The following is a 112225-nucleotide window of genomic DNA, read 5'->3' on the forward strand; positions in this document are numbered from 1 at the left end:
AATGGATGCCCACGCTAATCATCATATGATTGGGTGTCAATTGGATTTTTCTGGAGTTCTTGCCAACACAGGCATGACTGTTCGTCCGATTACTCCCCCGGCGCTTTGAACCCACCCATTTTGTAAACTACGGTTAGCCCGCAACAGATCAGGCTGTTTCACTAAAATCCGCTATTGCCAGGTATGAACATGGACATGGATGCGTCTACGAAATACCCCATTGTGTTGGTTCACGGTCTTTTCGGCTTTGACAGAATCGCCGGCTATCCGTACTTCTTCGAAATCGAGGAAGCCTTGGAACGTGCTGGTGCCCAGGTGTTTGCCGTGAATATTCCAACCGTCAACGGCAATGAGGAACGCGGTGAAAAACTGCTCGAACACGTCGACCGTATTTTGCGGGAAACGGGCGCCGCCAAGGTCAATCTGATCGGCCATAGCCAAGGTCCGCTGGCCGCACGCTACGTCGCAGCCCTGTACCCGGAAAAGGTTGCGTCGGTCACCTCGGTCAGTTGCCCTAACCACGGCTCCGAGATTGCCGACCAACTGCACAAGGCACTGACACCCGGAGAATTACCCGAAGCCTTGGTATTAGCCCTGTTAGGCGCAGTCGGCACCTTCATTTCGTTGATCAGTGGCCATCCGGAAAACCCCATCGACCCTCAAGCGGCGTTCGAATCGCTGACCAGCGCAGGCCTGGCCGCCTTCAATCGCAAGTACCCGCAAGGGCTGCCAAAGGTTTGGGGCGGGGAAGGCAACGAAGTTGAGAACGGCGTGTATTACTACTCCTGGAGCGGGATCGTGCAGAACTTTCAAAGCCTGCAACTCCTCGACCCGACCCATTTGAACTGTAAAGTGCTGTCGCAGCTATTTTATAAAGAGAAGCACGCCAATGATGGGCTGGTCGGCCGCTACAGCTCTCATTTGGGCAAAGTGATCCGCTCGGATTACCCCATGGACCACTTTGATGCAGTCAACCAGATGGCCGGGATCAACAGTTGGAACGTGAGCCCGGTGATGCTCTACCTAGAACATGCCGCCCGGCTCAAGAGCAAGGGTTTGTAAGCCCATAAAAAAGGCCCGTTGCAATAACGGGCCGTTTCGTTTCCAGCGCTCAGCCCGTTACGGCTCAAGTCCGATCGGGAAAAACTCGCCACCGCTCCAGACACCGAGCCAGCTCTGCCCGTCAATCTCACGGCTCACGGCCAGCTCTACCAATTGGTAGAACACATTGCGGTGAATCAGCGCTTCAAGGTTGCTGCGCACATGCACGTACGGCGCGGGTTCCTGAGTCACCGGGTCGATCACCACGCGCATTGGGTGCTCGACACCGGCGTCGGTGGTTTCATCGACGTTGGTGGTAAAGCGCAAGACCTGGCCCTCACCCTCGCCTTCGACTTCCACGGCTATCGCCACGAACGGTGCGTCGTCGACCTTGATGCCGACCTTTTCGACTGGAGTAATCAGAAAGTAATCATCGCCGTCGCGGCGAATGATGGTGGAGAACAGCTTGACCATCGGCTTGCGCCCGATCGGCGTGCCCAGGTAATACCAGGTGCCGTCGCGGGAGATGCGCATGTCGATGTCGCCGCAGAAGTCGGGGTTCCACAAGTGGACCGGTGGCAAACCTTTGGTTTTGGGGATTTGTCCCAACAGGTCATTGGCTTTTTGCGGGCCACTCATGGCGTTCTCCTTTTAATTACTGATCGCTGAGCCCCAACAGGCTACGAGCGTATTGCTCCAGCGGCGGGCCCAGAAGATCTTCTGGCCTGTTATCGTAGAACGTCAGTAAACCGCCACGACTCTTGATACGTGCAGTATCGATCAAATACTGGGTGCTGGTCTCGATCAACATGATCTGAATGACGCCACTGTCGATCCCGAGGCGATCCGAGCGCTCCTGGTCGATCAAATCGTCCGCGTTGCCGATGCGGTCGTCGGCCTTGGCAAAACGTGTATAGAGCAGGTAGTGAGCACCGGCGGCACGGGCTTCTCCCATGGCGGCGTCGAGGCCTTCCGGCGCGCGGGCGCGGCGGACCATCGGGAAATATTCGATAAAGCCGTTGAAGGCTTCTTCGGCCACCACGTTAGGTCGCGGAGAAGCAATGCCCGGTGGCGCGAAGGCGCCCTGGGCGATGTAGATGAACGAATCTGGCTGAATGCGGATGTTATTCACGCGACGGCTGTCGCTGTGGTCCAGCAGCCCCGCGTCGCTCATGTGGTAGCGAGTTCCTTCGGCCATATCGCTGACATTCATGCAGCCGCCAAGCGCCAAAACGGCCAGCAGCAAAACCAGGCTACGCATCCTTCCCTCCAGAAGCCGGTGACGGAAAACCGGCGAATGGCCGAGGGATGCAGCTTCCGCGCCAGCTCAGGTCATGTGCATTTTCAGTCTGAACAGACCTGTGGCGAGGGAGCTTGCTCCCGTTCGGCTGCGCAGCAGTCGTAAGTTCCAGGGAATGCGGAGCGTTTGGTAATTTTAGGGCCGCTTCGCGCCCCAGCGGGAGCAAGCTCCCTCGCCACAGCAAGCGCCCTTCACCGCAAGACCCGGTCAGCCGCCGATGATTTTCATGATGGTCGCGCCACCGGAGAACGCCACTTCCTGCTTGTCCCCCAGAGCCTTCACCAGCAGTCGCTGCAAGGCCGGCAATGCCTGATGACGGGGTTTGTCCAGCAGATCGCCGACATAGTGGCGATTGCTCGACGACAGGCAGCCATGCAGCCAGCCAGTGGACGACAAGCGCAGACGCGAGCAGGTGCGGCAGAACGGCACGCTTTCGTTGGCGATCACGCCGAAGTGGCCCTGTCCCGGAATCTCGTAGCGCACCGCCGTGGCATCGACCGGCGCGTCGGCCTGCAGGTATTCGTAGTGTTCGCCGATCAGGCTCAGCAATTGCTGAAGGCTGACGAACTGTTGCAGGAAGGCGTTGGAATCACTGGCCAAGTGCCCCATGCGCATCAACTCGATGAAGCGCAGCTCGTAGCCGCGTTCCAGGCAGTAATCGAGCAATGGCATCACCTGATCGAGGTTTTGCCCACGCAGCGGCACCATATTGACCTTGATCTTCATGCCGGCTGCCGCGGCCTGGGCCATGCCGTCGAGCACGGTCGCCAGATCGCCGCCGCGGGCAATGCTGCGGAAAGCCCCGGCGTCCAGGGTATCGAGGGAAACGTTGATGCGCCGAATGCCGGCATCCACCAGCAGCGGCAGCTTCTTCGCCAACAGCTGGCCATTGGTGGTCAGGCTGATGTCCGCCAGCCCCATCTGCCCGACGGCGGTCATGAAGGCTTCGAGCTTGGGGCTGACCAGTGGCTCGCCACCGGTAATGCGCAGACGCTCGATGCCGGCTGCTTCGATCAGATAAGCCACGCCGCGTGCCATCGCCTCGGCCGACAACTCATCCTGCGCAGCCACCAGCCGTTTGCCGTTGGGCACGCAGTAGGTACAGGCGTAGTTGCAGGCGGAGGTCAGACTGATCCGCAAATTGCGAAAACGCCTGCCTTGACGGTCAACGATCATGGATCACTCCGGCGAAAGAAGATTCGAACGCGCAAAACTTGACTCACAAATCAAGTTTTAGCAAGCCCTATGCCTGAGTATATTCCTGCGGTACTGTGCCACGTAGCTAAATCATGGCTCATGGCGCAATTAGACAACTGGATGGCTCAGCTGCTCGGAGTGTCGGTATCGCGCTTGCGCTTGTTGCCCATGCGCACGCCGATGTCCATCAGGAACTGGAAGAAACCTTCCTGATCTTCCAGCACATTGCTCCAGAACGGCGAGTGATACAGCGCCACGGCGCCATGCACCAGCGCCCAGGCTGCGCAGTAATGGAAGTAAGGCGGCACGTCTTCGAGCTTGCCTTCGCTGATCCGGCCCTTGATCAGCAGGGTCAGGCGTTCGAAGTTCGAGGCGCGGATCTTGTGCAGTTCCTCGACCATCTCCGGTACCTGGTTGCCCTTGACCACCTTTTCTTCCAGGCGATCGAACAACCGATAGCGTTGCGGATCGCGCATGCGGAATTCGAAGTAGGCCCGGGACAGGGCTTCCTTGTCCTTATCGACATCGGCGGAATGCAACAGCTCGTTCAAATCACGCTCGTAGTCGAGCATCAGGCGCAGGTAGATCTCCGCCTTGGATTTGAAGTGCTTGTAGATCGTGCCTTTGCCGATACCTACGGCATCAGCAATCATCTCGACGGTGACACTGTCTTCACCTTGTTCGAGGAACAGCTTGAGCGCGGTATCGAGAATTTCTTGCTCGCGGCGACGAAACTCACGGACCTTACGAGGTTCTTTATGCATAAGAAAAGGTCTGTAGGGGTCAAAATTCGAAGCCGCGTATTATGCCTAACTTACGCCAAAATGCACGGATCATCCGACCATATATGTGTTTCTTGATGAATTCACGCGACCTCGCCGGTTGATGAGAACTCAACCGAAGCGCACGTATTCCAAATTTGTTTAAAAACCCGACCAACCAAACTGGACTCGGCGCGATACTGATCAATACTTCAACTGTCGGCGAGGCATCTCCCCCAAGTGTCGCGCCGATGAAGGTACCAAAGGATTGCGTGCCTTTGTTTTACTCCTAATGGTCTTAACCCGGATTCACCCCCCAGAACCCGGGTTTTTTTTGCCTGCAATTTGGGAGCAAAGCCCGCCACAGGTTGCGACTTTTTCCAACGTTACGCCGATGCCCTGACGTGCGCCAACGGAAATAACCGCTTGAAATTCTCGGTAGTCTGCTCGGCAAATCGCTCGTAGGGCTCGCCTCGTAACATTGCCAGAAATTCCGCTACCTCACGCACGTACTGCGGCAGGTTCGGTTTGCCGCGATACGGGATCGGCGCCAGGTACGGCGAGTCGGTTTCCACCAGCAAGCGGTCGGCCGGCACTTTGCTGGCCACATCGCGCAAGGCATCGGCATTGCGAAAAGTGACAATACCGGACAGGGAAATGTAATAACCCATATCCAGCGCGGCCTTGGCCATCTCCCAGTCTTCGGTGAAGCAATGCAGAACGCCTGCTTGAGGCAGCGCCGCCTCACGCAGCAGTTCGAGGGTGTCGGCCCGGGCGCCCCGGGTATGAATGATTACCGGCTTGCCGGTCTGTTGCGCCGCTTGCAGGTGCAGGCGGAACGACTCCTGCTGCAACTCTGCCGCTTCCGGTTCGTAGTGGTAATCCAGGCCGGTTTCCCCGATCGCCACCACCCGCGGATGATTGAGTTCGCGCAACAGCCAATCCAGCGCAGGAGCGGCACCGGGCTGCACGTCCAGCGGATGCACACCGACTGAACAATCGACGTCGTCGTAGCGTTCGGCCAGGGCTTTGACATCGGCGGCGTTATCGGCGCTGACGCCAATGCACAGAAAGTGCCCTACTCCCCTCTGACGAGCTGCGTCTAGCGCGGCATCCAGGGAGCCGTCGTGGGCGGTGAGGTCGAGGCGATCAAGGTGGCAATGGGAATCTACAAGCATAAAAGGGCTGCAACTTACATCGTATGAGTGGGACGGTCGGACTTCAGGGCTCCGGCCAGATGGGTTTCGATTCGACTGCGCGCGGTGTTATCGCCTTCGTTGAATTGCACGCCGACTCCAGCGGCGCGGTTGCCCTGGGCACCTTTGGGGGTAATCCAGGTGACCCTGCCGGCGACCGGGATCTTTTCCGGTTCGTCCATCAGGTGCAGCAGCATGAAGACCTCATCGCCCAACTTGTAGCTCTTGTTGGTCGGGATAAACAGGCCACCGTTCTTGATGAATGGCATGTAGGCCGCATAGAGCACCGACCTGTCCTTGATGGTCAAGGACAAAATGCCATTGCGCGGCCCCGGACTGATGGGTTCATTCATGCTGACCTCCATTTCTGATGATCAGAGTCTAGTCACCTCTGGGCAGGCAAGGATACCCATTGCACCAACAGCGCCTCCAGCAACAGCGCCGGATTGAGGTTGGCCTTGCTCATCACTTTCTGCCGCTGGGCTAGAATCCAGTCCTGAATATTCAGGACTTTATCCTGAGCGGCTTTCTGCGCCAGGTATTGAATGACCTTGCGCATGTCCGCCAGCCCCAGCCCCGCTTCATCCTGAGTCAACTGATAACGCAGGATCAGGCTCGACCAGTCGCAGAACCAGTCGAACAGCAGCAACATGGGAATGGTTTTCCATTCCTCGGCCAGTTGCGTCGGCGATTGCTGCTGCTTGAGCAACTTCTTCACGCCCTCGACCACCAGCGCCCGCTGCTCGCGCACGCCCTGGGCCTGCAATTTGACCGCGGCCAATGGCGAACCGGCAGCAAGGGTCAGCAGTTCAATGCGCTCGTCTTCCGAGCAGTCCGGCAACGTCTTGGCCAGCCACGCCAGACTCATGGCTTCGCTCGGCAAAGGACAGGCCTGCTGTACGCAACGGCTCTTGATGGTCGGCAGCAGACGACTGGTCTGGTGGCTGACGAGCAGCAATACGGTGTCGCCGGACGGCTCTTCAAGGCTTTTTAGCAAGGCGTTGGCGGCGTTGATGTTCATCGACTCGACCGGCTCGATCAGCACCACTTTGCGACCGCCCATCTGCGAAGTCTGAACCACGAAGCTGACCAGGTCACGTACCTGATCGACCTTGATCGCCTTGTCTGCCTCTTCCGGTTCCAGGACGTAGTTGTCGGGATGACTACCGGCCTTGAGCAGAAGGCAGGATTTGCATTCACCGCAGGCGCCCTGGGCGGTCGGACGCTGGCACAACAAACTGGCCATCAACCGCTCGGCCAGCGCACGCTTGCCGATCCCGGCCGGGCCATGCAGCAGATAGGCATGGGCGTGCTGGGCACGACCGGCCAATTGCTGCCAGAGACTGTCCTGCCACGGATAGGCTTCAGCCACGGGTCAACTCCAGCAGACGTGGCAGCAAGACATCCAGAGACTGCTGAACCTGCGCCAGCGGTTGAGCGGCATCCACCAGGACATAACGCGCAGGATCCGCTTTGGCACGCTCGAGGAAGGCACTGCGCACGGCATCGAAGAACGTGCGGCCTTCAAGCTCGAAACGGTCCAGGCGACCGCGGGCGCTGGCGCGGGCCAGGCCCACTTCCACCGGCAGATCGAAGATCAGCGTCAAGTCCGGGCGCAGATCGCCCTGGACGAATGTTTCGAGGGTCGCGATGCGCTCCAGCGACAAACCGCGGCCACCGCCCTGGTAGGCATAGGTCGAATCGGTAAAACGATCACACAGAACCACCGCACCACGGACCAGCGCCGGGCGGATCACCTCGGCCAGGTGCTGGGCTCGCGCAGCGAACACCAACAGCAGCTCGGTGTCAGGGTTCATGACCTCATCGACCGGCGCCAACAACACGTCGCGGATCCGCTCGGCCAGGGGCGTGCCACCCGGCTCCCGGGTCAACACCACCTCGATCCCGGCGGCGCGCAGACGCTCGGCCAGGTATTCGCGATTGGTGCTCTTGCCGGCACCTTCCGGGCCTTCCAGGGTAATAAACAAGCCAGTCACAGGCAGTCCTTAATCAGAGTCATTGCGGGCTTTGCGGCGCCGGAGCATCCCGCTCGGGTGCTGGCGCAGGCTCTTGTGCAGAGTTTTGCGGCGCTACTTGTGGCACGTCTTCGGCTGCCGTATCAGGCGAAGCCGCCGGGGTTGGCGCCTGGGCATCTTCCGTCAGCGGCGTGGTAGTCGGTGCCGGGCTGGAACGGTAATCGGCCCGGCGATTGAGCTGGAACTCCCGCACCGCATTGTTATGGGCGTCCAGATCATCGGAGAACACGTGGCTGCCATCACCGCGCGCAACAAAATACAGGCTGTTGCCGTCCGCCGGATTCAACGCCGCATGGATCGCCTCGCGGCCGACCATCGCAATCGGTGTCGGCGGCAGGCCAGCGATCAGGTAAGTGTTATACGGCGTCGGCTCCTTGAGATGGGCGCGGGTCAACTTGCCGTTATAGCGATCGCCCAAGCCGTAGATCACCGTCGGATCGGTCTGCAGCAACATGCCCATCTCCATGCGCCGCACGAACACGCCGGCGATTTGCCCGCGCTCCTGCGGCACGCCGGTTTCCTTTTCCACCAGCGAGGCCATGATCAGCGCCTGATAGGGTTCGGTATAGGGCACGTCGGCAGCACGCTGGCTCCATTCCTTGGCGAGGACTTCGTCGAGGCGGTCGTAAGCCTTCTTGAGCAGATCGACGTCAGTCATGCCACGCACGAAACGGTACGTGTCGGGGAAGAAGCGCCCTTCGGGGAAAATCCCGCCGTGCCCGAGCTTGTCCATCACCTGGCTGTCGCTCAAACCGTTGAGGGTCTGTTCGAGCTTTTCATCCTTGGCCAGGGCTGCGCGGACCTGATGGAAATTCCAGCCTTCGACCAGCGTCAGGCTGTACTGAACCATTTCCCCGCGCTTCCACAGGTCGATCAGCCCTTCGACTGTCATGCCGGGAACCATACGGTATTCGCCACTGTGCAGCGGTTGGCCCGCCAGGTTGAAGCGCCAGTACACACGCAGCCAGAAAGCGTCCTTGATGACGCCATCGGCTTCAAGTCGAATGAAAGTGCGGTTCGGCGTAGTGCCTTTGGGCACTTCCAACAGCTGTTCCTGGGCGATGTTCAGCGGCTGTTCCAGCGCCGAATGGATTTTCCAGGCGCAAGCGCCCGCCAACAGCCCCGCCAGAACCAGTCCGGTTTCCAGCAGCAGCAATAATTTACGTCTCACGAATCAGGCATCCAGTAGCGCACGGGCAATGGTTTGGAGTTTACGGGTGAGCGGCCCAACCGGCCAGCTCAGTGCGGCATAGGCGCGCACCGGCCAAACGCCATAAACGCTGTTGCAGACAAAGACCTCATCAGCCCATTGCAGCTGTTCGAGGGTAATGTCGATGATTTGTGTGGGAATCCCCAATGACTCGGCTTGAAACAATAATTCGGCACGCATCACGCCTGCCACGCCACAACGTTTGAGATCGGCGGTCACCAGCACGCCATCGCGCACCAGGAACAGATTACTGAACACACCTTCGATCACCCGCCCGACCTGATCCAGCATCAAGCCTTCAGCATGCTCGGTGTCCTGCCATTCGGAACGGGCGATAACCTGCTCCAGACGATTCAGGTGCTTGAGACCGGCAAGCAATGGCTGCTTGGAAAGCCGTGTTGTGCAAGGGAACAGGCGCACGCCCTGCTTCGCATGCACAGCCGGATAGGCAGCAGGAGGATTGCCTTGCAGAATGCGCCGGGCCAGGGCCGAGGGATCGGGGGCGTAACCGCGCAGGCTGTCGCCGCGGGTGAGGATGAGTTTGAGCACGCCCTCGCCCAGTGCGGCGGCATAGGCCAGCAGCTCCGCGCGGATCAGCTCATGATCGGCGGCAATCGCCAGGCGCGAACAGCCCTCGGCCAGACGCGACAAATGTCGATCCAGCAACAACGGCTGCCCGCCCTTGACGGCGATGGTCTCGAACAGACCATCGCCGTAAGCCAGGCCGCGATCTTTCAGCGACAAAGCGTCAGCCGGTTGACCGTCGACCCAGCTGTCCATCAGTCAGCGAACCGGCGGAACACCAGCGAGCCATTGGTACCGCCAAATCCGAAGGAGTTGGACAGCACCACGTCGATATCCATGCCGCGCGCGGTGTGGGGTACGAAGTCGAGGTCGCAGCCTTCGTCCGGCTCATCGAGGTTGATGGTCGGCGGGGCTACCTGACTGTTGATTGCCAGCACGCTGAAAATCGCCTCGACCGCCCCTGCGGCACCCAGCAGGTGACCGGTCATGGACTTGGTCGAACTGACGGCCAGCTTGTAGGCGTGATCGCCGAACACCGATTTGATTGCACAGGCTTCGGCGAGGTCGCCAGCCGAGGTCGAGGTGCCATGGGCATTGATGTACTGCACCTGATCACCATTGATCTTCGCATCGCGCAAGGCATTGGTGATGCAACGCGCAGCACCCGCGCCATCGGCCGGTGGCGAGGTCATGTGGTAGGCATCGCCACTGGTGCCGAAACCGATCAGCTCGGCGTAAATGGTCGCGCCACGGGCCTTGGCGTGCTCCAGCTCTTCGAGAACCAGTGCGCCGGCACCGTCGGACAGCACGAAGCCATCACGACCCTTGTCCCATGGACGGCTGGCACGGGCCGGCTCGTCGTTGCGGGTCGACAGTGCGCGGGAGGCACCAAAGCCGCCCATGCCCAGACCACATGCAGCCATCTCGGCGCCACCGGCGATCATTACGTCGGCTTCGTCGTACATGATGTTACGTGCCGCCATGCCAATGCAGTGCGTACCGGTGGTACACGCCGTGGCGATGGCGTAGTTAGGTCCCTGTGCACCCAAGTGAATGGACAGGAAACCGGAAATCATATTGATGATCGAGCCAGGCACGAAAAACGGAGAAATCCGCCGTGGGCCGGAATCATGCAGTGTGCGGCTGGTGTCTTCGATATTGGTCAGACCGCCAATACCCGACCCCATGGCCACGCCGATACGCTCGCGATTGGCATCGGTAACCTCAAGACCTGCGTTACGCACGGCTTGAAAACCTGCAGCCAGACCGTATTGAATGAACAGGTCGAGTTTGCGGGCTTCCTTGACCGACAAGTATTCCTCGACATTGAAGCCCTTTACCGAGCCGCCAAAGCGGGTGGAATAGGCAGAAAGGTCGGTGTGTTCGATCAGACCAATGCCACTGCGGCCAGCCAGAATGCCCTGCCAGCTGCTCGGCACATCCGTGCCCAGTGGCGACAACATACCCATACCGGTGACTACGACGCGTCTACGCGACACAGCACTCTCCTTTTTTCAAATGACGACTTCGCACAAGGCCTAAAGAAAAAACCGCACGCCATGATGGCAGTGCGGTTTTTCCATGACAGCGAGCGACGACTAAAAACTATTACGCCTGATGGCTGGTAACGTAGTCGATTGCTGCTTGTACAGTAGTGATCTTTTCAGCTTCTTCGTCAGGGATTTCGGTCTCGAATTCCTCTTCCAGAGCCATCACCAGCTCAACGGTGTCAAGGGAGTCGGCACCCAGGTCTTCAACGAAGGAAGCGGTGTTGACCACTTCTTCTTCTTTAACGCCCAGTTGCTCAGCAACGATTTTCTTGACGCGCTCTTCGATGGTGCTCATACCTTGTTTTCACTCCTAATGGACAAATTCAGGCAGCTGGCCAGTGGGTAAGTGTATAGAAAGACTTTTCAGTTTTTCAACTGAAAGCTTCACTCCTCAAACCCTGCGGCCCTCTGCCGATAAAATAGATTGCAGCTTTATAACGGATTTTAGACAGCTCGTATGACATTTTTTTGAAGCAATCCGTCACATTTAACTCATGTACATCCCGCCGTTCACCGGGATTGTAGCCCCAGTAACGTAAGCCGCACCGTCGGACGCAAGAAAAGCGACCACAGATGCGATCTCTTGAGCTTGCCCCAGACGACCCAGCGGAATTTGCGTCTGCAAGGCTTCACGCTGCGCATCGGGCAGTTCGCGGGTCATATCGGTGTCGATGAACCCTGGGGCCACCGAGTTTACCGTAATCGAACGCGAACCGACTTCACGCGCCAGCGCACGGCTGAAACCTTCCAGACCGGCCTTGGCGGCTGCGTAGTTTACTTGGCCTGCGTTGCCCATGGCACCCACAACCGAGCCAATACTGATAATTCGTCCCCAACGGGCTTTGGTCATACCGCGCAAAACGCCCTTGGACAGGCGGAACAGACTGTTCAAGTTGGTGTCGACAACGTCATGCCATTCGTCATCTTTCATGCGCATCATCAGGTTATCGCGGGTGATACCGGCATTATTGACCAGGATCGCCGGCGCACCGAACTGTTCCTGAATGCTCGCCAGCACGGCCGCTACGGACTCGTCGCTGGTGACATTGAGTTCCAGGCCAGTACCCTGAATACCGTTTTCTTTCAGAGTGGCGGCGATACGCTCGGCACCCGTTGCGGAGGTCGCTGTGCCAACAACGATGGCACCCTGACGACCCAGCTCCAGAGCAATAGCCTGGCCGATACCACGGCTGGCACCGGTGACCAGTGCAACTTTACCTTGCAGACTCATGCAAGCTTCTCCTTGATCAGACCAGCGCTGCACGGGCGGCAGCGAAAGCATCTGGGGTATTGAGGTTAGAGGTCGACACGCCTTCAGCGCAACGTTTGTTCAGACCGGCCAGGACCTTGCCCGGACCGCACTCGACCAGTTGGGTTGCACCCTTGGCAGCCAGCGCCTGGACCGATTCGACCCAGCGCACAGGCTTGTAAAGCTGCTCAAGCAGATCGCGCTTGAGGGTTTCCAGATCGGCTGGTACGTCGGCACTGACGTTCTGCACTACCGGAATCTGCGGCGCCTGCCAGTCGATCGCTGCGATCGACTCAGCGAATCGCTCGGCGGCCGGACGCATCAACTCGCAGTGGGACGGCACGCTGACCGGCAACGGCATGGCGCGCTTGGCACCACGCGCCTTGCAGCCTTCGATGGCGCGTTCGACCGCAGCCTTGGCGCCGGCAATCACTACCTGGCCCGGCGAGTTGAAGTTGACTGCGCTGACCACTTCACCTTGCGCCGCTTCGGCGCAGGCTGCCAGCACATCAGCATCGTCCAGACCGAGGATAGCGGCCATGCCGCCCTGCCCGGCCGGAACGGCCTCCTGCATCAATTGACCGCGACGCTCTACCAGCTTCACCGCGGCGCCCAGGCTCAGGCTGCCCGCAGCCACCAGGGCGCTGTATTCACCCAGGCTGTGACCGGCAACGTAAGCCGGACGCGCGCCGCCTTCAGCCAGCCACAGACGCCACAAGGCGATCGAGGCAGTCAGAATGGCCGGTTGGGTTTTATCGGTTTGATTGAGTAGTTCTTCCGGCCCTTGCTGGGTCAGCGCCCACAGGTCGTAACCCAGAGCATCGGAAGCTTCTTTGAATGTTTCAAGGACCACTGGGTGTTGCGCGCCCAACTCGGCCAGCATGCCGAGGGACTGCGAACCCTGTCCTGGAAAGACGAATGCGAGGGAAGCAGACATGTAACAAGCCCCTAATGATCTTGTCGTCGGAGAATTGACGTCCCGCCAGGGGAACGCAAGAAACTGACAGTTGGATGGCTCATTGAACTGAGCGGTCACATTTAAGCATTGTCTGACGAAAACGCCTAAGGCAACAAATCTTCCAGGCGCCCATGAAGACGTTCCGGCAAGTTTTCCTGGATCTCGATCAAGGCGCGCTGAATCGCACTCTGGAAGCCCTGAACCCCCGCCGAACCATGACTTTTCACGACAATTCCCTGCAAACCGAGAAAACTTGCGCCGTTATGGCGTGCCGGCGCCAGCTCGGCCTGCAAGCGCTTCATCAGCGGCAGCGCCAGTGCGCCTACCAGTTTCGACGCGAAATTTTTCTTGAACTGGGCCTCGATGCGCCCGGCGATCATGGTCGCCAGGCCTTCGCTGGATTTGAGCAGGATATTGCCGACAAAGCCGTCACACACCACCACATCCGCCTCGCCACGGTACAAACCGTCGCCCTCGACAAACCCGATGTAGTTCAGGCCACGCGCATTTTGCAGCAGGGTCGCCGCCAGCTTGACTTGCTGATTACCCTTGATGTCTTCGGTGCCGATGTTCAGCAACGCGACCCGTGGACGAACGACGCCCAGGGCTTGCGCCGCCACAGACCCCATCACCGCAAACTGCAACAGATGCTCGGCACTGCAATCGACATTGGCGCCCAGATCGAGCAACTGGCAGAAACCTTTCTCGGTCGGAATGGCGGCGACCATGGCCGGCCGATCGATCCCCGGCAAGGTTTTGAGCACAAACCGCGACAACGCCATCAGCGCACCGGTATTGCCGGCACTGACGCACGCCTGGACCTTGCCATCACGCAACAACTCCAGCGCCACGCGCATCGACGAATCAGGCTTGCCGCGCAGGGCCTGGGCAGGCTTTTCGTCCATGGTGATGACTTCGGACGCCGGCACAATCGACAGGCGCGAGCGATCCGCTGCCGATTGGCCAGCGATCAGTTCTTCAAGTAGGGAGGGTTGACCGACAAGGGTCAGGTGCAGCGAGGGCGTAGCTGACAGACAAGCAAGGCTGGCCTGAACAATGCTGCGGGGACCGAAGTCCCCGCCCATTGCGTCAATCGCGATGACTTGAGCGGACAAGGATTACTCGTCAGCGCCCTTGTCGATCACTTTACGGCCACGGTATACGCCTTCTGGCGATACGTGGTGACGCAGGTGAACTTCACCGGTGGTTTTTTCTACAGACAGGGTGCTAGCCTCGAGAGCATCGTGCGAACGACGCATGTCACGGGCAGAGCGGGATTTTTTGTTCTGCTGAACAGCCATAATTGATTAACTCCTAAACGTTTGGGTCACGCTTTAACTGCGCCAATACACTGAACGGGTTGGACCGCGTTACCTCGTCCTCGCTCGGTTCGGGCTCATCTGCTCCCGCCGGCTGCTGGCATTCTTCCGGATGATGAGCAGGCACAATGGGCAAGGCGAGCAGAAGCTCCTCCTCGATCAGTGACTGCAGATCCAATGGATCTTCGCCCAGTTCCAGCACGTCATAACCTTTCGGCAACGACTGGGTATTCGCACCCTCCTTCACCACAGCATAACTGCATTCGCTATGGATCGGCAGGGTGACCAGCTCAAGACAACGCTGGCAAACCATTTTGACTTCGGTGTCGATAAAGCTGTGGATTACCACAGACTTACGTTCATCTCGTTCAAAAACGAATTTAGCCTGCACCGTACCGACATTGTCGGAAAGCGGGTCGCAGAGTCTCTCCAAATCGGCCAGCAGCATTTCACCTTGAAGGGTGGTGCCACGGTCAGCCAATTTGCGCGGGTCAACGTGAGGTGGAATCGGGTCATTCAACATAGGCGCAGCATTATAGGGATGCCCCCAGCCATGTCAAAGGAAATTCAGCCCTGTCCGCCACTTGAGCCTGCGTTAGAATTCGCCCCTTGCCCTTTGGAGATGCGCATGCTGCCTTTATTACTCGCTTCAAGCTCGGTTTATCGCCGGGAATTGCTGGCCCGCCTGCAGCTGCCGTTTACTTGCAGCTCGCCGGATATTGACGAAAGCCATCGCCCGAACGAGTCAGCCATCGAACTGGTAAAGCGCCTCGCCGAAGAAAAAGCCCGGGCACTTACCGCCAGCCATCCTGCTCACCTGATCATCGGCTCGGACCAGGTCGCGGTACTTGGCCAGCGAATTATCGGCAAGCCACACAGCTTCGAAAAGGCCCGCGAACAACTGCTCGCATCGAGCGGTGCCAGTGTGACATTCCTCACCGGGCTGGCATTGCTCAACAGCCAGACCGGCCACTGCCAGGTCGACTGCGTGCCGTTTACCGTGCACATGCGCGCACTCGACGCAGCACGCATCGAACGCTACCTGCACGCCGAGCAGCCCTACGACTGCGCTGGCAGCTTCAAGGCTGAAGGATTAGGGGTGAGCCTGTTTCAAAGCACCGAAGGCCCTGACGCCACCAGCCTGATCGGCCTGCCACTGATTCGCCTGGTTGACATGTTACTGGCTGAAGGCGTGCAAATACCCTGAACCGCTGCGCGCGCACAAAAAAACCGGCCACACAGGCCGGTTTTTTATGCAGACAACGATCAGCGCAACGCCGACCCCTGGAAGCCCATCCACATCGCCAAATGCTCAGCCACGCTGGCACCGAGCTTTTTCGAGAAGCGATCAAACGGCGACTCCTCGATAGTGAAGTCCACCAGCTCTTTCTCGCCAATCACGTCACGCGCCACCGAACTGGCACTGCCCAGACCATCAATCAAGCCCAGCGGCAGCGCCTGCTCACCGGACCAGACCAGCCCGGAGAACAGCTCCGGATGATCTTTGTCCTTGAGACGATCGCCACGCCCCTTCTTGACGCTACTGATGAACTGCTGATGAGTGGTGTCGAGCACACCCTGCCAGAACTGAGTTTCTTCAGGCTTCTGCGGCTGGAACGGATCGAGGAATGATTTGTGCTCGCCAGAGGTGTAGGTACGACGCTCGACACCCAATTTTTCCATGGTGCCGACAAAACCGTAACCGGCCGCGGTCACACCAATGGAACCCACCAGGCTCGCCTTGTCGGCATAGATCTGATCTGCCGCACTGGCAATGTAATAGGCACCGGAAGCTCCCAGATCCGAGATCACCGCGTAAACCTTGGTATCCGGATGCAAGCCGCGCAAACGACGAATCTCGTCATAGACATAACCCGACTGCACCGGACTGCCGCCCGGACTGTTGATCCGCAGGATCACACCCTTGACCTTATTGTCCTCGAAGGCTTTACGCAGACTGCCTACGATATTATCGGCACTCGCCGGTTCTTTGTCTGCGATCATGCCGGTTATATCGATCAGCGCCGTGTAAGCGGAACCGCGAGTGGCGCTTTTTTCCATATCCATCAGCGGCGAGAACAAGAACAACGCAAGCAACAGATATGCAAAGGTCAGCAGCTTGAAGAAAATCCCCCAGCGACGGGATCGGCGATGCTCCTGCACACTGGCCAGCAGGGTCTTTTCCAGCAGCTTCCAGCTTTTTTCGTCACCGCTCTCCGCGCTCGCCTTGGCGGGTGCTTTCCATTCGTCGGTCATGACATTTACCCCTGCAAAAAACCGTTATGCCCGCTGACTCAGCCAGGCGCGCAATTCTGAAAAACGATCAATGGACAGCCGCGGTTCGAACTGCTGCAACGCCTCAATCGATTGAGCGCCATAGCTGACCGCCACCGAATCCATGCCGGCGTTGCGCGCCATCTGCAGATCGAAGGACGAATCCCCGACCATCAGCGCCTGCTCCGGACGAACCTCGCAATGGGCGAGAATCTGCTCAAGCATCAACGGATGGGGCTTGCTGGCCGTTTCATCGGCTGCGCGAGTGACATCAAAATAATCTTCCCAACCGTGAGCTTTCAGCACCCGGTCCAGCCCGCGCCGAGCCTTGCCGGTGGCAACCGCCAGGTGATAGCCGTCAGCACGAAACGCCTCCATCGACTCAAGCACGCCCTCGAACAACGGCGAAGGAACAGCCTCTGCCGCGATGTAGTGCTCCGCATAATAGTCACGGAAAGCCATAAGCTCGCCATCGCCGATCTCGGGATACAAAGTCCGAATCGCCTCCGGCAACCCGAGACCGATAATGCCTTTGACCGCAAAATCATCGCGCAACGGGAAGCCAGAGCGCCTGGACGCCACGTGCATCGCCTCGACAATCCGACCAATGGAGTCTGCGAGCGTGCCGTCCCAATCGAAAATCAGCAGTTTGTAATCAGATGGGCGCACTCAATCGCTCCACGGTTTTGGCCCACATCTCGTCGACCGGCGCCTGCAACTTCAGCTCGCCGCCATCAGGCAGCGGCACGGTCAGCATGTAGGCATGCAGGAATAGACGCTTGCCGCCCAGGTCACGAATTTCCTTGCTGAAATCTTCATCGCCGTACTTGGTGTCGCCGGCGATGCAATGCCCGGCATGCAAAGTATGGACGCGAATCTGGTGAGTGCGACCGGTGATCGGCTTGGCTTCGACCATGGTGGCAAAGTCACCGAAGCGGCGCAGCACCTTGAACACGGTAAGAGCCTCCTTGCCTTCTTCGTCGACTTCGACCATGCGCTCGCCGGAGCGCAGATTGCTCTTTTGCAACGGCGCACGGACTTGTTTGATCGAGGTCGCCCAGTTGCCGCGCACCAGCGCCATATAGCGCTTGTCGACGCCATCACCGCGCAATGCGGCGTGCAAGTGACGCAACATGCTGCGCTTTTTGGCGATCATCAGCAGGCCGGACGTGTCCCGGTCGAGGCGGTGAACCAACTCGAGCTCTTTTGCATCAGGACGTAACTGACGAAAGGCTTCGATGACGCCGTAATTCAAGCCGCTGCCGCCGTGAACCGCGATGCCAGCGGGCTTGTTGATCACGATCAGCGCCTTGTCTTCATAGACAATCGAGGCCTCGAGCCGCTGCAGCAGCCCCTGCGCCAGTGGCACGGGCTCGTCGCGCTCGGGCACGCGAACCGGCGGCACGCGCACGATGTCGCCCGCCTGCAGCTTGTATTCGGGCTTGATCCGACCTTTGTTCACCCGCACTTCGCCTTTACGCAAAATGCGGTAAATCAAGGTCTTGGGCACGCCTTTGAGCCGAGCGAGAAGGAAGTTATCAATACGTTGGCCGGCATATTCCGGCGAGACCTCAAGCAGTTGTACGCCTGGGGTCGAAGGGGCAGTAGTCGTCATGGTGCGGATGATAACAATTTTTTATGGAATTGAAGCACTTAATCATTGCTGCTATAGTCGCGAACGCCGCCAAAAGTGGCCTGGACAGCGGACTAACGGTCAAAAACCGGCCCTGACCAACGCAATTCACGAGGACGAGAGGCCGTCCTACGGGGCTTTCGCTACGTAACGGCAGAGTTTGCAGTTGTAACAAGCGCAGGTGACATAAGGCCTGAATCATGCCGCAAAGCAGAGTTTTCACTCGCCTTCCGAGCAAATATTCACGGCCAGTTCACAAAGTGCAGTCAGCTGCAAACGACCCCGAGCGAACGCTTCGGAAACAACGCCTAAATTAGCCATGATGCGTGACCTCCCCTTTCGGAGCTCACGGTAAATGCCAACCCGCTGCGGATTCTGCGCGCGGCAGCACCCGAATTATCAGGGATACGTGTAGGGTGGAGATGCACAACCGCTGGACTGTGTAGCAATAGGCTTTATCAAGACGCTTCATCTCGTCCACAGCCGCCGGTTGATTCCTCCTCCTGACTGAGTGCTTAAGTAGCCACAGCAAGCAGGACGCGTACGTCGCGATACCGGCCCAATTGGTCGGACATCGCTGGACACGGGAATGGCCAACCGCTCCCGACGCACCTGACACCGACCGTGAGAAGTCGTGTGTGCCGAACGCCGTTTCCGGCAGCCCGGAAACCGACGGTACTACATGAAAAGAATGCTGATTAACGCGACTCAACCTGAAGAGTTGCGTGTTGCACTGGTAGATGGCCAACGCCTCTACGACCTGGACATCGAATCCGGTGCACGCGAGCAGAAGAAGGCCAACATCTATAAAGGCCGGATTACTCGCATCGAACCAAGCCTTGAGGCTGCCTTTGTCGATTTCGGCTCTGAGCGCCACGGCTTCCTGCCCCTCAAAGAAATCTCCCGCGAATACTTCAAGAAAACTCCCGAAGGCCGCGTCAACATCAAGGACGTCCTGAGCGAAGGCCAGGAAGTCATCGTTCAAGTCGAAAAAGAAGAACGTGGCAACAAGGGCGCCGCCCTGACCACCTTCATCAGCCTGGCCGGTCGTTACCTGGTTCTGATGCCGAACAACCCGCGTGCCGGCGGTATCTCCCGTCGCATCGAAGGTGAAGAGCGCAACGAACTGCGTGAAGCCCTCAACGGCCTGGTTGCACCGGCCGACATGGGTCTGATCGTTCGCACTGCCGGCCTTGGCCGCAGCAGCGAAGAAATGCAGTGGGACCTCGACTACCTGCTGCAACTCTGGACCGCCATCAAAGAAGCCTCGCTGGACCGCGCCGCGCCGTTCCTGATCTACCAGGAAAGCAACGTGATCATCCGCGCCATCCGCGATTACCTGCGCCAGGACATCGGCGAAGTGCTGATCGACAGCGTTGAAGCCCAGGACGAAGCCCTGACCTTCATTCGCCAGGTGATGCCGCAGTACGCCAGCAAGATCAAGCTGTACGAAGACAGCGTTCCGCTGTTCAACCGCTTCCAGATCGAAAGCCAGATCGAAACCGCCTTCCAGCGCGTCGTCGAACTGCCTTCCGGCGGCTCCATCGTCATCGATCCGACCGAAGCCCTGGTGTCCATCGACATCAACTCGGCGCGCGCCACCAAAGGCAGCGACATCGAAGAAACCGCTCTGCAGACCAACCTTGAAGCCGCCGAAGAAATCGCCCGTCAGTTGCGCTTGCGCGACATCGGCGGCCTGATCGTCATCGACTTCATCGACATGACCCCTGCCAAGAACCAGCGCGCCGTGGAAGAGAAAGTCCGCGAATGCCTGGAAGCCGACCGCGCCCGCGTGCAAGTCGGTCGCATCTCGCGCTTCGGCCTGCTGGAAATGTCCCGTCAGCGCCTGCGTCCATCGCTGGGCGAAAGCAGCGGCATCGTTTGCCCGCGTTGCAACGGCACCGGCATCATCCGTGACGTTGAATCGCTGTCGCTGGCGATCCTGCGCCTGATCGAAGAAGAAGCCCTGAAAGACCGCACCGCCGAAGTTCGCGCACAAGTGCCGATCCCGGTGGCGGCGTTCCTGCTCAACGAAAAACGCAACTCGATCACCAAGATCGAACTGCGCACCCGCGCCCGCATCGTCATTCTGCCGAACGATCACCTCGAAACGCCGCACTTCGAAGTTCAGCGTCTGCGTGATGACAGCCCGGAAGCCAGCATCAACCAGTCCAGCTACGAGATCGCTGCTGCCGCTGCGGAAGTCGAAGAAGTCCAGCCAGCCGCCGCGACCCGCACCCTGGTTCGCCAGGAAGCCGCAGTCAAGACTGCACCGGCTCGCGCCAATGCTCCGGTGCCGACCGAAGTCGTCGCCGCTCCAGTAGCTGCACCGGTTGCCGCGCCTGAGCCAAGCCTGTTCAAGGGCCTGGTGAAGTCGCTGATCAGCCTGTTCGCGACCAAGGAAGAGCCAGTTGCGCCGGTCGTGGTTGAAAAACCAGCGACTACCGAGCGCCCTGCCCGCAACGAAGAGCGTCGCAACGGTCGTCAGCAGAGCCGCAACCGTAACGGTCGCCGCGATGAAGAGCGCAAGCCTCGTGAGGAACGTGCACCGCGTGAAGAGCGCGCTCCACGTGAGCCACGCGAAGAGCGTCAACCACGCGAAGCCCGCGAAGAAACGCCAGCAGTCGCCCGCGAAGAACGCGCTCCACGTGCCCCTCGTGAAGAACGTGCACCGCGCGCACCGCGTGAAGATCGCAAGCCACGTGGCGATCGTGAAGAACGTCCGGTTCGTGAACTGCGTGAGCCTCTGGATGCCGCTCCGGCCGCCGCTGCCACCGCTGAAGAGCGTCCGGCCCGTCAGCCACGCGAAGAGCGCGCTCCACGCCCACCGCGTGAAGAACGTCAACCACGCACCGAGCAAGCCGCTGCTGCCGCTGCTGCCGCTGCCGAAGAAGAGCTGCCAACCAACGAAGAGCAACTGCAGGAAGATGGTCAGGAAGTCGCCGAAGGCGATCGTCCACGCCGCCGCTCCCGTGGCCAGCGTCGTCGCAGCAACCGTCGTGAGCGTCAGCGCGATGCCAATGGCAACGTGATCGAAGGTTCGGAAGAGTCCGAATCCACTGAAAACGCCGAAGCGCCAAGCGCTGCCGATCTGGCCGCCGGCCTGGCTGTTACCGCAGCCGTTGCCAGCACCGTGATCAGCGCACCTGCTGAAGCACAAGCCAACGAGCAAGCCGAACGCGCTACTGCTGCCACTCTGGAAACCGCTCCGGTTGAAGCGCCAGTGGTTGAAGCGAGCACGCCGGTGGAAGTCATCGCCGCTCCGGAAGTCGAAGTGGCCCCGGCTCGTGAAGCGCGGCCTGAAGTTGAAGCTGCCGCCGAACCAGTGGTTGCTGCAGAACCTGTCGTTGAAGCACCAGTGGCTGAACCGACACGCGAAGTTCGCGAAGTTCGTGAAGAACAAACCACGTTCAACTGGGTTGCCGAGCCACCTGTAGCCGTCGAAGCTCCAGCACCAGTCGCTGAGGCTCCGGTTGCTGAAGCCCCAGCGGCTGAAAGCATGACCTCCGAGCCAGTGGTTGCGGCTGCCGAGCCTGCTCCGCTGCTTGAAGCACCGGTGGTTGCCGAAACAGCACCCGTGGTCGAAGCCGCTCCTGTCAGCGCTCTGACCCCAAGTGGCCGTGCGCCGAACGACCCGCGTGAAGTACGTCGTCGCAAGCGTGAAGCCGAGCGTCTGCAGAAGGAAGCCGAACTGGCTGCCGCTGCTGCTCCGGCCGCTGCCGAGCCAGCACCGGTTGTTGCTGAAGTCGTCGAGGCAGCCCCTGCCCCGGCCGCTGAAGTGCCTGCCGAGCCGGTTGAATCCGTGATCGACGAAGCACCGCGCTCCGTTCAAGAAGCGGTAGAGCAACACGAGCAAGCCCTGGAAAAAGAGCACGAGCCTAAACCCCTCGCCTGATTCCATCGGCCACTAAAAAGCCCCGCCTGGTGATCCCAGACGGGGCTTTTTTTATGTCGGTTGCTTCGCAGGAAAACCGCGATGGCGGTGCATCAGGCGAAGACCAACCTCTCTGGTATGTCCACATCCCACAACACACCCGGATCCTCCACCGCCACCTCGACCACCCTCGCCTGCGCAAACAGTGACTTGGCGCCCTGATCGCCGGTCAGCGCCATCAATCCCGGACCGAAGCTTCGCCCGAACCCCACCGGATGCCCATATTGCCCTTCATGCACCGGCACGCTGATGGTGTCATCCGCAATGGCCGCGACGACCTGCTCAATGCTCGACGGCAGGATAAACGGCATATCCCCCAGCATGATCAGCCAGCCACCGAGGTGCGAACAGGCCGCCACACCCGCCGCAATGCTGTCGCCCAGGCCGGTCGTCTCGATTCGCACAATCTCGCAACCATAAGCCTGCGCCATGCGAATCACTTGCGGGCGGTCCGCGGTGGTGACCAGCACACGCTTCTCGAGTGTGGCTGGCAGATTCACCAGCACCTGCTCGATCATTGAGTGCACGGTGATGCCATCACGGGCGGTGCAGTCCACCAGCAACTTGTCCTTATCGTCACCCGCTACCTGTCGAAACCGGCTGCCCTGCCCGGCGGCTAGAACGATAACGCCAATGGAGTCACTCATACGCCCTCCTGCAACGGCCTCTTCTGCTTGAGCTCGATGCCGTTCTTGATCGCCACAATCTCGGCCAGCAGCGACAAGGCGATTTCCGCCGGAGTATGGCTGCCGATGTGCAAGCCGATCGGGCCGTGCAAGCGTTCGATGGCCTGTTGGGACAAGCCTAGCTGAGCCAGGTTGTCCCGGCGCTTCTGACTGTTGACTCGCGAACCCAGCGCACCGACATAAAATGCCCTGGAATCCAGGGCCGTGAGCAGCGCCATGTCATCCAGGCGCGGATCGTGGGTGAGCGCGACGATGGCGGTGCGTTCGTCGGTCTGGATGGTCAGCACTGCTTCGTCGGGCATGCCCGGAACGAAGCGACCGTGTTGTTCTTCCCAGCCGTAGACGAACTCGGTGCGCGGATCGCAGATCAGCACTTCGAAATCCAGCAACCGTGCCATCTCGGCGACATACCGCGATAGCTGCCCCGCGCCGATCAACAACAATCGCCAACGCGGGCCGTAAATGGCGCGCAGTGTGTTGCCATCAAAACTCAGCACATCGTGCTTGTTCGCCGGCTGCAGAACCACTTCACCGGTCGCAATATCCAGCGAGCGCGCAACAATTTCATGCGCCTCGCAGCGCGCCAGCAACTGGGCGACCCACGCCGGATCGCCGACGCGCTCCTCGGTCAGGCGCAACGTGCCGCCGCAGGGCAAACCAAACCGCGCGGCCTCCTCACGAGTGACGCCATAAGTAATCAACTGCACCGGAGGCCCATCGGCCGGGATACGGCCATCGTGCAGCCGGGCAATCAGGTCATCCTCGACACAGCCACCGGACACCGAGCCAATCACTACGCCATCGCCACGCAAGGCGAGCATGGCGCCAGGTGCCCGGGGCGCGGTACCCCAGGTCTGAACCACGCTGTACAACATCACCCGCTGACCGGCGCGGCGCCATTCCAGCACGCTGCGCAGGACGTTCAGATCGACGCTATCCATCAGGCGTCAGCCTTCTGCCAGCCTTGCAGCTGATAGCGAACCGGCAAGTCACGGATGCGCTTGCCGGTGGCCGCGAAGATCGCGTTGCACAGCGCTGGCGCAATCGGCGGCACGCCCGGCTCACCGACCCCGCCCAACGGTACATTGCCCGGTGGCGTGACCAGGTGCACGGCGACTTCCTTCGGTGCCAGGGACATGCGCGCCACTTCGTACATGTGGAAGTTGTCCTGCTGGACCTTGCCGTCCTTGAAGCTGATTTCCCCCAGCACCGCGTTGCCCAGGCCCATGACGCAGGCGCCTTCGAACTGCGAGCGAATTCGCTCGGGGTTGATCTGCGGGCCGCAATCCACGGCGATGTCGGCTTTGTGCACGATCAGCGTGCCATCGTCTTTGACTTCGACTTCGATCACGGCTGCCACATAAGTGACAAAGCTGTAATGCACCGCCAGGCCCAAGCCACGGCCCTTGGGTAGCTTACGCCCCCATCCGGCGGCTTTAGCGGCGGTTTCCAGCACGGTGCGCATCCGCGCGGTATCGATCGGATAACGCTCGGGGGATTCGCCGTAGTTCCACTCTTCACTCAAGGTACGCGGATCGATCTGACGGTCCGGGCCAAGCAGCTTGATCTGGTATTTGAGCGGGTCCTGGCCGGCCTTATGCGCCAGTTCATCGACAAAGCACTGAATCGCAAAGCCATGAGGGATGTTCGACACAGAGCGATACCAGCCGACCCGCGTGTGGACCGCTGCTTCAGGGTTTTCCAGGCGCACGTTGGGGATCGCATAAGCCATGTTGGTAAAACCCATGCCCAGCTCGAAAGCCGCTTCATGGTTCATCCCCGGCGCGAACAGCGCGGTGATGCTTGGCGCCACCGTGCGGTGCAGCCAGCCAGACGGCAAGCCGTCCTTGTTCAGACTGGCCTTGAGGTATTCGGCAGACACGGTGTGGAAATACGAGTGGTGGATGTCGTCTTCACGGGTCCACTGCACCCGCACCGCTTTGCCCGGGAATTCCTTGGCCAGGATCGCCGCTTCAACCACGAAGTCCGGCTTGGACTTACGACCAAAACCGCCGCCGAGCAAGGTGACGTTGAACGTGACGTTATCGAACGGAATGCCCAGGCGCTCGCCAATCCGCTCGCGGGTGACTTGCGGCGCCTGGCTTGGCGCCCAGGCCTCACACACACCGTCCTTGAAACGGGCGATGGCGACCATCGGCTCCATCGGCGATTGCGCCAGGTGCGGCAGATAGTAAGAAGCTTCAAGGGTGCTGTCGGCAGCGCTCACGGCCTGGTCGATGTTGCCGGTGTTGCGCACCACTTTGCCGGGCTTGAGCGACGCGGCTTCGAGTTCCTTGCGGTAGGTGATCGAGTCGTAACTGGCGTTGGGGCCGTCATCCCACTCGATCTTCAGCGCTTCGCGACCCTTGATCGCCGCCCAGGTGTTGCTGGCCACCACAGCCACACCGCCAAGAGGCTGGAACTCGGACGGCAATGGACGGCTTTCGATTTGCAGAACCTTGATCACCCCCGGGACTTTCATCGCAGCGCTGGCATCGAAGGATTTGACCTTGCCGCCGTAGACCGCCGGACGGGCGATGGTGGCGAAAAGCATGCCGTCGAAATGCACATCGGCGCCGTAGACCGCGCGACCGTTGACGATGTCCGCACCGTCGATGGCCTTGGTGCCTTCCTTGCCGATGTAGCGAAACTCCGACGGCTGCTTGAGCCGCAGGCTGTCGCGAGCCGGCACCGTAAGCGCACTGGCTGCTGCGGCCAACGCGCCGTAGCCCAATTCACGACCAGTCGATTTATGGATGACCTTGTGCAGTTGCGCATGGCACTCGCTGACCGGCACTTTCCATTGCGCGGCAGCAGCTTGCTCAAGCATGGTCCGCGCGGCAGCACCGCAACGGCGCATCGGCTCGTACCAATGACGCATGCTGCGCGAGCCGTCGGTGTCCTGATTGCCGAAACGTACTTCATCGCCCGGCGCCTGCTGCACTTTGACCTGTGCCCAGTCGGCGTCCAGTTCATCGGCCACTACCATGGACAGACTGGTGCGCACGCCCTGGCCCATTTCCGAACGGTTGCAAATCACCGTCACGCTGCCATCGGCGGCGATGCTGATGTAAACCTTCGGATCATCGATCCAGCCGTTGGGCATGCCGTCGGCACCGAATTTCTGCTCTTTTTCGGCGGCCAATGCATCCTGCCAGCCCCAACTGGCGGCCAGCACCAGCGCACTGGTGGCGCCCACGCCCTTGAGGAAACCGCGTCGGCTGAGATTACTCAGCGCAAAATCATTCGGTAGCTGGCTCATGCCTTGGCCTCCTTCAGGTGAGTGGATGCCTGGCGGATGGCGGTCTTGATCCGGTTGTAGGTGCCGCAACGGCAAATATTGCCGACCATCGCCTCTTCAATCTGCTCGTCGCTGGGGTTCGGGTTGGTTTTCAGCAGCGCGGTGGCCGACATGATCTGTCCACCCTGGCAATAACCGCACTGAGCCACGGCGCTGTCGAGCCAGGCTTGCTGGACGACTTTGCCCACCGGGTCTGTGTGCAGGTTGTCGATGGTGCTGACGTTCTGGCCGACCACCGAGCCGATCGGTGTGATGCAACTGCGCGCTGGCGCGCCGTCGATATGAATGGTGCAGGCGCCGCACAGGCCCATGCCGCAGCCGAATTTGGTGCCGTTGTAGCCAGCCACGTCACGGATCGCCCAGAGCAGCGGCATGTCCTCGGTGACATCGAGTTGATGATCTTGACCATTGAGTTTCAGGGTAATCATGGGCACGCCCGCATAGTTATAGAGGTTATGGGGTCGAGCAATCTGCCGCTTGGGGTTCGCGGTTCACTACACGCAGATCGACTCAGGCTAATCGGCTCTCATATGTAGACGCGACGTCTGCACCGGGCCTTTGATGGAGCAAATGCTTGCATCGTTAGCTGGCTAAGTTAACTGAGCATTAACAAAAAAGCCCTGCACATTTGAAAATGTGCAGGGCTTTTTAATCAGCCTGAAGCGTAGCCTCAATACTGGTTGGGTTCCATTTCCAGGTCGACCTTGAAACGCTCTGCAATGTCTTTCTGAATGCGCTGCGCCAGATTCAGCAATTGCAGGCCCGTTGCGCTGCCGTAGTTGACCAGCACCAGCGCCTGTAATTTATGCACACCGGCATCGCCGTCGCGAAAGCCTTTCCAGCCGGCGCGTTCGATCAGCCAGCCCGCCGCCAGCTTCATTTGCCCATCGGGCTGCGCATACGCCACCAGATCCGGGTATTCACCCTTGAGTTGTGCCACGAGTGCGGCGGGCACCAACGGATTCTTGAAGAAGCTGCCGGCATTGCCGAGCACCGCCGGGTCCGGGAGTTTTTCGCTGCGGATGCTGCAAATGGCCTGGCTGACATCGGTCGGCGTCGGGTGATCAATACCCTGCTCGGTCAGGCGCTGACGCACCGGGCCGTATTCCAGGTGCAGGTGCGCGGTGCGCGTGAGGGTGAAACGCACCCGCAGGATCAACCAGCGCCCCGGCTCCTGTTTGAACAGGCTGTCGCGGTAGGCAAAGTTGCACTCGGCCAGTGTGAAGTCCCGCAGCTCGCCGGTCTGGCGATCGAGGGCTGTCAGGCCGGCGAATACGTCCTTTATCTCGACACCGTAAGCGCCGATGTTCTGCATCGGTGCCGCGCCGACGGTGCCGGGGATCAGGCTGAGGTTTTCCAGCCCCGACCACCCTTGCGCCAGGGTGTGTTGCACAAACGGGTGCCACGGCTCGCCCGCCTCGGCTTCGATCACCACCTGGTTGCCGTCATCGCTCAGCAGGCGAATCCCCCGTGTGGCCATGCGCAACACCAGTGCCGGCACATCGGCGGTCAGCAACAAATTGCTGCCACCACCGATCACCAGCACCGGCACTTCGTGCTCCACCGCGTAGGCCAGGGCTTCGCGCACGTCGGCATCGCTATGGGCTTCGGCAAACAGCCGCGCCTGAACGTCCACGCCAAAGCTGTTGTACGGTTTGAGCGAAACCCGGGGTTGAACCTGCAAACTCATAGCCGTCCCTTCAATTCGATCACCAGCAGATCGCTGGCGCGCTCGATCAGGTCCAGTACCTGTTCGAAGCCTTGGTCGCCGTCATAATAAGGATCCGGCACTTCATCGACTTCCGACTGGTAGCGACGCAGGAACAAATCCAGCTCGGCCTTGCCCTTGGCCGGTTGCATGGTCTTGAGGTGGCGCAGGTTGCTGTTGTCCATCGCCAGAATCAGGTCGTAAGTGGCGAAATCGGCGCGGGTCACTTGCTGGGCGCGCTGGGCGGACAGGTCGTAGCCGCGCAGTTTCGCCGCAGCCTGGCTGCGCTTGTCCGGGGCCTTGCCGACGTGCCAGTCACCGGTGCCGGCAGAAGCCACTTCGACTTGATCGGCCAGCCCCGCCTCACGCAGCTTGTGCCGCAATACGCCCTCAGCCGTGGGGGAACGGCAGATGTTGCCCAGGCAGACGAACAGAACCCGCATCAGGCCTCCAGCAGGCGACGAACGCGCTCGAGATCTTCAACGGTGTCGACGCCGGTGGGCGGTGCGATCAGCGCATCGGCGACGTGAATCCGCACGCCGTGCCAGAGGGCACGCAGCTGTTCTAGAGACTCGGTGTTTTCCAGCCAGCACGGGCCCCAGGTGACGAAGTCCTGAAGGAAGCCGGCACGGTAAGCATAAATGCCGATGTGGCGGCGATATGGCACGCCTTCCGGCAATTGCTCGCGGCTCTTGGCAAACGCGTCCCGAGCCCACGGCAAGGTGGCACGACTGAAGGTCAGCGCCAGGCCATTGAGGTCGCTGACCACTTTGACCACATTGGGGTTGAACAGGGTTTCGACGTCTTCGATCGGCTCGGCCAGGGTGGCCATGCGTGCTTCGGTGTGAGCAGCCAGGTTGGCGGCGACCTGATCGATCACGCTTGGCGGGATCAACGGCTCGTCGCCCTGAACATTGACCACGATCGCGTCCGGGGCCAGGCCCAGTTTCGCCGCAACTTCAGCCAGGCGGTCAGTGCCGGAGTTGTGATCTTCGCGAGTCAGCACCACTTCGGCACCAAAGCCCTTGCAGGCCTCGACGATGCGCGCATCGTCAGTGGCAACCACCACGCGCTGGGCGCTGCTTTTGCTCGCCTGTTCCCAGACGTGCTGGATCATCGGCTTGCCGGCGATCAGCAGCAGCGGCTTGCCCGGCAAGCGGGTGGAGGCGTAACGCGATGGAATGACAACGGTAAAGGCTGTGGTCATTTATCCAGACGCTCATCGGTGGTCAGGGTGCGCGCTTCGCTTTCGAGCATCACCGGGATGCCGTCGCGAATCGGGTACGCGAGGCCGGCGCCCTTGCTGATCAGCTCGGTTTTGTCGGCGCTGAGCTTGAGTGGGCCTTTGCAGACCGGGCAAGCGAGGATGTCGAGCAATTTGGTGTCCATGTACATTCCCTGGATAGAAACGGAGTTAAGGCAAAAGACGAGCCGGCAACAGGCGCATCAGCTGCGTATCGAACCAGGCCACGAAGGCCGGCGATGGCGCAGCATCGACCGCCAGGTACCACCAATCGGCGGCGGCGAAGGCACGGCACTTCACCGCGTCCTTTTCTGTCATCACCACTGGCAATGACGGTGTGAAATTCAAGGCCTGCACGCTGTATTCGGCGTGGTCGGCAAATGCATGGGGCACTGGCCGCCAGTGTAGCGTTTCGAGGGTCGTGAAGAAACGCCGGGGATTGCCGATCCCGGCCACGGCGTGCAGGGCCTGACCAGCGGGAAAGTGGTCCAGAGGCCGCCGTTCGCCGCTATGCAGGTTGACCAGTTCGGTGGGTTGCAACTGGAAGGCAAAACCGTCTTCGCGATCATTGGCAGCGCCGTTGTACAGCACTGCATCGACGCTTTGCAGGCGCTCGACCGGTTCGCGCAATGGTCCGGCGGGCAGACAACGGCGGTTGCCCAAGCCGCGAGCGGCGTCGATCAGCACCAGTTCCAGGTTTCGAGCCAGCCGGTAATGCTGCATACCGTCGTCGGAGAGGATCAGGTCCAGCGGCTCACTCGCCAGCAAGGCTTTGACCGCACGGCTGCGGTCCGGGTCGATCATCAGCGGCACGCCGGTGCGCTGGACGATCAACAGCGGCTCATCGCCCGCCACGTCCGCGCCTTGATCCGCCGCGACCCGCCACGGCAATTGCGGCGGTTTGGCGCCGTAACCACGGCTGACCACTCCGACCCGCAGACCGCTGCGCTGGCAGTGCTGGATCATCCACAGAATCAGCGGCGTCTTGCCCGTGCCGCCCACCGTGATGTTGCCGACCACGATCAGCGGTACCGGCGACTGATAGATCTCGCCCTCGCCCGCCAAAAAGCGCTCGCGCTTGCCAGTGACCACGCGTCGATACAGCCATTCAAGAGGCTGCAACAGCTTCAACGCCGGATGACCTTCGTACCATGCGGCGAGCAATCGATCGGACATGGCCATCAGGACGCCGGCGCCGCCTCGACAGTGGTCATGCGCAAGTGGCTGAAACCGAGCTTGCCGGCAGCGTCCATCGCGGTGATGACGGACTGATGGGGGGTTTTGCCATCGGCGCTGATGGACAACGGCAGATTGGTGTCGCCATTGGATTCTTTCTGTAGCGCTTCCATCAGGCTGGTCAGGTCGTTCTTCGGCAACAGCTGGTTGTTGACCGAATACGCCCCGTCGGCGCTGATGGCGATGTCCAGTTGCTTGAGCTGCTGGTCTTCGGCCGGGGAGCCGCTGACCGCTTCCGGCAGGTCGACGCGCAACTGGGTTTCACGGGTGAAGGTGGTGGTCACGACGAAAAACAGCAACAGGATAAACACCACGTCGATCAGCGACGCGAGGTTGATGTCTACCGTTTCCCGTGGTTTACGACGGAACTTCACGCTTTACCCTCGGCCAGGTCCACGTCGCGATCGCCCTGAATAACCTCGACCAGTTTGATCGCCTCTTGCTCCATGCCCACCACCAGCTCATCGATCCGACGTTGCAGGAAGCGGTGGAAGAACACGGCCGGGATACCGACCATCAGGCCCGCGGCGGTGGTGATCAAGGCCTTGGAAATACCCCCGGCCAGCACCGCGGCGTTGGTGCCCATGCCCGTGCCCATGAACGCACTGAAAATATCAATCATGCCCAGCACCGTACCCAGCAGCCCCAGCAACGGAGCCATGGCGGCGATGGTGCCCAAGGCGTTGATGTAACGTTCGAGCTCATGAATCACCCGCGCGGCGGCCTCTTCGATGCACTCTTTCATGATCTCGCGACCATGCTTGGAGTTCGCCAGACCGGCAGCCAGGATCTCGCCCAGCGGAGAGTTGGCGCGTAACTCCTTGAGTTTTTCTTTATTGAGTTGCTTGTCCTTGATCCAGACCCAGACCTGCCCGAGCAAGTGCTCCGGGGTCACGCGGCTGGCGCGCAGGGTCCAGAGACGCTCGGCGACGATCGCCATGGCCGCGATGGAACTCAGAATGATCGGCAGCATCATCCAGCCGCCGGATTTGACCAATTCCCACACAGTGACAGTCCCCTCGAAAAAGTGCGCCACTCTAACATAGGGGGTGGGCGCACCGAAGACCGCGATGTCGCATCCGGTCGGGCTTTAATGACGCGGGCTACTGGCGCAATACTGGCGGATCGCGCCAGAAACGCCGTTCCTGAAGCATCGTCCAAGGTGGTTTGAAGCGCCCCAGTTGTAGACGAATGGCACCCTGCTCGGCGCTGTCGTAGATCGCCATGCCACGCTTTTGATAACGCGCCACGACTGTGGGATGGGGATGACCGAAAGAATTACCGTTGCCACGGGAAATCAGCACCGCTTTAGGCAGCAGAGCGCTGAGCAACGCCATCGAAGATGAACTGCGACTGCCGTGGTGCGGGGCCTGCAACCAGTCCGTCGGCACCGCCAGTGGACTGTCGAGCAGCACCCGCTCGGCCGCGGTATCGATATCGCCGGTCAGCAGCAACCGCTCGCCGTTGGCTTCGATCTGCAGCACGCAGGATTTCTGATTGCTGTCGCTGGCCGACGACCACTGCCAGAGCTGGAACCGCACGTCGTCCCAGGTCCACTGTTGACCGCTCTCGCAGCCCTCGGCATGTAGCTCGTCCGGCAAGGCCAGTGGGTCGCCACTCAGTACCCGAGTCACCGGCACACCGCTGGCAATCGCTCGCGCACCGCCGGCGTGATCGGCGTCGGCATGGCTGATCAGCATCAAATCAAGTCCATTCACCCCCAGTTTGCGCAATGTTGGCAACACCACCCGCTCACCCAAGTCGATATCGCCGAACCGTGGCCCGGCGTCATACAGCAGAGTGTGATGGCGGGTGCGCACCAGAATGGCCAACCCCTGGCCGACATCCAGCTGCCAGATTTCGGCGACGCCTTCAGGCAGCGTGTGCCGGGGCGCAAAAACCAGCAACAGCAACATCGGCCAGCCCAGCGGGCGCAACGGCACGCCCGGTGGCAGTAACAGCAGAAATGCGCCCAGTGCGCCGAACGCCCAAACCCACAACGGAACCGCCACCGGCACCCACGCGGGCAATTGCCCGGCCACCAACGCCAGCCCCTTGAACAAAAGGTCGATCAGACTGCCAGCCAACCACAGTAACCCCTCGCCCACATAGGGAACGGCCAACAGCAGCGTTCCGAGCAAGGCCGGCGGCAAGACCAACAGGCTGATCCAGGGCACCGCCAGAAGATTGGCCAGCGGCCCGCTGAGACTGATCGGCAACCCCAGCACTAACAGCAGCGGGCACAGACCGATTGCGATCAGCCATTGGGCACGGGTCCAGGTTTGCCACCAACGCCACGGGCCCAATCGCCCGCCAAAGGTGAAAATCAGCACCGCTACTGCCGCAAAGGACAACCAGAAACCCGGTTGCAGGCTTGCCAGCGGGTCCAGCAGCAAAACACCGTCAAGCGCCAGCAACAGCGGCCACCAGGCGCCGAGGTGACGAAACCGTAGCCGCCACAACAACAGCAGACCAATCATCAGGCAGGCCCGACGCACCGGCACCTCGAAACCGGCCAGCAGCCCATAACCGAGCGCCGCCGCGAACGCCAGCCCACACGCCCATGGCAGCCACGGCAAGCGTCTGGGCCATAAGCCATAGCGCGCCAGCCCGGCGATCAGCAGATACACCAGCCCCGCCAGCAAACCAATGTGCTGCCCGGAAATCACCAACAGATGCACGGTGCCGGTGTCTTGCAGCACCTGCCAGTCCTCACGGCTCAGCCCGGCGCCGTCCCCCAGCACCAACGCCGTCAGCGCTCCCGTTCGCCCGTGCGCATCCACGGCCTGCAAACGCTGACGAATGCCGTCGCGCCAGGCCCACTGCGCTTGCCCCAGTCGCTGACCGTCCTTGACGGTCCCAGTGGCGCCAATACGTTGGGCCAGCAACCAGGCGTCGTAATCAAAACCATGAGGGTTGAGCAGCCCGGCAGGACGCTTCAATTTGACTGCCAGCCGCCACCGCTCGCCACTGTTGACGGGCGGCCCGCCATACCAGGCCAGACGCAGGTGCCGGGGCAGTTGGGTGCGACGCGACTGACTGTCTGTCAGTTCGAAACGCACTACACCCTCGGCCTGCTGCGGCAACCCGGTAACCCGGCCTTCGACCCAGCGAGTCTCGCCATCGAGCTTCAGCGCCAGGCGATCATCCAGCGCCCACTGCGCATTCGCACACGCCCAACTGAAGCCAAACAACCAAAATGCCAGTGGAAAGGTTCGAAACGGCAGCAACATCAAACCCACTACCGGCAACAACAGCCACAACCCTGCCGGCGGCAGTGCCGGCAAAAAACGCAGGGCCAGCAGACCCAACGCCAGCGCCATCATCCCTGTGCGCATAAGCCCGTCCTTGAGAGTCCCCTCCCTAGGCTTAGCCGTCGCGCCGCACAGGCGTCGTTAACAATTGTCACAAAGTCTGAATGGGCGGTTCGTAGAATCCAGACATACTTGCCGCCTTAACCGACCGAGAAGCCTTATGCCCCGGCGCTTATTCAAACGCTACATGCCAGACCCGACCAGCATCAGGGAACACAAATCCTTACGCTTTCTTGGCACCCTGCTGCATGACCCGAACCTCTGGCACCTCAATCGTCATTCCGTCGCGCGGGCCATGGCCGTCGGCCTGTTCGCGGCGTTCCTGCCCATCCCGTTGCAAATGCTGTTGGCGGCCATCCTCGCCATCGTAGTGCGCGGCAACATGCCGATAGCGGTCAGCCTGGTCTGGCTGACCAACCCGATCACCATGCCGGCGGTGTTCTTCTGCACCTACCAGACCGGCGCCTGGTTGATGGACGTCCCCGCCAGGAGCTTGCCGGACGAGTTGACCTGGGCATGGATCAGCGGCGAGCTCTCGACTTTGTGGCAACCGTTTTTACTGGGTTCGGTGGTAACGGGGCTGGTGCTTGGGGCGTTGGCTTATTGTCTGGTGATGATGTATTGGCGCTGGTGGGTGAGTCGGCAGTGGGCACGGCGTAAGCGCAGCCGGATGCAGGAATGAAAAACGGCCTCCACTTGGGAGGCCGTTTCTTTTTGCGGTGTTTGCCCGCAAAGGCCGTGACACGGTCTCGATCAGGTACGCATCCCGCGCCCACTCACCAGCAGCCGCGCACAACCGATGTACAGCACAACAGTCGCTACCAGCATGAAAGCGATCGCCACGCTGATCTTGATGTCCGACACGCCAAGAATGCCGTAACGGAAGGCGTTGACCATGTGCAGCACCGGGTTGGCCAGCGAAACGGTCTGCCAGAACGGTGGTAACAAGCTGATCGAGTAGAACACCCCGCCCAGGTACGTCAGCGGTGTCAGCACGAAGGTCGGGATGATCGAGATGTCATCGAAATTGCGCGCAAATACCGCGTTGATGAAACCCAGCAACGAGAAGATCGTCGCCGTCAGCAGCACCACCAGAACGGTCACGCCCAGGTGATGCACCTGTAGCGTGGTGAAGAACAGCGACAGCAGCGTCACGATGAGCCCGACCATCAACCCGCGCAGCACGCCGCCCAGGGTGTAGCCGATCAGAATCGTATGGGGCGACACCGGCGACACCATCAGTTCTTCGATGGAGCGCTGGAACTTGCTGCCAAAGAAACTCGACACCACGTTGCCATAGGAGTTGGTGATCACCGACATCATGATCAGCCCCGGCACGATGTACTCCATGTACGTGAAGCCACCCATGCCGCCGATCTGCCGACCGATCAGATTGCCGAAGATCACAAAGTACAGAACCATGGTGATGGCTGGCGGCAGCAAAGTCTGCGGCCAGATCCGGGTGAAGCGCTTGACCTCACGGTAAACGATGGTATTGAGGGCGACGAGGTTGGGTTGCAGCTCGGAACTCATACCGCCACCTTCGACAGATTTTTCTCCACCAGGGACACGAACAACTCCTCAAGGCGATTGGTTTTGTTACGCAGGCTCAACACTTCGATGTTCTGCTGCGCCAACTGGGTGAACAGCGCGGTAATGCCCATGGCCTTGTCGACCTGGACTTCCAGGGTATGACTGTCGATCAGTTTGGCCGGGTAACCAAGCAACTGCGGCGCCACTTGCAAGGTGTTCTTCAGGTCCAGCAGGAACGTCTCGACATGCAGTTGGCTGAGCAACTGCTTCATGCTGGTGTTCTCGACAATGGTGCCGTGGTCGATGATGCCGATGTTGCGGCACAACTGCTCAGCCTCCTCCAGGTAGTGGGTGGTGAGGATGATGGTGATGCCTTTCTTGTTCAGTTCAGTGAGGAAGGTCCACATCGAGCGACGCAATTCGATGTCCACCCCCGCCGTCGGTTCGTCGAGGATCAGCAGGCGTGGCTCGTGAACCAGCGCCCGGGCGATCATCAGTCGGCGCTTCATGCCGCCGGACAGGGAGCGCGACGGCACATCGCGCTTGTCCCACAACCCCAGTTGGGTCAGGTACTGCTCGGCGCGTTCCTTGGCGATTCTCGCCGGGATGCCGTAGTAACCGGCCTGGGTCACGACGATGTCGAAGGTCTTTTCGAACTGGTTGAAGTTGAACTCCTGGGGCACCACACCAATGCAGCGCTTGAGCGCCGCTGGTTCCTTGTCCAGGTCGTGACCGAACACATTCACCGTGCCGCTGGTTTTGTTCACCAAGGTCGAGATAATGCCGATGGTCGTGGATTTGCCGGCGCCATTCGGGCCGAGCAAAGCGAAAAAGTCACCTTCGGCGACGTCCAGATCGATACCACTCAAGGCCTGGAAACCGTTGCCGTAGGTTTTGGTTAGCTGCCGGATGGACAGAGCGGAACTCATATCGGATTTACGCACCAGGAAGGGAAGAAAGGAATAAATAAGGGCGGGCGGCGAGCAATGCAACCGCGGCGCATGAGCGCAATGGTGCTTGTCGCCGCCACACAAGTACAGTCACGCGTGTTGATAGTGAGTATTAAGTCAACGCGGTCATGACGGCTTTGCGATAGGCCGGACGCTGTTTCAACCGTGCGTACCAGGCTTCTAGATGTGGCAGCGGCGCGCGCTCGATCGGCATCTCGAACCAGGCATAAATGAAGCTGCCCAAGGGAATGTCGCCCATGCCGATCTCATCGCCCGACAGGTATGGCTTAACCGCCAACGCTTGATCGGCCATCGACAGCAGATCGTCGCACTCCTTGATCGCAGCCTTGATGGCCGGCCAGTCCTGCTGCTCTTGCGGGGTGCGCAACACGCCCCAGAACACCGTGCGAAACGGCGCGGCAAAACTTGAGGTGGTCCAGTCCATCCACTTTTCGGCCGAGGCACGGGCTTGCAGGTCCGTCGGATACCAGGCAGTGCCGCTGGCATGGCGAGCCACCAGGTAACGCACGATGGTGTTGGATTCCCACAGCACGAAGCCGTCGTCTTCGATCACCGGCACGCGACCGTTGGGATTCATCGCCCGGTACTCAGGCGTGTCGACCACGCCAAAGGCACCGCCGGCATCGATGGCTTCATAGGCCAGGCCCAGCTCTTCGGCGGCCCACAACGGTTTTCTGACATTCGACGAATTTTTCCGACCCCAGATTTTCAGCATGACCGCCCCTTGTTGGATGAATGCGCAGGCAGCATACGCCGGATCAGGCGCGACTCAAATCGCTCTGCATGTCACCCAGTTGCAGCGGCAGCCACTCGCCGAACAAATGCGGATAGCACTTTTCGAGGTGCTCGAAAAAGAACGCTTCAGGCACATCGGTGAACTGGCCGTGATCAACCAGGTACTCCATCAACTGCTCGCCGTCACGGTTGAAGGGATGGAACACACTGTCGTTGATCCCGTCGAACTCCAGCGGCGCGACATTGAACAACTCGCAGAGTTGTTGATTGAAGGCCGGCGTGACTTTGACCCAACGCTCGTTCAAATAAAACTCGGTGTAGCCGTGCATGGCGAACACATCACTCTTGAGCAGTTCGAGCAGGCGCGGCGTCGACAGGTGATTGCGCACATCCGCCAGACCGATACGCGCCGGGATCCCGCAATGCCGAGCGCAACCTGCCAGCAGCGTGGCTTTGGGCACGCAATAACTCTCCCCGGCCGCCAGCGCATAGCTGCCGCGCAAGGTCTGCGGATCACGGCTGAAGGTGTAGGGGTTGTAGCGCACGGCCTCGCGCACGGCGTAATAGAGATTGATCGCCTGCTCCTGCGGATCGCGCCCGGCGCCACGATGTTTTTCGGCGAACTCCACCACCGAGGGATGGTCACTGTCGATGAAGCGGCCGGGGCTCAGATACGCGTGCATGGGAGCTATCTCCTGGGGGAAGCCACGAGTCTAGCGACACCTTCAGCACAGAGATAACGACGTTTCGGCCAAATATCAGCGCTTGCCCGCCCTGTTGACGAGCCCTGCATCGAAATAACTGACGAAGTCCGGCCGTTTCGTCCTACAAGCTCAACCCGATCGCTCCGACCACCCACTTTTATGGATGCCGTCTAAGCTCTGAGAGTGGTTTTGCCCCTGGCTTCAGGAGAATTAATTATGCTGCTGTTGTGGATACTGGTTCTGGTGGTCGGGATTGCCTGGCTGGCACATCGCCGCACCGCGCCTCTGCCCGCTTTGGGCATCATCGCTGCCTATCTGCTGGCGATGGGCATCTTCAGACATGCGAGCCATGCCCCCGTCTGGCTACTGCTGATTTTCTGGGTGTTGCTCGCGGCCGTGGCCGCCCCCCTGTTGCTGCCGGACCTGCGCCGAAAACTGTTCACGGCGCCCATATTCAACTGGTTTCAAAAAAACCTGCCGCCCATGTCGCAAACCGAGCGTGAAGCCATTGAAGCCGGCACGGTCTGGTGGGATGGCGAGCTGTTCAGCGGTCGTCCGGACTGGAACAAGCTGCTGGCCTATCCAAAAGCGCAGCTGAGCGAAGAGGAACAGGCGTTTATCGATGGCCCGACCGAAGAGCTCTGCGCGATGGTCACCGATTGGCAGATCGGCCAGTTGATGGATCTGCCGCCCAAGGCCTGGGATCACATCAAGCAGCATGGCTTTTTTGCCCTGATCATTCCCAAGGAGTACGGCGGCAAAGGCTTCTCGGCTTATGCGCACTCCCAGATCGCGATGAAACTGGCGACCCGCAGCGGTGACCTGGCCTCCACCGTCATGGTGCCCAACTCCCTCGGCCCGGCGGAACTGCTGCTGCACTACGGCACCGACGAACAACGCAATCATTACCTGCCACGGCTGGCCCGCGGCGACGATATCCCCTGCTTTGCCCTGACAGGCCCGATGGCCGGTTCCAACGTCGGGGGCATGACCGACACCGGGGTGATTTGCAAAGGTGAATGGGAAGGCCAGGAAACCCTTGGCTTGCGCCTGAACTGGGAAAAACGCTACATCACCCTCGGTCCGGTGGCGACCTTGATCGGCCTGGCCTTCAAGGCCTATGACCCGGACCATCTATTGGGTGACAAAGTCGACCTGGGGATCAGTCTCGCATTGATTCCAACCCAGACACCCGGTGTAGACATCGGTCGCCGTCACTTGCCGCTGGGCGCCGCCTTCATGAACGGCCCGAACGCCGGCAAGGATGTGTTCATACCGCTGGAGTTCATCATTGGCGGTCAGGAAATGCTCGGCGAAGGCTGGATGATGCTGATGAACTGCCTGTCGGTCGGGCGTTCCATTTCGCTGCCTGCCATCGGTACCGCCGCGGGCAAGTTCAGCAGCCTGGTGACAGGCCAATATGCGCAGGTTCGCGAGCAATTCAACGCACCGCTGTCAGCCTTCGAAGGGATTCAGGAAGCACTGGCGCGGATCGGCGGCAGTACCTGGCTGATGGACAGCGCGCGGATGCTCACCGCCAACGCCGTCGACCTCGGCGAAAAGCCGTCGGTGCCCTCCGCCATCATCAAATACCACCTCTCCGAACGCGGTCGCGAATGCATCAGTCACGCCATGGATGTTCACGGCGGCAAGGCCATCATCATGGGCCCGAACAACTATCTCGCGCGTAGCTGGCAAGGTGCGCCCATTTCCGTCACGGTCGAAGGTGCGAACATCCTGACACGCAACCTGATGATCTTCGGCCAGGGCGCTATTCGCTGCCATCCGTTCGTGCTCAAGGAAATGGCCCTTGTCCACCGCGAAGACAAACAACAGGCGTTGATCGAATTCGACGCCCTGCTGCTCAATCACATTGGTTTTGCCGTGAGCAACGCCGGCAGCACCCTGGTGCTGAACCTTGGCTTCGGACATTTCGAACACATGCCCGGGGACAAGCTCAGCCAACGCTACGTGCGCGCCCTCAACCGTCAGGCCGCGGCATTTGCCATGCTTGCAGACCAGTGCATGATGCTGCTGGGCGGCGACCTGAAACGCCGCGAACGCTTGTCCGCACGTCTGGGCGATGTGCTCAGCTACCTGTATCTGGCCTCCGCCGCGCTCAAGCGATATCACGATCTCGATTCGCCAGAGCATATGCGTCCGTTGTTCGCCTGGGCGATGGAAGAGAGCCTCGGCCAGTCCGAGCGTGCGCTGGACGAACTGCTGACCAACTTTCCGAACAAGGTACTCGGCTGCTTGCTGCGGGTACTGGTGTTCCCGTTCGGTCGCCGGCACAGAGGCCCGTCGGACAGACTGGCGGCCAAAGTCGCCGCAGTCCTCGGCCGCGCCAAGGGCGACCCGACCCTTGAGGAGTTATTGGCAGGCTGCTATCGCCCGCAATCGACAGAGGATCCGGTCGGCGCCTTGCAGCACGCCTGCGACTTGCTGAACGCCGCCAAACCGCTACAGAAAAAACTCAACACGGCGCTGAGAAGTCGCCAGGTCAAACCCTCTGTCGGGGAGTCGGTCATCGATGCCGCGCTGGAGGCTGGCGTCTTGCAACCGGTTGAAGCCGAGACCTTGCGTGAGGTGGAGGTGGCGCGGCGCAAGGTGATCGACGTCGATGATTTCGATAAAGAGGTGCTGGTGCTGGGCAAGGGCAAGGTCCGCTAATCCAGAGGACCGTGTGTCGCCTTACCATCATGGGGCGCTTTACCCTGTGAAAAAGGGGCGCGGGAGCTTTATACTCCTGCGCCCGTTTTGCTCTTGAGGACTTATCTCGTGTCCAATGTCGTTGCCGATCATCTCGTCTTGCTCGACCACCTGCGCAGTATCCTGGTCGCCGTAGGTGAGGCCGAACAGGTTCCCGAAGAAAGCCATGCCTTGTTCCTGGAGCGCTTCGACGAACTGCGTGCGTTGCTGCCGGTCGACCCGATCGAAAGCCAATACCTGGGCCAGGACATCCTGTGCCAGATCATCACCCGCTACCCACAAATCGCCCACCTGGTGCCGCGCGATCTGCTGTGGTACTTCGCCGGTGACTGCCTGCACTACATGCCCGATGATGAAATCGACCTGTACCAGGCGCTGGAAGAACGTCGCTTCGAAGCCGAACAGAACGATGAACCGTTCGACTGGAATCAGGAAAAACAGCTGCTGGCGATGTCGAATCAGGACAGCAAGCACTGATCTCCAATCAGTAACGCAAAAGGCCCGCATGGTTAATCATGCGGGCCTTTTTTGTTGGCCGGGTAAAGATCAAAACAACCCATCACTCTCCGGCAACTCATACGCTGCCGCGCCCTTGCCCATCGCGCTTGGCTTGCCCGGATTGCTCAAGGTCGGCTCCTTCTCCAGGCATTCCACCAGATAGTCGATGAACACCCGTAACTTGGGCGGCAGATAGCGGGTGGGCGAATGCAGCAGCCAGGCGCCTCCGTGGTAGGACGCCAGAAAGGTCCAGTCCGGTAATACCTGCACAATCAGCCCCTGTTCCAGCGCATAACGGGCGGTGAAGTACGGCAGGCTACCGATCCCGATGTGTTGCAATACCGCGCCCAATCGCACGCCCGTGTGATTGGCGGCGTAACGTCCGCGCACGCCGACGGTCACGGCTTTACTGCCTTTCTTGAACTTCCAGCGCGCATCGCTCGGGGTTTCGCCCAGATAGATGCAGCTGTGATTGAGCAAGTCGTGGGGATGAGTCGGTGTGCCGTGCTCGGCCAGGTATTGCGGCGTGGCGCAGAGCAAATGGTCGATGGTCAGCAATTGGCGCCCCACCAGCCCCGCAGGGGGCCGATCGGTAATACGGATGGCCAGGTCGACGTTGTCATCGATCAAATCCACCTGGCGGTCCTCGAGCAACAACTCCACATCCACTTTGGGATAACGCCGCAGAAACTCCGGCATATGTGGATGAATCACAAATCGCCCGACGGCCTTGGGCACGCTGACGCGCACCAGCCCTTCCGCTTCCTGGGTGAACTGACCGCTGATTTCCATCACCGACTTCGCCGCGCTGACCATCTCCTGGCAGCGCTTGAACACCTCTTCGCCTCCGTCGCTCAGGCGTAGCTTGCGCGTGGTTCGTTGCAACAAACGCGTGGCGAGCGCCTTCTCCAGCCGCGAAATGCTGCGACTCACCGCCGAGGGGGAAGACCCCAACTGACGCGCCGCTTCGGAGAAACTGCCGGTTTCGACAACCTTGACGAAAATCGCCATTTCACCGAGCAGCGGCAGGGGAAGATTTATGCTCACAGCGCAACAGTCCTTTGATGGTTGAACGGATTATCACGCAATTCCACGGTTCATATAATAAAAATAGAAACTTTAATAAGGGCATGGAATATGACGCTTCGCCTCTTTTTCCATAGTGATGACCTCAGGGCCAATGTGGAAGTCCTGGATTGCACGCCCTATGAGAACGAGTTCGCCGTGGTGCTGCGCGCCACTCTGTTTCACCCTCAGGGCGGCGGGCAACCCTGTGATACCGGCTGGATCGGCGAAAGCCAGGTGCTGCGCGTGGTGCAGGAAACGGAGCGGATCATCCATTTCGTCGACCACCCGGTAAAACTCGGCATGATCCAGATTCGGGTCGACGAGCAACGCCGCCAGTTCAATACGCGCATGCATTCGGCGGGGCACCTGATCGGTCACTTCGTCCAGGCCATGGGCTGGATGCCGATCAAGGCTCATCACTGGCCGGATGAAGGACGTGTGCAATTCAAACCGGGCGATGGCGCGCAGGAGGTTGATGCCCAGACGATTCAGCACGGCATCAAGCAATGGATCGCCCATGATCTGCCACGCTTGACGTCGTTGCGCGAAGGCGCCCGTGAAATCGGTTTCGGTGAGCTGCCCGCCTACGGCTGCGGCGGCACCCATGTACGTAGCCTGAAGGATTTGGGCAAGGTCACGATCGCTTCCCTTTCGCAGAAAAAGGGAACGTTGTCAGTCCACTACCACGTGGACTGAGTCTTTGGGCGATGTCGACCCCGTCATCGCCTGACGCCGGGGGAGCCTGCGTTCGCGGGCTCTGTTGACTATCTGATAGATGGACCTAAGACATGATGCTTGACGTCGAGCGTCTCGATGAGACGTGCATACAAAAACTGGCCAACGAAGAAGTCCTCGCCATCCGAGTCAGAGGCTTGTTGCCTCGGCCACTGGCGATCCAGATCGGCGACAAGATCCTCGCCCCCGGCTTCGAAGGCTACATCAACGCACCGAGCATCGGTCGTATCGGCATGGCGTTTTACGAAGCGGAAAACCAGCCACTGCTGATCGAAGACTATTTCGAGCGCGCCACTAGCAACATCGCCGAGTTGCGCAGCCGTTGTGCGCCCTACTCCTCGCCTGTCGACACCCTGCGCTGCATGCTCGATGAGTCCTGGCCGGCGGGGGCGCATCTGGAAAACCTCTATGGCCGCAAGATGTATGTCGGGCTATCGCGCGTGGTCAAACCCGGCGTGTGCTTCCTTGCCCATCACGACATTTTCGCCAAGGACGCCCCGGACAGCTTCCAGGCCAGAAGCCTGGAAGCGCAGTTCGCCTGCAATGTTTACCTGAACATGCCGACCGAGGGCGGCGCTTTGCAGATGTGGGACCACGACATTTCCCCGGACCAGTTCGACGAGATGCGTGGCGACAGTTACGGCATCGATCCGGCCTTGCTCGGCCCTCCGACCCTGGAGATTCGCCCTGAGCCGGGTGATTTCATCATGTTCAATTCACGTCGCATGCACTCGGTGACGCCAGGTGTGGACGATCCGCGATTGAGCCTTTCTTTCTTTGTCGGCTACCGCGGCAATGCTTCCCCCCTGACTTTCTGGAGTTGAGATGTTTTCGAATTACCTGGGCGAGTTTCTGGCGCTGGCAACCATCCATTTTCTGGCCGTGGTAGCTCCCGGGCCGGACTTCGCCGTGACCATCCGCCAAAGCGTGCGTTTCGGGCGTTTAGTGGGCATCTGCACGGCGCTGGGCATCGGCGCGGGCATTTCCGTGCATGTGCTGTACACCTTGCTCGGCGTCGGCGCATTGATGCACACCACGCCTTGGCTATTGACGGCGGCCAAGGTGATCGGGGGGGCCTACATTTTGTACCTCGGTGTGAGCCTGTTGCGCAGCAAACCCAAAGTGGCGACTGAAGGCGACAACGGCGCGGCAGCGTCAACTGAACAGCAGACCCTGTTCAAGGCCTTCAGCACGGGGTTTCTGACCAACGCCACCAACCCCAAGGCTACGCTGTTCTTCCTGGCGATCTTCACCACCATCATCAGTGCCTCGACACCGTTGCAGATACAGGCGCTGTACGGGTTGTGGATGTGTTTCGTGAACGCCTTGTGGTTCGTGATCGTGGCCCTGTTCTTTTCCAGCGCCCGGGTGCGACTGCTGTTCATGCGCATGGGGCACTGGTTCGAACGAACCATGGGGGTGATCCTCATTCTGTTCGCCGGGCGCCTGATTCTGTCCATGTAAGTCCTGCCGCCTTGGTCGCCTCGTAGAACAGCATTTTTTGCGGCTCCAACGCCAGCAACACGGCTATCTCCACACTCTGCCCTTAAAGTTTTGTTTGAAATCATGGCGCTTTGCTTTGTTTGAACTACCTTCAAACAAGAAGAAGTCATAACGGTTTGAATTTTGACGTTTAGGTTCAGAGATCAGATAGCGAATTGGCAAAAGGAGTTACCTCACTATGATCCTGACAGGCGTTTACCGGCGCAGAGCTGTGATTGCCGGTTGCTTTTTAGGGGAGTCAGGTTGGCGGGAAGTGCCGCCTATAACCGCGATGGTTGTCGAGCCTGAGCCTGTTGCTCGGGTCGGCAGCCCAGGTATCTGGATCACTAAAAGCCGTTTTAGAAGGTCGCTCGCTGTCCATTCGGATCAGCGTATTGCACCTGCTTGCGTGTAGCACCAAGGAATATTGCCGGGGGCATTAATCGTTAGTGGTAAGTGCTCTGGCGAGGTTGAGGGTCGACTCAGGCCCCTTGTAGTGATCCAAGGCAACTTGGTTTGCCTTGTAGATGGCCTATTCAGCGAGGATGCACTTAATGAGCTATCGTACCGTGCCCGCTTTCAAGCGAATTATCCATGGCCTGTTCTGGATGGGCCTCAGCGTGGACGCGGCTCAGGCCGCGGCGGCCAATTGTTCGCAGATGGACAGTATGCCGACAACGTTCGAGGTCGGTCAGGGGCTTCAGAGTGAACTGCGCACTCCGGTTCCGGTGACGCAACTGGCCGTGGGTGACCCGAAAATTGCCGATGTGCAACCCAGCGGCAACAACCCCAACGCCTTCCTGCTCACTGGTCTGACACCGGGCACCACCAGCCTGATGGTCTGGACCGGCTGTTCGAAAGAGCCGCGCCATAGCATGGTGTTCGTCAAGGGCCGGGCCACCTCGGCGCTGACCAGCGCGTCGACCGGACCTTACGAAGACCCGCTGCTGCCGAGCCAGGTACAGACCGATATTCGCTTCGTTGAAGTCAGCCGGACCAAACTCAAGGAAGCCTCAGCGTCTATTTTCGGCACCCGCGGCAACTTCCTGTTCGGCTCGCCGAGAACCTTGCCTACCATTGGCGGCGTCGTCACACCGTCGGTGCCGGTGGACAACGGCATGTTCAACCTCAACTTTGCTACCGGTAATACCCTGGTAGCGATCAACGCGCTGGAAGGCAGCGGTTTCGCCTATACCCTGGCGCGGCCAAGCCTGGTGGCGCTCAGCGGGCAGAGTGCGAGCTTCCTGGCCGGCGGTGAAGTACCGATTCCGGTGCCCAGTTCGGGCAGCGATAACATCTCCATCGAGTACAAGGAGTTCGGTATCCGCCTGACTCTGACGCCAACCATCATCGAGAAAAACCGTATCGCCCTGAAGGTGGCGCCGGAAGTCAGTGAACTGGACTTCACCAACGCCGTGAGCATCGCCGGCACGATAGTTCCGGCGCTGACCATACGCCGTACCGACACCAGCATCTCCCTGGCCGACGGCGAAAGCTTCGTCATCAGCGGCCTGATCAGCACCCGCAACAATTCCCAGGTGAACAAATTTCCGGGGCTGGGCGATATCCCGATTCTGGGCGCGTTCTTCCGCGACAACTCCGTCAACCGTGAGGAGCGCGAACTGCTGATGATCGTCACCCCGCATCTGGTCCAGCCCCTGGCGGCCAATGCACAACTGCCATCGTTGCCTGGCGAGCAGCTGCGCAATTACGACCCGAACTTCTACCGCATGTTCTTCCTAGAAAATGGTGATTTCGACAGTAAGACCGGGCTCTCGCAATGAACCGGAGCCAGACGCTGAACCGGGCTTTCGCCCTCACTCTTAACGGTGACCTTGAGCGCTTGGCGGGCCAGCTGTATTGCCATTGGCCAGGCGTTCAACGTGTTGTAGCCAGAGGACACTCGATGAAAGCAGTCATTGCAATAACGGCGACATTGATGCTCGCAGGTTGTGCCACCAACGGTATTGTTTCGCGACCGGGCAGTTGTGCCAAACCCGCTTCGGAGCAAGAGTTGGCCCTGAACCTGGCCGACAACATGGCCAACGAAGGCCGTTTGTATGCCAGCCTGGCGAACCTGGAAGGTTTGCCCGATGACCTGGTCCAGGTTCGTCTGCGCAAGGCCCGGGTGCTGCGCTTGATGGGGCGTAAAGATGCGGAGCCGTTGTATCAAAGCCTACTCGGCACCTGTCTGGCCGCTGAAGGGGAACATGGCCTGGGCCAGTTGGCCGCGGCCAAAAATGATAACGCCGGCGCTACCACTCACCTAGAACGCGCGGTGAAGATGTCCCCCACCGACGACAAGATGCGCAATGACCTGGGGGTCGTCTACCTCAATCAGCGACGGATCCCTGAAGCACGCTTCGAGTTCATGACGGCCATGGAGCTCAAGCAGGCGGATTCACTGGCGGCACTCAACATGGTGACGCTGCTGATCTATCAGGATAACTGGAAGGCGGCTGCCGAACTCGCGAACCGCGCCAGCTTGAGTCCCCAGCAAGTTGCAGAGGCTCAAACCCGAGCGGAAAAACTCAAGGCCTCTGCCAAAAAAGCGGTGGCTTCCGAGGGGAATCGCAAGACTGAGGCCGTAGTCGATGCCTCAGCCAATGCTGCGATCAAGTAGAACGTACGAGGAGTCGAGATGAATACCAAAGGGCTGTTGATTGTGTGCATGGCTTGCCTGTCCACCAGTGCCTGGGCTATTGAGCCAGGTCCCTCCTCGGCGCCGCAAAAGGGCACCGAACAGTGGATGCAGCTACAGATTCGTGGTGTGGTTGCCTCCCCTTTTCGACAAACTGCATCGGTCACTGAGCGTGACCTGTCCTTCCAGCGCTGGCTGAACAGCTTCACCTACCCGATCCCGATGTTCTTTGAGCAGAAGGCAGGGGGGAAAATGACCTCCAGCAGCAACTGAGGGACGTCAATGGATGATCAACCTCTGGCATCGTCCAGAGTAGCCTGGCTAAAACGCCAGGCTTAATCACGTCTGCTGGAAAGTATTGGCATCTACACATTGTTCAGTTCTGACCGAGTCCCCCTGGAGCGTAATGCTGTTCACTTAAACAGTTTCAGCCGCGACGCATTCTTTGTAGCAGCTGGCGAAGCCTGCGTTCGGCTGCGAAGCAGTCGTAAAATCAGCCATTGCGGTGCGTCAGGTACATCACGGCAGCCGGACTCACGACTGCTTCGCAGCCGAACGCAGCCTTCGGCAGCTGCTACAGATCGCATTACGGCTTAAGTGAACAACATTGCCCGTAGGAGCGAGCGGTGTAGATCTTGGGAGGGGAAGTACAGATCAGGTTCGGGTGGCAAGGCCATCTGATTCGACAGCCCCCCACCCGATCCTCTTACATATTTCCGAATGCTTTCATTACGCCAATCATGGCCGGGCCGATGGCGACCAGAAAGAAGCTCGGCCACAGGCAGAAAATCAGTGGGAATATCAGCTTGGTGCCGATTTTCGCCCCCGCCTCTTCGGCGGCCTGCGTACGCCGATCACGGAATTCATCGGCATAGATGCGCAGGGTGTCGGCCACGCTGGTACCAAAGCGAATACTCTGCGCCAACAGGCTGACCAACCCTTGCACGTCCTCCAGACCGGTGCGTATGGCCAGTTGTTTGAGCGCCTCGGTACTGGTGATGCCCGCGCGGATCTGCGCATTGACCAGGGCCAGCTCTTCAGCCAGTTCAACATGACTGACCGACATCTCTTCAGCCACCCGTTCAATGGTCGTGGGCAGTGACAGGCCTGACTCCACGCAGACCACCATCAGATCCAGCGCATCTGGAAACGCGATACGCAGCCGGTTTTGACGCGCCTGCTTACGTTTGGCGACATACAGCGCTGGCAGCAACCATCCGATACCGGCCACCATGACCACCAACAACAGCCCCACAGCCAGGGAAACCTTGGGAATCAGCGGCAACAGCAACAACGCAAGGCCGACCATCAATAGCGGTAACATCAAGCGCACCGCCCAGTACATCTGCACCGCCGAAGAGGAGCGGTAACCCGCATGCGTCAACAGAGTCTGGGTAACTGACGCCTGGGCCGATTCAGCCGAGGCAAAGCGCTGGCCGACCCGCTCCAGCAACAGCTGCAGATTACTCGGCGCTTCCTGCCCTGCCGTATTGCCCAAATAACCGCGCTTGATCAGCGCCAGACGACGCTGTACCGGGTCCTGGAGACCCAGCATCAGCAACATCAAGGCGACGACCGCAAGCACCGTACTCAAACCGATCGCGCCAAGGAACAACAGGCGCGCTACTTCCTCGTTCCCCGTGAACCGACTGAACAACCCGAGTAAAAAGTCCATGACCTGTACCTCCCGGTAGCGAATATCGCTTAAACCTGAATCCGGATGATTTTTCGTATCCAGAAAATCCCGATCAACATGGCGCAGAAAGCCCCGATGATCAGCTTGTGGCCTATGGGATCATTGAGCAGCACAGGCATGTAGCTGGGGCTTGTGAGCACGATCGCAATAGCCAGCACAAAGGGAATCGCCACCAGCACCCAGGCCGACATGCGCCCTTCCGCCGACAGGGTTTTGATCTTGCGCTGAAAGCGGAAACGCCCGCGGATCAGCCGACTCAGACGCTCCAGCACTTCCGTCAGATTGCCGCCAGTCTCGCGGTGGATGAGGATCGAAGTCACCAGCATCATCACCGTCATGCTGGGCATGCGCTCCAGCAGGCCGAGCATGGCCCGGCGAACATCGTTGCCATAGTTGATGTCGGCAAAGGTCAGGCCGAACTCATGAGCGACCGGCCCCTTGTGCTCCTCGGCGACCAGACGCAGGGTTTCGTTGAACGGGTGCCCGGCACGCAAGGCCCGGCACATGGCATCCAGCGCATCCGGCAGGCCTTCCTCAAACGCAGCGAAACGTTTGCTACGGTCACGAGAAATTTTCAGCAGGGGTAACCAGAACACCCCGAAGCCTGCCAGCAATGCCATCCACCAGACGGTCACGACCATCCAGATCGAGATGCCCGCACACACGCCCAGGAACAGCCCGAGCAAGATCACTCGATAAGCGCGGTATTCATGGCCGCCCTGCTCGATCATCTGCGTAAGGCTCGCCATGAACGGCAACTGCTCGAGCATGGCCTCCAGTGGCGACAAACGTGTCAGGTATTTCTGCCGCAACACCGTCTGCATGTTGGGCAAATTGTTGGCTTTTTCCAGTACGTGCAAACGGCCGCGGATGCGCTTGCGCATCTTGCCGGCTTCGCCGAACACTGGCACCACCACACCCTGGGACAAGAGGAACACGGCGATAAACACCATGCCCAGGAACATCACAATGAATTCAGCAGGAATATGGCTCATGGCTGCCGTGCCTCCATCCATTCAGGCCTGAACATCGTCAGCGGCAACTCGATGCCGCGCTTGGCCAGCACATCGCGGAAGGCCGGAATCATGCCGCTGGGGCGATAATCGCCAAGCACTTCACCGTTTTCACCCATGCCCTGGCGCGCAAAGGAGAAAATTTCGGTCATGGTGATGATCTCGCCTTCCATGCCGTTGATCTCTTGCACGCTGACCAGCCGGCGCTTGCCGTCCTCCTGACGTTCCAGCTGGATCACCACATCGATGGCCGACGCGATCTGCTGACGCATGGCCTTGATCGGGAAGGTCGCCCCGCTCATCGACACCATGTTCTCGACTCGCCCCAACGCATCGCGCGCGGTGTTGGCGTGGATCGTGGTCAATGAACCGTCATGGCCGGTGTTCATGGCCGTCAGCATGTCCAACGCCTCGGCACCGCGCACTTCGCCGATCACAATGCGGTCCGGGCGCATCCGCAAACTGTTGCGCACCAACTCCCGCTGACTCACCTCGCCACGCCCTTCGATGTTCGAAGGCCGGGTCTCCAGGCGCACCACGTGGGGCTGCTGCAGTTGCAGTTCGGCCGAGTCTTCGATGGTGACGATCCGCTCGTTGTGCGGGATGAAACTGGACAACACGTTGAGCATGGTGGTTTTGCCGCTACCGGTACCGCCGGAAATCAGCACGTTCAGGCGCCCGCGGACAATCGCCTTGAGCAGCAGCGCAATGGCCGGGGTCAATGTCCCCACCTGAATCAGGCTGTCGGTATTGAGCAGGTCCACCGCAAAGCGGCGAATCGACATGCTCGGGCCGTCGATGGCCAGCGGCGGGATAATCGCGTTGACCCGCGAACCGTCCTTGAGCCGGGCGTCCACCAAGGGCGAGGACTCGTCGATACGCCGACCCAGGCTGGACACGATGCGGTCGATGATGTTCAGCAAATGGTGATCATCGCGAAAACGCACATCGGTCCGTTGCAGTTTGCCGAAGCGCTCGACATAGACCGAGGCATAGCCGTTGACCAGAATGTCGGACACGCTGTGATCGGCCAGCAACGGCTCCAGAGGCCCCAGACCGAGCACCTCGTCGGTGATCTGCTTGATGATCAACTGGCGGCTGGTGGTACTCACCGGTGCCGAATGCTCGTCGAGCAGGCGCTGGCAAATATCACGGATCTGCCGTGAGGCCTCGGCCTGTTCAAGGGAGTCCAGCAAGGACAGGTCCATGACCTTGAGCAATTGCTGGTAGATTTTTTCCCGCCACTCGGCTTCTACCGGGGTGACCTGGCTTCTGGTTTCGTAAAGAACGTCCGGTGTTGCACGCTCCCACGCCATTATTTCCTCTGCCGGATCCAGCAGGTCGTCGCCCTGAGCAGCTGACGATGCTGCGGGTTTACCGGACTGTTTGCGCAAGCGGTTACGAAAGTCGCTGATCATGGGTCATCCCCCGAAAAAACGGTTGAAGGCGCGTTTGAGTAAGCCTTTGTTCCCGGCCACCTGTTGACCGACCAGGTCCTCGGTCATGTCGCGCAGGGCGGTAGTAATCGCGGCCCTCGGCGCATGCAGCCCCAACGGCACGCCAGTGTTCTGACTCTGGCTGACCAGGTTGAAGTCGTTGGGTAATTTCGACAGATTGGTGCAGCGCAGTGCCTCGCCAATATCCTTGAGGCTGATCGCTGCGGCCTTGTCATAGCGGTTGACCACAATCTGCAACTGATCGCCGCGCACGCCCAGGTCGTCGCGAAGAATCCGCACCAGGGAGCTGGCATCGCGCAGATGACTGACGCTCTGCTGCACCACCACGTACACCCGATCCACCTGTTCCAGCACGGAGCCGGTGAGGTGGTCGATTTGCCGCGGCAGGTCGATCACCACCCAGTCGTAGCTGGCGCGGGCCAGTTGCAACAGGGTGTCAAGTTGCTCGGGTTGGGCGTCCTGCGGCAGGCACAGCTCACCGGCCCGACCACCCAGCACATGCAAGGTCGGGCTGAAGTGGCTGCAAAAACCGCGTAGCGCGACGCTGTCCATGCCATCGATCTGATGCAGCACCTCGAGATGGCTGTGCGTCTGCGCCACGTCCAGGTAATGCGTCACGCTGCCGAATTGCAGGTCCATGTCCAGCAATAGGGTGCTGCCGCCCCTGACGCTGAGCTGTTGAGCCAGGTTGCAGGCCAGCAAGGTTCCGCCGGAGCCGCCCTTGGCGCTCATCACGGCGATCAATTTCCCTTCTGTCCCGCTGCCGGTGCGAACCTCCATGACCAGGCGATTCAAGGCGGCAACCAGTTCGGTCTCGGCGATAGGCTCCGGCAGCACGTCACGGGCGCCGGCCTGCATCGCCAGGCGCATGCCTTCCTGCTCGGTCAGCAGACCGCACACCAACATCGGCGGACGCTCATGGGCCGGACGCTGCAACAGCGCCGCCAATTCTTCGCGCCACAGATGGCTGACGCGCAACAGCAACAGATCAGGCATGCGGTCCAGGCCGTAGAGCGGGTCGACATGCCCATTACTCACCAGGCGAGTGCTCACCTCCAGGCAGGGCATGCGCTGGCAGACGCTCTGCAGATCGCGCAACGAGGTGGCATCACGGCTGCTGATCAGCAACCTCAGCCCAGCCTTGCCGGTCGAAGTGGAGAGCGGGGTATCCTTGGTATTCAGCATGGTGTGATCTCCCCGGAATCGGAATGACGCCCGAGGCTTTCGCGTGGCAAGGTTGCCTTGAATGCAGGCAAGGTAATGGGCACGCCTAACCCGGGAATAAACAGATTGAAAACGAAGCCTTGCAGACTCAACTGGACATAACGGATGGCACGAAAGCCAGTAGCGCTGACCAGGTCGCCGGGATTGGCCACCACAGCACCGTTGACGTCCAGATAAGTCAGCGTCAGGTTGGTGGTGGCCAGGCTCGTGATCAGCTGGCTCGTGCCGGCGTCGGTCGAGGCGTTGAAGATCGCCCGCCGCAAGACCACCGGATCGCTGATGTTGCACACCGCTGCCAGCCGCGCACCACGCCGCGCGGCTTCATCCAGCGCACTGACCGTGAAGTACAGGCGGCCCATTTCCACCACGCCGAACAACAGGATGAACACCAGCATGCCGATGAAGGCGAACTCCACGACATAGGTGCCGTGCATGCGTTTTTTATTCATCACAGCACCCTCATGACAGTGGTGGCAACCAACGGAATGGCCAGCGCAAACTGCCCACCGATAAGACCAGGAAACGTGCCGACACAATTGCCACTGCCAATCACCGGGCAGAAGCTATAGGTGATGGTGACTCGCACATGGTCGGTGCCTACCGCGGCGACCGCTACGTTCGCGGTCGTCAACCCTGACACCACAGCGCTGCCGGTAGCGCTGGGCACGCCATAGACCGCGACGTTTTTCGTCTGGGTCAGCAGCGTATTGCTCAGAGCGATAGCGCCGAGCGTCGAGTCCCAGGCCTGGCTGGCGACAAAACGGTCGGCATCACGGCTGGCCTGCAACAGGACGTTGTACTGGTAGAGCATGCGGCCGAATTCGCCGAGGCTCAGTAACAACAGAAGCAACAGCGGCAGGACTAGGGTGAATTCCACCAATGCCACGCCTTGCTGAGCCTGTGGTCGCTTGAATGAGTGAAGTCCCATGACGCCTCCTACGAGTCTGTGCTCGGAGTGCCAGTGCCGCTGCCAATATAGGTTTTGTAGAGTTGAATGATCTGCGGGCCGACATCGGTGGACGGCGAGGGGCCGGCTACGTTATCGCCTTCGCACTCCTTCACAAACTGGCCGAATATCTGCGATTCCGTGCCGCCGTTGCTCATGGGCTGTACCACGAAATAGCAACCAAAACCCAGGACCGGCACCGAGGTTGTACCCCCCTGTTTACCGGTGCAGTCGCCCACCACGATTTTCAGCATCCGACGCTCGAACACCCCACCGCTCTGACAGCCGCTGCCGGTCCCGGCCACACACGCGGCAGTGCTCGCACGCCAGTCGTTGTAGTCCAGTATCGCGTCGGCGCCCGCCGTGAGATTGCCGCCGCTCGATGTGACGGTTTGCCCCTTGTACATCTTTTGTCCCGTTGCATCGTCGTATGTGATCGCGGGCGTGCTGGACGTGGTTACCAGATCTGGCGGGTAGTCCGAGGCACTGACCGGGCCGTTGTAGATGCCGAAGCGCGTATTCAACCCCTGAGAGGTAGGGCCGACCTTGTTGCCAGGGGCGGTCTGGACATTTTGCCCGACGTTGCGGCAAACCGTGCCGCCTCCGGCCAGGTCATCCCTGACGGTACTGCCGCCGGAGCCAAAGTCGAGCAACTGAAAGTTGCCTGGGCCAATGGGAGATGAATTGCCGGCAGCCGTCTTCAACACCTGCAAATCGCCAAACTGGAAGCCCCAGAACACGCCGGCGGCCGGGTTGTATTTAGTCGGGTCGCCACAGACCATCAATGGGGCAAGATCACAGGGGCTGGTAGGGCTGGGGCCGGCGGTGGCGATCGCCGCCACGGCCTTGTTCCCAAGGCCCGCAGTGCCTAACGTCTGAACGAAGCTCCAGAAAAAACCGGTCAGGCGATAGCTCGGTACCGATACCCGAACGTACTTGGCATTTGCCGGCCCGGGATAGGAGAACGGGCCATAGACGCTGCTGGAGAGTTCCACCGTCGCAAATGCGCCTGGGTTGCCGGCGACCGCCGTTGCCAATTCGGTGTTGCCCGTGGCATTGGCATTTTGCGTCAGCGTATTGAGTGCAGCAGTGCGTGTCGCGCTGGCCATGGTGGCAGCACCTGCCACCTCAAGCAGGGTTTTGGCGCCACTCAGGGCAGCGGCATCCACAGCGTTTTGCAGGCGCGTCTTGTTCAACATCATGTGCCCGCCGTCCAGAGCCAACGCCGCTATCATGGAAATCGCCGCCAAGGCGATCACCATCAGTACGCTCACCGCTCCTCCCTGGCGCCTTGGCGTCGCAGTGAACGGCCGCTGAATACGAAGATTCATCATCAAGCCCTCGTTTGCCGATACTGATCCGGATCGGCTCCGCCAATACCTTGGTGCACAGGCACCCCTACCGCTCTGTCAACGAACTTTCACTAAACTGGTCTGGATCCCGCGAATGATGGTGACAGCCCCGCCACCCTCGGCACGGTGCACCACGCGTTTTTGCACTGGGGCAGCGGCCACAACCATGGGGGCCTGTGCAGCAGGCGCGGCGGTCACGATTTTTTTCTCGGAGTTCAGCGGATTGCGCAGCGCCAGTTGCAGCTTGCCTTCCGTTTGCGCCGTGACCAGGGTTTCAGCCTCGGCGGCCGTCATCTCCAGCGTCACTGCGCGCACCACCACCGGTTGGGTCTTGTCGGTACCCGCCGTCTGGTCCACCGCCAACACCCGCAAGTTCTCGAGGATGGTCCTGGACACGGCGCTGTTGCTGCCGGCACTGGTGGTTTTGGTCGCCAGTACATCGACCCGGTTACCTGGCAGGAGGAATCCGCCCACACCCACCACGTCGTCCACGCGTACCGAAATGGCACGTTTGTCTGTGGCAATCAGAGAGGCCAGGGTACTGCCGCCCAGGTGTTCGCTCAGGCGTGCGCTGCGCATGACGTCGCCACGCAAGATGTCGAACGTTGCGATCTTGCCCACGGCCTTGTCGCTGGAGTCGAGAGCATCGTCCGGGATCGTGTCCATCGGCATGCGTACGGTCGTGACCTGTTGGGCCTCGACCATCTGCCCGAATGGAATCTCTACCGTGGCAACCACCACGCTTCGAAGATGGTCATCCGGAGTGGCATTGAGCCGCGCGCTCAGCCAGGAGTCGGCCATCCATGCAGCCCCAAGGCCCATGACCAGGGAAACGCCTATCAGGGAAACAGTACGAGAGCTCATGTCAGTATCTCCGTATCAAAGAAAGTCGAGCTGGACGAAGTAGTTGTGCCAGGCCCATTCCAACTCTTGTGGCGACAAGGCTCCGGAACCGCCCATATAACGCTGACGATCGAGGGCCATGTTCAGGAGATCTCGGGGATGGCAAGGCACCAGGGGCATGCCTTCACTTGCATAAAGCCTTTGCAGTACATAACGCAGCAGCAGGGGGTCAAAAGGAATACCCATACGCTCACATTCCTGACGCCAGATCTTTTCGTACTCCTCGGGCTTCAGGTAACCGAACTGCAACTTGTAGCCAATCCGCCGCAAGAAGGCCTCATCAGCCAGTTCCAGGGGATTGAGGTTGGTGGAGAACACCAGAACCAGATCGAATGGCAGCTCGCAATGCCGACCACCGCCCAAATTGAGGAAGTCGCGCTTCTCCTCCATCGGTACGATCCAGCGATTGAACAGCTCGGCGGGTGCCATGCGCTGACGCCCCATGTCATCGATGATGAACAGGCCATTGCTGGCCTTGAGCTGCAAAGCGGCCTGGTACTGACGGGTGAAGGGGTCATAGCGAACATCCAGCTGTTCCATGCTCAACTCACCGCCCGTAATGACGACCGGGCGTTTGCAGCACAGCAGTCGACGATCGATCCCTTCGTTGAGCATCAGATTGTTCTGTTGACCGTTGTCATCCAGCCGCTGATGCACCTGCGGGTCATAGATCTCGATCACCGACTCGTTGATCACGATGGCATGAGGTACCCAGATGGCCTCGGCGAACAGACGAATCAACCGACTGCTGACGTAGGTCTTGCCGGTACCCGCGGGGCCATAAATCATGATTGCGCGCCCGGAGTTCAGGGCCACACCCAGTTGATCGAGCATCCCCTCCGTGAGCACTACGCCGGTGAGGGCCTTGTGCATATCGCTTGAGCTGATGCGACCATGGTGAATGGTCTGGATTTTGATCAGGGAACGGTAGGTACTCACCGGGAAGGGGGCCGCGCCAATATAGCCGCTGCGTGACAGGGCATCGCGGGCAGCACTGCGACCGCGTTCGGTCAGGCTATAACGCAGCTGCCCACCCGATTGCCCCACCTGACCCAGGACTTCGACACGACCGTCCTTGCGCAGAAACGCCAGGACTTCTTCAAGTACGGCGCCAGTCAGCGCCAGGCGCTCCACCAGTCGCGGCATGTCCAGCACGCCGGCGTCGTACAAATGCTTGCATACCAACTCACCGAGAAAACTGTCGGTCAGACCCGTCTCGCGGATTGTGCAAGGCTGAGGAGCCAGCCGTTGCACCGCTTCCCGATCGCTGGAGTAGGCATCACTATCGACAATGACGTGCATGACTAACCTCCCAATCCACCGGCAACCAGTTGCCAGTAGACGCTGTTTAAAGTGCCGATCAAGATTGCGATCGAATAAGGAAAAGGTTTGCCGGCGACTTCATCCGAAGTCGGCGCCAGATAGGCCTGCGCCCTGAGAATCAGCCAATAACGCCCCAGGGTCTGCAACAATTGCCCGCGAACCAGCACGATCAGGAAACCGCACACCCCACCAGCTATCAGGCTGAACATGGCTGCCCACAAGGCGAAATGGAACGGAAGAAAGCTGCCGACCATGGCCATCAACTTGACGTCGCCGGCGGCCATGCCTCCCAGGGCATACATCGGCAGAAAGAACGCAAAACAGATCAGGATACCCAACAGGCTGTCACCCAATCCGCTGATACCACCTGAATAAGTCTGACCGGCCAATCCCAGGGCAATGCCCAACAGGACCAGCGTGTTGGGGATACGGTGGCGAAGCAGATCGCTCACCACCGCGACGCCCAGCAGTCCTAGCAGTAAAACAGTCGACACCAGCAATTCCATGGACATGGCGCGTCTCCCCTACCGGGATTATCGTTAGCAGGCAACGTTGCCGTTGACCGCCTGGCACAGCGCTCTGATCTTGGTATCTACAGCGCCGCCCAAAAGAACGAAGGCTGCAGCCACAGCTACCGTAATCAACCCACCTGCCACCGCGTATTCCACAATGGTCAGGCCATCTTCATCTTTGGCGAACTTGCTTATCGAAGTTCTGATTGTTTGCAGAGTCATTTTGTGTACCTCACTTCAGCGGTCATACGGCTCGGAAAGTACATTGGCGGGGACAGCGCGAAGTCCATTGAGTTATCCGGTCGCTCTATCAGCAAAACAGCAACAACCGGTCATTCATGGACTTCGCCGCGTCCCGCCACCGTAAATTTCGTTATCAGCACGCAACGTTGCCGTTGACGGCCTGGCACAGCGCCCTGATTTTGGTATTCACGGCACCGCCCAAAAGAACGAACGCAGCGGCAACAGCTACCGTAATCAGCCCACCGGCCACGGCGTATTCCACGATGGTCAGGCCGTCTTCGTCTTTGGCGAACTTCACTACCGAAGCCTTGATTGTCTGCAGATTCATTTTGCCCACCTCACTCGAATGTTGTTTTTTCCGGAAGGCAGTACGTTCTGCACTGCCTGATGCAACCCTAGTCAGGGGCAAGGCATGGGCGTTAGGAAGATTTTGCACATCACTAGGACTTTTTTGCGGGTGCGGCCAAATACGGTTATTGGCCTTTGCAGAAGTAGCAGGAGGGGTAAAACAAGGGATGGCTCGCGAATACCACTGACTTCGATTTACAAGCGACGAGCGGCTGATACCTGGTTCATAGACGACACACCAACAGGCTGTTGCCTGGGACTGATTTCCAGGCAACGCATAGAACGGATAGAACTAAAATTCGTCTTTCTTATCAGTATTTAATCTGCAAAGTGATGGCACGTTAGCAATACTACTCAGCGAAGAGGGGCCCGTAGAACCGCAGAGTAGAGACATGACGTCCAACATGACCAGAAGGCCATCGCTGCTTTGGTTCGATCTGACTCACGATCGTTCCACGAAGGAACTCATCGCGCAGTTCGAGGAGACTTGCGACTGCAAACTGGCGAAAAATTCCGTGCTGCCCAGCGGGGAACAGGCAGACATGATCTGCATCCATTTCGATCGCCCCGACACCCCCGGCTTGCGGTTGTTGCTGGAGATCAAACGCACCACCCCTACCATCCCGATCACCATGTTCACCGTGCAGCACTCAGAAGAACTGGCTGTCTGGGCCATGCGCTCCAGTGTCTGGGAATACATGGTGCTCCCGCTCACCAACGCCGAGAGGAAGCGCTACCTGACGGCTCTGCTGCAGCTTTGCGAATTGCGCCGCAATGCCGGTCAGGACAAGACATTGCTGATCGACCACTCGCCCACTCTGCCAGAGAGCATCCGCCTGACCTCCGGGCACCAAAAACACCAGGCGCTGAGCCACACCATGCTGTACATCGACCAGCACTTTCGGGACAGCATCGATCAGAGGGATTTGGCCAAGCGCTGCGGCATGACGACTTTTCGCTTCAGTCGCCTGTTCAAGGAAGCCAATGGCGTCGGTTTCACCGATTACATCCTGGACAAGCGCATGAGTTTTGCCAAACAGCTGCTCGACAACAGCCAGATGCCGATTACCAGCATCGGTTACGAGGCCGGCTTCAAGGATCCTTCCTACTTCGCCCGCGCCTTCAAGCAGTTCGTCAACTGCACGCCCAGCGAATACCGTTTGGCCAGCCAACTTAGAGCGGTAGCAGCGCAACCGCCACTGGAAGATACAACCATTGAAGCACTTGAAAGCCTGGTGCAGAGCCTTGGAAATTGAAGCAGGTTTTTTACGCGCATAAAAAAACGCCGCTCAAATGAGCGGCGTTTTTTTGAATTTGGAGCGGGAAACGAGACTCGAACTCGCGACCCCGACCTTGGCAAGGTCGTGCTCTACCAACTGAGCTATTCCCGCAAATGGCGTCCCCTAGGGGACTCGAACCCCTGTTACCGCCGTGAAAGGGCGGTGTCCTAGGCCACTAGACGAAGGGGACACGCTGCCCGGAACACATGGTGTGTGTTTCGGTGCCCAGACCCGCATCCGAAGACTTGGTTCTGGTTTCACTCAGCTTTGCCCGAAAGCAACGCTGTTTAAAATTGGAGCGGGAAACGAGACTCGAACTCGCGACCCCGACCTTGGCAAGGTCGTGCTCTACCAACTGAGCTATTCCCGCATTGGCGTCCCCTAGGGGACTCGAACCCCTGTTACCGCCGTGAAAGGGCGGTGTCCTAGGCCACTAGACGAAGGGGACACACGTACAACATTCACTCCCTACCGCGTTTCGCTGTGTGCTTTACGCTGTAAGTGGCGCGCATTCTATGGATGGATTGAGGGGTCGTCAACCCCCAGATATAAATTTATTTAAATCAATGACTTCGCCCTGCTTTTGGCAGCGATTCAGGCTTTTGTGTCGCCTGACCTTTGGCGCCTATATTCTGGCATCCACCAAGACGCTATAGTCCATGCCGAGATGATGGCAATGTGCACCTCGCACGCTATTTACTTATAGAAGCGGCATTGCGGCCGATATAAGAAGAGCTATAGCCGATTCACTCGTCGAGCAACCCTATGCGCCCATATGCCAAGCCAACTACACTCGACTCGAACGCGAACCCCATAAAGAGGTCTTACCGGTGACACCACTCATGATCACCCTGCTAGTCGTAGCCGGGATCGCACTATTGATCGCCATTGGCTACATGAACCATGTGGTGGAAAACAATAAGCTGGAAAAAGCCCGCACCAAGGTTGAACTCAACGACCGCCTGCGTCGCTGCGGCGAAATCACCGAGACTTTTCCCGGTCAGTTCATGACACCCGCGCTCAAGTTGCTATTGACCCGTCTGGAACTGAACGTCTGCCAGCGCCTGCTCAACCTGGAGAAAACCAGCGCCCCGCTCAAGGCACGGATTACCGAGCTCAGTGCCTTGGTCGCTCAGGGCGAATCGATCCCGGTCAACAACCCGCCGGCACCGATCCAGACCGAAGCCAAGGCCAAAGACGTGCGCTTCCTGCTCGAAGCCCTGCATGGCCAGATCACCCGTGCCGCACAGGACGGCTACCTGCCGACCAACGAAGCCAAGCACTGGATCCGCGAGGTCCGCCACATCCTGGTCCTGCTGCACATCGAGTTCTTCAACAACCTCGGCCAGCATGCCCTGCAACAAAACCAGCCAGGCCAGGCCCGACTGGCCTTCGAACGCGGCGTGCAATACCTGCGCAAACAGCCGGAGCCCCAGGTCTACAGCGAACAACTCGAGTACCTGGAGAAACTCCTGGCTCGCGCCAACGACCAGGTCATGGACAAGATTGCCCCGGTTGAAGGCGAAGTGAACCAACTGACTGAAGGGCTCAAAGACGTCGAGGCTGACGCCGACTGGAAGAAGAAAGTGATCTACGACTGATCATGCAAATGCTGAAAAGCCACCAGGTCAGGTGGCTTTTTTTTGCGTTGGGATTGATGGCCGCCGAATCAATGGATCATCCGGACGCAGCCCGAGCCTTCAGCAGCTGCTACAGCTTGAAATGCCCCACCATCCCCCTCAACTCACTCCCCAACTGCGCCAGTTCAATACTCGACGCCGCATTGCCCTGCATCGCCAATGAAGACTGATCCGCACTGGCGCGAATGCTCGTGACACTGCGATTGATCTCCTCGGCCACCGAGCTCTGCTCCTCCGCAGCCGCTGCAATCTGCTGGTTCATCTGCTGAATCAGCGACACCGCCGCCGCAATACTCCCCAATGCACTTTCGGTCTGCAACGCATCGCTCACCGCCAGCTTCACCAACTCGCCACTGCTCTGAATCTGCTGCACCGACGACTGCGCTGCCGAGCGCAAGGCACTGACCAGACGTTCGATTTCCTCGGTCGATTGCTGGGTTCGCCTGGCCAGCGCCCGAACCTCATCGGCCACCACCGCAAAGCCCCTGCCCTGCTCACCGGCCCGCGCCGCCTCGATGGCCGCATTGAGCGCCAACAGGTTGGTCTGCTCGGCAACGCTTTTGATCACGCTGAGCACTGTGCCAATGTTCTGGATTTCTGCACTGAGGCTTTCGATGCTGGAGCTGGCCGAGGTGGCCGAGTCCGCCAGTTGCTCAATTCGCGCCATGCTCTGACGCACCACCTGCTGACCGCTTTCGACCTTGCCATCGGCAGTCTGCGCCGCCTGGGCGGCCTCCTCCGCGTTACGTGCCACATCGTGCACCGTGGCGGTCATCTGGTTCATCGCGGTGGCGACCTGCTCGGTTTCTTCTTTCTGGCTGCTGACTTCAAGGTTGGTCTGCTCGGTCACCGCCGACAGCGATTGCGCAGAGCTTGCCAGCTGTTCGATACCGGCCTGCAAACCACTGACAATGCTGCTGAGCCCCGCGCCCATTTGCTGCATGGCTTGCATCAACTGGCCGATCTCGTCACGGCGGGTCACCTCAATCGTCGCGCTCAAATCGCCCGCGGCGATCTGCTGGGCGACACGGATCACACTGCGCAACGGTGCGACGATCAATCGGGTAATCACCCACGCGGCAATCAGCCCGACCAGCAAGGCCAGTGCCGAGGAGCCGATGATCAACAGCGAGTTCTTTTTCAGCTCTGCCTGCATCGACCGGTCTTCGGCAACGTAGGCCTGATCCACCCGCTCCACCACTTGCGCGGCGCGCTGGTGGAGTTGCTCGGAGACGGTCTTTTCCTGCGCCAACAGGCCGGTGTACTCGGCGAGTTTTTCAGTGAAACTGCCGATATGACCCGACACTTCATTGAGGACCGTCTGGTAACCCTCATCCTTTACGGTAGCTTTCAACTGTTCGGCCTGGGCCAGCGCCTGGTCGGCTTGCTCGATCTTGCCCTGCCCGGCACTGTCGTCGCCCTTGCGGCTCTGATCCAGGCGTACGTGCGCTTCGTTCATGGCCTGCAACATCAGTCGCGAGACCTGGCTGACCTGATTCGCCTGCTCGATGAATTGCGCACCGTCCTTGCCCTCGGACTCCTTCAAGGCATAGGCGCCATCATCGCTAAGCCCGGACTGCAGCACATCCAGGTTATTGGCCACACTGGACACCGACCAACTGGCCATTTCCAGCGCCAGGTCCTTGGCCTGACTCAGTGAAACGAACTCGTCAAAGGCCTTGCGATAAGCCCCCAGAGACTGTTCGACGTCATTCATGACCGGCACGTTGGCTGCGGACTGAGCCTTGAGCTCGGTCGCCAGCGCGATCAACGCGTCCACCCCCGCGTGCAAGGCTTCCACGGTTTTCGGGTCGCCGCGCAAGACGTAGTCCTGCTCAAGCAGACGCACCTTGAGCAAACCGCTGTTGAGCGACGACATCTGCTTGAGCCCGTCGAAGCGATGACTGATGGTTTGCAGGGACCATACGCCAATGGCCGCCACCAGGGCTGTCAACAGCAGCACCAGTACAAACCCGACACCCAGTTTTTTCGCCATACCGAGGTTGGCAAAACGTCCTTGCACGGCCGAAATCATTGCGCTTAGTCCCCTGCCATTATCTGTTGATGCAGATTCGCAACGGGCTTGTGCCAACACAAGTCTCTGGCGTCGGAATAATGGCCAAAAGCTACGCCAGCGTCGTTTTCAGAACGCTTTAGGTCGATCCCGGGCCGTAGCCTGAAAAAATGCCCGAGCACGAGGATCACAGGCATAGGCAACGTTGATGCGCTGCCAGTCATGGGCCTCGCCGGTGGGGCTGAATGCCGTTGCGCAAGACAGCAGGATGCCGAAGCGTCGCGCCTGAACCTGCACCTGAACGGCGTCGGCCTTGCGCGATCGCGCCCAGATGAACAGGCCACCTGCGGGTTTACCGAAAACCTCCCATTCCGCGTCTTCAAGCACCTGCAAGGCCGCGTCCCTGTCGGTGCTTAAACGCTGGCGCTGACGCTGCACCAATTTGCGATAGGCACCACTGGCCAATAAAGAAGCCAGCACCGATTCGCTGAACCGTGAAGCACCCATGCTGCTGATCATCTTGACCTCCGCCAGTCGCGCAATGACGTCGGCACCCGCCACGACAAAGCCGACCCGTAACGAACTGCTGAGGGTTTTGGAGTAGCTGCCGACGTAGATCACGTTGTCATCGATACCCAGTGCCGCAAGACGCGTCCCGGGACCGCGGTACAAATCCGCATAGACGTCGTCTTCGATCACCAGTACGCCATGCTTTCTGGCCAGCTGCATAACCTGCCGAGCCACGCCCAGGGTCAAACTGCTGCCGGTGGGGTTGTGATAAAAGCTGTTGATGAACAAGCCACGGGGTTTGTATTTCAGCAACAGTGCCTGGAGTGCTTCGGTGTCGGGTCCGTGAGGCGTTCGTGGGACTTCGATCATGCTGACTCCGTGCAGCCTGAGCAAATCGAACAACATCGAATAACCGGGGTTCTCCACCACCACGCAATCGCCCGGTTTGAACAACGTGCGCACGATCAGGTCGAGCCCATGACTGGCACCTGCCGTGGTGAGGATTCGACTTTCATCCACCGCGATATCCAGCTGTTTCAGTCGTTTGAGGATCTGTTGGCGCAGGGCAAGCAGGCCCAGCGGTGTGCTGTAGTTGAACAAACCGGCCATGTCGGTGCGGCTGACCTGGCGTATGGCATAGCTCAGGTCGTCAGTCTCGCGCCAGCTTTCGGGTAATCCGCCGCAACCCAGCTTCAGTTCACCCGCGACGCCACTCTGCTGCTCAACCCCCTCGAACCAGGAAAAATCCCGTTGCCCGTGAGCGGCAAGCGCCGTTGCCGCGACAAAGAAACCCGCCCCGCTACGCGTGGCCAGCACACCTTGGGCCACTAACCGTTCACAGGCCTCGACAACACTGGATTGGCTGAGCAGATTGATCCGCGCGATTTGCCGCACGGAAGGCAAACGTGTCCCCGGCGACACCTCGCCACGATGAAGCCAGTCGGCCATCGCGTCGACGATTTGCTGCACGACCGGCACCAATGCCTGTCGATCGATTCTCAACTCCATGAGCAAGCAAACTCCTGTCTGTTTTGCGGAAAACAGTTAATCACAGGAGCGCTCGACAAGATGTGCGACAAAACCGCCAAAACCGTCGGTTCTAACCATTTGAAACACAATGCCCGGTGTTTTCACGGAACCGATGGCAGTGTGCGTAATGCTGAGAAACCTGTGGCGAGGGAGCTTGCTCCCGCTTGAGTGCGTAGCACTCACAAAAACCGGCAATGGTTGTCAGATTTTTGGGGCCGCTACGCAGCCCAGCGTGAGCAAGCTCCCTCGCCACAAAGCAGGTATATCGAAACGCCTGATTAAAACGCCGTAACCCCACCATCCACCGCCAGCGAATGACCGGTGGTGAACGCCGCGCCGTCGCTGCACAGGTACAGCACCGCGCTGGCAATCTCCTCGACCTTGCCGATACGTCCGACAGGGTGCATGGCATTGGCGAACTCGCCCTTCTTCGGGTCCGCTTCATAGGCACGACGGAACATGTCGGTGTCGATCACCGCCGGGCACACCGCATTCACGCGAATCTTTTTCTTGGCGTATTCGATCGCCGCCGATTTGGTCAGGCCGATCACCGCATGTTTCGAGGCGGCGTAGATGCTCATCTTCGGCGCAGCCCCCAGACCGGCGACCGAAGCGGTATTGACGATCGCGCCGCCACCTTGGGCCAGCAGCAATGGCAACTGGTACTTCATGCACAGCCAGACGCCTTTGACGTTGACGCCCATGATCGCGTCGAACTCATCGAGCGTGCCCTCGGCCAGTTTGCCTTTCTCGATTTCGATGCCAGCATTGTTGAAGGCATAGTCGAGACGGCCGTAGGCATTCACGACCTCGTCCATCAGATTTTTTACATCGCTTTCCACAGTGACATTGCAGCGCACGAAGGTCGCTTCACCGCCGGCAGCGCGAATCAGCGCCACAGTGCCTTCACCACCGGCCACGTCCAGATCGGCCACCACCACTTTCAACCCTTCGGCGGCGAACGCCAAAGCGGTTGCGCGGCCAATGCCATTGGCCGCGCCCGTCACAACGGCAACCTGGCCGGAAAACGTCATGCTCATTGTTATGTCCTCGAAGAGAAGAATGTGGGGAGTCACGTGTTTTCAGTTAGCCACAGCGCCTTGTGACACGGCAGCACTATCAGAAGGCCGGTTGGGCACCCATGAGTGGCAGTGATGGAACTGCCGCCCTGATTATCACTGCACTGGATCGATGTGCATTCGCCGTGTCAGCCAACCTTGCAGCATCGTCCATGAAGGTCTATCAACAAGACTTCATTCACCTTGAGTGCCTGCCATGACTACCCAGACCAATCGCCAGTTCCTGCTCGCCAAACGTCCCGTGGGGCCAGCTACCCGCGAGACGTTCACCTATCAAGAAGTACCAGTCGGTGAGCCTGCGGCAGGTCAGATCCTGGTCAAGAACGAATACCTGTCCCTGGACCCGGCCATGCGTGGCTGGATGAACGAGGGCAAGTCCTACATCCCTCCGGTCGGCATTGGCGAAGTCATGCGCGCACTGGGCGTAGGCAAAGTCATCGCCTCGAACAATCCGGGCTTTGCCGTGGGGGACTACGTCAACGGCGCCTTGGGTGTGCAGGATTACTTCCTTGGCGAGCCGCGAGGTTTCTACAAGGTCGATCCGAAACTGGCGCCACTGCCGCGTTATTTATCCGCGCTGGGCATGACCGGAATGACCGCCTACTTCGCTCTGCTCGATGTCGGCGCGCCGAAAGCCGGCGACACCGTGGTGTTGTCGGGCGCGGCCGGTGCGGTGGGCAGCATCGCCGGGCAAATCGCCAAGATCAAAGGTTGCCGGGTGGTCGGCATCGCCGGCGGCGCGGACAAGTGCAAGTTCCTGATCGATGAGCTGGGTTTTGACGGTGCCATCGATTACAAGAACGAAGACGTGATCGCCGGCCTCAAGCGTGAATGCCCGAAAGGTGTCGACGTGTATTTCGATAACGTCGGCGGCGATATTCTCGACGCCGTGCTGAGCCGCCTGAACATGAAGGCACGGGTGGTGATTTGCGGTGCCATCAGCCAGTACAACAACAAGGAAGCGGTCAAAGGCCCGGCCAACTACCTGGCCTTGCTGGTCAACCGCGCGCGGATGGAAGGCTTCGTGGTGATGGATTACGCCGCACAGTTCGCCGCTGCCGGGCAGGAAATGGCCGGCTGGATGGCCAAGGGGCAGCTCAAGAGCAAGGAAGACATCGTCGAGGGACTGGAAACATTCCCGGAGACGCTGATGAAGTTGTTCAGCGGCGAGAATTTCGGGAAGTTGGTGTTGAAGGTATAAAAGCTTCGCGGGCAAGTCGGATCGCCGCACCGCTCGCTCCTACAGGAGCGAGGCTTGCCCGCGAATCGGCGCTTAAGCGATTTCTGCGACGACCGCCGCCAACGCCTTGGCCGGATCCGCCGCCTGGCTGATCGGACGGCCGATCACCAAGTAATCGGAACCGGCATCCAGCGCCTGACGCGGCGTCAGGATGCGGCGCTGATCGTCCAGGGCACTGCCCGCCGGACGAATCCCCGGCGTCACCAGTTGCAACGACGGGTGGGCGGCTTTCAAGGCCTGGGCTTCCTGGGCCGAGCAGACCAGACCGTCCATCCCGGCCTTTTCCGCCAGCGCGGCCAGGCGCAGCACCTGCTCCTGCGGCTCGATGTCCAGGCCAATACCCGCCAGATCCTCACGCTCCATGCTGGTCAGCACGGTCACGCCGATCAACAGCGGTTTCGGGCCGCTGCGCTGATCGAGCACTTCGCGGCAGGCGGCCATCATGCGCAGGCCGCCGGAGCAGTGCACATTGACCATCCATACGCCCATTTCCGCAGCCGCCTTGACGGCCATGGCGGTGGTGTTCGGAATGTCGTGGAACTTGAGGTCCAGGAACACTTCGAAACCCTTGTCGCGCAAGGTGCCGACGATTTCCGAAGCGCAACTGGTAAACAGTTCTTTACCGACTTTGACCCGGCACAGTTTCGGGTCCAGTTGATCGGCCAGCTTCAGTGCGGCGTCACGGGTGGGGAAATCCAGGGCGACGATGATAGGCGTCTGGCAGGCGGACATGAGTGGGCTCTCAGGCAAGTCAAATCGGCGCGCATTGTAGCGGAACCAGCGGCGCTGCGGGACCCGATGATCGGTAATTCGTCGTCGCGGCTCAGGCAAGACTAGCTGCTGCGGCAATTGTGTCGAGCCCGATACACACACGACACGCCCACAACACCCTTCAACGCTACCCTCGTCAGCCGCAACAAGCCCTACAGCACTTCCCGCCTCACGGCCGGACGCCTATGCTGAAGCCACAACCTCGCAGCCTATCTTTGTGGTTGGCAGCCTACCTGGCAGATGAACGCACGCATGCACAATTCCCCAGCACCTCTGAACGACGATCAAAAAGCGCCGGCCGATGACAAACGCTGGAGCATTCGCGCCCTGATCGTCGACGATGACGTTCCGATCCGCGAACTGATGATCGACTACCTGGCCCGTTTCAATATCCACGCCAGCGGCGTCTCTGATGGCGCCGCCATGCGTCAGGCGCTGCAAGCCGAGCATTTCGATGTGGTGGTGCTCGATCTGATGCTGCCGGGTGAAGATGGTTTGTCGCTGTGCCGCTGGCTGCGCGCCGAATCGGACATCCCGATTCTGATGCTCACCGCCCGCTGCGAACCCACCGACCGGATCATCGGCCTGGAGCTGGGCGCCGACGACTACATGGCCAAGCCGTTCGAGCCGCGGGAACTGGTTGCGCGGATTCAGACCATTCTGCGTCGGGTGCGCGACGACCGTACTGAACAGCGTGCGAATATTCGCTTCGACAACTGGCGATTGAACAGCGTGTTGCGCCAGTTGATCGCCGCCGATGGCCTGGTGGTGCCGCTGTCCAACGCCGAATTCCGTTTGCTTTGGGTGTTCATCGAACGGCCGCGCCGGGTGCTCAGCCGCGAACAACTGCTGGACGCGGCGCGCGGTCGCTCGATCGAAGCGTTTGATCGCAGCATCGATCTGTTGGTGTCGCGCCTGCGCCAGAAACTGGGCGACGACCCGAAAGCCCCGCAGTTGATCAAGACCGTTCGCGGTGAGGGTTATCTGTTCGACGCACGAGACATCAGCTGATGCGTGCGCGCTTCGATACGCTGTTCGGCCGCCTGTTCGGCGTGCTGTTGGTGGCGATCGTACTGGCGCACTTGTTAGCTTTTTTATGGTTCAAACATTACGGGCCGCCCCCGCCTCCCCCACCGCCACCGGGTTTTTCCGAGCGCTTCGACGGCCCTCCCCCACCAATGGACCCGCGTTTCGGCAATCGACCACCACGGCCATGGTTCGGCGGGCCGCTGGTGCCACTGACCTTTCAGTTTGTCTCGCTGATCATCGCCGCCTGGTACGGCGCCAAGCTATTGACCCGCCCGATTCAGCGCCTGAGCGACGCCGCTGAGCGCCTGAGTGAAAATCTCGACAGTCCGCCGCTGGATGAGTCCGGCCCACGGGAAGCGCGGCAAGCGGCGCACACTTTCAACCTGATGCAGAAACGCATTCTTGAACAAATGCAGCAACGTTCGCGCATGCTCGGCGCGGTGTCCCATGACCTGCGCACACCGCTGTCGCGGCTCAAGCTGCGGCTGGAACAGATCGACGATGAGAAGCTGCAAGGCCAGATGCGTCAGGACCTGGACGACATGATCGGCATGCTCGATTCCACCCTCACCTACCTGCACGAACAGCGCACCAGCGAGGCGCCACAATGGATGGACGTTCAGGCGCTGGTGGAGTCCCTGAGCGAAAACGCCCAGGACCAGGGCGCTGACGTCCAGGCCCGCGGCCATTGCGCCCCGCTGCAGGTTCAACCGATGGCTTTGCGCTCGTGCATCAACAACCTGCTGGACAACGCCTTGCGTTATGCCGGGGACGCGCTGATCACGCTTGAGGACAGTCGCGAACAACTGGTAATCCGGGTCATTGACCATGGCCCGGGTATCGCGGCGGAAAAACGTGAAGCGGTGTTTGAACCGTTCTTTCGCCTGGAAGGTTCGCGTAATCGCAACTCCGGCGGCGTCGGCCTGGGCATGACCATCGCCCGGGAAGCCGCGGAGCGTTTGGGCGGGCAGTTGAGCCTGGAAGAAACCCCCGGCGGTGGTCTGACCGCCGTCATCCGCCTGCCCCGCGTCTAAGCCTGCCCCCACAGGATCGGGGGGCTAACTCGATAAGCTGTGTGTACCCATCGGTACAAATCCCACATACCCACGACAACTTGCCCCTTGAGGCTGCATAAACCGGTGCACCCACCGGTTTCCCATTCCAAGGAGTGAGCACAATGATCGGTAGTGTCAGCAGCTACACGAGCTATACCAGCACCAGCAGTACCGCCACCAACAGCGCCCGCAGCCAGCAATTCCAGAAAGAACTGCTCGCCAAACTCGACAACAACAGCGACGGTGCGGTGGATCAGGATGAGCTCAAGAGCGCCCTGTCGCAGAAATCCGACGATGGTCTGCTGGTCAGCCTGAGCAAGAACTTCAGCGACCTGGACAGCGACGAAAGCGGCAGCCTGAGCAGCGAAGAAATGGCCGCGATGGCCCCTCCGACGCCACCGCCGCACGATCAGGCACCGAACACCGAGCTGGCCGATGCGCTGATCAGCGCTTTGGACAAAGACGGCGACGGCGCCATCAACAGCGATGAGCTGAGCAATGGCCTGACCAGTGCCGGCAGCACGGCCGACAGCTCGAAAATCTTCTCGGCCCTGGACAAGAATGAAGACGGCACTGTCAGCCAGGACGAACTCGCCGCCAGCCTGACCCCGCCGCCACCGCCACCTCAGCAGATGTCCAGCGAAGAGCTGTTCAGCCAACTCGATACCGACAGCGATGGCAGCGTCACGGCCACGGAACTGAGCAGCGCGTTGCAGGCGAGCGACAGCACTTCATCGACCGCCACCGACACCAGCGCCGCGTTGCTCAAAGTACTCGATAGCGACAGCAGCGGTGGCGTCAGCAACGATGAACTGAAAGCCGTCCTGCAAGCCGGCCGCGAGCAGAACTCCGACAGCTCCACCCATCAGTTCAACGTGACCGAAGCCCTGAACAAAATGATCGCCAACCTGAGCAAGCAGTATTCGCTCGACAACGTGGCGACCGTAGGCAAACACCTGAACGTGGCGACCTGAGTCAAAAAACTTCGCGGCCCTAAGACCCAACAAAAAACTTAGGGCCGGCGATCTTCAACCCGAGCCTGGCTCTTGCTCCAATCGGTCAACAGGCTGTAAGCCACTGCCAACAACGTCGGGCCGATGAACAGGCCGATAAACCCGAACGCAATCAACCCGCCAAACACCCCGAGCAGCACAATCACCAACGGCAAATTCCCGCCCCGGCTGATCAGGTACGGCTTAAGCACGTTGTCGACCCCGCTGATAATGAACGTGCCCCAGATCCCGAGGAACACCGCCATTCCGTACTCACCCTTCCAGGCCAGCCACGCCGTGGCCGGAATCCACACCAACGGCGGCCCCATCGGAATCAGGCTCAGCAAGAACGTCACGATCCCCAGCACCAGCGCCCCAGGCACGCCGGCAATCAGGAAGCCGATCAACGCCAGCACCGCCTGCGCCGCCGCTGTGCCGATCACCCCGTTGACCACCCGTTGCACGGTGCCCGCCACCAGTTCGATGTAATACCCGGCGCGGTCGCCAATCAGCCGCTCCAGCAACCCATGGACAAACACCGCCAAACGCGGCCCGTCCCGGTAGAAAAAGAACACAAACACGATACTCAGCGTCAACTCTAGGATCCCGCCGCCAATCTGCGCACTGCGTGCCAGCAACCAGTTACCGACCTGACCCAGATAGGGCTTGATCGCCAGCATCATCGCCGCACCTTGCTGATCGATGCTGTTCCAGATCCCCACCAGCCGCTCGCCGACCAAAGGAATACCGCCAACCCAGGCCGGCGCTTCAGGCAGACCATCGACCTGCACATCCTTGATGAACGCCGTGGCATCGCGCACGTGATCCGCCAGGTTGAACCCCAGCCACACCAGCGGCACCGCCACCAGCAGCATCCAGCCAAGCGTCAGTAACAGCGCCGCCAGGGATTCACGACCATTGAGCCAACGGGTCAACAGACGCATCAACGGCCAACTGGCAAACGCCAGCACCGCCCCCCAGAACAGCGCCGACCAGAACGGCGCCATTACCCATAAACTCGCGCCAAACAGCACCAGCAGCAGGATCTGCACCAACAGCCGATCGTTATTGACCATGTAAGATCCCGAAAAAAGTCAGTCCGCAAAGAATTGGCGAATGCGCAGAACGCATTCGCCAAATGAAGCTTATCGCAACAGTTCGAAGTGCAGGCCAGAGCCTTCGACGCTGCCGGTTTCCATCCGCGCCGTGCGCACGCCCTGGCCGATCAACGCCTGGCGCCAGGCTTCGGCACTGGGCCCGGAAACGCTGACTCGCAGTGTGGTGTCCAGGTTCAGGCCTCGGGAAATCAAACGCAGCCAGGTGTCGTCAGGGTCGCCGTCGAGTTTGGGGAAATCGAGTTTCCCGGTGCTTTTGAGCTGGCGCAGCAACGTCGCGGACGTCGGCAGCAAATCACCCAACGGCGCCGAGGCATCGAACTGTTCGACGTGCAGATAAGCCCTGCGATTACCGCGAGTGATGCTGTAAAGCGCCACCAGGGTGTTTTCTTGGGGGGCCGCCAGACGCAGCAGCAAATAAGCCTGCTGATTATCGGCGCCATAGAGCTTGGCGTTACCGAAGACTTCATTGGCCCACAGACTGCTTTCGCCACAATCCCGGGCCTGACACCAGAACAACAGCTCGGCGCCCTGCTTCTGCAAGGCTTCGCGGGCGGCGGTGAAGGCATCGGTGGAGGAGTGCTCCGGTGGCAATTCGTAGGTGACCGAGGTGGTTTGACCGCGAGCGGTGACCTGGCCGTCGAAACGCAATTGGCCGCTGATCTTGCGGATCGAACCCAGCGGGTAAATCCGCTCGAGTTCTACCGTCGGGCGATAGTCGACGATCTGCGCATCGGTTATGCGCGGCACGATAGGCAGGTCCTGACTGCCAGGAATGTCAGCGGCCAATAACCAGGGACTGAAACTGCACAGCGCCAGCAGAGTGAGTGAACGCATGGATAGGTTCATCGGATCAACATGGCCTGGGCACCCTTGATGACACTGGCATCATCGATGCGCTCCGGCACCCGCAAACCGCGCTGCACCGCAGGGCGTGCTTCCATGGCGGCCAGCCAGCGTTGCAAGGCAGGCAAGCCGTCCACCGAGACACCGGACCAGTCATGGCCACGGACCCACGGAAAGGTCGCGATATCGGCGATGCTGTACTCGCCCGCCAGGAATTCCACGGTTTGCAGACGCGTGTCTAGCACTTCATACAGGCGTCGGGTTTCATGTTGATAGCGATCGATGGCGCCCTGGAGCTTTTCCGGGAAGTAGCGGAAAAATACGTTGGCCTGGCCCTGCATCGGGCCGATGCCGCCCATCTGGAACATCAGCCACTGCAACACCACCGAGCGCCCTTTCGGATCTTGGGGCAGCAGTTTGCCGGTCATCTCGGCGAGGTAAATCAGAATCGCGCCGGACTCGAACACGGCGAAATCGCCATTGGCGCGGTCGACAATCGCCGGAATCCGGCCATTGGGGTTGATCTTGAGGAACTCCTCGGACTTCTGTTCCTTTTTGTCGAAACTCAAGGCATGCACCGTGTAGGGCAGGCCGAGTTCCTCGAGCACGATAGAGACCTTGTGGCCATTCGGGGTCGCTGCGGTGTACAGATCTATCATGGTTGTCTCCCATTTCAACCCGCCCAGCCTCGACAGTTGCCCGACGCAAGTCAAGGAACGGCGAAGAACCGATTGAAACAGTCTGCGACAAGACCGGCACCGGGTTCGTCATTGAGGTGCAAGTGATGGCCGCCAGGCAACTGTTCATGGCTAAAGGGTAGACGTTCCAGCAACTCGGGATGTTTGGCGAGCATGCCGTCAGCCGCGACCACCAGGTGTGCAGGACAACTGACGCGCTGGACGAAAGCCATCGCCTGCTCAGTGGTCAGACGCAGCGGCGATGGCAGCGTCAGGCGGCTGTCGGTGCGCCAGGTATAACCGCCCGGCACCGGCATCAAGCCGCGCTGGGCCAGCAGTTCAGCAGCTTCGCGACTGACCGCCACCAAGCCTTTCATGCGCGCTTCGATGGCCCGGTCGAGGGTGTTGTAGACCGGTTTGCGTTTTTCCCGCAGGTCCAGCTGCGCTTGCAGGGCCATGCCCATGCGCTCGGCGGCGTTTTCGCCTTTGTCTGTAGGAGGAACGATGCCGTCGATCAACGCCAGGTGAGTCACCTGCTCCGGCAACGACCCGGCCAGCACCAGCGAGACGATCGCCCCCAGGGAATGCCCCAGCAGCGCAAAACGTTTCCATCCCAACTGCTCGGCCACTTGCAGCACGTCGTGGGCGTAGTCCCACAGCGCGTAACCGGCGCCGTTCGGCCGATGCCCCGAGTGACCGTGCCCGGCCATGTCCAGCGCGATGATGCGCAAGCCGTTGAGCTTCGGCGCCAACCGGGCAAAGCTGTTGGCGTTATCCAGCCAGCCATGCAAGGCAATCACCGGCAAACCGTCCTCGGGACCGAACAGGTGCGCCGCCAACTCGATATGCGGCAGGCTCAGGCGAACTTCTTCAACAACGCTGCTCATGCGCAATCCTGTTGGCGGCGACTGTCCCAGCGACTGAACAGGCTCTTCAGCAGCGTGGCCGTGTCTTGTGGACGTTCGAGGGGAAACATGTGGCCACCGGGCAGGGTCAAGGACTCGCCCAGCGGCATGCGCCCGACGGATCGGGCGTGATGACGCATCACCACGCGGCTCTTGTGCCCGCGAACTACTGCCAGCGGCACTTTCAACTGTCGCGCGCGGCCAGGGCTGGTGTGCGGTACGCCGCGGTAGATGCTGATTTCCGTGGCCGGGTCGAAACGCAGGCGCAGCTTGTCGCCGACCTTTTGCAAACCATGTTGAAGATAGGCTTCGAAGCATTCCGGGTCGAAGCCACGAAACAGGGTTTTACCGGCGAAATACAGGCGGGCCGCTTCCAGATCGGCGAACTCTTCCCGTCGTCCCAACGTGCGACCGGCCGGGGTCAGGCGATCGATGAAACCAAAGCGTTTGGCGGCACGGATCACCCATTGATCGGTGCGGGTCAGCACCGGTGAATCGAGCATGACCACGCCGCGATACAACTCAGGGCAACGCAACGCGGCGTGAAGGTGCAGCACGCCGCCGAAAGAGTGGCCGACGCCCCAGACCGGCTCCGGCTGCTGCTGGAGGTGATGAATCAGCTCATCCACCAGATTGCTCCAGTTGTCGTCCGCCGGAAAACGCGGGTCATGGGCGTGCTGCTCCAGATGCGCCACCTGGTACTCGGGCGCCAGCGCCGCGAACAACTTGCTGTAGGTCCCCGAAGGAAAGCCATTGGCGTGGGCGAAAAATATCTGTTGCGACATACCGGCAGGTCCATGTGCGAAAAACAGACGTTGATTGTCCGTAAGACGACGTCCCACAGCAATGACCGTAACTGCCAGGAATGATGACAGTCGGGTCAGGGCTATAGGGATGCAGAAGAATAGACCGCCCCTTTGTAGCAGCTGCCGAAGGCTGCGTTCGGCTGCGCAGCAGTCGTTAGACCATTCACCGCGGTGTTCCAGGAAGATTGAGATGGCAGGATTTACGACTGCTGCGCAGCCGAACGCAGGCTTCGCCAGCTGCTACACAGAACAGGTCGAAACTCATCGCGCCGGCGGTTTCTCCCCCAACGGCACCACCGCCATGGTCAGGCGCGACACACAACTGGCCTTGCCCTCATCACTGGTCAAGCGAATATCCCAGACATGGGTGGTGCGCCCAATGTGAATCGCCTTGGCCACCGCCGTCACCCGCCCGCTACGCAGACCGCGCAAATGGTTGGCGTTGATTTCCAGGCCCACGCAATAAAACTTGCTGGCGTCGATGCACAGGAAACTGGCCATCGAGCCAACGGTTTCGGCCAGCACCACCGAAGCGCCGCCGTGCAGCAAGCCATAAGGCTGGTGCGTACGGTGGTCGATGACCATGCTCGCGGTCAGGGACTCGTCATCGAAGGCTTCAAAGCGAATATCCAGCACTTCGCCGATGGTGTTTTTCTGGATAGCGTTCAACTGCTCGATGTTGGGAGTGGTGCGCCACAGACTCATCGTTGCGTTCCTTTGTTGGTGTTGTTCGTGACTCAATCCTGCCACAGCACCGCCTCGCTGCGCGCGCTCCATTCTTCGAAGCGCGCACCGTAAGCCGCTTCAATCATGTTGCGCTTGATCTTCAGGGTCGGTGTCAGGAAGCCGTTTTCCACCGCCCAACTGTCCTTGACCACCACCAGCCGATGCAAGCGTTCATGCCGGTCGAGGACGCCGTTGACCTCCTCCAGCAGTTGTTCCAGGCTTGAATGCAAACCAGCCCTCGCCGTCCCGCTGGCGTCCTGCTGACCGACCGCCGACAACACACACAACCCCAGTGGCGCGCTCAAGCCATCGCCGACCACGCACACTTGTTCGATCCGCGAATGCACCGCCAGACGATTCTCGATCGGCGCCGGGGCCACGTATTTGCCTTTGCTGGTCTTGAAGATTTCCTTCAGGCGCCCGGTCAGGCGCAGGTTGCCCTCGGCGTCTTCCTCGCCCTTGTCACCGGTGCGCAGGAAGCCGTCCTCGGTGAGGGATTCGGCGGTTTTCAAAGGCTCCTTGAAATAGCCGAGCATGGTCGCGCCGCTGCGCACCAGCACTTCACCTGATGGCTCAACCCGTACTTCGACTTCCGGGCATGGCTTGCCGATCCAGCCGGGGTTGTTTTGGCCGGGCAGGCCGATGTGGGAGTAACCGCAACTTTCGGTCATGCCGTACACCTCCAGCACGTCCAGCCCCAGTTTTCGATACCAGTTCAACAAGGTCTGCGGCACTGGCGCCGCGCCGGACAAGGCGATGCGCAAAGCGTCCAGCCCCAGCCCGGCGAGGACTTTGTGCCCTACCCGTTTGCCGATGAAAGGCAGGCCGAGCAGGAAGTCGAGGCGTTTTGCCGGGATCTTGCCGTACACGCCCATCTGGAATTTGGTCCAGATGCGTGGCACGCCGAACAGCGCGGTCGGTCGGGCACGCTGCAAATCGGTGAGGAAGGTGTCGAGGCTCTCGGCGAAAAACACCGTTTGCCCGGTGTAGATCGCTGCCAGCTCGACGAACATCCGCTCGGCGACATGGCACAGCGGCAGGTAGGACAGCAGGCGATCCGACTCATTCAGGCCAAACAACCGGGTGCCATGGGTGGTGGCAAATCCCAGCGTGCCGAAACTGTGCATCACGCCTTTGGGCTGGCCCGTGGTGCCAGAGGTATAAATGATGGTCGCCAGTTGATCGGCGGCGGGTTTGGGGTCGTCCTGAATCGGTGAGCTGCGTTGCAGGTCGGCCCAGCTGAAATCGAAAGTGCCCACCGGGCACAGCGGCAGGCTGATGGTCGGCAGGTCAGGCCTAATCCCGACGGACATGCCCGGCCAGTCATCCAGCTTGCCGATGAACGCCAGTGCAGCTTCAGAATGTTCGAGCACCTGGGCCACGGATTCGGCGGTCAGATTGGGGTACAGCGGCACCGAGACATGCCCGGCCATCCAGATCGCCAGGTCGGCGATGATCCAGTGGGCACAGTTTTTCGAGATCAATGCGATGTGGCTGCCTTGCGGCAATTCACGAGCCCGCAGCCAATGGGCGGCACAGCGCGCCTGATGACCGACGTCGGCCCAGGTCAGCGTCTCGACCTGGCCACCCCCTGTCGGCTGAACCAGAAAGCGCTGGCGTGGATGACGGGCTTCGCGCTCGTAGAAGACGTCCAGTGGCAAACGAAAAGCAGCAGACATGCGACTTGCTCCCATATTTCTGGTCTGGAGCAAGCGTAGTCAACCAAGCAAGTGCTTGGTTGACTATTTCACACAAAAATCAGCAACGACACCGGTCCAGTGGGAGCCGGTTACGGGGTTTTGATGCCGTTGAGCTTCATCGCCCCGACCAGCAGTTCATCGCCCTCAAGCTCCGCCAGTCCGGCGGTGCCGACCCGCTCCGGGTCTTGCACGTGACCATGCTGCAAATAGCCCAGCAGGTTACCGACCAGCGGGTTGTGGCTGACCAGCAGTGCGTGATCCACGGAAACCAACTGCTCCGCCACTGCTTGCGGATTATTGTCGGGCGTCAGCCATTCGACGGTGCGAATCTCCGGTGCAAAACCCAGCTCCTTACGCACCAGCATTGCGGTCTCCTGCGCTCGCAGGTAAGGGCTGGCATAAATGGCAGTCAGGTGTTTGCCCTTCAATTTGGCCGCGATGCGCTTCACCTCTTTGCGCCCCTTATCGGTCAGGGCCCGCTCGGAGTCCGGACGGGTACCGTGAGGTTCGGCTTCACCATGACGCAATACCCAGAGTTTCATAGTTTCGGTTCCTCATCTCGGGCCGGATGCGGCGCCGGCGCCACAACGTGCGGGGCTTCACCTTCCGGTGTACGCGGCGCTGGCCAGTCGGCGAACGGCCAGGGCTTCTGGTCGCTGTGAAAGCTGCCGAAACGACCGATCTGCGCCAGAAACTGGCTCAGGCTGTCGCCGAAATTCATCAGGCTGGCGCTCGGTGCGCCATATATCAAACGATAGATCAGCTGCACCAGCACCACCGCGCCGAGGATCAATTGCGCCACTTGCCAGACCAGCACATAGACAATCATCCACAGCACCCGCAGCAGGATGGATTCGTACTTGCCTTCTTCTACTTTCGGATCGTTCATGTCTGTCTCGCTCCCTGCTCGTATCGGTTAAGTGCTTAGAAACCACTGGGGGAAATAAAGTCCACGTCGGTTTTCGGTTCGCCACGCATCAACAACCCGATCACCTGATCAAGCGTGCGCCCTTCGAACAGAATCGCGTGCAATCCGGCGACCAGCGGCATATATACACCTACTTCCTGAGCCTTGGCCTTGAGCACCTTGAGGGTATTCACGCCTTCGGCCACTTCGCCCAGACGCGTCACCGCGTCCTCCAGGCTCAAGCCCTGGCCGAGGGCAAACCCGACCTGATAATTGCGGCTTTTCGGCGATGAGCAGGTGACGATCAAATCGCCGACGCCCGCCAGCCCCAGGAACGTCATCGGGTTGGCACCCTGACTGACCGCGAAGCGGGTCATTTCCGCCAGTGCCCGGGTAATCAGCATGCTCTTGGTGTTTTCGCCCATGCCCAACGCCACCGCCATGCCGGCGATGATGGCGTAAACGTTTTTCAGCGCCCCGCCCAGCTCCACGCCAAAGCGGTCGGCGCTGGCGTATACGCGAAAGGTCCGGCCATGCAGCGCGGCCTGAACCTGCTGGCAAAGGTCTTCGTCTTCGCTGGCGACCACCGTGGCGGTCAGCGCGTGTTCGGCGATTTCACGGGCCAGGTTCGGCCCCGACAGCACGCCGATGCGCGCTTGCGGGGCGATGTCTTCAAGAATCTGGCTCATAAGCTTGAACGTATGGGCTTCGATGCCTTTGGTCAGGCTCACCAGCATTTTGCCGCTCAAAAGCTGAGCGTAAGGCGCCAGCACCGAGCGCAGCGCGCTGGAGGGCAACGCGACGAAGCACAGGTCGCAGGCTTCCAGCGTGGCTTGCAGGTCTGTGACTGCCTCCACCGCCGGAAGAATCTTGATGCCTTTGAGGTAACGCGGGTTCTCGCGATTGACCCGAATGGCCTCGGCCTGCTCGGGGTCACGCATCCACAGCCGCACCTGATGCCCGTTCTCGGCCAGCAGATTAGCCACGGCGGTACCAAAACTTCCGCCTCCCAGGACCGCAATTGGGCGCTGTTCAGTCATATGCAATCCGTTAATCCATACCAGTGGCGATGCCCGCATTATACGGAGCGGCCCAGTCGCGGCCAGCCCCGACATCAATTACCGGCACTTGTAGGAAGAAGACCAAGAAAACCGAGGAAAATGCCCACAACGTGACTGGAAAAGTCATTGCGCTCGGTTAACATGCGCGCCAATTAATCGCTATCAAGGCCGTGCCGTGTCTTTTGGCTCTCCCTCTCCTCGCTCGCCACTGGTGCTGGCGCTGATGTTCAGCTCGCCATTGCTGGCCGACGACCTGTTCCTGGACAACGGTCCGTTGCCGCAAGTGCTCACCGCGACGCGCCTGAAGCAGTCGCCGGCGGCCGTGCCGGGCAGCATGACGGTGATCGACAGCGAACTGATCAACGCCAGCGGCGCGCGGGACATCAGCGAGTTGCTGCGGCTGGTGCCGGGGATGATGGTCGGCAATATCAGCGGCAACCAGGCAGCGGTGAACTACCACGGCACCAACGCCAGCGAAGCGCGGCGCATGCAAGTGCTGATCGACGGCCGCTCGGTGTACCGCGCGGGCCTGGCCACGGTGGACTGGAGTGATATTCCGGTGGCCATGGAAGACATCGAGCGCATCGAGGTTTTCCGTGGCCCGAACACCGTCAGCTACGGCGCCAACGCGCTGATGGCGGTGGTCAATATCATCACCCGCAAACCGGCCGACAGCCACGGCACGCGGCTGAAAATCACCCGAGGCCAACGCGGCATCAACGATTTCTACGCCAGCCAGGGTATGGGCTGGGACAGCGGCGACTTGCGCCTGTCGCTGTCCGGCCAACAAGACGATGGGTTCGACTCGGACCGCACCGGCGCCGATTATCGCGACAACCGTCGTTTGAATCGCTTCAGCCTCGCCGTCAGCCAGACGCTCAATGAGAATCAGAGCATCGATTGGCAACTGAACGCCAAGGACGGGACCAACCAGCGGCCCTATACCTACAGCCCGGTGTTCTCAGGGATTACCGCCGCTGGGAACAATTCCGACGTCATCGCCAAGGACTACGCCGGCTCGCTGCGCTGGAACCTGGACATCAACCCTGATCACAGCCTTTATATTCAAGGCTCGGCGCAACACTGGGATCGTCAGCAGACCTGGCGTGCCTGCGATGCCGAGATCTCGTTCAGCCCGGAGCTGACCCAACTTTGGCACCTCAATCCCAATTACACCGAACGCCTGGCGCGCAACATCGCTCGTTTCACCGGCGCGCCCCCCGGTACAGCGGCAGAACAAGACCTGGCCAATCAGGTTCTGGCGCAATGGCGAAACGGCGCGAACAAAACGCTGTGCGGCGACATCGACCAGAGTGCCCGAGAGTCGCGCTACGACCTCGAACTGCAAGACACCCTCAGCCTGTCCGACACGCTGCGGCTGGTCAGCGGCATGAACTATCGTTACGACCGGGCCGATTCCGAGACCTACTTCAATGGCACGCTCGACGACACCACCTGGCGGGCGTTCGGCCAACTCGAGTGGCGCGCCACCGAGCACTGGTTGCTGCAAGGCGGGGCGATGTTCGAAGACACGCAATTGACCGGCAGTTCACTGACCCCACGACTGGCGGTCAACTATCTGATCAACCCGCGCCACGGTTTGCGCGCGGTGTATTCGGAAGCCGTCCGCTCGCCGGACATGTTCGAGAACAGCGTCAACTGGAGTTACCAGGTGACCAACCTGCAACCCAGTGCCTATGGCCAGACCAGCGCCCGCTATTTCGTCAGGACCCGTGGCCCGGGTGACCTCGAACAGGAACGCATGCGTTCCCGGGAATTGGGCTACAACGGCTACTTCACAGACTGGGGGCTGACGGTCGATGTGAAGCTGTTCTACGACGAAATCAACGGCATGATCAGCGAACCGCTGCGCAACAATCAGTACATTGCCAGCAACTCGAACAGCTCACGATTCTCAGGGACGGAAACCCAACTGGACTGGCGCGTCAGCAGCACCGATCGTCTGCGCCTGACGTACGCCTATGTCGATGCCGAGGCGAGCAACCCGTTGGATGCACAACAAACGGCGCGCAACAGCGGCTCCGCCGGTTGGCTGCGCAACTGGGGCCAGGGCTGGAACAGCGCGCTCTTCTACTATGGCGCCGACGCCCTCAACGGTTACCGCTTCGAACGGGTCGACACCCGCCTCGCCAAACGCATCGGCTTGGGCAAGGCCAATCTGGAGCTGGCCGGGATCCTCCAGCAACGCCTCGACAATCAGCCCACCACTTTCGTCGATAACAACTACGACGAACGCCGGGTGCTCTACTTCAGCGCGGAGCTGGAGTTTTAAGATGCCGTATTGCCTGCCACGGAAGACGCCAACCCTTGGCCGCCTGCTGGCCGGGCTGTGCCTGGTGTTTGCCGGGCTGCTGTGCAATCTGCCGGCCCGGGCCGCCGACATTCTGCTGACCGGCGCCGACGACAGCCCTGGCGTGCAGTCTTTCGTCCAGGCTCTGAGCGAGTTGCGCCCCACCGACAGCGTGCGTTTCCAGCCGGTCGCCAGCTTGCCGGCACCCGGCCAACTGCCTGCGAGCACCCGCCTGATTCTGCTCGACTTGCAAAGCCTCGACTGGCGCCTGCAAGACGCCCAAGGCCCGGCAACGCTGGTGCTGCGCATCAGCCGCCTGCAAGCCCACCAACGCTTTGGCGATGTTTCGCCACCGCACCTGAGCCTGCTCTGGAGCGATCCGCCGCTGGATCGACAATTGCGCCTGACCCGACTCGTCCTGCCCGAGGCTCGACGTGTCGGCGTGCTTTTCGACAGCCACAGCGAATTCCTGCTGAAGGAACTGCATCAGGCAGCCCTGCCCCTGGGCCTTGAAGTGGTCACCGAGCGTTGGGACAACACCAATGACAGTCGCCCGTTGCAGGCCCTGCTGAAAAACAGCGATGTGCTGCTGGGCCTGGATGATCCTGATCTGTACAACCCCAAAACCGTGAAAAACCTGCTGCTCAGCAGCTACGCACGGCAGCTGCCGCTGATCGGTCCCAATGCCGCCTTCGTCAGGGCGGGCAGCCTCGCCAGCACCTACAGCGACCAGAGCGATTGGCTGAAGATTCTCGACGAACTGCTCGACCGCCCCTCCAGCACCTGGCCGCGCACCCTTTATCCGCAGCACTTCAAGGTCTTGAGCAACCCGCAAGTGGCTCGTTCATTAAGCATTGAACCGATGAATGAAGCCTCTGTCGCAACACAGCTGGCCGAAGGAGAACATCGCCCATGACCTTCCATAGCGGTTGGGACATCAATACCCGTACCCAGATCATCAGCCTCGGCCCGGCGCTGCTGCTGACGTTGCTGCTGATCAGTTTTTTCACCTTCGTGCGAATCCAGGACCTGCGCCAGGAACTCAACCACACCGGTCAACTGATCGCCAACCAACTGGCGCCGGCCACCGAATACGGGGTGATCTCGGGTAATAACGACGTGCTCGAGAGTTTGCTCAAAGCCACCCTGGCCACGCCCAATGTGCGTTTTCTGGAGGTTCAGGACCGCACCAACCGGGTTCTGGTGTACGTCGAACAACCGTCGGAAACCCACAATCGTTCGCACCAGGTCGAAGTGTTCCAGGCACCGGTGCGGCTGCAACGCATCGCGCTCAACAATGACTTCTTCCAGAACAGCCGCACCGCCCCCACGAAGCCGGGAGAGGATTACCTGGGCCGGGTGATCGTCGGTCTGTCCAATGACGCCTTCAACCAGCGCCAGCAGGAAATCCTGTTCAAGGCCGGGATCCTGGCCCTGTTCGCCCTGCTGTTTACCTTTCTGCTGGCTCGGCGTCTGGCCAGCAGCCTGTCGCAACCGATCCATGACATCGGCAATGCGGTCAAGGCGATCCAGAAAGGCGACTACAAAACGCCCCTGCCGATTGTCGATGACACCGAACTGGGCGCCCTGTCACAACACATCAACAACCTTGCCCAGGGTCTTGAACAAGCCAGCCGCGAACAGCATCAGGCCATGGCGCAATTGATCCAGACCCGCGAGGAAGCGGAAAAGGCCAACAACGCCAAATCCGATTTCCTGGCGATGATGAGCCATGAGCTGCGCACGCCGATGAATGGCGTGCTGGGCATGCTGCAACTGCTGGAAACCACCGCGATGACCGAGGAACAGATCGAGTACGCCGCGCTGGCTTCTGAATCGACTGAACACCTGCTCAAAGTGATCAACGACATTCTCGACTTCTCGCGCATCGAACGCTCGGAACTGGAGCTGGAGCACATTGCATTCAACCTCGCGGACCTGATCACCAGTTGCGCCCAGTCGTTCCAGCACAGCGCAGTGCAACGTGGGCTTGACCTGCAACTGCAGATCCCCGAGGACATGCGCGCCCTGCAGGTTCAGGGCGACCCGACGCGGATCCGGCAAATCCTGGTCAACCTGGTCGGCAATGCGCTGAAATTCACCGAACGGGGCCGCGTCACGATCGAACCGCAGTGGCAGTCGCTGGATCACGAATTGCTGTGGTTCACCTGCACCGTGCGCGACAGCGGGATTGGCATCCCGGCCGAAAGCCTGGAATTGATGTTCAACGCGTTCCAGCAGGCCGACAGTACTATTTCAAGACGTTACGGTGGCACCGGACTGGGGCTGCCGATTGCCCGCACTCTGGCAGAACGAATGGGCGGCACCTTGCGTGCTCAAAGCGAAGAAGGCGTCGGCTCGGTGTTCACCCTGGAAATTCCTTTGGCGCTGTATAAGCAGTCGTTGCCGGTGCTGACGCCGCGAGTACATACCGGCAATGGCCACGGCGAAGGTCGCAATGTGTTGCTGGTGGAAGACAACCCGGTCAACCGCACCGTCATTGAAGCAATGTTGCGCAGCCTGGGCTTTACTGTCAGCGTCGTCACCGATGGTGCACAAGCGGTGCGCAGCGCCGAGAGCCTGATTTTCGAAGCGATTCTGATGGATTGCCGACTGCCGGTCATTGACGGCTACGAGGCCACCCGACAGATTCGCCAACTGCCCGGCTGCGCTGACGTGCCGATCATTGCCCTGACGGCCAACGCCTTGCAGGGCGATCGTGAAGCCTGTTTGTCCGCGGGAATGAACGATTACCTGGCCAAGCCCTTTAAACGCACTGATCTGCAGCAAATTCTGCAGCGTTGGGTGCAGTAGTGCAGGCCTTTCGACGATCTGCGACTGGCGTGAAAGACGAAAGTGCGGCAGTCTTAGGCACCCGAACAGGCCCTAAAAGGGGCTTGAATAATAATTTCAGTGCACAAGTGTACATTCATGTCCTTGGTGCTGTGACTTTCACTACAACGCAATAGTCTATGAGTAGGCTGCTGACTCGAGGCATGAACGCTTCGATCGGCCGGGAAGATTCGCCCCCCTGCCGCATGGACTATTGAGGAGCTCGCATGACCAAACAAAACGCCTTTACCCGGGAAGACCTGCTGCGCTGCAGTCGTGGTGAGCTGTTCGGCCCGGGTAACGCGCAACTGCCCGCCCCGAACATGCTGATGGTCGATCGCATCACCCTGATCTCCGAAGAGGGTGGCAAGTACGGCAAAGGTGAATTGGTCGCCGAGCTGGATATCACTCCAGACCTGTGGTTCTTCGCCTGCCACTTCGAAGGTGATCCGGTGATGCCGGGCTGCCTGGGCCTCGATGCCATGTGGCAACTGGTCGGTTTCTTCCTCGGCTGGCAAGGCCTGCCGGGCCGCGGTCGCGCCCTGGGTTCGGGCGAAGTGAAATTCTTTGGCCAGGTACTGCCGACCGCCAAGAAAGTCACCTATAACATCCATATCAAACGCGTCCTCAAAGGCAAACTGAACATGGCCATCGCCGATGGTTCCGTGACTGTCGACGGCCGCGAAATCTATACCGCCGAAGGCCTTCGGGTCGGCGTTTTCACCTCCACTGACAACTTCTAAGGGTTATCCGCATGCGCCGCGTCGTTATCACTGGTCTGGGCATCGTTTCGTGCCTGGGCAATGACAAAGAGACCGTCTCCGCTAACCTGCGTGCAAGCCGCCCTGGCATCCGGTTCAACCCGGAATATGCCGAAATGGGTCTGCGTAGCCAGGTTTCCGGCTCCATTGACCTTCCCCTCGAAGAGCTGATCGATCGCAAGATCTATCGCTTCGTCGGCCACGCGGCGGCTTACGCCTACCTGGCCATGAAAGATGCCATCGCAGACTCCGGCCTGACCGAAGAGCAAGTTTCCAACCCGCGTACCGGCCTGATCGCCGGTTCCGGTGGCGCCTCCACGCTGAACCAGATGGAAGCGCTGGACATCCTGCGCGAGAAAGGCGTCAAGCGCGTCGGCCCATACCGCGTAACGCGGACCATGAGCAGCACTGTTTCCGCTTGCCTGGCCACCCCGTTCAAGATCAAGGGCCTGAACTACTCCATCGCTTCTGCCTGCGCCACCAGTGCTCACTGCATCGGTACCGCCATGGAACAGATCCAGATGGGCAAGCAGGACATCGTATTCGCCGGCGGCGGTGAAGAAGAGCACTGGAGCCAGTCGTTCCTGTTCGACGCCATGGGCGCCCTGTCCAGCCAGTACAACGAAACCCCGGAAAAAGCTTCCCGTGCCTACGACGCCAAGCGTGACGGTTTCGTCATCGCCGGTGGTGGCGGCATGGTCGTGGTCGAAGAGCTGGAACACGCTCTGGCCCGCGGCGCGAAGATCTACGCGGAAATCGTTGGCTACGGCGCGACCTCCGACGGCTACGACATGGTCGCCCCAAGCGGCGAAGGCGCCATCCGCTGCATGCAGATGGCCATGTCCACCGTTGACGCACCGATCGACTACCTGAACACCCACGGCACCTCGACTCCGGTCGGCGACGTGATGGAAATGAAAGGTGTGCGTGAAGTGTTCGGCGACAACGCTCCGGCCATCAGCTCCACCAAGAGCCTGTCGGGTCACTCCCTGGGCGCCGCCGGCGTTCACGAAGCGATCTACTGCATGCTGATGATGGAAGGCAACTTCATGGCGGGTTCCGCCAACATCGACGAACTGGACCCGGAAGTGGCAGACATGCCAATCCTGACCAAGACTCGCGAAGACGCCACTATCAACACCGTGATGAGCAACAGCTTCGGCTTCGGTGGCACCAACGCCACGCTGGTACTGAAGCGCTGGCAGGGTAAGTAATACCCCGCCTACGCCACACATAAAAACGCCCCGACTGGTTCGGGGCGTTTTTTTTTGGCCAGGTTTTATCTACGGCCAGACAGCCCTTTAGACATGAAACATTTGTCATGGAACTCAACAGCCTGCGACTGAATGTCGCGTATTTCGCGGGCTGCAGCACTTTCTCCGTTTTTGAAAAAGTCCGTTACCGATTTCAGTCGTTTACTTAGCCAGCTAACAAAACTTATAACAAAGGCCTGCACACGCCTTGCTGCAGATAACAGAGATTGGAGCTAGCAGATGACTGTAAAAGTAACTGAACGCGACGATTCACATATGTCCCATGAAGGCATCGCCGCCGGTATCCGCATCTGGGATGTACATCAACAAGACCTGCTGGTCGGGATGTTCCATTCCGAGACCGAAGCCCACCAATACAAGGCCGAACTGGAATCACTGGAGCAGCAACGCGAAGCGCGTTCTGCATAACCACCGCATTGAAAATGACAAACCCCGCCATGAGCGGGGTTTGTCGTTGTTGCAGCTGCTAACGGCTTACCACATCAGATCGTCAGGAATCTGATAGGCCGCGTACGGATCGTCTTCGGTGCTGACTTCTTCTGTCTTCACATTCAGCTGCACGATGCGCTGTGGGTCGCGCTCCTGAATCTTCAGGGCCGCTTCACGAGGGATCACTTCATAACCGCCAGCGTGATGCACGATCGCCAGGGAACCGCTGCTGAGCTTGTTGCGCATCAGGGTGTTGACGGAGATACGCTTGACCTTTTTGTCGTCGACGAAGTTGTAGTAGTCCTCGGTGTTCAGCTTGGGCAGGCGCGAGACTTCGATCAATTGCTTGACCTGGGCGGCTCGGGCCTTCTGCTCGGCCTTCTCCTGCTGCTGACGGTTGAGCTCCTGATCGCGCTTGACCTTCTCGGCCATGGCTTCCTGAGCCGCACGCTGCTGGGAGTCATCGAGTTCGATCTGGCCTTTGTGGGCCAGACGCTGTTGTTTCTGTTTTTCTTTGCCGACCTGTTTGGCCTGCTTTTGGTTGACCAGCCCTGCTTTGAGCAACTGGTCGCGAAGGGAAAGGCTCATGGTGCTTACTCACTTAGGCAACAGCTCAGCCGCAGCTGGGCAAATTCTTTTCCTGACGTTTGGCTTCGCCCCACAAGGCGTCCAACTCTTCGAGGGTGCAATCTTCTATGGGACGGTGGGTGTCGCGCAATGCCTGTTCGATAAATCGGAAGCGTCTTTCAAATTTTGTGTTCGCGCCACGCAGTGCGGTTTCCGGATCGACCTTGAGGTGACGCGCCAGATTGACCACGGAAAACAGCAAGTCGCCGACTTCATCGGCAATCGCCGCCGAGTCATTGTCGGCCATGGCTTCAAGCACTTCATCGAGCTCTTCGCGAACCTTGTCGAGCACCGGCAAGGCGTCCGGCCAATCGAACCCGACCTGCCCTGCGCGCTTCTGCAGTTTTGCCGAACGGGACAACGCCGGCAGTGCCGCGGGTACGTCATCGAGCAAGGACAACTGCTCCGGCGCCGAAGACTTCTCGGCGCGTTCTTCGGCCTTGATCTCTTCCCAGCGTTGCTTGACCTGCTCTTCATTCAGACGCGGGACGTCCAGCGGCGCGTACAGATCCCCGGTGGGAAATACGTGAGGATGACGGCGGATCAACTTGCGCGTGATGCTGTCGACCACGCCAGCGAATTCGAAGCGCCCTTCTTCCCGAGCCAGTTGGCTGTAATAAACCACCTGGAACAACAAGTCGCCCAACTCACCCTGCAAGTGATCGAAATCGCCGCGTTCAATAGCATCGGCAACTTCGTAGGCTTCTTCCAGGGTGTGCGGGACGATGGTGGCGTAGGTTTGCTTGATGTCCCACGGGCAGCCGTACTGCGGGTCGCGCAGACGGTTCATCAGGTGCAGCAGGTCTTCAAGTGAATACATCAATCAATCTCTGCGAGAACCTGTGGGAACCTGGCTTGTCGGATCGCCGCACCGCCGCGATCCGACAAGCCAGCCCCACAAAAGCTTGGCGGCCACAAAAAAGTGAACGCCTTACGGTGTGCGGTTACGGCGGGTTTCGATGATGTTCGGCAACTGGGAAATACGCCCCAGCAACCGCCCCAGCGCATCCAGCCCCGGAATCTCGATGGTCAGGGACATCAACGCAGTGTTGTCCTCTTTGTTCGAGCGGGTGTTGACCGCCAGCACGTTGATCCGCTCGTTGAGCAGCACCTGCGACACGTCACGCAGCAGACCGGAACGGTCGTAAGCGCGAATGATGATGTCCACCGGATAGGTGAGCACCGGCACCGGCCCCCAGCTGACCTGGATGATCCGCTCCGGCTCGCGCCCGGCCAGTTGCAGCACCGAGGCGCAGTCCTGACGGTGGATGCTCACGCCACGGCCCTGGGTGATGTAACCGACGATGGCGTCCCCCGGCAACGGCTGGCAGCAGCCGGCCATCTGGGTCATCAGGTTGCCGACGCCCTGGATCTGGATATCGCCGCGCTTGCCCGGTTTATAGCCGGTGGCTTTGCGCGGGATCAGCTCCAGCTGTTCGTTGCCGCGTTCCGGCTCGACCAGTTGCTGCGCCAGGTTCACCAGTTGCGCCAGGCGCAAATCGCCTGCGCCCAACGCAGCGAACATGTCCTCGGCGGTCTTCATGTTGGCCTTTTCGGCCAACTTGTCGAAATCCACCTGCGGCAGGCCGAGGCGATTGAGTTCGCGCTCGATCAAGGTTTTACCGGCCGCAACGTTCTGATCGCGGGCTTGCAGCTTGAACCAGTGAACAATCTTCGCCCGCGCCCGCGACGTGGTGATGTAACCCAGGTTCGGGTTCAGCCAGTCGCGACTCGGAGTGCCGTGCTTGCTGGTGATGATCTCGACCTGTTCACCGGTTTGCAGGCTGTAGTTGAGCGGCACGATGCGCCCGTTGATCTTGGCGCCGCGGCAGTTGTGACCGATTTCGGTGTGCACGCGGTAAGCGAAGTCCAGCGGTGTCGCGCCCTTCGGCAAGTCGATGGCATGACCGTCGGGAGTGAAGATATAAACCCGGTCCGGCTCGATATCGACCCGCAGCTGTTCGGCAAGGCCGCCGATATCGCCCAGCTCTTCGTGCCACTCGAGAACCTGACGCAGCCAGGAGATTTTCTCTTCGTAGTGGTTCGAGCCGGACTTGACGTCGGTGCCCTTGTATCGCCAGTGCGCGCAAACCCCCAGCTCGGCTTCTTCGTGCATGGCGTGGGTGCGGATCTGCACTTCCAGTACCTTGCCTTCAGGGCCGATTACCGCGGTGTGCAGCGAGCGGTAGCCATTCTCTTTCGGGTTGGCGATGTAGTCGTCGAATTCTTTCGGGATGTGCCGCCACAGGGTGTGGACGATGCCGAGCGCGGTGTAGCAGTCGCGCATTTCCGGCACCAGCACGCGAACGGCGCGCACGTCGTAGATCTGGCTGAACTCCAGACCCTTGCGCTGCATTTTGCGCCAGATCGAATAGATGTGTTTGGCCCGGCCGCTGATATCAGCCTCGACGCCGGTGGCCTGCAACTCGTTCTTGAGCTGGGTCATCACATCGCTGATGAAGCGCTCGCGATCCAGCCGTCGCTCATGGAGCAACTTGGCGATCTGCTTGTACTGGTCGGGCTCGAGGTAACGGAAGGACAAGTCCTCCAGCTCCCACTTGATATGACCGATACCGAGGCGGTGAGCCAGCGGCGCGTAGATGTCGAAGACTTCACGGGCGACGCGGTTACGCTTCTCGTCATCGGCGGTTTTTACCGCACGGATCGCACAAGTGCGCTCGGCCAGTTTGATCAGCGCGACGCGCACGTCGTCGACCATGGCCACGAGCATCTTGCGCAGGTTTTCCACCTGGCCTTGGGTGCCCATCACCATGGATTTACGCGGACTCAGACTGTCGCTGATCGCCGCCATGCGTTGCACGCCGTCAATCAGTTTGGCGACCACCGGGCCGAAGCGCTGGCTGACCGCCGGCAACTGGATCTGGCCTTCGCGCACGCCGCGGTACAAGACTGCCGCGACCAACGAATCCTGATCGAGTTTGAGGTCGGCGAGAATCTCGGCGATCTCAAGGCCGGTGCGGAAACTCGAGGTCCCTTCGGACCACAGGTTTTTCGCCGCATTGGCTTGTTGTTCGGCCTCGCGAGCGAACTCGCAGGCTTCTTTCAAGGCTTCGCGATCCAGTGCCGTATCGATACTGACCGCGTGATCGAGCCAAGCCTCGAGATTGATACTGCCGTCAGTGTTGATCGGCTGGTGTGCTCTCACCTGTACCATCTTGCTTTACCTTCCCTACGACGCAGATTCAATGCGTCAAATCGCTGACCTTCATTGTCCGGGCGCCCCGCCGGGCTGATGCGTGGCGGCACGGACGGTCAGTCGGACCAGACGAGCCATCCTAGCTCGCTTCAAATAACGCCATGGCCTCGACATGCGCCGTTTGAGGAAACATATCGAGAATCCCGGCACGTTTTAACCGGTAGCCCTGCTTGATCAATTCGACCGTGTCGCGCGCCAGAGTTGCAGGGTTGCACGACACATAAACCAATCGTTCGGCACCCAGGGACGCAAGCTTGCGCACCACCTCGAAAGCACCGTCGCGAGGTGGGTCCAAGAGTACCGCACAAAAGCCTTCGCTGGCCCATTCGGCATCAGCCAAAGGCTGGGATAAATCGGCCTGAAAAAATTTCGCGTTATGCAAATTATTACTAGCGGCGTTCGCGGCGGCCCGCTCGACCATGGCCTGCACACCTTCCACCGCCACCACTTCACGAACGGTCCTGGCCAGCGGCAAGGCAAAGTTGCCCAACCCGCAGAACAGGTCCAGAACCCGCTCATCGGCTTTCGGCGCCAACCATTCCAGCGCCTGAGCGACCATCGCTTCGTTGACCCCGGCGTTGACCTGGATGAAATCTCCAGGCCGATACGCCAGGTTCAAGTCCCACGGTTCAAGGCGATAGCCCAGGGTCTGATCGGCGTCGACCGGTTGCGGCTCGCCGTCGCCATGCAGCCACAACTGGGCCTCATGGAGCGCGCAGAATTCCTTGAGGATCGTCATGTCGGCTTCGGACAACGGCGCCATGTGCCGCAGCAATACCGCCAATGACGAACCGCTGAACAATTCCACATGCCCCAGTGCCTGAGGTTTGCTCAAGCGCCGGAGCATGTCCGGCAAGCCGGTCATGATCGGCTGCAAGGGCTGTACCAGCACCGGGCACTCGTTGATGGCAACGATGTCCTGGCTGCCGGCAGCGCGGAAACCGACTTCGAGTTTTTTCGCCTTCATGTCCCAACGCACCGCCACCCGGGCACGACGCCGGTAGCCGAATTCAGGACCGCTCAATGGCGCAGCCCACTCTTCGGGCTCGACGCCGGCGACCCGCGACAATTGCTCGGCGAGCATGCGCTGTTTCAGGGCGAGTTGTTCGTTGTGGGGCAGATGCTGCACGCTGCAACCACCGCAGCGACCGGCATGGGCGCACGGTGCCGGGCGGCGCAATTGGCTGGCCTGGAACACCCGCTCGGTACGCGCCTCGACCACTTTACCGTGGGCACCCAAGACCCGCGCCTCGACCTCTTCACCGGCCAAGGCGCCGATGACGAACCAGGTGCGACCTTCAAAAAATGCGATACCGCGACCGTCATTAGCCAGGCGCTCGATGGTCAAACGCTGCTTTTTGCCGGTCGGGACTTGCGGGGCCTTGCTGCCGCCCGTGGGCTGAAAGCGCAGGCCTCTCTCTTGCTTGGCCATCAGTTGGGCGCGTCGAAAATGCCGGTCGACAGGTAACGGTCGCCACGGTCACAGATGATCGCGACAATCACCGCGTTTTCAACTTCTTTGGACAGGCGCAGCATCGCCGCCACGGCACCGCCCGAAGACACGCCGCAGAAAATGCCTTCTTCGCGCGCCAGACGACGGGTCACGTCCTCGGCCTCGCTTTGCGCCATGTCGACGATCCGGTCCACGCGATCAGCCTGATAAATCTTTGGCAGGTATTCCTGCGGCCAGCGGCGGATGCCCGGAATTGCCGAGCCTTCCATGGGTTGCAGACCGATGATCTGCACGTTCTCGTTCTGTTCTTTCAGGTAGCGCGAGACACCCATGATGGTGCCGGTGGTGCCCATCGAGCTGACGAAATGCGTGATGGTGCCCTGGGTCTGACGCCAGATTTCCGGACCGGTGGTGGTGTAGTGCGCCTCGGGGTTGTCACCGTTGGCGAACTGATCGAGCACCTTGCCACGGCCTTCGGCTTCCATTCGCTGGGCGAGGTCGCGCGCGCCTTCCATGCCTTCTTCCTGGCTGACCAGAATCAGCTCGGCGCCATAGGCCGTCATCGCGGCTTTACGCTCGGCGCTGGAGTTGTCCGGCATGATCAGGATCATCTTGTAACCCTTGATCGCGGCGGCCATGGCCAGGGCAATCCCGGTGTTACCCGAAGTCGCTTCGATCAGCGTGTCGCCGACGTGGATCTGCCCGCGCAATTCGGCGCGGGTGATCATCGACAGCGCCGGACGATCCTTGACCGAACCCGCCGGGTTGTTCCCTTCGAGCTTGAGCAAAAGCGTGTTGCTGGTGACGCCAGGCAGGCGCTGCAAACGGACCAGCGGAGTGTTGCCGACGCAATCGGCGATGGTTGGGTACTGCAAGGTCATGGCGTATTCGCAATCCGGACTGCGGGGGCGCCTATCATACCGGCAAACGTGCGCAGGCCATATCACGCAAAGTAAGGGGCTTATGGCTTATGGGAATAAGCAGTTCACTCCTCTTCTCCTTGTGCAATATTCAATGCATAAAACTCATGCAATTTGGCCTGCAGCAGCTGTTTGTCCGGAAGCTGGACCTGGTATTCAGCGATCAACGCTGGCGACAGGCTGCGGTTAAGGGCGTATTCGACCACTTCGTCATCCTTACTGGCGCAGAGCAACACACCGATGGCCGGGTTTTCGTGGGGTTTGCGCTCCTTGCGATCCAGCGCTTCCAAATAGAAGTTCAGCTTGCCCAAATACTCCGGCTTAAAACGACCGACCTTAAGCTCAATGGCTACAAGACAATTAAGGCCACGGTGGAAGAACAGCAGGTCCAGGGAAAAATCACACCCACCCACTTGAAGCGGATACTCGGAACCGACAAAGCAGAAATCGCGGCCAAGCTCGCTCAGGAATTCTTTGAGGCGCGCCATCAACCCTTTATGCAGATCAGTTTCGGCATGGCCACCCGGCAGGTCGAGAAACTCGAGCATGTAGGCGTCGCGGAATATCTCAAGCGCTGCCGGGTGGGCTTGTCTCAGCACTGCTGAGATTTTTGCTGGTTGGGTCACGCTTCGTTCAAACAGTGCGGTTTTGAACTGACGCTCTAGTTCGCGCTTCGACCATTTTTCCTGAACTGCCAAACGCACGTAGAACTCCCGCTCTTCCGGCCGTTTACTCTGGCTGAAAATGATCAGGTTATGCGACCAGGACAATTGTCGCACCAGTGGTGCGACTTTCTCTTCAGCGTGATAAGTCTCATAGAACTGGCGCATGCGAAACAAGTTCGACCGGGTAAACCCGCGCAACCCCGGTTGAGTCTGAGCCAGATGCTCAGCCAGTTGGCTGACCACAGAATCGCCCCACTCAGCCTGTTCCAGCTTGCGGCTGATGTAAGCACCGACCTGCCAATACAGCTCGATCAACTGGGTATTCACCGCCTGCATGGCCTGCTGTTTGGCATTTTGAATCAGCGCAAGCACTTCATTGAAACGGTCGTCGTGTGCGTTGCCGGGGACGCTGGATGCATTCATACCGAACTCCTGGAGGACGAGGAAAAACGCGAGTCTATTCCGTCAAGTCAGGCTTAAGGTGTCGGCGATACCCTTTAAGAAAGGTCGTACAAAATAACGGGAACGCTCCGGCAAAATCAGCAAGCCTCTTCGCGGCCGGGGTTGATCACGCAATTTGTGGTCGACACATATCAATTGTGGGAGCGGGGGCGTCATCATTGTCGCCATGGAGATCAGCCAATAACAGCATATTCAGCCGTAAGCCCCGCCCTGCATTCTCCGCCCAAAGCCGCCCACCCTGGCGCTGCACCGCATTCCTCGCAATGCTCAACCCCAATCCGAACCCACCATCCCCCGGCCGTGAACCGTCGAGCCGGATGAACGGCGAGAAGATTCGCTCAAGATCCTCGTCAGCCACCCCACCGCCCTCGTCCTCCAGCCACAGGTGCCAAAAGTCGCCATCACGCCGGCCATCGAACATCACGACACCGCCCTGCGGTGAATGACGAATGGCATTGCGCAGAATGTTTTCCAGCGCCTGGGCCAGGGTATTGAGATGGCCGCGCACCCAGCAGGAGGCATCCACCGCACAGTGCAACTGACTCGCCGGCCAGCTGCTTTCATAGCAAGCGTTTTCCGTGAGCATTTCCCACAAGGCCTGGACCTGGATCGCTTCATCGGGCAAAGACGTGCGCTCGGTGTCGAGCCAGGCCAGTTGCAGCGCATCCTCGACCAGGCGCTGCATGCCGTCGACTTCCCGGCTAATGCGCTCGCGCAATTGCTCCAGGTCCTGCTCGCTTTCGCAGGCCACCCGCAACCGGCTGAGCGGCGTGCGCAATTCGTGGGACAGATCGTGCAGCAGTTGCTGTTGCAGGACCACCGTGCGGCCCGGCGCGTCAGACCACTTCATCGACCGCACTCAATACGTACCCTTTGCCCCAAACCGTGCGCACTTCACGCTCGGTGTAACCGATGGCCTTGAGCTTGCGGCGAATCTGGCTGATGTGCATGTCGAGGCTGCGGTCATGGGGCGCATAACCGCGCTGCAATACCTGCTGATAAAGGAACGCCTTGCTCAACACTTCATCGTCGTTGCGGTTCAGCGTGTCCAGTAAACGGTACTCGCTGCGGGTCAGGCCGGCCGCGTACTCGCCCCAAAAGACCTCGCCCAGTTCATCGTCAAAACGCAGGTAGTCCGTCGCAGGGGGCGTCGGTATCGGCACTGGTCGACGGTCGAACGCCACCCGCCGCAGGATCGCTTCGATGCGCACCCGCAACTCGGCCATGCTGAAAGGCTTGGGCAGGTAATCGTCGGCCCCGAGGCGAAAACCACTGATGCGATCCGCCTCGGCACCCAGCGCCGACATCAGCACCACTGGCGTGGAATGGCTCTGGCGCAATTGGGTCAACACCGCCAGGCCATCGAGCCCCGGCAACAGAATATCCATCAACACCACATCGAAGGCCTGCTGGCGCGCAATCGCCAGGCCTTCCTGCCCGTTCTGGCACCAGGTCACCTGAAAACCGCAGCGCCCCAGATGCTCATGAACATAAGCACCGAGCACTGGATCGTCTTCGATAGAGAGGATGCGAGGATGGCCAATCGCGATGGGAGTCATGAGTATCTGCAAATAATTCTCAATTGCTGATTATTCAAGATTGCCTCTCCAGGGGCAACCCAAGGTTTGTCTCCCTGGACCAAAGCATTGAACTGACCGACGAATGACGACATCAATTTTACGAAGATTGCCCGCATGCAAATCGCTACACTGCGCAGGTGGCGCGTGCCGGACGCATGTGCAGGTCAATAAACAGCTGGATGCAGGAGAGATGCGTGCTCAAGAAACTGGGAATTAAAGGCCGCGTGCTGTTACTGACCCTGTTGCCGACCACCCTGATGGCGTTGGTCCTGGGCGGCTATTTCACCTGGATGCAGCAATCGGACCTGCAAGCCCAGCTCATGCAACGCGGCGAAATGATCGCCGAACAGCTGGCACCGTTGGTGGCCCCGGCCATGGGTCGCAAAGACAACGAGCTGCTGGAGCGCATCGCCACCCAATCCCTGGAACAGACCGACGTGCGCGCGGTGACCTTCCTCGCCCCCGACCGCACGCCGCTGGCCCATGCCGGCCCGACCATGCTCAATCAGGCGCCCCTGGGCAACGGTTCACAGTTGCTGCGCCGCAGTGGCAATGACGCCACGCGTTACCTGCTGCCGGTGTTCGGCAAGCACCGCAACCTGGCCGGCGACCTGATCCCCGATGAAGCCGACCGCCTGCTGGGCTGGGTCGAACTCGAACTGTCCCACAACGGCATGCTGCTGCGCGGTTACCGCAGCCTGTTCGCCAGCCTTCTGCTGATCGGCGGAGGCCTGGCCGGTGCGGCGCTGCTGGCATTACGCATGGGCCGAACCATCAACCGGCCATTAAGCCAGATCAAACAAGCCGTGGCGCAACTCAAGGACGGTCATCTGGAAACCCGCCTGCCGCCCCTCGGCAGCCAGGAACTGGATGAACTGGCGTCCGGCATCAACCGCATGGCCGGGACGCTGCAGAACGCTCAGGAAGAATTGCAAAACAGCGTCGACCAGGCCACCGAAGACGTGCGTCAGAATCTGGAAACCATCGAAATCCAGAACATCGAGCTGGACCTGGCGCGCAAGGAAGCCCTGGAGGCGAGCCGGATCAAGTCCGAATTCCTGGCCAACATGAGCCATGAAATCCGCACGCCGCTCAACGGCATTCTCGGCTTCACGCACCTGCTGCAAAAAAGCGAACTGACGCCGCGCCAGCTCGATTACCTGGGCACCATCGAAAAGTCTGCCGACAGCCTGTTGGGGATCATCAACGAGATTCTCGATTTCTCGAAAATCGAGGCCGGCAAACTGGTGCTCGACCATATTCCGTTCAACCTGCGCGACCTGCTGCAAGACACCCTGAACATCCTCGCCCCGGCCGCCCACGCCAAAGAGCTTGAGCTGGTGAGCCTGGTTTATCGCGATACGCCACTGTCGCTGGTGGGCGATCCGTTGCGACTCAAGCAGATCCTCACCAACCTTGTGAGCAATGCGATCAAGTTCACCCGCGAAGGCACCATCGTCGCCCGGGCGATGCTCGAAGAAGAGCATGAAGACAGCGTGCAACTGCGCATCAGCATTCAGGACACCGGCATCGGTCTGTCGAACCAGGACGTGCGCGCCCTGTTCCAGGCCTTCAGCCAGGCCGATAACTCGTTGTCCCGACAACCCGGCGGCACCGGCCTCGGATTGGTGATTTCCAAACGGCTGATCGAACAAATGGGCGGCGAGATCGGCGTCGACAGCACGCCGGGCGAAGGCTCGGAATTCTGGATCAGCCTGAGCCTGCCCAAAACCCGCGACGACGCCGAAGACCTGCCCGGCCCACCGTTGCTCGGGCAGCGGGTGGCTGTCCTGGAAAACCATGAACTGGCCCGTCAGGCATTGCAGCATCAACTGGAAGACTGCGGCCTGAGCGTCACGCCGTTCAATACCCTGGAAAGCCTGGCCAATGGCGTGACCGGCGCTCACCAGACCGATCAGGCCATCGGCCTGGCGGTGCTCGGCATCACCAGCAACGACATGCCGCCGGAGCGCCTCAACCAGCACATCTGGGACCTTGAACACCTGGGCTGCAGAGTGTTGGTGCTGTGCCCGACCACCGAACTGACGCTGTTCCATCTCTCGGTACCCAACCCCCACAGCCAGCTCCAGTCCAAACCCGCCTGCACCCGCAAGCTGCGTCGTGCCCTGTCTGATCTGGTCAACCCGCGCCAGCAGCGCAGCGACCCCGCCGAGCCGGTTTCCAGCCGCGCGCCGAAGGTCCTTTGCGTGGACGACAACCCGGCCAACCTGTTGCTGGTGCAAACCCTGCTCGAAGACATGGGCGCCAAGGTGCTCGCGGTAGAAAGCGGTTACGCCGCGGTCAAGGCCGTACAGAACGAGACTTTCGATCTGGTGTTGATGGACGTGCAAATGCCCGGCATGGATGGGCGCCAAAGCACCGAAGCCATTCGCCAATGGGAAAGCGAGCGGCATTGCACGCCACTGCCGGTCGTGGCCCTCACCGCCCATGCGATGGCCAATGAAAAACGCGCATTGCTGCAAAGCGGCATGGACGACTACCTGACCAAACCCATCAGCGAACGGCAACTGGCGCAAGTGGTGTTGAAATGGACGGGCCTGGCGCTGCGCAATCAGGGTCCGGAGCGTAATAGCGATAACAACAGCGGTCATGAATTGCAGGTGCTCGACCACGAAGAAGGCCTGCGCCTGGCGGCCGGCAAGGCCGATCTGGCGGCGGACATGCTGGCCATGCTGCTGGCCTCCCTGGAAGCCGACCGCGAGGCCATCCGCGTGGCCCGTGAAGCCAACGACCAGAACGCCCTGATCGAGCGGGTCCATCGCCTGCACGGGGCAACCCGTTATTGCGGCGTCCCGCAACTGCGCGCCGCCTGCCAGCGCAGCGAAACCCTGCTCAAGCAACAGGACCCGAAAGCCCCCGTCGCACTGGAAGAACTCGAACGCGCCATCAATCGCCTCGCGGCCCATGCGCGCATCAATGCCTGATGCAGCGCAATAACGCAGGAGGGCCTGAACGCTAAGCTTAAACCCTATGGCAGCTGCCGAAGGCTGCTACGGGGTTTGAGACTTCCAGGAGGACAGCATGCGCACGATTCTTTTCAGCAGCCAGACCTACGACCGCGAGAGTTTTCTCGCCGCCGTCCTGCCCGCCGGCATCGAACTGCATTTCCAGCCGGCACGACTGAGCCTCGACACGGCGGCGCTGGCCGAGCATCACGAGGTGGTCTGCGCCTTCATCAACGATGACCTCAGCGCCCCGGTGCTTGAACGCCTGGCAGCGGGCGGCACACGCCTGATCGCCCTGCGCTCGGCCGGTTACAACCATGTCGACCTCCCGGCGGCGAAGCGCCTGGGGCTGACGGTTGTGCGAGTCCCAGCCTACTCGCCCCACGCCGTGGCCGAACATGCGGTGGCGTTGATCCTGGCGCTCAACCGCCGTCTGCACCGCGCCTACAACCGTACCCGCGAGGGCGATTTCAGCCTGCACGGGTTGACCGGTTTCGACCTGGTGAACAAGACCGTCGGCGTGGTCGGCACCGGGCAGATCGGCGCGACCTTTGCGAAGATCATGCACGGCTTCGGCTGCCAATTGCTGGCCTATGATCCCTATCCGAACCCACAGGTCGAAGCCCTCGGCGCGCGCTACCTGAGCTTGCCGCAACTGCTGGCCGAGTCTCAGATCATCAGCCTGCATTGCCCGCTCAACGAGCAGAGCAAACATTTGATCAACCGCGAGTCACTGGCGCACATGCAGCCCGGCGCGATGTTGATCAACACAGGCCGTGGCGGTCTGGTGGACACGCCGGCGCTGATCGACGCATTGAAAAACGGCCAATTGGGCTATCTGGGACTCGATGTCTATGAAGAGGAGGCGCAGTTGTTCTTCGAGGACCGCTCCGACCTGCCACTGCAAGACGATGTGCTGGCGCGCCTGCTGACCTTTCCGAATGTGATCATCACCGCACACCAGGCCTTCCTCACTCGCGAAGCCCTGGGTGCGATTGCCGCGACCACATTGCAGAACATCGCGGCCTGGGCGGCCGGTTCGCCACACAATCAGGTCGAGCGCTGAACGGCTCAGGCCTTGGACAAGAGGATCATCAGGCCCAGCCAGCCGAAGCCCAGCAAGCGCTGCCCCGTTGAATGCCCGCGACGCAGCAGGAACCAGACAAAAAACGGCGGCAGAAAGAAAATCATCAGTTTCAGCCAGAGTTCCACCGGACGCGGTCCATTGAGCACCGGTGCCGGGACCTCAGCCTGGATTTCGTTTTTTCGTTTACGCCCGAAGGCGGCCGGGGTCACCCGAGGCACACTCTCATTGCTCGGCAAACGCCCGAAAGAAAGCGGTGCTTCCACAGGCGCTGCCGTCGAAGTAGCCGCGTGCACCGTTGCCGCAGGCGCACCGCAATGAATGCAAGCAGGCGCCGTGGAGCTGATGCGTTGCTTGCACTCGTAACATTCGATCAACGCCATTTCTGTTCCTTAGAGATGCAAAAGTGGCAGTTTGCCATGGATTAGCAGGCAATTTGAACCTGATCGAAGGTCACATGCCCACGCCATGCTGTGCTGATGCCCGTGCTAGCATATCGCGCATATTTGGAGGACCCATGGTCGAACACGATTTCCGCTACAGCCTGATGAACCCGCAGCACACCCTCACCGAATGCCGCGCCCTGGTGCCGGGGCGTTATCAAGTCACCGGCAACGGCGGCTCGATTCGCAATAACGACGTGCTGGTAGTGACCCTCAAAGGCAGCAAGGACTTGTCCATGCGCCTGACCGTCGAAACGGTTCGCCACCTGATCAACCCGCCCGGCCAATGGGTCGCGGTGGCCAGTGGTCCGGTGTTCGGCGAACTGGCGATCCATACCTGGAAAGTTAACTGCGACAGCTGCGCCAAAGAGCTGAGCTTCGAGTTCGCGGTCGACGCCAAGCTGGGCAACAAGGCTGAAAAACCGGCCGCCACCGCACGGATTGCCGAGCTGGGCTGGACCGCAGCCGGCGAAAAACACCTGTGCCCGAAGTGCCAGGAGCCTGCGTGATGAAACGCCTTGCTCTGACCACGATGGTCGGTGCCAGCCTGCTGGGCTGCGCCGCCGAGCCGGTAAAGTTGCAACAGAACCGCAGTTACATTCTGGAGTGGATCGGCGAACGTCCGCTGATGGACTACAGCCACCTGACCATCACGCTCGGTGACGACGGTCGGGCCTACGGTAACGGCGGCTGCAACCACTGGTTCGCGCCGTATTCCCTGGAAGGTGAAAAGCTCAGCTTCGGCAAGATCGGCAGTACCCGCAAACTCTGCGCGCCGGCGTTGATGGAACAGGAAAAACGCTTCCTGCAGGCGCTGGAAAACGTCCAGCGCTGGGACGTCTCACCGATTGACCAGATGCGCTTCTGGCCGGCCGAAGGCAAGCCATTGCGTTGGTGGCTTGAAGAGGGGTGATGCCCCTGTAGCGAGGGAGCTTGCTCCCGCTCGGCTGCGCAGCAGTCGCTAACTATCCGACGCGGATTGTCTGACACACCGAGTCGGATGGTTTTAGGGCCGCTTCGCGCCCCAGCGGGAGCAAGCTCCCTCGCCACAGGCGGTGCTCGGTCAGTTGGTCGCCTGCAACGCCTCAAGCTTCGCCATCACCCCCGCCGCCGTCTGCTCGCCCATCAACTGTTCCCGCACCTTGCCCTTGTTATCAATGATGTAAGTCACTGGCAGCGCCTCACTGCGCGGCAATTCGAAAAGGTCGGCCGGATCCTGGGCCAGCACGGTGAACTTGATCCCCAGTTTCTCACTGGCGCCTTTGAGCTCTTCGCCCTGCACATTGTCGAAGTTGACCCCGAACACGCCGATCTTCTTGCCCTGGAGCTGCTCGGCCAACACATTCAGCTGTGGGATTTCGGTCCGGCACGGGCTGCACCACTCGGCCCAGTAATTGAGCACCAGCCATTGTTTATCCAGACGCTCGGCGGCGACCTTGTGACCATTCTGGTCGATGCCATAGTCGTTGCCACAGCCCCCCAGCAATAACGCCCCCATGATCGCCAATGCTGCTGCCAGTCGCCTTGTCATGTCTCAATCCTTGTCAAAAATAGAATGCACCTGCGACCCATCGCCTCCCAAGGTTCTGGATTACGCGCCGCACAGTTAGAATAGCCGCCACTTTACGCAAGAAGCGACCCGCACATGACCGATCTGACGCTTTATCACAACCCGCGCTGCTCGAAATCCCGCGGTGCGCTCGAACTCATCGAAGCCCGTGGCCTGACGCCAACGGTCGTCCGCTACCTGGAAACACCACTGGACGCCGCGCAAATCCAGAGCCTGTTGAGCAAACTCGGCATCAGCGCCCGGCAATTGCTGCGCACCGGCGAGGACGAGTACAAAACCCTCAACCTGGCCGACAGCAGCTTGAGCGAAGCGCAATTGATCGCCGCCATCGCCGCACACCCGAAACTCATGGAGCGGCCGATTCTCGAAGTCGGCGACAAAGCCATCATTGGCCGTCCGCCGGAGAATGTACTGGAGTTGCTGCCGTGAGCGCGCCGTACATTCTGGTGCTGTATTACAGCCGCAGCGGCTCGACCAATGAAATGGCCCGGCAGATTGCCCGCGGTGTCGAGCAGGCCGGCCTTGAAGCCAGGTTGCGCACGGTGCCGGCGATCTCCACTGAATGCGAAGCCGTGGCGCCGGACATTCCCGATGAAGGCGCGCTGTACGCCAGCCTTGACGATTTGAAGAACTGCGCCGGCCTGGCCCTGGGCAGCCCGACCCGCTTCGGCAACATGGCCGCACCGCTGAAATACTTCCTCGACGGCACCAGCAACCTGTGGCTGACCGGCGCCCTGGTGGGTAAACCGGCCGGGGTCTTCACCTCGACCGCCAGCCTGCACGGCGGCCAGGAAACTACACTGCTGTCGATGATGCTGCCGTTGCTGCACCACGGCATGTTGATCACCGGCCTGCCTTACAGTGAATCGGCGCTGCTGGAAACCCGTGGCGGCGGCACGCCTTACGGCGCCAGTCATCACGCCGGGGCCGATGGCAAAAGCGGTTTGAACGAACATGAAGTCGCATTGTGCCGTGCCTTGGGCCTGCGCCTGGCGAAGACTGCGCAGAAACTGGAGAGCCATCGTGGCTAAGAAGCCTAAGGTGTTGCCTGCCATCGAATGGCTCGAACCGCGTGTACGGGCGATGCGCGTCATCAGCCTGCTGTGCTTTTTCAGCCTGGCGGGGCTGCTTTGCGCCTACTACCTGGTGTTCGCCGACCTGCATGGCGCGCGGCCGTGGGTGATTCTGCTGATCGAACTGGTGCCGCTGTTGTTGCTGGCACCGGGAATGATCGTCGGCAGTGCCCGTGGGCATTCGTGGATGTGTTTTGTGGTGAATCTGTATTTCATCAAGGGCGCATTGGCCGCCTATGACCCGAACCGGCAGCTGTTCGGTTTGCTGGAGATGGGCGCGAGCCTGGCGGTGTTCTGCTCGGCGATGCTGTATGTGCGGTGGCGGTACCAGTTGAACCGCAAGCTGGCGGGGGAAGGCGAGATTTCCGTCGCCTGATCTGACGCCTTCGCGGGCAAGCCTCGCTCCTACGGGGAATGGTGGTACCCTTGTAGGAGCGAGGCTTGCCCGCGAACGCCGCAACTCGGTCTCAATGATTGACGGTATACGCCAGCATCATCGAAATCTGGCTCATCGGCCGTCCACCACTCTCTTCGTGCCATTGGTTGAACGCATTCTGCACCGTGGCCAGGTCGCGCAAACTGCTCGGCACCTTGTCGATGATCTGCTGTGCATTCAGCGCTGCCACCACGTCGTAGCTCGGCACGAAGGTGTCCTTGCCGACCATCCGCAAGAATCGCGGCGCCGATAACCCGCCCAACTGATGGCCGTGTTTTTTCAGGTAGGTCCACAAGCCGACGATATCGGTTACCGGCCAGTCGGCGATCAACGCACCGAAACTACCCTTCTCATGGGCCACGTCCAGAATGAACTGCGCATTGCGCGGCACACTCTTGAGCTTGCCCAGGTGGCGGATAATTCGCGCGTCCTGCATCAAGCGCTCCAGATGTTCGGCGCTCATCAGCACGACTTTTTCCGGGTCGAACTTGAAGAACACTTCTTCGAACGCCGGCCACTTGGCATCCACCAGGCTGTGCTTGAGCCCGGCACGGAATACCCGCAATGCCATGGTCGAGAGGTAGCGGTCGTCGCTGATCTTGCGCAATTGCGCCGGGGTCTTGGGAACCGGCAGATGGGCTTCCAGTTCAGCCGCCGAACCGAAGCGGTTCAGACAGTATTCGTGCAGCCACTTGTAATCGCGCATGCCCTCTCCTACGGGATGAAATGAAAACGGCGCCCGCGAGCGCCGTGTGTCTGAGTGACTTGAACCGTCAGAGGTTCACTACGTTGACGAACCGCGATGCGGCGCTTTCGTCGATACGCAGGTTGGTGAAGTCGAACAGGTTGCGGTCCGCCAGTTGCGACGGGATCACGTTCTGCAGGCTGCGGAAAATGCTCTCGGTGCGGCCCGGGGTCTTGCGTTCCCACTCCTGCAGCATCTCTTTAACCACCTGGCGTTGCAGGTTTTCCTGGGAGCCGCAGAGGTTGCACGGGATGATCGGGAATTGCTTGAGGTCCGAGTAGGCCTGAATGTCTTTTTCGTTGCAGTAGGCCAGCGGGCGAATCACCACGTTGCGCCCGTCGTCGGCGCGCAGCTTTGGCGGCATGGCCTTGAGCGAACCGTTGAAGAACATGTTCAGGAAGAACGTCTCGACGATGTCGTCACGGTGGTGACCGAGGGCCATTTTGGTCGCGCCGATTTCGTCGGCAAAGGTGTACAGCGTGCCGCGACGCAGGCGCGAGCACAGCGAGCAAGTGGTCTTGCCTTCCGGGATCAGCTCCTTGACCACCGAGTAGGTGTCTTTCTCGACGATGTGGTACTCGATGCCCAGCTCTTTGAGGTAAGCCGGCAGCACGTGCTCGGGGAAGCCTGGCTGCTTCTGGTCCATGTTCACGGCGACGATCTCGAACTTGATCGGGGCGACTTTCTGCAAATGCATCAGCACGTCGAGCATGGTGTAGCTGTCCTTGCCACCGGACAGGCAGACCATGACCTTGTCGCCGTCTTCAATCATGTTGAAATCGGCAACAGCCTCACCGGCCTGGCGGCGCAGGCGCTTTTGCAGTTTGTTCTGGTTGACCGTAAGAGTGCCCATGACGCGAAATCCGTGAGGTGTGACGAAAGGCCGGCATTTTACGCAAAAACCCTGGCGGGGCGAAGCCTGCACTTATATGACTTGAGCATACCCCTGTGGCGAGGGAGCTTGCTCCCGCTCGGCTGCGCAGCAGTCGCAAAACCTGCCGCCGCGGTTTGCCTGACACAACAGGGTGGACTGTTTTGGGGCCGCTTCGCGCCCCAGCGGGAGCAAGCTCCCTCGCCACAGGTTCCATTCGGCACAGACCTTGCGGCGATTAACAAGATTGTTTACAGCGCGATTTGCTCTAAAGCCCTCGCACTATTGCAAGTAACTCCTTTCTATACTGCGACATAAGGTCGCACGCGTATTCAGACCTGTTCTTACCTGGCCACTTTGGCCTGTAAGCGCTCCGCTGGGGGGCGATGGCAACAACAAGAGGAGTGACTGGCATGATCCATCACGTAGTGGGACTCTTTACCCACCCTGACCAGGAATGGAAAGAAATCCGTGGCGACGAGGAAGAAAGCATCAGCCACATGTACCTGACGCACACCCTGATTCTGGCGGCGATCCCTGCCATATCGGCGTTTATCGGCACTACGCAAGTCGGCTGGGTCATCGGTAACCGAGCGCCGGTCATGCTGACTATGGAAAGCGCGCTATGGATGACCATCATGTCGTACCTGGCAATGCTCGGCGGTGTCGCGGTGATGGGCGCCTTCATTCACTGGATGGCCCGTACCTATGACGCCAACCCGAGCCTGGCGCGCTGTATCGCATTTGCCACGTACACCGCCACCCCACTGTTCGTCGGCGGCCTGGCGGCGCTGTACCCGCACTTGTGGCTGGGGATGATCGTCGGCACCGCGGCTGTCTGCTACACGGTGTACCTGCTGTATGTAGGGCTACCAACGTTCATGAACATTCCATCGGACGAAGGCTTCCTGTTTTCGAGCTCGGTGCTCGCCGTAGGACTGGTGGTGCTGGTGGCAATCATGGCGTTCACCGTGATTGTCTGGGGCCTTGGCGTGGGACCGGTCTATACCAACTGACAAACAAGCGCCAACATAAAAAACACGTTCCGCCACTACAGGCCGCCGCAAGGCGGCCTTCTAATGCGAGCAACGACCATTCGGCGCCTGAGCGATTCGCAAGCCCTCGGGGTTGCGGCATACTCGACATCCTTGGAGATCCATCAAGCATGCCCGAGCAACTCAATACCCGCGTCGAAGACTGTTTCCTGCAAGCCGAATCCTTTTTCAAACGACCTTTCAAACGCCCCGTGGTGAGCCTCAAGCTGCGCGGGCAAAAAGCCGGTGTCGCGCATTTGCACGAGAACCTGCTGCGCTTCAACCCGCAGCTGTACCGGGAAAACACCGAAGACTTCCTCAAGCAGACCGTGGCGCATGAAGTGGCGCACCTGATCGCCCATCAACTGTTCGGCGACCGCATCCAGCCCCACGGCGAAGAGTGGCAACTGATCATGCGCGGCGTCTACGAACTGCCGCCCAATCGCTGCCACACCTATGACGTCAAACGTCGCAGCGTGACCCGCTACATCTACAAATGCCCCTGCGCCGACAGCGATTTCCCGTTTTCGGCCCAGCGTCATAGCCTGGTGCGCCAGGGGCGGCGGTATTTGTGCCGGCGCTGTCGCAGTACGTTGGTGTTCAGCGGGGAGATGCGGGTCGAATAAGTTGAGTTTCGGCCGGGACAGACGCTAGACAACTACCTTGGCCCGCCGCAACGCTTCAATCCGCTCAACACTAAACCCCAACTCCCCCAACACCTGATCCGTATGCTGCCCCAGCCGGGCGCCTATGTGCCGCGGCTCAGGCAACCCCGCTGAAAACTTCAACGGACAGGCCATCTGCGCCTGGGTCGAGCCATCGCCCCGCGGCACCTCAGCCACCAGTTCCCGCGCCTGCAACTGCGGATGCCCGACCGCTTCGCCCAGGCTCAACACCGGCTCGACACACGCATCGGCCCCGGCAAATAGCTCACACAGCCAGGCAAAGTCGTGTTTTTCGAATTCAATGTTCAGCGCATCCTTGAGCGCCCGTTGCCGGGCGGGGTCGGACGACAGTCCCTCGGCCGCCAGTTCCGGACGGCCGAGCACCGTGCACAGTTGCTGCATGAACCCCGGTTCCAGACTGCCCACCGACAACCAACGGCCATCGCGCGACCGGTAGTAATCGTAGAAGCTGCCGCCGTTGAGCATCTGGTCTTCCCTGCCCGGCTCAACGCCGCAGGCCAGGTAGCCGGCACCGGCCATGGCGTTCAGGCTGAAGGCGCAGTCAGTCATGCTCACATCCAGATGCTGTCCCTGCCCGGTCTGCTGCCGCGCGATCACCGCTGCCAGCAGCCCGATCACCCCATGCAACGAACCGCCCGCGACATCTGCCACCTGCATACCCAACGGCAACGGGCCGCTGTCGGCGCGGCCGGTGTAGCTCGAAAGCCCCGCCAGCGCCAGGTAGTTGATGTCGTGTCCGGCGCGGTCCTTGTAAGGGCCGGTCTGGCCGTAGCCGGTGATCGACACATAAATCAACCGTGGATTGATCGCCTTCAAGGCTTCATACCCCAGGCCCAGCCGTTCCATCACGCCAGGGCGGAACTGCTCCAGCACAATGTCGTAGTCCGCAAGCAATTGCTTGATCACCTCCAGCGCCTCAGGCTGCTTGAGGTCCAGCGCCAGGCTGCGCTTGTTGCGATTGAGGTAGGCGTGGCTGGCCGACACCCCCTGATCATGGGGCGGCAGCACCCGCAGCAAATCCGTGCGGGTCGGCGATTCGATGCGCAGCACCTCGGCGCCCATGTCCGCCAACAGCAACGAGGCGAACGGCCCCGGCAACAATGTCGAGAAATCCAGAACCTTGAGTGATGCCAGTGGACCGAGCATGAGCGTTCTCCAGTGCAGTCCCCCAAGCCTAGGCAGCCCGGGACATTGCAGCAATCACCTTATGTGCCAGTGACACTGACCGTTACGCTCAAATCGCAGGCAACAAAAAACCCGCCGAAGCGGGTTTTTCATTTACAACAAGGCTTACTTGGCGTTCGTCGGGGTTGCCCCTTCGACGTGGCCCAAAACATCATCTTTAGGCTCGTCGGCAATGCCACGACCGCCCGAGGCCAGCTCGGATTGCAGCACGTCGGTGTCGAGTTCCTTGACCCACTTGGCCACAACAATGGTGGCAACCGCGTTACCGATCAGGTTGGTCAACGCGCGGGCTTCGGACATGAAACGGTCGATACCCAGGATCAGCGCCAGGCCGGCAACCGGCAGGTGGCCAACAGCGGACAAGGTAGCGGCCAGTACGATGAAGCCACTACCGGTCACGCCGGCAGCGCCTTTGGAGGACAGCAGCAACACCACCAGCAGAGTGATCTGGTGAGTGATGTCCATGTGGGTGTCGGTGGCCTGAGCAATGAACACTGCCGCCATGGTCAGGTAGATCGCCGTACCGTCGAGGTTGAACGAGTAGCCGGTCGGGATCACCAGACCTACCACGGATTTCTGCGCCCCCAGACGCTCCATTTTGATCAGCATGCGTGGCAGTACCGACTCCGAAGAGGAAGTACCCAGCACGATCAACAGCTCTTCACGGATGTAGCGGATCACTTTCAGAACGCTGAAGCCGTGAGCACGAGCAATACCACCCAGCACCACCAGAATGAACAGCAGGCAGGTGATGTAGAAGCAGGCCATCAATTGACCGAGTTGCACCAGCGAGCCAACGCCATAAGCACCGATGGTGAACGCCATGGCACCCAAGGCACCGAGCGGCGCGAGCTTCATGATCATGTTGATGATGTTGAACATCACGTGGGCGAAACGGTCGATGAAGTCCAGGATCGGCTTGCCGTAGGCACCCAGGCGATGCAGGGCGAAACCGAAGATCACCGAGAACATCAGCACTTGCAGGATATCGCCCGTGGCGAACGCACCGAAGATGGTGGTCGGGATCACGTTCAGCAGGAAGCCAACGACGCTTTGATCCGCACCGGCAGCCACGTAGGTTGCGATTTTGGAGGCATCCAGCGTGGTGACATCGATGTGCATGCCGTTACCCGGCTGCACAATGTTGACCACCACCAGACCGACCAGCAGTGCAATGGTCGAAACGATTTCGAAGTAGAGCAGCGCGTAACCGCCGGTCTTGCCAACCGACTTCATGTTCTGCATGCCCGCGATACCGCTGACGACGGTGCAGAAAATGATGGGAGCGATGATCATTTTGATCAGTTTGATGAACCCGTCACCCAACGGCTTGAGGGCTACACCGGTCTGCGGGTAGAAGTGACCGAGCAGGATGCCGATGGCGATGGCAACGATCACCTGGAAATACAGGGATTTGTACAGTGGCTGACGAGTCGTCATTGCAAAGTTCCTCAAGAGCGCCCGGTGACAACATCCATCTGTTGCCCAAGACACTTCAATTGCGAACCCTCCTGCACTGGAGGGATTTGTTTTGTCGAGCTGCGCAACGGCAGGCATCTGCTGGTTGTATCGCAAGGCCCGTGCCACATTCGCCAAAAAGCCTGCGAGCCTTTTGACATCAAGGGTTACAGGTTTCTTTTGGTCACCAACCAGTTACCACCATGTGGCGGATTTCCGCCAACCCACCTGACCTCGTCCTGCAATTTGGCGGATATCCGCCTTGTTCATCGTCGATGGGCACCGCTACCATCCATTGCTCAGTGGACGGACCTGCCCCATGCGTGAACGCACCATCGCCAGCCATTTCGCCCGTGCCGCCCTCGGCGGCGCGCGCCGACGTGGCTACGACTATTCGAGCCTGCTGCAGCAACTGGGGATCAGCCCCGAGTTGCTTGAAGAACCGCGCGCCCGAATCGCGCCTGAACAGTTCACCCGCTTGATCCAGGGATTGTGGCTGGCCCTGGACGACGAATACCTGGGCTTCGGGCAGGCCCCGAGCAAACCCGGCAGCTTCGCGATGATGTGCCATGCGGTGATCCACTGCCGCACGCTGGAGAAAGCACTCAATCGCGGCCTGTTGTTTTACAGCCTGTTTCCCGGGGCGCCGCGTCTGACCCTGAGCCGCGAAGGCGAGATGATTCGCCTGAGCCTCGACGATTCGCCGCTGTGGGACCCGGACCACTTCCTCAGCGAAAGCCTGCTGGTGATCTGGCATCGGTTCGGCAGCTGGCTGATCGGCCAACGCATTCGTCTGGAACACGCCACATTCAGCTACCCGAGGCCCGAGCACGGGGCCGAATACGACTTGCTGTTTTCCTGCCCGCTAACGTTCGATACTACTCAGAGTAGCCTGCTGTTCCACAGCCGCTACCTGAACATGCCGCTGTTGCAGGACGAACGAACTCTCAAGCACTTTCTCGAGCGCTCCCCCGCCGACCTGCTGTCACGCCCCGACGAAGGCGACAGCCTGAGCAGCCAATTGCGGCGCTTGCTCAGCCGCGACAGTGCACGCTGGCCGGACCTGGAAGCAGTGGCGGCGCACCTGCACATCAGCCCACAAACCTTGCGTCGGCATTTGCGTGAGGAAGGCACGAGTTTTCAGGAATTGAAGGATCAGTTACGCCGGGACATCGCGATTTATCACCTGGGGCGGGCGGATCTATCGTTGCAACAGATTGCCGAGCAGTTGGGGTTTTCCGAACCTTCGGCGTTTCATCGGGCGTTCAAGAAGTGGACGGGGTTGACGCCGGGGGCTTATCGGGCGCAGGAGAACTGATTTCACAACTTTGCAGGCAGCCATGCTGTTGTGGCGAGGGAGCTTGCTCCCGCTGGGCTGCGAAGCGACCCCAAAATCTGCAACCGCAGGTTTCAGGTGCACCGCATACACCGGTTTTGCGACTGCTGCGCAGCCGAGCGGGACGGTGCGGCGATCCGACAAGCTCCCTCGCCACAATAAGTGCTCTCACCACAGACTTTCGTCAGCCTTGTGGATCGAGGTTATCCAGCACCCGGTTGACGGCCAGCTCACCGAGCATGACCACCGATTGAATCCCCAACATCATGTTGCGATGGGGCATGTCCATCAGCCCGGCGAACTCACAGAGCATCCCGCTGGCTGACGCCCGGGATTCGCAGGCGTTGACCAGCAGGGTTTCGTTATCAAAAAGAGGTGGCAGCTGTACCCTGGTTAGCAGACCAGGACTCTAGAACCCGGCGCACCGAAGTGCCTTATCTACCTCACCTCGAATTTGTCGACGTACATGTCATCTCTATTACGAATAATGATTGATTTTATTCTGCTCTTGCCCGGCGCACTGAAACTGACATAGGCGTATTGGTAGAGACTCGTATAAGGCAATGGCATCGTGCCAATGACATTGCCTCGTTCATCCATATAAACGACTGCATTCTCTTCGTGCAACTGGTGCGAAACGAACAAAAAGCTGACATGACTGGCTAAACCCGGAAGGGTGATTTCAACCGTGCCTAGCATGTTCAGCGTGACGCGTCCGAGTAGCGACGTGTAGTTTCTGTCGGTGGTATGAACATTCGTCAAATGAACAATTCCGCCCAGTGACTTTAGCGTTATTCCACTTGCAAACTTATGTACGGAGCCGGGGTTAAAACCAATCAGAGGTGAACTTTCGAAGTCTTCAGAGCCGGCATACGATCGAAGGCTGACGATGTAGTTAACGTCCTTGAAGACAACGGTATGACCGCCGACTGTTACCTCGACCTTGAGTGTTATTTCGGCATTATCAAATAACGCATCGAGCCATGGACGCGATATTGCCTGGGTCAATCCGTTTGTCACGTCCTGTTCTGTTATACGGTGGTTCTGCAAAACCGGAAGCGGTGCATGATTTCTATCCACGACCGTCACATTAATACTCTGCCCGATCGCTATAAATACCCATGGGAGAAGTCGGACGGTACCATCGAGATCAAAATCATCGAGATTTAGTCCACCCGCCTTCGCCTGCAGAATTTCCGCTACCGGCAAACGGGCATCGCCGTCCTCAATCCGTGCAACAGTCACCAGCAACGACCCTGACCGGGCAATCTCCTTGCCGCCCCGAATCAACACCCAGCGAAACCTCAGTTGGCTCCCTTGCCGCTCCGCAAGAAATGCCTGGGTCAGGACGGTGTTCGTCCGCTTGTTCGTGTTGAAAGCCACCACTGGAAATGGCGTGGCACCGGCAGGCGGGTTGATTTCGATCAACTGAGCCTTGTCACCGGCACGGGCGTCCAGATACTCGATACGCACGGTGACACCATTCGAATAAAGCCATAAGTCGATGGGACTGACGGCCGGTGCAACCAGTTTCGGCGGTAATAACTTGATGGTGCCTTCGCCAATGACCTGCGCCTCGGCCACTTTGGAAACACCGATAACCTTGCCCCCGCGGATCTGCTCAAAACGAACACTCACAATACTGTCGACAATAACCT

111 protein-coding genes, 4 tRNA genes and 3 pseudogenes (1 of these 118 only partly in view) are annotated in these 112225 nt (G+C 60.0%); 34 read left to right on the forward strand and 84 right to left on the reverse strand.

Annotated features, from left to right (window positions below; genetic code table 11):
- Positions 1–189: 189 nt before the first annotated feature.
- The gene (locus ACEN8R_RS16615; RefSeq protein ID WP_019582740.1) at positions 190–1062 is read left to right on the forward strand and encodes an esterase/lipase family protein; all 873 of its coding nucleotides are present in this window, start codon (positions 190–192) and stop codon (positions 1060–1062) included.
- Positions 1063–1119: 57 nt separating this feature from the next.
- On the opposite strand, the gene ACEN8R_RS16620 is transcribed toward ACEN8R_RS16615, so the two are convergent.
- The 17 genes from ACEN8R_RS16620 to ACEN8R_RS16700 all read right to left on the reverse strand — a co-directional run bounded on the left by ACEN8R_RS16620 (position 1120) and on the right by ACEN8R_RS16700 (position 14865).
- Positions 1120–1680 (reverse strand): DUF1285 domain-containing protein, encoded by a 561-nt coding sequence (locus tag ACEN8R_RS16620; protein ID WP_018926210.1) that lies wholly within the window; start codon positions 1678–1680, stop codon positions 1120–1122.
- A 16-nt stretch (positions 1681–1696) separates the two neighbouring features.
- The gene (locus tag ACEN8R_RS16625; protein WP_018926211.1) at positions 1697–2302 is read right to left on the reverse strand and encodes a DUF4823 domain-containing protein; all 606 of its coding nucleotides are present in this window, start codon (positions 2300–2302) and stop codon (positions 1697–1699) included.
- A 246-nt stretch (positions 2303–2548) separates the two neighbouring features.
- The gene (locus ACEN8R_RS16630; protein WP_018926212.1) at positions 2549–3517 is read right to left on the reverse strand and encodes a GTP 3',8-cyclase MoaA; all 969 of its coding nucleotides are present in this window, start codon (positions 3515–3517) and stop codon (positions 2549–2551) included.
- 146 nt (positions 3518–3663) lie between these two features.
- Entirely contained in the window at positions 3664–4302 is a 639-nt protein-coding gene (locus ACEN8R_RS16635; RefSeq protein WP_007942012.1) for a TetR/AcrR family transcriptional regulator, read from the reverse strand.
- A 383-nt stretch (positions 4303–4685) separates the two neighbouring features.
- Entirely contained in the window at positions 4686–5477 is a 792-nt protein-coding gene (locus ACEN8R_RS16640) for a TatD family hydrolase (RefSeq protein ID WP_018926213.1), read from the reverse strand.
- 14 nt (positions 5478–5491) lie between these two features.
- Positions 5492–5848, reverse strand: a complete 357-nt coding sequence (locus ACEN8R_RS16645) for a PilZ domain-containing protein (protein WP_018926214.1) — start codon at positions 5846–5848, stop codon at positions 5492–5494.
- A gap of 32 nt (positions 5849–5880) precedes the next feature.
- Positions 5881–6867, reverse strand: coding sequence for a DNA polymerase III subunit delta' (locus tag ACEN8R_RS16650; RefSeq protein WP_018926215.1), 987 nt, complete (start codon positions 6865–6867; stop codon positions 5881–5883).
- On the reverse strand, positions 6860–7492 hold the full coding sequence (gene tmk / locus ACEN8R_RS16655) for a dTMP kinase (RefSeq protein ID WP_018926216.1): 633 nt from the start codon (positions 7490–7492) through the stop codon (positions 6860–6862). The genes ACEN8R_RS16650 and tmk overlap by 8 nt, the downstream gene beginning before the upstream one ends.
- A gap of 19 nt (positions 7493–7511) precedes the next feature.
- Positions 7512–8702 carry an endolytic transglycosylase MltG gene (mltG, locus tag ACEN8R_RS16660; RefSeq protein ID WP_026286428.1) on the reverse strand — a complete coding sequence of 397 codons (1191 nt, stop codon included), beginning with the start codon at positions 8700–8702 and terminating at the stop codon, positions 7512–7514.
- Between the two features lie 3 nt (positions 8703–8705).
- On the reverse strand, positions 8706–9521 hold the full coding sequence (pabC, locus tag ACEN8R_RS16665) for an aminodeoxychorismate lyase (RefSeq protein ID WP_018926218.1): 816 nt from the start codon (positions 9519–9521) through the stop codon (positions 8706–8708).
- Complete coding sequence (gene fabF, locus ACEN8R_RS16670; protein WP_026286429.1) at positions 9521–10765, reverse strand: beta-ketoacyl-ACP synthase II; 1245 nt, start codon at positions 10763–10765, stop codon at positions 9521–9523. Before fabF ends, pabC begins: the two co-directional genes overlap by 1 nt.
- Before the next feature lie 109 nt (positions 10766–10874).
- Positions 10875–11111: an acyl carrier protein gene (gene acpP, locus ACEN8R_RS16675; RefSeq protein ID WP_003175607.1), complete on the reverse strand. Its 237-nt coding sequence runs from the start codon at positions 11109–11111 to the stop codon at positions 10875–10877.
- A 192-nt stretch (positions 11112–11303) separates the two neighbouring features.
- Positions 11304–12047 carry a 3-oxoacyl-ACP reductase FabG gene (gene fabG / locus ACEN8R_RS16680; protein ID WP_018926220.1) on the reverse strand — a complete coding sequence of 248 codons (744 nt, stop codon included), beginning with the start codon at positions 12045–12047 and terminating at the stop codon, positions 11304–11306.
- Positions 12048–12063: 16 nt separating this feature from the next.
- Complete coding sequence (fabD, locus tag ACEN8R_RS16685) at positions 12064–13002, reverse strand: ACP S-malonyltransferase (RefSeq protein WP_026286430.1); 939 nt, start codon at positions 13000–13002, stop codon at positions 12064–12066.
- 125 nt (positions 13003–13127) lie between these two features.
- The gene (plsX, locus tag ACEN8R_RS16690; protein ID WP_018926222.1) at positions 13128–14138 is read right to left on the reverse strand and encodes a phosphate acyltransferase PlsX; all 1011 of its coding nucleotides are present in this window, start codon (positions 14136–14138) and stop codon (positions 13128–13130) included.
- Between the two features lie 3 nt (positions 14139–14141).
- Positions 14142–14324 (reverse strand): 50S ribosomal protein L32, encoded by a 183-nt coding sequence (rpmF, locus tag ACEN8R_RS16695; RefSeq protein ID WP_003179396.1) that lies wholly within the window; start codon positions 14322–14324, stop codon positions 14142–14144.
- 13 nt (positions 14325–14337) lie between these two features.
- Positions 14338–14865 (reverse strand): YceD family protein, encoded by a 528-nt coding sequence (locus ACEN8R_RS16700; RefSeq protein ID WP_007942001.1) that lies wholly within the window; start codon positions 14863–14865, stop codon positions 14338–14340.
- A gap of 105 nt (positions 14866–14970) precedes the next feature.
- Between ACEN8R_RS16700 and ACEN8R_RS16705 the strand changes: the two genes are divergently transcribed.
- Entirely contained in the window at positions 14971–15549 is a 579-nt protein-coding gene (locus ACEN8R_RS16705) for a Maf family protein (RefSeq protein ID WP_018926223.1), read from the forward strand.
- Between the two features lie 59 nt (positions 15550–15608).
- Here the strand turns inward: ACEN8R_RS16705 and sppA are convergent, their stop codons facing one another.
- From sppA to rluC, 3 genes are read right to left on the reverse strand one after another with little or no spacing between them, the layout of a single operon-like run.
- A complete protein-coding gene (gene sppA / locus ACEN8R_RS16710) occupies positions 15609–16598 on the reverse strand; it encodes a signal peptide peptidase SppA (protein WP_018926224.1) in 990 nt (329 codons plus the stop codon).
- A 24-nt stretch (positions 16599–16622) separates the two neighbouring features.
- On the reverse strand, positions 16623–17285 hold the full coding sequence (locus ACEN8R_RS16715; protein ID WP_018926225.1) for an HAD-IA family hydrolase: 663 nt from the start codon (positions 17283–17285) through the stop codon (positions 16623–16625).
- Positions 17272–18231 (reverse strand): 23S rRNA pseudouridine(955/2504/2580) synthase RluC, encoded by a 960-nt coding sequence (gene rluC / locus ACEN8R_RS16720; RefSeq protein ID WP_007941997.1) that lies wholly within the window; start codon positions 18229–18231, stop codon positions 17272–17274. Before rluC ends, ACEN8R_RS16715 begins: the two co-directional genes overlap by 14 nt.
- Before the next feature lie 700 nt (positions 18232–18931).
- Here rluC and rne point away from each other — a divergent pair.
- Complete coding sequence (rne, locus tag ACEN8R_RS16725; RefSeq protein WP_026286432.1) at positions 18932–22144, forward strand: ribonuclease E; 3213 nt, start codon at positions 18932–18934, stop codon at positions 22142–22144.
- Between the two features lie 92 nt (positions 22145–22236).
- Here the strand turns inward: rne and ACEN8R_RS16730 are convergent, their stop codons facing one another.
- From ACEN8R_RS16730 to ACEN8R_RS16785, 12 genes are all read right to left on the reverse strand, one after another.
- Positions 22237–22830: a nucleotidyltransferase family protein gene (locus tag ACEN8R_RS16730; RefSeq protein WP_018926227.1), complete on the reverse strand. Its 594-nt coding sequence runs from the start codon at positions 22828–22830 to the stop codon at positions 22237–22239.
- Positions 22827–23810 (reverse strand): XdhC family protein, encoded by a 984-nt coding sequence (locus ACEN8R_RS16735; RefSeq protein ID WP_018926228.1) that lies wholly within the window; start codon positions 23808–23810, stop codon positions 22827–22829. The genes ACEN8R_RS16730 and ACEN8R_RS16735 overlap by 4 nt, the downstream gene beginning before the upstream one ends.
- Positions 23810–26131, reverse strand: coding sequence for a xanthine dehydrogenase family protein molybdopterin-binding subunit (locus ACEN8R_RS16740; RefSeq protein ID WP_018926229.1), 2322 nt, complete (start codon positions 26129–26131; stop codon positions 23810–23812). The genes ACEN8R_RS16735 and ACEN8R_RS16740 overlap by 1 nt, the downstream gene beginning before the upstream one ends.
- Positions 26128–26598, reverse strand: a complete 471-nt coding sequence (locus ACEN8R_RS16745; protein ID WP_018926230.1) for a (2Fe-2S)-binding protein — start codon at positions 26596–26598, stop codon at positions 26128–26130. The genes ACEN8R_RS16740 and ACEN8R_RS16745 overlap by 4 nt, the downstream gene beginning before the upstream one ends.
- A gap of 242 nt (positions 26599–26840) precedes the next feature.
- Positions 26841–27860 (reverse strand): UDP-N-acetylmuramate dehydrogenase, encoded by a 1020-nt coding sequence (murB, locus tag ACEN8R_RS16750; RefSeq protein WP_064616576.1) that lies wholly within the window; start codon positions 27858–27860, stop codon positions 26841–26843.
- A complete protein-coding gene (locus tag ACEN8R_RS16755) occupies positions 27857–28321 on the reverse strand; it encodes a low molecular weight protein-tyrosine-phosphatase (protein WP_018926232.1) in 465 nt (154 codons plus the stop codon). The genes murB and ACEN8R_RS16755 overlap by 4 nt, the downstream gene beginning before the upstream one ends.
- On the reverse strand, positions 28321–29085 hold the full coding sequence (gene kdsB, locus ACEN8R_RS16760) for a 3-deoxy-manno-octulosonate cytidylyltransferase (protein ID WP_018926233.1): 765 nt from the start codon (positions 29083–29085) through the stop codon (positions 28321–28323). Before kdsB ends, ACEN8R_RS16755 begins: the two co-directional genes overlap by 1 nt.
- Positions 29082–29267, reverse strand: coding sequence for a Trm112 family protein (locus tag ACEN8R_RS16765; protein WP_003179363.1), 186 nt, complete (start codon positions 29265–29267; stop codon positions 29082–29084). The genes kdsB and ACEN8R_RS16765 overlap by 4 nt, the downstream gene beginning before the upstream one ends.
- 25 nt (positions 29268–29292) lie before the next feature.
- Positions 29293–30303 carry a tetraacyldisaccharide 4'-kinase gene (gene lpxK, locus ACEN8R_RS16770; protein ID WP_018926234.1) on the reverse strand — a complete coding sequence of 337 codons (1011 nt, stop codon included), beginning with the start codon at positions 30301–30303 and terminating at the stop codon, positions 29293–29295.
- Positions 30303–30731, reverse strand: a complete 429-nt coding sequence (locus ACEN8R_RS16775) for an ExbD/TolR family protein (protein ID WP_018926235.1) — start codon at positions 30729–30731, stop codon at positions 30303–30305. The genes lpxK and ACEN8R_RS16775 overlap by 1 nt, the downstream gene beginning before the upstream one ends.
- The gene (locus tag ACEN8R_RS16780) at positions 30728–31363 is read right to left on the reverse strand and encodes a MotA/TolQ/ExbB proton channel family protein (RefSeq protein WP_007941964.1); all 636 of its coding nucleotides are present in this window, start codon (positions 31361–31363) and stop codon (positions 30728–30730) included. Before ACEN8R_RS16780 ends, ACEN8R_RS16775 begins: the two co-directional genes overlap by 4 nt.
- A 97-nt stretch (positions 31364–31460) precedes the next feature.
- Positions 31461–33695: a DNA internalization-related competence protein ComEC/Rec2 gene (locus tag ACEN8R_RS16785; RefSeq protein ID WP_018926236.1), complete on the reverse strand. Its 2235-nt coding sequence runs from the start codon at positions 33693–33695 to the stop codon at positions 31461–31463.
- 136 nt (positions 33696–33831) lie between these two features.
- On the opposite strand from ACEN8R_RS16785, the gene ACEN8R_RS16790 reads away from it, so the two are divergent.
- Positions 33832–34353, forward strand: a complete 522-nt coding sequence (locus ACEN8R_RS16790) for a DUF2062 domain-containing protein (protein ID WP_018926237.1) — start codon at positions 33832–33834, stop codon at positions 34351–34353.
- A gap of 71 nt (positions 34354–34424) precedes the next feature.
- Here ACEN8R_RS16790 and ACEN8R_RS16795 read toward each other — a convergent pair whose 3' ends face one another.
- From ACEN8R_RS16795 to ACEN8R_RS16810, 4 genes are all read right to left on the reverse strand, one after another.
- Positions 34425–35204: an ABC transporter permease gene (locus tag ACEN8R_RS16795; protein ID WP_018926238.1), complete on the reverse strand. Its 780-nt coding sequence runs from the start codon at positions 35202–35204 to the stop codon at positions 34425–34427.
- Complete coding sequence (locus tag ACEN8R_RS16800) at positions 35201–36133, reverse strand: ABC transporter ATP-binding protein (RefSeq protein WP_018926239.1); 933 nt, start codon at positions 36131–36133, stop codon at positions 35201–35203. The genes ACEN8R_RS16795 and ACEN8R_RS16800 overlap by 4 nt, the downstream gene beginning before the upstream one ends.
- Before the next feature lie 133 nt (positions 36134–36266).
- The gene (locus tag ACEN8R_RS16805; protein ID WP_018926240.1) at positions 36267–36890 is read right to left on the reverse strand and encodes a glutathione S-transferase family protein; all 624 of its coding nucleotides are present in this window, start codon (positions 36888–36890) and stop codon (positions 36267–36269) included.
- Positions 36891–36933: 43 nt separating this feature from the next.
- Positions 36934–37593 (reverse strand): transglutaminase-like domain-containing protein, encoded by a 660-nt coding sequence (locus tag ACEN8R_RS16810; protein ID WP_018926241.1) that lies wholly within the window; start codon positions 37591–37593, stop codon positions 36934–36936.
- 237 nt (positions 37594–37830) lie between these two features.
- On the opposite strand from ACEN8R_RS16810, the gene ACEN8R_RS16815 reads away from it, so the two are divergent.
- Both ACEN8R_RS16815 and ACEN8R_RS16820 read left to right on the forward strand, forming a co-directional pair.
- Positions 37831–40287, forward strand: coding sequence for an acyl-CoA dehydrogenase (locus tag ACEN8R_RS16815; RefSeq protein WP_495624210.1), 2457 nt, complete (start codon positions 37831–37833; stop codon positions 40285–40287).
- 108 nt (positions 40288–40395) lie between these two features.
- Positions 40396–40803: a PA2817 family protein gene (locus tag ACEN8R_RS16820; RefSeq protein WP_007938686.1), complete on the forward strand. Its 408-nt coding sequence runs from the start codon at positions 40396–40398 to the stop codon at positions 40801–40803.
- Between the two features lie 69 nt (positions 40804–40872).
- Here the strand turns inward: ACEN8R_RS16820 and ACEN8R_RS16825 are convergent, their stop codons facing one another.
- Positions 40873–41871, reverse strand: coding sequence for a LysR family transcriptional regulator (locus ACEN8R_RS16825; protein WP_064616565.1), 999 nt, complete (start codon positions 41869–41871; stop codon positions 40873–40875).
- 90 nt (positions 41872–41961) lie between these two features.
- Between ACEN8R_RS16825 and ACEN8R_RS16830 the strand changes: the two genes are divergently transcribed.
- The 6 genes from ACEN8R_RS16830 to ACEN8R_RS16855 all read left to right on the forward strand — a co-directional run bounded on the left by ACEN8R_RS16830 (position 41962) and on the right by ACEN8R_RS16855 (position 47023).
- The gene (locus ACEN8R_RS16830; protein ID WP_018926244.1) at positions 41962–42588 is read left to right on the forward strand and encodes an alanyl-tRNA editing protein; all 627 of its coding nucleotides are present in this window, start codon (positions 41962–41964) and stop codon (positions 42586–42588) included.
- A gap of 92 nt (positions 42589–42680) precedes the next feature.
- The gene (locus ACEN8R_RS16835) at positions 42681–43451 is read left to right on the forward strand and encodes a 2OG-Fe(II) oxygenase (protein ID WP_019581187.1); all 771 of its coding nucleotides are present in this window, start codon (positions 42681–42683) and stop codon (positions 43449–43451) included.
- A gap of 1 nt (position 43452) precedes the next feature.
- The gene (locus ACEN8R_RS16840) at positions 43453–44091 is read left to right on the forward strand and encodes a LysE family translocator (RefSeq protein ID WP_064616563.1); all 639 of its coding nucleotides are present in this window, start codon (positions 43453–43455) and stop codon (positions 44089–44091) included.
- 572 nt (positions 44092–44663) lie between these two features.
- Positions 44664–45893 (forward strand): type II and III secretion system protein family protein, encoded by a 1230-nt coding sequence (locus ACEN8R_RS16845; RefSeq protein ID WP_064616561.1) that lies wholly within the window; start codon positions 44664–44666, stop codon positions 45891–45893.
- Between the two features lie 122 nt (positions 45894–46015).
- On the forward strand, positions 46016–46732 hold the full coding sequence (locus ACEN8R_RS16850; RefSeq protein ID WP_026286433.1) for a tetratricopeptide repeat protein: 717 nt from the start codon (positions 46016–46018) through the stop codon (positions 46730–46732).
- 18 nt (positions 46733–46750) lie between these two features.
- Positions 46751–47023, forward strand: coding sequence for a DUF3613 domain-containing protein (locus ACEN8R_RS16855; RefSeq protein ID WP_018926249.1), 273 nt, complete (start codon positions 46751–46753; stop codon positions 47021–47023).
- Positions 47024–47456: 433 nt separating this feature from the next.
- Here ACEN8R_RS16855 and ACEN8R_RS16860 read toward each other — a convergent pair whose 3' ends face one another.
- The 12 genes from ACEN8R_RS16860 to ACEN8R_RS16915 all read right to left on the reverse strand — a co-directional run bounded on the left by ACEN8R_RS16860 (position 47457) and on the right by ACEN8R_RS16915 (position 57747).
- Positions 47457–48425, reverse strand: coding sequence for a type II secretion system F family protein (locus ACEN8R_RS16860; protein WP_064616559.1), 969 nt, complete (start codon positions 48423–48425; stop codon positions 47457–47459).
- A gap of 29 nt (positions 48426–48454) precedes the next feature.
- Complete coding sequence (locus ACEN8R_RS16865) at positions 48455–49441, reverse strand: type II secretion system F family protein (RefSeq protein ID WP_018926251.1); 987 nt, start codon at positions 49439–49441, stop codon at positions 48455–48457.
- Complete coding sequence (locus tag ACEN8R_RS16870) at positions 49438–50877, reverse strand: TadA family conjugal transfer-associated ATPase (RefSeq protein WP_018926252.1); 1440 nt, start codon at positions 50875–50877, stop codon at positions 49438–49440. The genes ACEN8R_RS16865 and ACEN8R_RS16870 overlap by 4 nt, the downstream gene beginning before the upstream one ends.
- 3 nt (positions 50878–50880) lie before the next feature.
- A complete protein-coding gene (locus tag ACEN8R_RS16875) occupies positions 50881–52101 on the reverse strand; it encodes an AAA family ATPase (RefSeq protein WP_064616555.1) in 1221 nt (406 codons plus the stop codon).
- Complete coding sequence (locus ACEN8R_RS16880; protein WP_111455152.1) at positions 52095–52589, reverse strand: TadE family protein; 495 nt, start codon at positions 52587–52589, stop codon at positions 52095–52097. Before ACEN8R_RS16880 ends, ACEN8R_RS16875 begins: the two co-directional genes overlap by 7 nt.
- Complete coding sequence (locus tag ACEN8R_RS16885) at positions 52589–53068, reverse strand: TadE/TadG family type IV pilus assembly protein (RefSeq protein WP_018926255.1); 480 nt, start codon at positions 53066–53068, stop codon at positions 52589–52591. Before ACEN8R_RS16885 ends, ACEN8R_RS16880 begins: the two co-directional genes overlap by 1 nt.
- A gap of 8 nt (positions 53069–53076) precedes the next feature.
- Positions 53077–54420, reverse strand: a complete 1344-nt coding sequence (locus ACEN8R_RS16890; RefSeq protein ID WP_064616551.1) for a TadE/TadG family type IV pilus assembly protein — start codon at positions 54418–54420, stop codon at positions 53077–53079.
- Between the two features lie 75 nt (positions 54421–54495).
- Entirely contained in the window at positions 54496–55302 is an 807-nt protein-coding gene (gene cpaB, locus ACEN8R_RS16895; RefSeq protein ID WP_018926257.1) for a Flp pilus assembly protein CpaB, read from the reverse strand.
- A gap of 15 nt (positions 55303–55317) precedes the next feature.
- Positions 55318–56643, reverse strand: a complete 1326-nt coding sequence (locus tag ACEN8R_RS16900; protein ID WP_018926258.1) for a DUF8689 domain-containing protein — start codon at positions 56641–56643, stop codon at positions 55318–55320.
- Between the two features lie 2 nt (positions 56644–56645).
- Positions 56646–57176: an A24 family peptidase gene (locus ACEN8R_RS16905; protein ID WP_018926259.1), complete on the reverse strand. Its 531-nt coding sequence runs from the start codon at positions 57174–57176 to the stop codon at positions 56646–56648.
- Positions 57177–57203: 27 nt separating this feature from the next.
- Positions 57204–57398: a Flp family type IVb pilin gene (locus tag ACEN8R_RS16910; protein ID WP_018926260.1), complete on the reverse strand. Its 195-nt coding sequence runs from the start codon at positions 57396–57398 to the stop codon at positions 57204–57206.
- A gap of 154 nt (positions 57399–57552) precedes the next feature.
- Complete coding sequence (locus tag ACEN8R_RS16915; protein ID WP_018926261.1) at positions 57553–57747, reverse strand: Flp family type IVb pilin; 195 nt, start codon at positions 57745–57747, stop codon at positions 57553–57555.
- Between the two features lie 412 nt (positions 57748–58159).
- Between ACEN8R_RS16915 and ACEN8R_RS16920 the strand changes: the two genes are divergently transcribed.
- A complete protein-coding gene (locus ACEN8R_RS16920) occupies positions 58160–59023 on the forward strand; it encodes a helix-turn-helix transcriptional regulator (RefSeq protein WP_018926262.1) in 864 nt (287 codons plus the stop codon).
- 59 nt (positions 59024–59082) lie between these two features.
- Here ACEN8R_RS16920 and ACEN8R_RS16925 read toward each other — a convergent pair.
- From ACEN8R_RS16925 to ACEN8R_RS16940, 4 genes are all read right to left on the reverse strand, one after another.
- Positions 59083–59158: transfer RNA gene (locus ACEN8R_RS16925), tRNA-Gly, on the reverse strand.
- Between the two features lie 3 nt (positions 59159–59161).
- Positions 59162–59237, reverse strand: a tRNA-Glu gene (locus tag ACEN8R_RS16930).
- Between the two features lie 104 nt (positions 59238–59341).
- A tRNA-Gly gene (locus ACEN8R_RS16935) sits at positions 59342–59417 on the reverse strand.
- 2 nt (positions 59418–59419) lie between these two features.
- Positions 59420–59495 (reverse strand) — tRNA-Glu (locus tag ACEN8R_RS16940).
- Between the two features lie 394 nt (positions 59496–59889).
- On the opposite strand from ACEN8R_RS16940, the gene ACEN8R_RS16945 reads away from it, so the two are divergent.
- Positions 59890–60648 carry a hypothetical protein gene (locus tag ACEN8R_RS16945; protein ID WP_018926263.1) on the forward strand — a complete coding sequence of 253 codons (759 nt, stop codon included), beginning with the start codon at positions 59890–59892 and terminating at the stop codon, positions 60646–60648.
- Between the two features lie 109 nt (positions 60649–60757).
- Here the strand turns inward: ACEN8R_RS16945 and ACEN8R_RS16950 are convergent, their stop codons facing one another.
- From ACEN8R_RS16950 to ACEN8R_RS16965, 4 genes and pseudogenes are all read right to left on the reverse strand, one after another.
- Positions 60758–61639, reverse strand: coding sequence for a methyl-accepting chemotaxis protein (locus tag ACEN8R_RS16950; RefSeq protein ID WP_371861333.1), 882 nt, complete (start codon positions 61637–61639; stop codon positions 60758–60760).
- A pseudogene (locus ACEN8R_RS16955) lies at positions 61619–62722 on the reverse strand (HAMP domain-containing protein); the annotation flags it as partial. The gene ACEN8R_RS16950 and the pseudogene ACEN8R_RS16955, both read right to left, overlap by 21 nt.
- A gap of 108 nt (positions 62723–62830) precedes the next feature.
- Positions 62831–64219 (reverse strand): aminotransferase-like domain-containing protein, encoded by a 1389-nt coding sequence (locus ACEN8R_RS16960; protein ID WP_018926265.1) that lies wholly within the window; start codon positions 64217–64219, stop codon positions 62831–62833.
- A gap of 299 nt (positions 64220–64518) precedes the next feature.
- Complete coding sequence (locus ACEN8R_RS16965) at positions 64519–65280, reverse strand: SDR family oxidoreductase (RefSeq protein ID WP_018926266.1); 762 nt, start codon at positions 65278–65280, stop codon at positions 64519–64521.
- Between the two features lie 235 nt (positions 65281–65515).
- Here ACEN8R_RS16965 and ACEN8R_RS16970 point away from each other — a divergent pair, with 235 nt between their 5' ends.
- Positions 65516–66520 (forward strand): NADP-dependent oxidoreductase, encoded by a 1005-nt coding sequence (locus ACEN8R_RS16970; RefSeq protein ID WP_018926267.1) that lies wholly within the window; start codon positions 65516–65518, stop codon positions 66518–66520.
- A gap of 72 nt (positions 66521–66592) precedes the next feature.
- Here ACEN8R_RS16970 and pyrF read toward each other — a convergent pair whose 3' ends face one another.
- Positions 66593–67291, reverse strand: a complete 699-nt coding sequence (pyrF, locus tag ACEN8R_RS16975; protein ID WP_167331181.1) for an orotidine-5'-phosphate decarboxylase — start codon at positions 67289–67291, stop codon at positions 66593–66595.
- Between the two features lie 291 nt (positions 67292–67582).
- Between pyrF and ACEN8R_RS16980 the strand changes: the two genes are divergently transcribed.
- The 3 genes from ACEN8R_RS16980 (at position 67583) to xopAW (ending at position 70388) form a co-directional block, all read left to right on the forward strand.
- The gene (locus ACEN8R_RS16980; RefSeq protein WP_019581208.1) at positions 67583–68341 is read left to right on the forward strand and encodes a response regulator; all 759 of its coding nucleotides are present in this window, start codon (positions 67583–67585) and stop codon (positions 68339–68341) included.
- Entirely contained in the window at positions 68341–69393 is a 1053-nt protein-coding gene (locus tag ACEN8R_RS16985) for a sensor histidine kinase (RefSeq protein ID WP_018926270.1), read from the forward strand. Before ACEN8R_RS16980 ends, ACEN8R_RS16985 begins: the two co-directional genes overlap by 1 nt.
- Positions 69394–69536: 143 nt before the next feature.
- A complete protein-coding gene (gene xopAW, locus ACEN8R_RS16990) occupies positions 69537–70388 on the forward strand; it encodes a XopAW family type III secretion system calcium-binding effector (RefSeq protein WP_495624211.1) in 852 nt (283 codons plus the stop codon).
- 38 nt (positions 70389–70426) lie between these two features.
- Here the strand turns inward: xopAW and ACEN8R_RS16995 are convergent, their stop codons facing one another.
- The 10 genes from ACEN8R_RS16995 to ACEN8R_RS17040 all read right to left on the reverse strand — a co-directional run bounded on the left by ACEN8R_RS16995 (position 70427) and on the right by ACEN8R_RS17040 (position 79128).
- Positions 70427–71482, reverse strand: a complete 1056-nt coding sequence (locus tag ACEN8R_RS16995) for an AI-2E family transporter (RefSeq protein ID WP_018926272.1) — start codon at positions 71480–71482, stop codon at positions 70427–70429.
- 69 nt (positions 71483–71551) lie between these two features.
- Positions 71552–72358: a DUF4892 domain-containing protein gene (locus ACEN8R_RS17000; protein WP_018926273.1), complete on the reverse strand. Its 807-nt coding sequence runs from the start codon at positions 72356–72358 to the stop codon at positions 71552–71554.
- Positions 72359–72366: 8 nt separating this feature from the next.
- The gene (locus ACEN8R_RS17005; protein ID WP_018926274.1) at positions 72367–73026 is read right to left on the reverse strand and encodes a glutathione S-transferase family protein; all 660 of its coding nucleotides are present in this window, start codon (positions 73024–73026) and stop codon (positions 72367–72369) included.
- Positions 73027–73076: 50 nt separating this feature from the next.
- Complete coding sequence (locus ACEN8R_RS17010) at positions 73077–73931, reverse strand: alpha/beta hydrolase (RefSeq protein ID WP_495624212.1); 855 nt, start codon at positions 73929–73931, stop codon at positions 73077–73079.
- Positions 73928–74734 (reverse strand): alpha/beta fold hydrolase, encoded by an 807-nt coding sequence (locus tag ACEN8R_RS17015; protein ID WP_018926276.1) that lies wholly within the window; start codon positions 74732–74734, stop codon positions 73928–73930. The genes ACEN8R_RS17010 and ACEN8R_RS17015 overlap by 4 nt, the downstream gene beginning before the upstream one ends.
- 282 nt (positions 74735–75016) lie before the next feature.
- Positions 75017–75460, reverse strand: a complete 444-nt coding sequence (locus ACEN8R_RS17020) for a hotdog fold thioesterase (RefSeq protein ID WP_018926277.1) — start codon at positions 75458–75460, stop codon at positions 75017–75019.
- Between the two features lie 32 nt (positions 75461–75492).
- A complete protein-coding gene (locus tag ACEN8R_RS17025) occupies positions 75493–77160 on the reverse strand; it encodes an AMP-binding protein (RefSeq protein WP_495624213.1) in 1668 nt (555 codons plus the stop codon).
- Between the two features lie 110 nt (positions 77161–77270).
- Positions 77271–77723, reverse strand: a complete 453-nt coding sequence (sixA, locus tag ACEN8R_RS17030; RefSeq protein WP_018926279.1) for a phosphohistidine phosphatase SixA — start codon at positions 77721–77723, stop codon at positions 77271–77273.
- Complete coding sequence (locus tag ACEN8R_RS17035) at positions 77720–78070, reverse strand: DUF4389 domain-containing protein (protein WP_018926280.1); 351 nt, start codon at positions 78068–78070, stop codon at positions 77720–77722. The genes sixA and ACEN8R_RS17035 overlap by 4 nt, the downstream gene beginning before the upstream one ends.
- Before the next feature lie 35 nt (positions 78071–78105).
- Positions 78106–79128 (reverse strand): NAD(P)H-dependent glycerol-3-phosphate dehydrogenase, encoded by a 1023-nt coding sequence (locus tag ACEN8R_RS17040; RefSeq protein ID WP_018926281.1) that lies wholly within the window; start codon positions 79126–79128, stop codon positions 78106–78108.
- A 196-nt stretch (positions 79129–79324) separates the two neighbouring features.
- Between ACEN8R_RS17040 and ACEN8R_RS17045 the strand changes: the two genes are divergently transcribed.
- From ACEN8R_RS17045 to ACEN8R_RS17070, 6 genes are all read left to right on the forward strand, one after another.
- Positions 79325–81442 (forward strand): TonB-dependent receptor plug domain-containing protein, encoded by a 2118-nt coding sequence (locus ACEN8R_RS17045; protein ID WP_192350862.1) that lies wholly within the window; start codon positions 79325–79327, stop codon positions 81440–81442.
- Position 81443: 1 nt separating this feature from the next.
- Entirely contained in the window at positions 81444–82376 is a 933-nt protein-coding gene (locus ACEN8R_RS17050; RefSeq protein ID WP_111455163.1) for an ABC transporter substrate-binding protein, read from the forward strand.
- Positions 82373–84274, forward strand: coding sequence for an ATP-binding protein (locus tag ACEN8R_RS17055; protein ID WP_018926284.1), 1902 nt, complete (start codon positions 82373–82375; stop codon positions 84272–84274). The genes ACEN8R_RS17050 and ACEN8R_RS17055 overlap by 4 nt, the downstream gene beginning before the upstream one ends.
- Before the next feature lie 245 nt (positions 84275–84519).
- Positions 84520–85035, forward strand: coding sequence for a 3-hydroxyacyl-[acyl-carrier-protein] dehydratase FabA (fabA, locus tag ACEN8R_RS17060; protein WP_018926285.1), 516 nt, complete (start codon positions 84520–84522; stop codon positions 85033–85035).
- An 11-nt stretch (positions 85036–85046) separates the two neighbouring features.
- On the forward strand, positions 85047–86267 hold the full coding sequence (gene fabB, locus ACEN8R_RS17065; RefSeq protein ID WP_007937568.1) for a beta-ketoacyl-ACP synthase I: 1221 nt from the start codon (positions 85047–85049) through the stop codon (positions 86265–86267).
- Between the two features lie 279 nt (positions 86268–86546).
- A complete protein-coding gene (locus ACEN8R_RS17070) occupies positions 86547–86735 on the forward strand; it encodes a hypothetical protein (protein WP_018926287.1) in 189 nt (62 codons plus the stop codon).
- Between the two features lie 66 nt (positions 86736–86801).
- Here the strand turns inward: ACEN8R_RS17070 and ACEN8R_RS17075 are convergent, their stop codons facing one another.
- The 8 genes and pseudogenes from ACEN8R_RS17075 to ACEN8R_RS17110 form a co-directional block, all read right to left on the reverse strand.
- On the reverse strand, positions 86802–87344 hold the full coding sequence (locus ACEN8R_RS17075; protein WP_018926288.1) for a DUF2058 domain-containing protein: 543 nt from the start codon (positions 87342–87344) through the stop codon (positions 86802–86804).
- Between the two features lie 25 nt (positions 87345–87369).
- Entirely contained in the window at positions 87370–88203 is an 834-nt protein-coding gene (gene mazG, locus ACEN8R_RS17080; protein ID WP_018926289.1) for a nucleoside triphosphate pyrophosphohydrolase, read from the reverse strand.
- 111 nt (positions 88204–88314) lie between these two features.
- On the reverse strand, positions 88315–90558 hold the full coding sequence (gene relA / locus ACEN8R_RS17085) for a GTP diphosphokinase (protein ID WP_018926290.1): 2244 nt from the start codon (positions 90556–90558) through the stop codon (positions 88315–88317).
- Between the two features lie 121 nt (positions 90559–90679).
- Positions 90680–92032 (reverse strand): 23S rRNA (uracil(1939)-C(5))-methyltransferase RlmD, encoded by a 1353-nt coding sequence (gene rlmD / locus ACEN8R_RS17090; protein WP_018926291.1) that lies wholly within the window; start codon positions 92030–92032, stop codon positions 90680–90682.
- Positions 92032–92934 (reverse strand): cysteine synthase CysM, encoded by a 903-nt coding sequence (gene cysM, locus ACEN8R_RS17095; protein ID WP_018926292.1) that lies wholly within the window; start codon positions 92932–92934, stop codon positions 92032–92034. Before cysM ends, rlmD begins: the two co-directional genes overlap by 1 nt.
- Before the next feature lie 104 nt (positions 92935–93038).
- Positions 93039–94061, reverse strand: coding sequence for a PDDEXK nuclease domain-containing protein (locus tag ACEN8R_RS17100; RefSeq protein ID WP_018926293.1), 1023 nt, complete (start codon positions 94059–94061; stop codon positions 93039–93041).
- A 145-nt stretch (positions 94062–94206) separates the two neighbouring features.
- Positions 94207–94923, reverse strand: a pseudogene (locus tag ACEN8R_RS17105) (sensor histidine kinase); the annotation flags it as partial.
- Between the two features lie 13 nt (positions 94924–94936).
- Positions 94937–95659, reverse strand: a complete 723-nt coding sequence (locus ACEN8R_RS17110) for a response regulator transcription factor (protein WP_495624214.1) — start codon at positions 95657–95659, stop codon at positions 94937–94939.
- A 215-nt stretch (positions 95660–95874) separates the two neighbouring features.
- Between ACEN8R_RS17110 and ACEN8R_RS17115 the strand changes: the two genes are divergently transcribed.
- Both ACEN8R_RS17115 and ACEN8R_RS17120 read left to right on the forward strand, forming a co-directional pair.
- On the forward strand, positions 95875–98625 hold the full coding sequence (locus tag ACEN8R_RS17115; RefSeq protein WP_018926296.1) for a response regulator: 2751 nt from the start codon (positions 95875–95877) through the stop codon (positions 98623–98625).
- 97 nt (positions 98626–98722) lie between these two features.
- Positions 98723–99712: a 2-hydroxyacid dehydrogenase gene (locus ACEN8R_RS17120; protein ID WP_018926297.1), complete on the forward strand. Its 990-nt coding sequence runs from the start codon at positions 98723–98725 to the stop codon at positions 99710–99712.
- Positions 99713–99717: 5 nt separating this feature from the next.
- On the opposite strand, the gene ACEN8R_RS17125 is transcribed toward ACEN8R_RS17120, so the two are convergent.
- Positions 99718–100113, reverse strand: coding sequence for a hypothetical protein (locus ACEN8R_RS17125; protein ID WP_018926298.1), 396 nt, complete (start codon positions 100111–100113; stop codon positions 99718–99720).
- A gap of 134 nt (positions 100114–100247) precedes the next feature.
- Between ACEN8R_RS17125 and ACEN8R_RS17130 the strand changes: the two genes are divergently transcribed.
- Positions 100248–100682, forward strand: coding sequence for a hypothetical protein (locus ACEN8R_RS17130; protein ID WP_018926299.1), 435 nt, complete (start codon positions 100248–100250; stop codon positions 100680–100682).
- Complete coding sequence (locus ACEN8R_RS17135) at positions 100682–101086, forward strand: META domain-containing protein (RefSeq protein WP_007937547.1); 405 nt, start codon at positions 100682–100684, stop codon at positions 101084–101086. Before ACEN8R_RS17130 ends, ACEN8R_RS17135 begins: the two co-directional genes overlap by 1 nt.
- A 150-nt stretch (positions 101087–101236) precedes the next feature.
- Here ACEN8R_RS17135 and ACEN8R_RS17140 read toward each other — a convergent pair whose 3' ends face one another.
- Positions 101237–101704, reverse strand: a complete 468-nt coding sequence (locus tag ACEN8R_RS17140) for a TlpA family protein disulfide reductase (RefSeq protein ID WP_018926300.1) — start codon at positions 101702–101704, stop codon at positions 101237–101239.
- A 114-nt stretch (positions 101705–101818) separates the two neighbouring features.
- Between ACEN8R_RS17140 and arsC the strand changes: the two genes are divergently transcribed.
- From arsC to ACEN8R_RS17155, 3 genes are read left to right on the forward strand one after another with little or no spacing between them, the layout of a single operon-like run.
- Entirely contained in the window at positions 101819–102172 is a 354-nt protein-coding gene (gene arsC / locus ACEN8R_RS17145) for an arsenate reductase (glutaredoxin) (RefSeq protein ID WP_018926301.1), read from the forward strand.
- Positions 102169–102774 (forward strand): NAD(P)H:quinone oxidoreductase, encoded by a 606-nt coding sequence (wrbA, locus tag ACEN8R_RS17150; protein ID WP_018926302.1) that lies wholly within the window; start codon positions 102169–102171, stop codon positions 102772–102774. The genes arsC and wrbA overlap by 4 nt, the downstream gene beginning before the upstream one ends.
- Entirely contained in the window at positions 102767–103192 is a 426-nt protein-coding gene (locus tag ACEN8R_RS17155) for a DUF2069 domain-containing protein (protein ID WP_495624215.1), read from the forward strand. Before wrbA ends, ACEN8R_RS17155 begins: the two co-directional genes overlap by 8 nt.
- A 91-nt stretch (positions 103193–103283) precedes the next feature.
- On the opposite strand, the gene ACEN8R_RS17160 is transcribed toward ACEN8R_RS17155, so the two are convergent.
- Together ACEN8R_RS17160 and ttcA are read right to left on the reverse strand one after the other, a co-directional pair.
- Positions 103284–103958 (reverse strand): DNA-3-methyladenine glycosylase I, encoded by a 675-nt coding sequence (locus tag ACEN8R_RS17160; RefSeq protein ID WP_007937540.1) that lies wholly within the window; start codon positions 103956–103958, stop codon positions 103284–103286.
- Positions 103959–104025: 67 nt separating this feature from the next.
- Positions 104026–104850 carry a tRNA 2-thiocytidine(32) synthetase TtcA gene (gene ttcA / locus ACEN8R_RS17165; RefSeq protein WP_007937538.1) on the reverse strand — a complete coding sequence of 275 codons (825 nt, stop codon included), beginning with the start codon at positions 104848–104850 and terminating at the stop codon, positions 104026–104028.
- Between the two features lie 431 nt (positions 104851–105281).
- Here ttcA and ACEN8R_RS17170 point away from each other — a divergent pair, with 431 nt between their 5' ends.
- Together ACEN8R_RS17170 and ACEN8R_RS17175 are read left to right on the forward strand one after the other, a co-directional pair.
- The gene (locus ACEN8R_RS17170) at positions 105282–105884 is read left to right on the forward strand and encodes a Yip1 family protein (protein ID WP_018926304.1); all 603 of its coding nucleotides are present in this window, start codon (positions 105282–105284) and stop codon (positions 105882–105884) included.
- A gap of 149 nt (positions 105885–106033) precedes the next feature.
- Entirely contained in the window at positions 106034–106528 is a 495-nt protein-coding gene (locus tag ACEN8R_RS17175; RefSeq protein ID WP_007937535.1) for a SprT family zinc-dependent metalloprotease, read from the forward strand.
- A 24-nt stretch (positions 106529–106552) separates the two neighbouring features.
- On the opposite strand, the gene ACEN8R_RS17180 is transcribed toward ACEN8R_RS17175, so the two are convergent.
- Positions 106553–107734 carry a CaiB/BaiF CoA transferase family protein gene (locus ACEN8R_RS17180; protein ID WP_018926305.1) on the reverse strand — a complete coding sequence of 394 codons (1182 nt, stop codon included), beginning with the start codon at positions 107732–107734 and terminating at the stop codon, positions 106553–106555.
- Between the two features lie 144 nt (positions 107735–107878).
- Positions 107879–109213: a dicarboxylate/amino acid:cation symporter gene (locus tag ACEN8R_RS17185; protein WP_018926306.1), complete on the reverse strand. Its 1335-nt coding sequence runs from the start codon at positions 109211–109213 to the stop codon at positions 107879–107881.
- Positions 109214–109550: 337 nt separating this feature from the next.
- On the opposite strand from ACEN8R_RS17185, the gene ACEN8R_RS17190 reads away from it, so the two are divergent.
- On the forward strand, positions 109551–110549 hold the full coding sequence (locus ACEN8R_RS17190) for an AraC family transcriptional regulator (protein ID WP_018926307.1): 999 nt from the start codon (positions 109551–109553) through the stop codon (positions 110547–110549).
- A 202-nt stretch (positions 110550–110751) separates the two neighbouring features.
- On the opposite strand, the pseudogene ACEN8R_RS17195 reads toward ACEN8R_RS17190, so the two are convergent.
- Both ACEN8R_RS17195 and ACEN8R_RS17200 read right to left on the reverse strand, forming a co-directional pair.
- A pseudogene (locus ACEN8R_RS17195) lies at positions 110752–110934 on the reverse strand (DUF6124 family protein); the annotation flags it as partial.
- A gap of 71 nt (positions 110935–111005) precedes the next feature.
- A protein-coding gene (locus ACEN8R_RS17200; protein ID WP_178114242.1) for a hypothetical protein crosses the window boundary here: on the reverse strand, positions 111006–112225 show its 3' portion. Its footprint extends 1039 nt past the window's final position; only the last 1220 of its 2259 coding nucleotides appear in the window; the start codon falls outside the window, past its right edge — the gene reads right to left on this strand; its stop codon occupies positions 111006–111008.

It is taken from the genome of Pseudomonas sp. Pseusp15 (assembly GCF_059492165.1).

Excerpts from the sequence above, each read along its gene's own strand:
- xopAW (WP_495624211.1), top strand. The coding sequence starts at position 69,537 with ATGATCGGTAGTGTCAGCAGCTACACGAGCTATACCAGCACCAGCAGT.
- ACEN8R_RS16900 (WP_018926258.1), bottom strand. The coding sequence starts at position 56,643 with ATGCACGTCATTGTCGATAGTGATGCCTACTCCAGCGATCGGGAAGCG.
- ACEN8R_RS16915 (WP_018926261.1), bottom strand. The coding sequence starts at position 57,747 with ATGAATCTGCAGACAATCAAGGCTTCGGTAGTGAAGTTCGCCAAAGAC.
- ACEN8R_RS16805 (WP_018926240.1), bottom strand. The coding sequence starts at position 36,890 with ATGCTGAAAATCTGGGGTCGGAAAAATTCGTCGAATGTCAGAAAACCG.
- ACEN8R_RS16795 (WP_018926238.1), bottom strand. The coding sequence starts at position 35,204 with ATGAGTTCCGAGCTGCAACCCAACCTCGTCGCCCTCAATACCATCGTT.
- fabG (WP_018926220.1), bottom strand. The coding sequence starts at position 12,047 with ATGAGTCTGCAAGGTAAAGTTGCACTGGTCACCGGTGCCAGCCGTGGT.
- ACEN8R_RS17140 (WP_018926300.1), bottom strand. The coding sequence starts at position 101,704 with ATGACAAGGCGACTGGCAGCAGCATTGGCGATCATGGGGGCGTTATTG.
- ACEN8R_RS17180 (WP_018926305.1), bottom strand. The coding sequence starts at position 107,734 with ATGCTCGGTCCACTGGCATCACTCAAGGTTCTGGATTTCTCGACATTG.
- ACEN8R_RS16860 (WP_064616559.1), bottom strand. The coding sequence starts at position 48,425 with ATGGACTTTTTACTCGGGTTGTTCAGTCGGTTCACGGGGAACGAGGAA.
- ACEN8R_RS16730 (WP_018926227.1), bottom strand. The coding sequence starts at position 22,830 with ATGAGTGACTCCATTGGCGTTATCGTTCTAGCCGCCGGGCAGGGCAGC.
- sppA (WP_018926224.1), bottom strand. The coding sequence starts at position 16,598 with ATGACCGACGAATGGAAAGCACCCGCCAAGGCGAGCGCGGAGAGCGGT.
- ACEN8R_RS16800 (WP_018926239.1), bottom strand. The coding sequence starts at position 36,133 with ATGAGTTCCGCTCTGTCCATCCGGCAGCTAACCAAAACCTACGGCAAC.
- ACEN8R_RS16995 (WP_018926272.1), bottom strand. The coding sequence starts at position 71,482 with ATGGTCAATAACGATCGGCTGTTGGTGCAGATCCTGCTGCTGGTGCTG.
- ACEN8R_RS17020 (WP_018926277.1), bottom strand. The coding sequence starts at position 75,460 with ATGAGTCTGTGGCGCACCACTCCCAACATCGAGCAGTTGAACGCTATC.
- ACEN8R_RS16965 (WP_018926266.1), bottom strand. The coding sequence starts at position 65,280 with ATGAGCATGACGTTTTCCGGCCAGGTTGCCGTTGTGACGGGCGCGGCC.
- ACEN8R_RS16810 (WP_018926241.1), bottom strand. The coding sequence starts at position 37,593 with ATGCACGCGTATCTGAGCCCCGGCCGCTTCATCGACAGTGACCATCCC.
- ACEN8R_RS17025 (WP_495624213.1), bottom strand. The coding sequence starts at position 77,160 with ATGTCTGCTGCTTTTCGTTTGCCACTGGACGTCTTCTACGAGCGCGAA.
- ACEN8R_RS16815 (WP_495624210.1), top strand. The coding sequence starts at position 37,831 with ATGCTGCTGTTGTGGATACTGGTTCTGGTGGTCGGGATTGCCTGGCTG.
- ACEN8R_RS17015 (WP_018926276.1), bottom strand. The coding sequence starts at position 74,734 with ATGTCGCAACAGATATTTTTCGCCCACGCCAATGGCTTTCCTTCGGGG.
- ACEN8R_RS17040 (WP_018926281.1), bottom strand. The coding sequence starts at position 79,128 with ATGACTGAACAGCGCCCAATTGCGGTCCTGGGAGGCGGAAGTTTTGGT.
- murB (WP_064616576.1), bottom strand. The coding sequence starts at position 27,860 with ATGAGTTTGCAGGTTCAACCCCGGGTTTCGCTCAAACCGTACAACAGC.
- ACEN8R_RS16840 (WP_064616563.1), top strand. The coding sequence starts at position 43,453 with ATGTTTTCGAATTACCTGGGCGAGTTTCTGGCGCTGGCAACCATCCAT.
- ACEN8R_RS16910 (WP_018926260.1), bottom strand. The coding sequence starts at position 57,398 with ATGACTCTGCAAACAATCAGAACTTCGATAAGCAAGTTCGCCAAAGAT.
- rne (WP_026286432.1), top strand. The coding sequence starts at position 18,932 with ATGAAAAGAATGCTGATTAACGCGACTCAACCTGAAGAGTTGCGTGTT.
- ACEN8R_RS17120 (WP_018926297.1), top strand. The coding sequence starts at position 98,723 with ATGCGCACGATTCTTTTCAGCAGCCAGACCTACGACCGCGAGAGTTTT.
- fabD (WP_026286430.1), bottom strand. The coding sequence starts at position 13,002 with ATGTCTGCTTCCCTCGCATTCGTCTTTCCAGGACAGGGTTCGCAGTCC.
- ACEN8R_RS16620 (WP_018926210.1), bottom strand. The coding sequence starts at position 1,680 with ATGAGTGGCCCGCAAAAAGCCAATGACCTGTTGGGACAAATCCCCAAA.
- ACEN8R_RS16960 (WP_018926265.1), bottom strand. The coding sequence starts at position 64,219 with ATGGAGTTGAGAATCGATCGACAGGCATTGGTGCCGGTCGTGCAGCAA.
- ACEN8R_RS16745 (WP_018926230.1), bottom strand. The coding sequence starts at position 26,598 with ATGATTACCCTGAAACTCAATGGTCAAGATCATCAACTCGATGTCACC.
- ACEN8R_RS17070 (WP_018926287.1), top strand. The coding sequence starts at position 86,547 with ATGACTGTAAAAGTAACTGAACGCGACGATTCACATATGTCCCATGAA.
- ttcA (WP_007937538.1), bottom strand. The coding sequence starts at position 104,850 with ATGGGCACTCTTACGGTCAACCAGAACAAACTGCAAAAGCGCCTGCGC.
- ACEN8R_RS17160 (WP_007937540.1), bottom strand. The coding sequence starts at position 103,958 with ATGCGCGATTACAAGTGGCTGCACGAATACTGTCTGAACCGCTTCGGT.
- ACEN8R_RS16945 (WP_018926263.1), top strand. The coding sequence starts at position 59,890 with ATGATCACCCTGCTAGTCGTAGCCGGGATCGCACTATTGATCGCCATT.
- ACEN8R_RS17100 (WP_018926293.1), bottom strand. The coding sequence starts at position 94,061 with ATGAATGCATCCAGCGTCCCCGGCAACGCACACGACGACCGTTTCAAT.
- ACEN8R_RS17190 (WP_018926307.1), top strand. The coding sequence starts at position 109,551 with ATGCGTGAACGCACCATCGCCAGCCATTTCGCCCGTGCCGCCCTCGGC.
- rlmD (WP_018926291.1), bottom strand. The coding sequence starts at position 92,032 with ATGGCCAAGCAAGAGAGAGGCCTGCGCTTTCAGCCCACGGGCGGCAGC.
- cpaB (WP_018926257.1), bottom strand. The coding sequence starts at position 55,302 with ATGAGCTCTCGTACTGTTTCCCTGATAGGCGTTTCCCTGGTCATGGGC.
- ACEN8R_RS17130 (WP_018926299.1), top strand. The coding sequence starts at position 100,248 with ATGGTCGAACACGATTTCCGCTACAGCCTGATGAACCCGCAGCACACC.
- ACEN8R_RS17185 (WP_018926306.1), bottom strand. The coding sequence starts at position 109,213 with ATGACGACTCGTCAGCCACTGTACAAATCCCTGTATTTCCAGGTGATC.
- ACEN8R_RS16635 (WP_007942012.1), bottom strand. The coding sequence starts at position 4,302 with ATGCATAAAGAACCTCGTAAGGTCCGTGAGTTTCGTCGCCGCGAGCAA.
- cysM (WP_018926292.1), bottom strand. The coding sequence starts at position 92,934 with ATGACCTTGCAGTACCCAACCATCGCCGATTGCGTCGGCAACACTCCG.
- ACEN8R_RS16855 (WP_018926249.1), top strand. The coding sequence starts at position 46,751 with ATGAATACCAAAGGGCTGTTGATTGTGTGCATGGCTTGCCTGTCCACC.
- ACEN8R_RS17170 (WP_018926304.1), top strand. The coding sequence starts at position 105,282 with ATGATCCATCACGTAGTGGGACTCTTTACCCACCCTGACCAGGAATGG.
- ACEN8R_RS17075 (WP_018926288.1), bottom strand. The coding sequence starts at position 87,344 with ATGAGCCTTTCCCTTCGCGACCAGTTGCTCAAAGCAGGGCTGGTCAAC.
- ACEN8R_RS16625 (WP_018926211.1), bottom strand. The coding sequence starts at position 2,302 with ATGCGTAGCCTGGTTTTGCTGCTGGCCGTTTTGGCGCTTGGCGGCTGC.
- fabA (WP_018926285.1), top strand. The coding sequence starts at position 84,520 with ATGACCAAACAAAACGCCTTTACCCGGGAAGACCTGCTGCGCTGCAGT.
- ACEN8R_RS16765 (WP_003179363.1), bottom strand. The coding sequence starts at position 29,267 with ATGGACACCAAATTGCTCGACATCCTCGCTTGCCCGGTCTGCAAAGGC.
- acpP (WP_003175607.1), bottom strand. The coding sequence starts at position 11,111 with ATGAGCACCATCGAAGAGCGCGTCAAGAAAATCGTTGCTGAGCAACTG.
- ACEN8R_RS17125 (WP_018926298.1), bottom strand. The coding sequence starts at position 100,113 with ATGGCGTTGATCGAATGTTACGAGTGCAAGCAACGCATCAGCTCCACG.
- ACEN8R_RS16850 (WP_026286433.1), top strand. The coding sequence starts at position 46,016 with ATGAAAGCAGTCATTGCAATAACGGCGACATTGATGCTCGCAGGTTGT.
- kdsB (WP_018926233.1), bottom strand. The coding sequence starts at position 29,085 with ATGACCACAGCCTTTACCGTTGTCATTCCATCGCGTTACGCCTCCACC.
- ACEN8R_RS16700 (WP_007942001.1), bottom strand. The coding sequence starts at position 14,865 with ATGTTGAATGACCCGATTCCACCTCACGTTGACCCGCGCAAATTGGCT.
- ACEN8R_RS16920 (WP_018926262.1), top strand. The coding sequence starts at position 58,160 with ATGACGTCCAACATGACCAGAAGGCCATCGCTGCTTTGGTTCGATCTG.
- ACEN8R_RS16790 (WP_018926237.1), top strand. The coding sequence starts at position 33,832 with ATGCCCCGGCGCTTATTCAAACGCTACATGCCAGACCCGACCAGCATC.
- ACEN8R_RS17055 (WP_018926284.1), top strand. The coding sequence starts at position 82,373 with ATGACCTTCCATAGCGGTTGGGACATCAATACCCGTACCCAGATCATC.
- ACEN8R_RS16880 (WP_111455152.1), bottom strand. The coding sequence starts at position 52,589 with ATGAATAAAAAACGCATGCACGGCACCTATGTCGTGGAGTTCGCCTTC.
- lpxK (WP_018926234.1), bottom strand. The coding sequence starts at position 30,303 with ATGGCCATGTCCGATCGATTGCTCGCCGCATGGTACGAAGGTCATCCG.
- ACEN8R_RS16980 (WP_019581208.1), top strand. The coding sequence starts at position 67,583 with ATGCACAATTCCCCAGCACCTCTGAACGACGATCAAAAAGCGCCGGCC.
- mazG (WP_018926289.1), bottom strand. The coding sequence starts at position 88,203 with ATGTATTCACTTGAAGACCTGCTGCACCTGATGAACCGTCTGCGCGAC.
- ACEN8R_RS16785 (WP_018926236.1), bottom strand. The coding sequence starts at position 33,695 with ATGCGCACAGGGATGATGGCGCTGGCGTTGGGTCTGCTGGCCCTGCGT.
- ACEN8R_RS17010 (WP_495624212.1), bottom strand. The coding sequence starts at position 73,931 with ATGAGCAGCGTTGTTGAAGAAGTTCGCCTGAGCCTGCCGCATATCGAG.
- ACEN8R_RS16645 (WP_018926214.1), bottom strand. The coding sequence starts at position 5,848 with ATGAATGAACCCATCAGTCCGGGGCCGCGCAATGGCATTTTGTCCTTG.
- ACEN8R_RS16630 (WP_018926212.1), bottom strand. The coding sequence starts at position 3,517 with ATGATCGTTGACCGTCAAGGCAGGCGTTTTCGCAATTTGCGGATCAGT.
- ACEN8R_RS17000 (WP_018926273.1), bottom strand. The coding sequence starts at position 72,358 with ATGCGTTCACTCACTCTGCTGGCGCTGTGCAGTTTCAGTCCCTGGTTA.
- ACEN8R_RS16875 (WP_064616555.1), bottom strand. The coding sequence starts at position 52,101 with ATGCTGAATACCAAGGATACCCCGCTCTCCACTTCGACCGGCAAGGCT.
- ACEN8R_RS16705 (WP_018926223.1), top strand. The coding sequence starts at position 14,971 with ATGCTGCCTTTATTACTCGCTTCAAGCTCGGTTTATCGCCGGGAATTG.
- relA (WP_018926290.1), bottom strand. The coding sequence starts at position 90,558 with ATGGTACAGGTGAGAGCACACCAGCCGATCAACACTGACGGCAGTATC.
- ACEN8R_RS16885 (WP_018926255.1), bottom strand. The coding sequence starts at position 53,068 with ATGGGACTTCACTCATTCAAGCGACCACAGGCTCAGCAAGGCGTGGCA.
- rpmF (WP_003179396.1), bottom strand. The coding sequence starts at position 14,324 with ATGGCTGTTCAGCAGAACAAAAAATCCCGCTCTGCCCGTGACATGCGT.
- ACEN8R_RS17135 (WP_007937547.1), top strand. The coding sequence starts at position 100,682 with ATGAAACGCCTTGCTCTGACCACGATGGTCGGTGCCAGCCTGCTGGGC.
- ACEN8R_RS16640 (WP_018926213.1), bottom strand. The coding sequence starts at position 5,477 with ATGCTTGTAGATTCCCATTGCCACCTTGATCGCCTCGACCTCACCGCC.
- ACEN8R_RS17050 (WP_111455163.1), top strand. The coding sequence starts at position 81,444 with ATGCCGTATTGCCTGCCACGGAAGACGCCAACCCTTGGCCGCCTGCTG.
- rluC (WP_007941997.1), bottom strand. The coding sequence starts at position 18,231 with ATGACGACTACTGCCCCTTCGACCCCAGGCGTACAACTGCTTGAGGTC.
- ACEN8R_RS16870 (WP_018926252.1), bottom strand. The coding sequence starts at position 50,877 with ATGATCAGCGACTTTCGTAACCGCTTGCGCAAACAGTCCGGTAAACCC.
- ACEN8R_RS17175 (WP_007937535.1), top strand. The coding sequence starts at position 106,034 with ATGCCCGAGCAACTCAATACCCGCGTCGAAGACTGTTTCCTGCAAGCC.
- sixA (WP_018926279.1), bottom strand. The coding sequence starts at position 77,723 with ATGAAACTCTGGGTATTGCGTCATGGTGAAGCCGAACCTCACGGTACC.
- ACEN8R_RS17005 (WP_018926274.1), bottom strand. The coding sequence starts at position 73,026 with ATGATAGATCTGTACACCGCAGCGACCCCGAATGGCCACAAGGTCTCT.
- pyrF (WP_167331181.1), bottom strand. The coding sequence starts at position 67,291 with ATGTCCGCCTGCCAGACGCCTATCATCGTCGCCCTGGATTTCCCCACC.
- pabC (WP_018926218.1), bottom strand. The coding sequence starts at position 9,521 with ATGGACAGCTGGGTCGACGGTCAACCGGCTGACGCTTTGTCGCTGAAA.
- ACEN8R_RS16735 (WP_018926228.1), bottom strand. The coding sequence starts at position 23,810 with ATGGATAGCGTCGATCTGAACGTCCTGCGCAGCGTGCTGGAATGGCGC.
- ACEN8R_RS16950 (WP_371861333.1), bottom strand. The coding sequence starts at position 61,639 with ATGCAAGCCATGCAGCAAATGGGCGCGGGGCTCAGCAGCATTGTCAGT.
- ACEN8R_RS17110 (WP_495624214.1), bottom strand. The coding sequence starts at position 95,659 with ATGACTCCCATCGCGATTGGCCATCCTCGCATCCTCTCTATCGAAGAC.
- ACEN8R_RS16740 (WP_018926229.1), bottom strand. The coding sequence starts at position 26,131 with ATGAGCCAGCTACCGAATGATTTTGCGCTGAGTAATCTCAGCCGACGC.
- ACEN8R_RS16865 (WP_018926251.1), bottom strand. The coding sequence starts at position 49,441 with ATGAGCCATATTCCTGCTGAATTCATTGTGATGTTCCTGGGCATGGTG.
- fabB (WP_007937568.1), top strand. The coding sequence starts at position 85,047 with ATGCGCCGCGTCGTTATCACTGGTCTGGGCATCGTTTCGTGCCTGGGC.
- ACEN8R_RS16905 (WP_018926259.1), bottom strand. The coding sequence starts at position 57,176 with ATGTCCATGGAATTGCTGGTGTCGACTGTTTTACTGCTAGGACTGCTG.
- ACEN8R_RS16830 (WP_018926244.1), top strand. The coding sequence starts at position 41,962 with ATGACGCTTCGCCTCTTTTTCCATAGTGATGACCTCAGGGCCAATGTG.
- ACEN8R_RS16970 (WP_018926267.1), top strand. The coding sequence starts at position 65,516 with ATGACTACCCAGACCAATCGCCAGTTCCTGCTCGCCAAACGTCCCGTG.
- ACEN8R_RS16890 (WP_064616551.1), bottom strand. The coding sequence starts at position 54,420 with ATGATGAATCTTCGTATTCAGCGGCCGTTCACTGCGACGCCAAGGCGC.
- ACEN8R_RS16755 (WP_018926232.1), bottom strand. The coding sequence starts at position 28,321 with ATGCGGGTTCTGTTCGTCTGCCTGGGCAACATCTGCCGTTCCCCCACG.
- ACEN8R_RS17035 (WP_018926280.1), bottom strand. The coding sequence starts at position 78,070 with ATGAACGATCCGAAAGTAGAAGAAGGCAAGTACGAATCCATCCTGCTG.
- ACEN8R_RS16845 (WP_064616561.1), top strand. The coding sequence starts at position 44,664 with ATGAGCTATCGTACCGTGCCCGCTTTCAAGCGAATTATCCATGGCCTG.
- ACEN8R_RS16615 (WP_019582740.1), top strand. The coding sequence starts at position 190 with ATGGACATGGATGCGTCTACGAAATACCCCATTGTGTTGGTTCACGGT.
- arsC (WP_018926301.1), top strand. The coding sequence starts at position 101,819 with ATGACCGATCTGACGCTTTATCACAACCCGCGCTGCTCGAAATCCCGC.
- ACEN8R_RS16835 (WP_019581187.1), top strand. The coding sequence starts at position 42,681 with ATGATGCTTGACGTCGAGCGTCTCGATGAGACGTGCATACAAAAACTG.
- ACEN8R_RS16985 (WP_018926270.1), top strand. The coding sequence starts at position 68,341 with ATGCGTGCGCGCTTCGATACGCTGTTCGGCCGCCTGTTCGGCGTGCTG.